General features: G+C 64.6%; 120 protein-coding genes, 1 tRNA gene, 1 other RNA gene and 8 pseudogenes (1 of these 130 running past the window's edge). 92 read left to right on the top strand and 38 right to left on the bottom strand.

Annotated elements, in window-relative coordinates; all coding sequences use genetic code 11:
- Window positions 1-187: 187 nt before the first annotated feature.
- Entirely contained in the window at window positions 188-649 is a 462-nt protein-coding gene (locus EO776_RS19405) for an HVO_A0114 family putative DNA-binding protein (protein ID WP_129452473.1), read from the bottom strand.
- A gap of 87 nt (window positions 650-736) precedes the next feature.
- Window positions 737-943, bottom strand: a pseudogene (locus EO776_RS19400) (toxin-antitoxin system TumE family protein); the annotation flags it as partial.
- Window positions 944-1,015: 72 nt separating this feature from the next.
- Here EO776_RS19400 and EO776_RS13875 point away from each other — a divergent pair.
- Together EO776_RS13875 and EO776_RS13870 are read left to right on the top strand one after the other, a co-directional pair.
- Window positions 1,016-1,479, top strand: a pseudogene (locus EO776_RS13875) (zinc ribbon domain-containing protein); the annotation flags it as partial.
- 90 nt (window positions 1,480-1,569) lie between these two features.
- Window positions 1,570-2,994, top strand: a complete 1,425-nt coding sequence (locus tag EO776_RS13870; protein WP_129452472.1) for an IS4 family transposase — start codon at window positions 1,570-1,572, stop codon at window positions 2,992-2,994.
- 269 nt (window positions 2,995-3,263) lie between these two features.
- On the opposite strand, the gene EO776_RS13865 is transcribed toward EO776_RS13870, so the two are convergent.
- Window positions 3,264-3,752: a hypothetical protein gene (locus EO776_RS13865; RefSeq protein ID WP_094520030.1), complete on the bottom strand. Its 489-nt coding sequence runs from the start codon at window positions 3,750-3,752 to the stop codon at window positions 3,264-3,266.
- A gap of 115 nt (window positions 3,753-3,867) precedes the next feature.
- Between EO776_RS13865 and EO776_RS13860 the strand changes: the two genes are divergently transcribed.
- Window positions 3,868-4,668 carry a hypothetical protein gene (locus EO776_RS13860; RefSeq protein WP_129452471.1) on the top strand — a complete coding sequence of 267 codons (801 nt, stop codon included), beginning with the start codon at window positions 3,868-3,870 and terminating at the stop codon, window positions 4,666-4,668.
- A gap of 113 nt (window positions 4,669-4,781) precedes the next feature.
- Here the strand turns inward: EO776_RS13860 and EO776_RS13855 are convergent, their stop codons facing one another.
- Window positions 4,782-5,966: an orc1/cdc6 family replication initiation protein gene (locus tag EO776_RS13855; RefSeq protein WP_049933412.1), complete on the bottom strand. Its 1,185-nt coding sequence runs from the start codon at window positions 5,964-5,966 to the stop codon at window positions 4,782-4,784.
- A gap of 505 nt (window positions 5,967-6,471) precedes the next feature.
- On the opposite strand from EO776_RS13855, the gene EO776_RS13850 reads away from it, so the two are divergent.
- The gene (locus tag EO776_RS13850) at window positions 6,472-6,741 is read left to right on the top strand and encodes an AbrB/MazE/SpoVT family DNA-binding domain-containing protein (protein WP_089309307.1); all 270 of its coding nucleotides are present in this window, start codon (window positions 6,472-6,474) and stop codon (window positions 6,739-6,741) included.
- A 15-nt stretch (window positions 6,742-6,756) separates the two neighbouring features.
- On the top strand, window positions 6,757-7,107 hold the full coding sequence (locus tag EO776_RS13845; RefSeq protein ID WP_089309306.1) for a type II toxin-antitoxin system PemK/MazF family toxin: 351 nt from the start codon (window positions 6,757-6,759) through the stop codon (window positions 7,105-7,107).
- Between the two features lie 377 nt (window positions 7,108-7,484).
- Here the strand turns inward: EO776_RS13845 and EO776_RS13840 are convergent, their stop codons facing one another.
- Window positions 7,485-8,759, bottom strand: a complete 1,275-nt coding sequence (locus EO776_RS13840) for an IS4 family transposase (protein ID WP_129452470.1) — start codon at window positions 8,757-8,759, stop codon at window positions 7,485-7,487.
- Between the two features lie 153 nt (window positions 8,760-8,912).
- On the opposite strand from EO776_RS13840, the gene EO776_RS13835 reads away from it, so the two are divergent.
- The gene (locus EO776_RS13835; RefSeq protein ID WP_129452469.1) at window positions 8,913-10,139 is read left to right on the top strand and encodes an IS701 family transposase; all 1,227 of its coding nucleotides are present in this window, start codon (window positions 8,913-8,915) and stop codon (window positions 10,137-10,139) included.
- Window positions 10,140-10,597: 458 nt separating this feature from the next.
- Here EO776_RS13835 and EO776_RS13825 read toward each other — a convergent pair whose 3' ends face one another.
- Window positions 10,598-12,574 (bottom strand): SWIM zinc finger family protein, encoded by a 1,977-nt coding sequence (locus EO776_RS13825; protein ID WP_129452468.1) that lies wholly within the window; start codon window positions 12,572-12,574, stop codon window positions 10,598-10,600.
- Window positions 12,575-12,707: 133 nt separating this feature from the next.
- On the opposite strand from EO776_RS13825, the pseudogene EO776_RS19395 reads away from it, so the two are divergent.
- The 3 genes and pseudogenes from EO776_RS19395 to EO776_RS13810 all read left to right on the top strand — a co-directional run.
- Window positions 12,708-12,893: pseudogene (locus EO776_RS19395) on the top strand (ATP-dependent helicase); the annotation flags it as partial.
- A gap of 431 nt (window positions 12,894-13,324) precedes the next feature.
- Window positions 13,325-13,915, top strand: coding sequence for a hypothetical protein (locus tag EO776_RS13815; protein ID WP_129452467.1), 591 nt, complete (start codon window positions 13,325-13,327; stop codon window positions 13,913-13,915).
- Entirely contained in the window at window positions 13,908-14,201 is a 294-nt protein-coding gene (locus EO776_RS13810) for a hypothetical protein (RefSeq protein ID WP_129452466.1), read from the top strand. Before EO776_RS13815 ends, EO776_RS13810 begins: the two co-directional genes overlap by 8 nt.
- Window positions 14,202-14,501: 300 nt before the next feature.
- Here EO776_RS13810 and EO776_RS13800 read toward each other — a convergent pair whose 3' ends face one another.
- Window positions 14,502-14,813, bottom strand: coding sequence for a hypothetical protein (locus EO776_RS13800; RefSeq protein WP_049933544.1), 312 nt, complete (start codon window positions 14,811-14,813; stop codon window positions 14,502-14,504).
- 255 nt (window positions 14,814-15,068) lie between these two features.
- On the opposite strand from EO776_RS13800, the pseudogene EO776_RS13795 reads away from it, so the two are divergent.
- A pseudogene (locus tag EO776_RS13795) lies at window positions 15,069-16,328 on the top strand (RNA-guided endonuclease InsQ/TnpB family protein).
- Window positions 16,329-16,481: 153 nt separating this feature from the next.
- On the opposite strand, the gene EO776_RS13790 reads toward EO776_RS13795, so the two are convergent.
- From EO776_RS13790 to EO776_RS13770, 5 genes and pseudogenes are all read right to left on the bottom strand, one after another.
- The gene (locus EO776_RS13790) at window positions 16,482-16,850 is read right to left on the bottom strand and encodes a calcium-binding protein (protein WP_049933565.1); all 369 of its coding nucleotides are present in this window, start codon (window positions 16,848-16,850) and stop codon (window positions 16,482-16,484) included.
- Window positions 16,847-17,626 carry a hypothetical protein gene (locus EO776_RS13785; RefSeq protein WP_049933564.1) on the bottom strand — a complete coding sequence of 260 codons (780 nt, stop codon included), beginning with the start codon at window positions 17,624-17,626 and terminating at the stop codon, window positions 16,847-16,849. Before EO776_RS13785 ends, EO776_RS13790 begins: the two co-directional genes overlap by 4 nt.
- A gap of 6 nt (window positions 17,627-17,632) precedes the next feature.
- Window positions 17,633-18,265 carry a hypothetical protein gene (locus EO776_RS13780; protein WP_129452465.1) on the bottom strand — a complete coding sequence of 211 codons (633 nt, stop codon included), beginning with the start codon at window positions 18,263-18,265 and terminating at the stop codon, window positions 17,633-17,635.
- Window positions 18,266-18,323: 58 nt separating this feature from the next.
- Window positions 18,324-19,124: an SWIM zinc finger family protein gene (locus EO776_RS13775; RefSeq protein WP_094580612.1), complete on the bottom strand. Its 801-nt coding sequence runs from the start codon at window positions 19,122-19,124 to the stop codon at window positions 18,324-18,326.
- A 247-nt stretch (window positions 19,125-19,371) separates the two neighbouring features.
- Window positions 19,372-19,527, bottom strand: a pseudogene (locus EO776_RS13770) (ISH3 family transposase); the annotation flags it as partial.
- 255 nt (window positions 19,528-19,782) lie between these two features.
- On the opposite strand from EO776_RS13770, the pseudogene EO776_RS13765 reads away from it, so the two are divergent.
- From EO776_RS13765 to EO776_RS13750, 4 genes and pseudogenes are all read left to right on the top strand, one after another.
- A pseudogene (locus EO776_RS13765) lies at window positions 19,783-20,435 on the top strand (IS630 family transposase); the annotation flags it as partial.
- Between the two features lie 76 nt (window positions 20,436-20,511).
- Complete coding sequence (locus EO776_RS13760) at window positions 20,512-21,327, top strand: IS5 family transposase (RefSeq protein WP_129452464.1); 816 nt, start codon at window positions 20,512-20,514, stop codon at window positions 21,325-21,327.
- A gap of 89 nt (window positions 21,328-21,416) precedes the next feature.
- Window positions 21,417-22,385: an IS1595 family transposase gene (locus tag EO776_RS13755; RefSeq protein WP_129452463.1), complete on the top strand. Its 969-nt coding sequence runs from the start codon at window positions 21,417-21,419 to the stop codon at window positions 22,383-22,385.
- A 225-nt stretch (window positions 22,386-22,610) separates the two neighbouring features.
- Window positions 22,611-22,985: pseudogene (locus EO776_RS13750) on the top strand (IS630 family transposase); the annotation flags it as partial.
- Window positions 22,986-23,270: 285 nt separating this feature from the next.
- Here EO776_RS13750 and EO776_RS19390 read toward each other — a convergent pair.
- Window positions 23,271-23,651, bottom strand: coding sequence for a type IV pilin (locus EO776_RS19390; protein ID WP_246041436.1), 381 nt, complete (start codon window positions 23,649-23,651; stop codon window positions 23,271-23,273).
- 251 nt (window positions 23,652-23,902) lie between these two features.
- Between EO776_RS19390 and EO776_RS13740 the strand changes: the two genes are divergently transcribed.
- Window positions 23,903-24,670: a hypothetical protein gene (locus EO776_RS13740; RefSeq protein ID WP_129452462.1), complete on the top strand. Its 768-nt coding sequence runs from the start codon at window positions 23,903-23,905 to the stop codon at window positions 24,668-24,670.
- Between the two features lie 60 nt (window positions 24,671-24,730).
- On the opposite strand, the gene EO776_RS13735 is transcribed toward EO776_RS13740, so the two are convergent.
- The 6 genes from EO776_RS13735 to EO776_RS13710 all read right to left on the bottom strand — a co-directional run bounded on the left by EO776_RS13735 (window position 24,731) and on the right by EO776_RS13710 (window position 31,172).
- Window positions 24,731-25,249: a metal-dependent hydrolase gene (locus tag EO776_RS13735; protein ID WP_094520456.1), complete on the bottom strand. Its 519-nt coding sequence runs from the start codon at window positions 25,247-25,249 to the stop codon at window positions 24,731-24,733.
- 45 nt (window positions 25,250-25,294) lie between these two features.
- Window positions 25,295-26,443: an ABC transporter permease gene (locus EO776_RS13730; protein ID WP_246041434.1), complete on the bottom strand. Its 1,149-nt coding sequence runs from the start codon at window positions 26,441-26,443 to the stop codon at window positions 25,295-25,297.
- 77 nt (window positions 26,444-26,520) lie between these two features.
- Complete coding sequence (locus EO776_RS13725; RefSeq protein WP_129452460.1) at window positions 26,521-27,738, bottom strand: ABC transporter permease; 1,218 nt, start codon at window positions 27,736-27,738, stop codon at window positions 26,521-26,523.
- Complete coding sequence (locus EO776_RS19660; RefSeq protein ID WP_129452459.1) at window positions 27,731-28,465, bottom strand: ABC transporter ATP-binding protein; 735 nt, start codon at window positions 28,463-28,465, stop codon at window positions 27,731-27,733. The genes EO776_RS13725 and EO776_RS19660 overlap by 8 nt, the downstream gene beginning before the upstream one ends.
- Window positions 28,455-28,988 (bottom strand): metal-dependent hydrolase, encoded by a 534-nt coding sequence (locus EO776_RS13715; RefSeq protein ID WP_129452458.1) that lies wholly within the window; start codon window positions 28,986-28,988, stop codon window positions 28,455-28,457. Before EO776_RS13715 ends, EO776_RS19660 begins: the two co-directional genes overlap by 11 nt.
- 60 nt (window positions 28,989-29,048) lie before the next feature.
- A complete protein-coding gene (locus EO776_RS13710) occupies window positions 29,049-31,172 on the bottom strand; it encodes a peptidase associated/transthyretin-like domain-containing protein (protein WP_129452457.1) in 2,124 nt (707 codons plus the stop codon).
- 104 nt (window positions 31,173-31,276) lie between these two features.
- Between EO776_RS13710 and EO776_RS13705 the strand changes: the two genes are divergently transcribed.
- From EO776_RS13705 to EO776_RS19375, 3 genes are all read left to right on the top strand, one after another.
- Window positions 31,277-32,701: a DUF58 domain-containing protein gene (locus EO776_RS13705; protein WP_080508685.1), complete on the top strand. Its 1,425-nt coding sequence runs from the start codon at window positions 31,277-31,279 to the stop codon at window positions 32,699-32,701.
- Between the two features lie 26 nt (window positions 32,702-32,727).
- Window positions 32,728-33,369, top strand: a complete 642-nt coding sequence (locus EO776_RS13700) for a hypothetical protein (protein ID WP_129452456.1) — start codon at window positions 32,728-32,730, stop codon at window positions 33,367-33,369.
- A 403-nt stretch (window positions 33,370-33,772) separates the two neighbouring features.
- On the top strand, window positions 33,773-34,270 hold the full coding sequence (locus tag EO776_RS19375) for a hypothetical protein (protein WP_241997599.1): 498 nt from the start codon (window positions 33,773-33,775) through the stop codon (window positions 34,268-34,270).
- A 43-nt stretch (window positions 34,271-34,313) separates the two neighbouring features.
- Here EO776_RS19375 and EO776_RS13690 read toward each other — a convergent pair whose 3' ends face one another.
- The 3 genes from EO776_RS13690 to EO776_RS13680 are packed head-to-tail and all read right to left on the bottom strand — an operon-like array spanning window position 34,314 to window position 36,717.
- Window positions 34,314-35,324 (bottom strand): AAA family ATPase, encoded by a 1,011-nt coding sequence (locus EO776_RS13690; protein WP_129452455.1) that lies wholly within the window; start codon window positions 35,322-35,324, stop codon window positions 34,314-34,316.
- Window positions 35,317-36,384 (bottom strand): DUF4350 domain-containing protein, encoded by a 1,068-nt coding sequence (locus tag EO776_RS13685; RefSeq protein ID WP_246041432.1) that lies wholly within the window; start codon window positions 36,382-36,384, stop codon window positions 35,317-35,319. The genes EO776_RS13690 and EO776_RS13685 overlap by 8 nt, the downstream gene beginning before the upstream one ends.
- Window positions 36,385-36,441: 57 nt before the next feature.
- Entirely contained in the window at window positions 36,442-36,717 is a 276-nt protein-coding gene (locus EO776_RS13680; protein WP_129452454.1) for a hypothetical protein, read from the bottom strand.
- A 119-nt stretch (window positions 36,718-36,836) separates the two neighbouring features.
- Between EO776_RS13680 and EO776_RS13675 the strand changes: the two genes are divergently transcribed.
- A complete protein-coding gene (locus EO776_RS13675; protein WP_129452453.1) occupies window positions 36,837-37,955 on the top strand; it encodes a DUF1616 domain-containing protein in 1,119 nt (372 codons plus the stop codon).
- Between the two features lie 387 nt (window positions 37,956-38,342).
- Here the strand turns inward: EO776_RS13675 and EO776_RS13670 are convergent, their stop codons facing one another.
- Window positions 38,343-39,479 carry a hypothetical protein gene (locus tag EO776_RS13670; protein ID WP_129452452.1) on the bottom strand — a complete coding sequence of 379 codons (1,137 nt, stop codon included), beginning with the start codon at window positions 39,477-39,479 and terminating at the stop codon, window positions 38,343-38,345.
- A gap of 126 nt (window positions 39,480-39,605) precedes the next feature.
- Between EO776_RS13670 and EO776_RS13665 the strand changes: the two genes are divergently transcribed.
- A complete protein-coding gene (locus EO776_RS13665) occupies window positions 39,606-41,855 on the top strand; it encodes a PGF-CTERM sorting domain-containing protein (RefSeq protein WP_129452548.1) in 2,250 nt (749 codons plus the stop codon).
- A 228-nt stretch (window positions 41,856-42,083) separates the two neighbouring features.
- Here the strand turns inward: EO776_RS13665 and EO776_RS13660 are convergent, their stop codons facing one another.
- On the bottom strand, window positions 42,084-42,536 hold the full coding sequence (locus tag EO776_RS13660) for a zinc ribbon domain-containing protein (protein WP_089308388.1): 453 nt from the start codon (window positions 42,534-42,536) through the stop codon (window positions 42,084-42,086).
- 202 nt (window positions 42,537-42,738) lie between these two features.
- On the opposite strand from EO776_RS13660, the gene EO776_RS13655 reads away from it, so the two are divergent.
- Complete coding sequence (locus EO776_RS13655; protein WP_129452451.1) at window positions 42,739-43,080, top strand: hypothetical protein; 342 nt, start codon at window positions 42,739-42,741, stop codon at window positions 43,078-43,080.
- On the opposite strand, the gene EO776_RS13650 is transcribed toward EO776_RS13655, so the two are convergent.
- A complete protein-coding gene (locus EO776_RS13650; RefSeq protein WP_129452450.1) occupies window positions 43,077-43,343 on the bottom strand; it encodes a hypothetical protein in 267 nt (88 codons plus the stop codon). The two genes, EO776_RS13655 and EO776_RS13650, sit on opposite strands and share 4 nt — an antisense overlap.
- A gap of 35 nt (window positions 43,344-43,378) precedes the next feature.
- Here EO776_RS13650 and EO776_RS13645 point away from each other — a divergent pair, with 35 nt between their 5' ends.
- From EO776_RS13645 to flaJ, 10 genes are all read left to right on the top strand, one after another.
- The gene (locus tag EO776_RS13645; protein WP_129452449.1) at window positions 43,379-43,816 is read left to right on the top strand and encodes a hypothetical protein; all 438 of its coding nucleotides are present in this window, start codon (window positions 43,379-43,381) and stop codon (window positions 43,814-43,816) included.
- Window positions 43,817-43,984: 168 nt separating this feature from the next.
- A complete protein-coding gene (gene cheY, locus EO776_RS13640) occupies window positions 43,985-44,341 on the top strand; it encodes a chemotaxis protein CheY (protein WP_006628944.1) in 357 nt (118 codons plus the stop codon).
- Complete coding sequence (locus EO776_RS13635; protein ID WP_089308387.1) at window positions 44,341-45,531, top strand: chemotaxis protein CheC; 1,191 nt, start codon at window positions 44,341-44,343, stop codon at window positions 45,529-45,531. Before cheY ends, EO776_RS13635 begins: the two co-directional genes overlap by 1 nt.
- Window positions 45,528-46,103, top strand: coding sequence for a chemotaxis protein CheD (locus EO776_RS13630; RefSeq protein ID WP_049930113.1), 576 nt, complete (start codon window positions 45,528-45,530; stop codon window positions 46,101-46,103). The genes EO776_RS13635 and EO776_RS13630 overlap by 4 nt, the downstream gene beginning before the upstream one ends.
- 143 nt (window positions 46,104-46,246) lie before the next feature.
- Complete coding sequence (locus tag EO776_RS13625; protein ID WP_129452448.1) at window positions 46,247-48,145, top strand: FlaD/FlaE family flagellar protein; 1,899 nt, start codon at window positions 46,247-46,249, stop codon at window positions 48,143-48,145.
- On the top strand, window positions 48,135-48,608 hold the full coding sequence (locus EO776_RS13620) for a flagellin (RefSeq protein ID WP_049930115.1): 474 nt from the start codon (window positions 48,135-48,137) through the stop codon (window positions 48,606-48,608). Before EO776_RS13625 ends, EO776_RS13620 begins: the two co-directional genes overlap by 11 nt.
- Window positions 48,609-49,100, top strand: a complete 492-nt coding sequence (locus EO776_RS13615) for a flagellar protein G (protein WP_094521471.1) — start codon at window positions 48,609-48,611, stop codon at window positions 49,098-49,100. It begins immediately after the preceding gene.
- Window position 49,101: 1 nt separating this feature from the next.
- Window positions 49,102-49,851: an ATPase domain-containing protein gene (locus EO776_RS13610; protein ID WP_049930118.1), complete on the top strand. Its 750-nt coding sequence runs from the start codon at window positions 49,102-49,104 to the stop codon at window positions 49,849-49,851.
- Window positions 49,852-49,922: 71 nt separating this feature from the next.
- On the top strand, window positions 49,923-51,596 hold the full coding sequence (locus tag EO776_RS13605) for a type II/IV secretion system ATPase subunit (RefSeq protein WP_129452447.1): 1,674 nt from the start codon (window positions 49,923-49,925) through the stop codon (window positions 51,594-51,596).
- Window positions 51,597-51,665: 69 nt separating this feature from the next.
- Entirely contained in the window at window positions 51,666-53,402 is a 1,737-nt protein-coding gene (flaJ, locus tag EO776_RS13600; protein ID WP_049930120.1) for an archaellar assembly protein FlaJ, read from the top strand.
- A 30-nt stretch (window positions 53,403-53,432) separates the two neighbouring features.
- Here flaJ and EO776_RS13595 read toward each other — a convergent pair whose 3' ends face one another.
- Entirely contained in the window at window positions 53,433-54,371 is a 939-nt protein-coding gene (locus EO776_RS13595; RefSeq protein WP_049930121.1) for an NAD-dependent epimerase/dehydratase family protein, read from the bottom strand.
- 132 nt (window positions 54,372-54,503) lie between these two features.
- Here EO776_RS13595 and htpX point away from each other — a divergent pair, with 132 nt between their 5' ends.
- Window positions 54,504-55,376 carry a zinc metalloprotease HtpX gene (gene htpX / locus EO776_RS13590; protein WP_049930122.1) on the top strand — a complete coding sequence of 291 codons (873 nt, stop codon included), beginning with the start codon at window positions 54,504-54,506 and terminating at the stop codon, window positions 55,374-55,376.
- Window positions 55,377-55,706: 330 nt separating this feature from the next.
- Here the strand turns inward: htpX and rnpB are convergent.
- Window positions 55,707-56,059: RNase P RNA component (gene rnpB / locus EO776_RS13585), an RNA gene on the bottom strand.
- A 151-nt stretch (window positions 56,060-56,210) separates the two neighbouring features.
- Between rnpB and EO776_RS13580 the strand changes: the two genes are divergently transcribed.
- The 3 genes from EO776_RS13580 (at window position 56,211) to EO776_RS19655 (ending at window position 58,050) form a co-directional block, all read left to right on the top strand.
- On the top strand, window positions 56,211-56,813 hold the full coding sequence (locus tag EO776_RS13580; protein WP_086216770.1) for a TIGR00296 family protein: 603 nt from the start codon (window positions 56,211-56,213) through the stop codon (window positions 56,811-56,813).
- Between the two features lie 266 nt (window positions 56,814-57,079).
- Complete coding sequence (locus tag EO776_RS13575) at window positions 57,080-57,916, top strand: DUF7260 family protein (protein ID WP_100050360.1); 837 nt, start codon at window positions 57,080-57,082, stop codon at window positions 57,914-57,916.
- A gap of 2 nt (window positions 57,917-57,918) precedes the next feature.
- Entirely contained in the window at window positions 57,919-58,050 is a 132-nt protein-coding gene (locus tag EO776_RS19655) for a hypothetical protein (protein ID WP_254921841.1), read from the top strand.
- A gap of 48 nt (window positions 58,051-58,098) precedes the next feature.
- Here the strand turns inward: EO776_RS19655 and EO776_RS13570 are convergent, their stop codons facing one another.
- On the bottom strand, window positions 58,099-59,259 hold the full coding sequence (locus EO776_RS13570) for a nicotinate phosphoribosyltransferase (protein ID WP_094580643.1): 1,161 nt from the start codon (window positions 59,257-59,259) through the stop codon (window positions 58,099-58,101).
- Between the two features lie 74 nt (window positions 59,260-59,333).
- Window positions 59,334-61,127 carry an Hvo_1808 family surface protein gene (locus tag EO776_RS13565; RefSeq protein ID WP_100050361.1) on the bottom strand — a complete coding sequence of 598 codons (1,794 nt, stop codon included), beginning with the start codon at window positions 61,125-61,127 and terminating at the stop codon, window positions 59,334-59,336.
- A gap of 147 nt (window positions 61,128-61,274) precedes the next feature.
- On the opposite strand from EO776_RS13565, the gene EO776_RS13560 reads away from it, so the two are divergent.
- From EO776_RS13560 to EO776_RS13470, 20 genes and pseudogenes are all read left to right on the top strand, one after another.
- The gene (locus EO776_RS13560; RefSeq protein WP_094521468.1) at window positions 61,275-61,853 is read left to right on the top strand and encodes a cysteine hydrolase family protein; all 579 of its coding nucleotides are present in this window, start codon (window positions 61,275-61,277) and stop codon (window positions 61,851-61,853) included.
- A gap of 103 nt (window positions 61,854-61,956) precedes the next feature.
- Window positions 61,957-62,517, top strand: a complete 561-nt coding sequence (locus EO776_RS13555) for a hypothetical protein (protein WP_049930130.1) — start codon at window positions 61,957-61,959, stop codon at window positions 62,515-62,517.
- A gap of 95 nt (window positions 62,518-62,612) precedes the next feature.
- A complete protein-coding gene (locus EO776_RS19650; RefSeq protein ID WP_254921840.1) occupies window positions 62,613-62,744 on the top strand; it encodes an HVO_2523 family zinc finger protein in 132 nt (43 codons plus the stop codon).
- 159 nt (window positions 62,745-62,903) lie between these two features.
- The gene (locus EO776_RS13550; RefSeq protein ID WP_086220654.1) at window positions 62,904-63,869 is read left to right on the top strand and encodes a phytoene/squalene synthase family protein; all 966 of its coding nucleotides are present in this window, start codon (window positions 62,904-62,906) and stop codon (window positions 63,867-63,869) included.
- Window positions 63,870-63,875: 6 nt separating this feature from the next.
- Window positions 63,876-64,085 carry a hypothetical protein gene (locus EO776_RS13545; RefSeq protein ID WP_049930132.1) on the top strand — a complete coding sequence of 70 codons (210 nt, stop codon included), beginning with the start codon at window positions 63,876-63,878 and terminating at the stop codon, window positions 64,083-64,085.
- A gap of 91 nt (window positions 64,086-64,176) precedes the next feature.
- The gene (gene hisD, locus EO776_RS13540) at window positions 64,177-65,454 is read left to right on the top strand and encodes a histidinol dehydrogenase (RefSeq protein ID WP_100050362.1); all 1,278 of its coding nucleotides are present in this window, start codon (window positions 64,177-64,179) and stop codon (window positions 65,452-65,454) included.
- 216 nt (window positions 65,455-65,670) lie between these two features.
- Window positions 65,671-66,873: a phosphate/phosphite/phosphonate ABC transporter substrate-binding protein gene (gene phnD / locus EO776_RS13535; RefSeq protein WP_094521466.1), complete on the top strand. Its 1,203-nt coding sequence runs from the start codon at window positions 65,671-65,673 to the stop codon at window positions 66,871-66,873.
- A gap of 2 nt (window positions 66,874-66,875) precedes the next feature.
- A complete protein-coding gene (gene phnC, locus EO776_RS13530; protein ID WP_089308376.1) occupies window positions 66,876-67,742 on the top strand; it encodes a phosphonate ABC transporter ATP-binding protein in 867 nt (288 codons plus the stop codon).
- Window positions 67,743-67,745: 3 nt separating this feature from the next.
- Window positions 67,746-68,582: a phosphonate ABC transporter, permease protein PhnE gene (gene phnE / locus EO776_RS13525; RefSeq protein ID WP_089308375.1), complete on the top strand. Its 837-nt coding sequence runs from the start codon at window positions 67,746-67,748 to the stop codon at window positions 68,580-68,582.
- Window positions 68,582-69,376 (top strand): phosphonate ABC transporter, permease protein PhnE, encoded by a 795-nt coding sequence (gene phnE, locus EO776_RS13520; RefSeq protein WP_089308374.1) that lies wholly within the window; start codon window positions 68,582-68,584, stop codon window positions 69,374-69,376. Before phnE (EO776_RS13525) ends, phnE (EO776_RS13520) begins: the two co-directional genes overlap by 1 nt.
- Window positions 69,377-69,429: 53 nt before the next feature.
- Window positions 69,430-70,140, top strand: a complete 711-nt coding sequence (locus EO776_RS13515) for an HAD family hydrolase (RefSeq protein ID WP_094521475.1) — start codon at window positions 69,430-69,432, stop codon at window positions 70,138-70,140.
- Window positions 70,141-70,200: 60 nt separating this feature from the next.
- Complete coding sequence (locus EO776_RS13510) at window positions 70,201-71,361, top strand: mechanosensitive ion channel family protein (RefSeq protein WP_094521465.1); 1,161 nt, start codon at window positions 70,201-70,203, stop codon at window positions 71,359-71,361.
- A 51-nt stretch (window positions 71,362-71,412) separates the two neighbouring features.
- Window positions 71,413-71,787, top strand: coding sequence for a HesB/IscA family protein (locus EO776_RS13505; RefSeq protein WP_094521464.1), 375 nt, complete (start codon window positions 71,413-71,415; stop codon window positions 71,785-71,787).
- A 104-nt stretch (window positions 71,788-71,891) separates the two neighbouring features.
- Window positions 71,892-72,137 carry a DUF5816 domain-containing protein gene (locus EO776_RS13500; protein ID WP_049930138.1) on the top strand — a complete coding sequence of 82 codons (246 nt, stop codon included), beginning with the start codon at window positions 71,892-71,894 and terminating at the stop codon, window positions 72,135-72,137.
- 117 nt (window positions 72,138-72,254) lie between these two features.
- Window positions 72,255-72,593, top strand: a complete 339-nt coding sequence (locus EO776_RS13495) for a DUF7116 family protein (protein ID WP_094521463.1) — start codon at window positions 72,255-72,257, stop codon at window positions 72,591-72,593.
- A gap of 71 nt (window positions 72,594-72,664) precedes the next feature.
- Window positions 72,665-72,865, top strand: coding sequence for a dodecin (locus EO776_RS13490; protein WP_049930142.1), 201 nt, complete (start codon window positions 72,665-72,667; stop codon window positions 72,863-72,865).
- A 449-nt stretch (window positions 72,866-73,314) separates the two neighbouring features.
- Window positions 73,315-74,547, top strand: a pseudogene (locus EO776_RS13485) (alanine--tRNA ligase-related protein).
- The gene (locus EO776_RS13480) at window positions 74,544-75,581 is read left to right on the top strand and encodes an AIR synthase family protein (protein ID WP_100050368.1); all 1,038 of its coding nucleotides are present in this window, start codon (window positions 74,544-74,546) and stop codon (window positions 75,579-75,581) included. The pseudogene EO776_RS13485 and the gene EO776_RS13480 overlap by 4 nt, the downstream one beginning before the upstream one ends.
- 98 nt (window positions 75,582-75,679) lie before the next feature.
- Window positions 75,680-76,852: an acyl-CoA dehydrogenase family protein gene (locus tag EO776_RS13475; protein ID WP_049930144.1), complete on the top strand. Its 1,173-nt coding sequence runs from the start codon at window positions 75,680-75,682 to the stop codon at window positions 76,850-76,852.
- Window positions 76,849-77,442: an HAD family hydrolase gene (locus EO776_RS13470; RefSeq protein ID WP_176450678.1), complete on the top strand. Its 594-nt coding sequence runs from the start codon at window positions 76,849-76,851 to the stop codon at window positions 77,440-77,442. Before EO776_RS13475 ends, EO776_RS13470 begins: the two co-directional genes overlap by 4 nt.
- 25 nt (window positions 77,443-77,467) lie before the next feature.
- On the opposite strand, the gene EO776_RS13465 is transcribed toward EO776_RS13470, so the two are convergent.
- Complete coding sequence (locus EO776_RS13465) at window positions 77,468-77,827, bottom strand: DUF5822 domain-containing protein (protein WP_094494716.1); 360 nt, start codon at window positions 77,825-77,827, stop codon at window positions 77,468-77,470.
- 135 nt (window positions 77,828-77,962) lie between these two features.
- Between EO776_RS13465 and panB the strand changes: the two genes are divergently transcribed.
- A complete protein-coding gene (gene panB / locus EO776_RS13460) occupies window positions 77,963-78,769 on the top strand; it encodes a 3-methyl-2-oxobutanoate hydroxymethyltransferase (RefSeq protein ID WP_049930146.1) in 807 nt (268 codons plus the stop codon).
- A gap of 20 nt (window positions 78,770-78,789) precedes the next feature.
- Here the strand turns inward: panB and EO776_RS13455 are convergent, their stop codons facing one another.
- The 4 genes from EO776_RS13455 to EO776_RS13440 form a co-directional block, all read right to left on the bottom strand.
- Window positions 78,790-79,665, bottom strand: coding sequence for a CPBP family intramembrane glutamic endopeptidase (locus EO776_RS13455; RefSeq protein ID WP_049930147.1), 876 nt, complete (start codon window positions 79,663-79,665; stop codon window positions 78,790-78,792).
- 160 nt (window positions 79,666-79,825) lie between these two features.
- Complete coding sequence (locus EO776_RS13450) at window positions 79,826-80,422, bottom strand: NUDIX hydrolase (RefSeq protein ID WP_094521460.1); 597 nt, start codon at window positions 80,420-80,422, stop codon at window positions 79,826-79,828.
- A gap of 72 nt (window positions 80,423-80,494) precedes the next feature.
- Entirely contained in the window at window positions 80,495-80,929 is a 435-nt protein-coding gene (locus tag EO776_RS13445; RefSeq protein WP_049930149.1) for a hypothetical protein, read from the bottom strand.
- Between the two features lie 49 nt (window positions 80,930-80,978).
- Window positions 80,979-82,469: a DNA polymerase Y family protein gene (locus tag EO776_RS13440; RefSeq protein ID WP_049930151.1), complete on the bottom strand. Its 1,491-nt coding sequence runs from the start codon at window positions 82,467-82,469 to the stop codon at window positions 80,979-80,981.
- A gap of 144 nt (window positions 82,470-82,613) precedes the next feature.
- Between EO776_RS13440 and EO776_RS13435 the strand changes: the two genes are divergently transcribed.
- The 5 genes from EO776_RS13435 (at window position 82,614) to EO776_RS13410 (ending at window position 88,549) form a co-directional block, all read left to right on the top strand.
- A complete protein-coding gene (locus tag EO776_RS13435) occupies window positions 82,614-84,398 on the top strand; it encodes a hybrid sensor histidine kinase/response regulator (RefSeq protein ID WP_100050363.1) in 1,785 nt (594 codons plus the stop codon).
- Window positions 84,399-84,513: 115 nt separating this feature from the next.
- On the top strand, window positions 84,514-85,830 hold the full coding sequence (locus EO776_RS13430) for an MFS transporter (protein ID WP_094494597.1): 1,317 nt from the start codon (window positions 84,514-84,516) through the stop codon (window positions 85,828-85,830).
- Window positions 85,831-86,005: 175 nt separating this feature from the next.
- Window positions 86,006-87,027, top strand: a protein-coding gene (locus tag EO776_RS13425) for an IS630 family transposase (RefSeq protein ID WP_129452446.1) whose coding sequence is annotated in 2 segments (ribosomal slippage) — window positions 86,006-86,509 and window positions 86,512-87,027 — 1,020 coding nt in all. Because the reading frame shifts where the segments join, the coding sequence is not laid out codon by codon here.
- 493 nt (window positions 87,028-87,520) lie between these two features.
- Window positions 87,521-87,799 (top strand): zinc ribbon domain-containing protein, encoded by a 279-nt coding sequence (locus tag EO776_RS13415; protein ID WP_094521458.1) that lies wholly within the window; start codon window positions 87,521-87,523, stop codon window positions 87,797-87,799.
- 75 nt (window positions 87,800-87,874) lie between these two features.
- Window positions 87,875-88,549: a phosphate ABC transporter permease gene (locus EO776_RS13410; protein WP_094521457.1), complete on the top strand. Its 675-nt coding sequence runs from the start codon at window positions 87,875-87,877 to the stop codon at window positions 88,547-88,549.
- Window positions 88,550-88,574: 25 nt separating this feature from the next.
- On the opposite strand, the gene EO776_RS13405 is transcribed toward EO776_RS13410, so the two are convergent.
- Entirely contained in the window at window positions 88,575-89,432 is an 858-nt protein-coding gene (locus EO776_RS13405; protein ID WP_049930162.1) for a 3-hydroxyacyl-CoA dehydrogenase family protein, read from the bottom strand.
- Window positions 89,433-89,643: 211 nt separating this feature from the next.
- Here EO776_RS13405 and EO776_RS13400 point away from each other — a divergent pair, with 211 nt between their 5' ends.
- The 3 genes from EO776_RS13400 (at window position 89,644) to EO776_RS13390 (ending at window position 93,264) form a co-directional block, all read left to right on the top strand.
- Window positions 89,644-90,447, top strand: coding sequence for a class I fructose-bisphosphate aldolase (locus EO776_RS13400; RefSeq protein ID WP_086219875.1), 804 nt, complete (start codon window positions 89,644-89,646; stop codon window positions 90,445-90,447).
- The gene (locus tag EO776_RS13395) at window positions 90,447-91,340 is read left to right on the top strand and encodes a class 1 fructose-bisphosphatase (protein ID WP_049930165.1); all 894 of its coding nucleotides are present in this window, start codon (window positions 90,447-90,449) and stop codon (window positions 91,338-91,340) included. Before EO776_RS13400 ends, EO776_RS13395 begins: the two co-directional genes overlap by 1 nt.
- 112 nt (window positions 91,341-91,452) lie before the next feature.
- The gene (locus EO776_RS13390; RefSeq protein ID WP_094521456.1) at window positions 91,453-93,264 is read left to right on the top strand and encodes an acyl-CoA carboxylase subunit beta; all 1,812 of its coding nucleotides are present in this window, start codon (window positions 91,453-91,455) and stop codon (window positions 93,262-93,264) included.
- A 24-nt stretch (window positions 93,265-93,288) separates the two neighbouring features.
- On the opposite strand, the gene EO776_RS13385 is transcribed toward EO776_RS13390, so the two are convergent.
- Complete coding sequence (locus tag EO776_RS13385) at window positions 93,289-93,837, bottom strand: VTT domain-containing protein (protein ID WP_094521455.1); 549 nt, start codon at window positions 93,835-93,837, stop codon at window positions 93,289-93,291.
- A 136-nt stretch (window positions 93,838-93,973) separates the two neighbouring features.
- Between EO776_RS13385 and EO776_RS13380 the strand changes: the two genes are divergently transcribed.
- The gene (locus tag EO776_RS13380) at window positions 93,974-94,522 is read left to right on the top strand and encodes a redoxin domain-containing protein (RefSeq protein ID WP_094521454.1); all 549 of its coding nucleotides are present in this window, start codon (window positions 93,974-93,976) and stop codon (window positions 94,520-94,522) included.
- 106 nt (window positions 94,523-94,628) lie between these two features.
- Window positions 94,629-95,720, top strand: a complete 1,092-nt coding sequence (gene gfo6 / locus EO776_RS13375) for a D-xylose 1-dehydrogenase Gfo6 (RefSeq protein ID WP_099289103.1) — start codon at window positions 94,629-94,631, stop codon at window positions 95,718-95,720.
- Between the two features lie 24 nt (window positions 95,721-95,744).
- Here gfo6 and EO776_RS13370 read toward each other — a convergent pair whose 3' ends face one another.
- Both EO776_RS13370 and EO776_RS13365 read right to left on the bottom strand, forming a co-directional pair.
- Window positions 95,745-96,587: an aldo/keto reductase gene (locus EO776_RS13370; RefSeq protein WP_049930172.1), complete on the bottom strand. Its 843-nt coding sequence runs from the start codon at window positions 96,585-96,587 to the stop codon at window positions 95,745-95,747.
- Window positions 96,588-96,985: 398 nt separating this feature from the next.
- A tRNA-Gly gene (locus EO776_RS13365) sits at window positions 96,986-97,056 on the bottom strand.
- A 107-nt stretch (window positions 97,057-97,163) separates the two neighbouring features.
- Between EO776_RS13365 and EO776_RS13360 the strand changes: the two genes are divergently transcribed.
- The 26 genes from EO776_RS13360 to secY form a co-directional block, all read left to right on the top strand.
- The gene (locus EO776_RS13360; RefSeq protein WP_094579883.1) at window positions 97,164-98,441 is read left to right on the top strand and encodes a PQQ-dependent sugar dehydrogenase; all 1,278 of its coding nucleotides are present in this window, start codon (window positions 97,164-97,166) and stop codon (window positions 98,439-98,441) included.
- Window positions 98,442-98,600: 159 nt separating this feature from the next.
- Window positions 98,601-99,467, top strand: a complete 867-nt coding sequence (locus EO776_RS13355) for a putative RNA uridine N3 methyltransferase (protein ID WP_086216126.1) — start codon at window positions 98,601-98,603, stop codon at window positions 99,465-99,467.
- 4 nt (window positions 99,468-99,471) lie between these two features.
- Window positions 99,472-100,488: a 50S ribosomal protein L3 gene (locus EO776_RS13350; protein WP_049930179.1), complete on the top strand. Its 1,017-nt coding sequence runs from the start codon at window positions 99,472-99,474 to the stop codon at window positions 100,486-100,488.
- Window positions 100,489-100,491: 3 nt separating this feature from the next.
- A complete protein-coding gene (gene rpl4p, locus EO776_RS13345; protein WP_086216128.1) occupies window positions 100,492-101,238 on the top strand; it encodes a 50S ribosomal protein L4 in 747 nt (248 codons plus the stop codon).
- Complete coding sequence (locus tag EO776_RS13340; RefSeq protein WP_049930182.1) at window positions 101,235-101,489, top strand: 50S ribosomal protein L23; 255 nt, start codon at window positions 101,235-101,237, stop codon at window positions 101,487-101,489. Before rpl4p ends, EO776_RS13340 begins: the two co-directional genes overlap by 4 nt.
- A gap of 1 nt (window position 101,490) precedes the next feature.
- Entirely contained in the window at window positions 101,491-102,213 is a 723-nt protein-coding gene (locus tag EO776_RS13335) for a 50S ribosomal protein L2 (protein ID WP_049930183.1), read from the top strand.
- Window positions 102,210-102,635 carry a 30S ribosomal protein S19 gene (locus EO776_RS13330; protein WP_049930185.1) on the top strand — a complete coding sequence of 142 codons (426 nt, stop codon included), beginning with the start codon at window positions 102,210-102,212 and terminating at the stop codon, window positions 102,633-102,635. The genes EO776_RS13335 and EO776_RS13330 overlap by 4 nt, the downstream gene beginning before the upstream one ends.
- 3 nt (window positions 102,636-102,638) lie before the next feature.
- On the top strand, window positions 102,639-103,103 hold the full coding sequence (locus EO776_RS13325; RefSeq protein WP_006114468.1) for a 50S ribosomal protein L22: 465 nt from the start codon (window positions 102,639-102,641) through the stop codon (window positions 103,101-103,103).
- Window positions 103,103-104,041: a 30S ribosomal protein S3 gene (locus tag EO776_RS13320; protein WP_049930186.1), complete on the top strand. Its 939-nt coding sequence runs from the start codon at window positions 103,103-103,105 to the stop codon at window positions 104,039-104,041. Before EO776_RS13325 ends, EO776_RS13320 begins: the two co-directional genes overlap by 1 nt.
- Window positions 104,041-104,259, top strand: a complete 219-nt coding sequence (gene rpmC / locus EO776_RS13315; RefSeq protein WP_006114466.1) for a 50S ribosomal protein L29 — start codon at window positions 104,041-104,043, stop codon at window positions 104,257-104,259. The genes EO776_RS13320 and rpmC overlap by 1 nt, the downstream gene beginning before the upstream one ends.
- A 1-nt stretch (window position 104,260) precedes the next feature.
- Complete coding sequence (locus EO776_RS13310) at window positions 104,261-104,719, top strand: ribonuclease P protein component 1 (protein ID WP_086216132.1); 459 nt, start codon at window positions 104,261-104,263, stop codon at window positions 104,717-104,719.
- The gene (locus tag EO776_RS13305) at window positions 104,710-105,054 is read left to right on the top strand and encodes a 30S ribosomal protein S17 (protein WP_006114464.1); all 345 of its coding nucleotides are present in this window, start codon (window positions 104,710-104,712) and stop codon (window positions 105,052-105,054) included. The genes EO776_RS13310 and EO776_RS13305 overlap by 10 nt, the downstream gene beginning before the upstream one ends.
- Window positions 105,054-105,452 carry a 50S ribosomal protein L14 gene (locus EO776_RS13300; protein WP_004597429.1) on the top strand — a complete coding sequence of 133 codons (399 nt, stop codon included), beginning with the start codon at window positions 105,054-105,056 and terminating at the stop codon, window positions 105,450-105,452. The genes EO776_RS13305 and EO776_RS13300 overlap by 1 nt, the downstream gene beginning before the upstream one ends.
- Before the next feature lie 2 nt (window positions 105,453-105,454).
- Window positions 105,455-105,811, top strand: a complete 357-nt coding sequence (rplX, locus tag EO776_RS13295; protein WP_049930190.1) for a 50S ribosomal protein L24 — start codon at window positions 105,455-105,457, stop codon at window positions 105,809-105,811.
- A complete protein-coding gene (locus tag EO776_RS13290) occupies window positions 105,808-106,521 on the top strand; it encodes a 30S ribosomal protein S4e (RefSeq protein ID WP_049930192.1) in 714 nt (237 codons plus the stop codon). Before rplX ends, EO776_RS13290 begins: the two co-directional genes overlap by 4 nt.
- Window positions 106,514-107,038, top strand: a complete 525-nt coding sequence (locus EO776_RS13285; protein ID WP_049930678.1) for a 50S ribosomal protein L5 — start codon at window positions 106,514-106,516, stop codon at window positions 107,036-107,038. Before EO776_RS13290 ends, EO776_RS13285 begins: the two co-directional genes overlap by 8 nt.
- A complete protein-coding gene (locus EO776_RS13280; RefSeq protein ID WP_004597423.1) occupies window positions 107,035-107,208 on the top strand; it encodes a 30S ribosomal protein S14 in 174 nt (57 codons plus the stop codon). Before EO776_RS13285 ends, EO776_RS13280 begins: the two co-directional genes overlap by 4 nt.
- 2 nt (window positions 107,209-107,210) lie before the next feature.
- Entirely contained in the window at window positions 107,211-107,603 is a 393-nt protein-coding gene (locus EO776_RS13275) for a 30S ribosomal protein S8 (RefSeq protein ID WP_004047215.1), read from the top strand.
- Between the two features lie 2 nt (window positions 107,604-107,605).
- A complete protein-coding gene (locus EO776_RS13270) occupies window positions 107,606-108,139 on the top strand; it encodes a 50S ribosomal protein L6 (protein ID WP_049930194.1) in 534 nt (177 codons plus the stop codon).
- Between the two features lie 3 nt (window positions 108,140-108,142).
- Entirely contained in the window at window positions 108,143-108,853 is a 711-nt protein-coding gene (locus tag EO776_RS13265; RefSeq protein WP_094521451.1) for a 50S ribosomal protein L32e, read from the top strand.
- Window positions 108,846-109,307, top strand: a complete 462-nt coding sequence (locus tag EO776_RS13260) for a 50S ribosomal protein L19e (protein ID WP_049930197.1) — start codon at window positions 108,846-108,848, stop codon at window positions 109,305-109,307. The genes EO776_RS13265 and EO776_RS13260 overlap by 8 nt, the downstream gene beginning before the upstream one ends.
- Window positions 109,307-109,864 carry a 50S ribosomal protein L18 gene (locus EO776_RS13255; protein WP_049930198.1) on the top strand — a complete coding sequence of 186 codons (558 nt, stop codon included), beginning with the start codon at window positions 109,307-109,309 and terminating at the stop codon, window positions 109,862-109,864. Before EO776_RS13260 ends, EO776_RS13255 begins: the two co-directional genes overlap by 1 nt.
- Entirely contained in the window at window positions 109,857-110,504 is a 648-nt protein-coding gene (locus tag EO776_RS13250; protein ID WP_049930200.1) for a 30S ribosomal protein S5, read from the top strand. Before EO776_RS13255 ends, EO776_RS13250 begins: the two co-directional genes overlap by 8 nt.
- The gene (locus EO776_RS13245; protein WP_049930202.1) at window positions 110,504-110,968 is read left to right on the top strand and encodes a 50S ribosomal protein L30; all 465 of its coding nucleotides are present in this window, start codon (window positions 110,504-110,506) and stop codon (window positions 110,966-110,968) included. The genes EO776_RS13250 and EO776_RS13245 overlap by 1 nt, the downstream gene beginning before the upstream one ends.
- Window positions 110,965-111,462 carry an uL15m family ribosomal protein gene (locus tag EO776_RS13240; RefSeq protein ID WP_099289106.1) on the top strand — a complete coding sequence of 166 codons (498 nt, stop codon included), beginning with the start codon at window positions 110,965-110,967 and terminating at the stop codon, window positions 111,460-111,462. Before EO776_RS13245 ends, EO776_RS13240 begins: the two co-directional genes overlap by 4 nt.
- A 1-nt stretch (window position 111,463) precedes the next feature.
- On the top strand, window positions 111,464-111,892 hold the 5' portion of the coding sequence (secY, locus tag EO776_RS13235; protein WP_049930205.1) for a preprotein translocase subunit SecY. 1,053 nt of this gene lie beyond the right edge of the window; 429 of the gene's 1,482 nt are visible here — the first part of the coding sequence; its start codon is at window positions 111,464-111,466; the stop codon falls past the right edge of the window.

Raw genomic sequence — 111,892 nt, 5'->3', positions numbered from 1 at the left:
TCCCCACCTCGATCTCTCGAGAATAGATATGGTTCGACAGCGTCTGAAACGTTTGTTTGGGACTCGGTGAACTTGTGGGTAAGAGACAGCCGTAAACGGCGGGGTTCTCGCCTTGAAAAAAGAGAGGGATTTTGCCGACCTCGTCTATGATATTCTGTGTTCCAAACGAGAGTCCGAAAGGAGTGCCTCACGCCGTCGCGGGCTCCTCACCCGGGTTGTTCGCGGTGAGTTCGACATCAAGACGGATGCGCTCGTACGGGAGGTACGGCCGCTTCGAGCGTCCGTCGTCCTCGACGATGAATACGATCCCGTAGTCCGCCAGACGCGTGACATCGTCGTGGACTGGCTTGTAGTCGCGATTGAGTGCCTTGGCGAGCGCGCTGCTGCTCTTAGCGGCACCTTCGGTATCCATCAGCGTCTGAAGGAGCTCGATCCGCCGGTTGGTGAGGATCGTCCGCAGCTCGCCAACTGTCGCGAACGATACCACTGCGGGCTGTGGGTCGCCGTCTGCGATCGCGTTGACAGCGGTGAGCGTGTCCTCGAACGTATCGTCGAACGATTCGACGGTAATGCGAAGGACATCGGGATGCGGCCGGTCGCGAGGGTCACTGTACTTGTCGGGCCAGCCGTCGTGGTTGGGCTCAGTCATTGGTGGTCTCCGTGTCTGCCAGCGTCGCAATTCGTTCAGAAACCGAGTCATATGAGCCGCAAGGCTGTGAAACTCGATCGCTGTGCCGTCGCCAAATCGAACGTGCCGGTGATGCCAACCGAGATCGTCGTCGTCGTGCGCGTCGTCATACCGGAGCAGTTCGCCGGTCTCAGGGTGATAGTACTGAAACCGATAGAACCACCCGTCCGGATACTCCTCGTCGCGGACAGCGAATATCTCCACGCGCCCACCGGGGACAGCGCGGTTCAACTCGATCGGGTGACGCTTCGACATCCTACTGTACTATAACCTATGATGTTATAGACCATAAGTTTATGAGACTAAAATACAGTTCCCGATTAGAGCGAGGGCGTGGCCAACGTGTACGTTGGCGACTTCACCGACATGCTGTCGGCACATTGGTCGGCGCATGTGAACGAGAAGATGCACCAGTTCTGGGCGTACCGGTTGTTCATCGACCGGCTTGCGACAACTGCTGAGGAGTACGGCATCACGGTCGAAGTCCGGTCGGAAGCGTACACGACGACTGAGCGCCCGGTGTGTGGCGAGCGAGACGAGTCAGAACGGGACGGCGACGTGTTTCGGTGTTCGTGTGGCTACGAGGGGCACGCCGACCTTGGTGCCTCGCGGACGTTCCTCGAACGACAGGCTAGCGAAAACGTTGGGTCGATGGCACGGCCTGTGCGCCTCAAGTGGGACGACCACAACTGGTCGGAGTCATCACGCTCTCCCGCGAGGGCAAGTCCCAACGAGGAGCGCACAAACCGGAGTACCGGCGAGGGAAACTTGCCTCTGTGGGGACGGCATAGCCAACATCCCCACCAGAGGAATCCCACCCCTTCAGGGCTGTCTCTTACCCATAAGTTCTAATGCCGCAGCTGACGGACTAATGCCGGAAGATGGGGCACCGTTCACGGAGTTGGCGACCAGAACTTGACGAAGATGGACAGCTGCGTGACATGGATGTCTCTGGGTGGATTCGAACGGAGTTTCGATCAGCCGAGTTTGGAGATAAACGTCTCACTGACCGTCTGGTACAGATTGGGGATGAACTCGGCAGCTCGCCTGCCGAGTCCATCCCAGCATCCTGTGAGAATTGGCCGTCCACAAAGGCTACGTACCGATTCTGCGATAATGATCGTGTGACCCCTGGCGAGATCCTCTCCGCTCATAAACAAGCACAGCACTCGCGAGTGCGTGGCGGAGACGAGCTACTGGTCGTCTCCGACACCACATACCTCACCTACCCACGTCATCCGGCGAAAGATGGACTCGGCGACATTAGCTCTGAAGATATTGATGTTGAAGGAGTCAAACTACACTCGTCAATCGGAGTCTGTCCCGACACGCACCGAATGACCGGGGTCATCGACCAGCAGGCGCTGGTCGAGGACCAACAGACAAACGTCGACTACATCACAAACGGCAAAAACGACCCAATCGACGTTGAAACCCAGTACGAGAAATGGCTGCGTGGAGACAGAGCAGCTCTTGAATGGATTCCTGACGATATCCGTCCGATTTTTGTCCACGACAGGGGCGGCGACGCGTTTTCGTTGTTCGAAGAATTTGGCCGAGAGCGTGACGACACTGGCTTTATCCTCCGAGCGAATCAGAATCGGCGTATCTGGACTGAAGGCGGTGATGCTGGAAAACTATACGAGTGGAGTAGCGACCTCGCCGAGCGAGGTCGCGACTCAATTGAGATTCAACAAGGCGGTGGACGCGAGGCTCGGACAGCAGAAGTGTCGATTACAACAGCCACTTGCGAGATTCGTGCGCCGAAAAACAATCCCGGACAAGAGGGCTCAGTCGAGATCAATGTGGTGAGAGTGGACGAAGTCAGTGAGGCAGACGATCCGATTCAGTGGGTGCTACTCACCACTGAATCGGTCGAGACGTTCGATGATGCCTTGACCATCATCGAGTACTACAGCCTTCGATGGCGGATTGAAGACTGGCACAAAGTGCTGAAGAGTGGCTGTGAGATCGAAGAAAGACAGCTTCAGACGTGGGAGCGTATGGAAGTCTTGCTGAGCGTCTACTCAGTGATCGCGTGGAAGGTGCTAGAGTTACGGGAACTAGCACGGGGGAAGGACTCGCTTGCGCCAGAAACCTTGTTAAGCGACGCTGAACGCGCAGTTCTGGAAACAAAATTTCCAGAACTGAGCGGCAAGAGCGGCAAAGCGTACGCGGTACATGTAGCGAAACTTGGAGGGTATCTTGACCGAGGATCTGATCCACCGCCGGGCTGGCAGACGATGTGGAAAGGGCTTCAGAAGCTCCGCATGTGGGCAGAAGGCTACAAACTGGGTGCTGAATGAGCGCCGAGCCGCTCATTCAGCGAAATTCCTCATAAATTCAGTTTCTGCTCAGCGATACGGTCTATCCATCCTCTAGAATCAATGAATCGGCGTCACTAATGATCTCTTCCTGACCGATTTTTAAATATCAGGCTGTATCTGGTTGATTTTTCTCGACAGTATTGACTTATGGGTAAGAGACAGCCCTTCAGGGGATGGAGGATGTCAACAAGGTACGAAGTCGCCATATCTTCTCTGCAGCGTCGAGAACGGTGCTGTTTAACGACGAACTATCGGTTTGTGCCACCATCGACGGCGTCGAGATCGGGCTCGTCGAACTCGAGTGCGTCCGCAACAGCGTCGGGAAGCTCCGGGCGAGGGGCCGATTCGTGGCGCTCGATTTTCTCGGTCTTGCGCGTGTTTTCGTAGAGGGCACGTGCGACCGGAAGCCCACGGAGATACTTGTAGTCGTGGAGGACCTCGACCCCCTGCTCTGTGAATCCGTAGAACTGAGAGGGGAGATCACGTGTCCCCTCGCTTGGGTCGTACGTGTAGCGTGCGAGGAGCCCGGCGTCGATCAACGTCTCCAACTGGTCTTTGATGGCCGCCTGACTCTTTCCGGTCATATACTCGAGTTCGGCGAGCGACATCAGATGGGCGGGATGGCCCAGCAGCTCCTGGATGATGAGATGGCGCGTATCCTGGGACAACAGCGTGAACAGCCGCTGCTGTTCTGCGAACGGCCCTGCATCGGCCGCACCAGTGTCGGTTTCGCTCATATGTGCTGGTACGAGGGAGGGCGACATAACAGTTAGGGCCATCCAAGTTGGTTAATTCAGAAAAAACCAATGTAATTCAGAAGAGACAAGGTGATGTGATTTGAATTGGCAGCTAATGACCGACCCAAGCCCGCCACCGGACGCTGGGGAAATTATGACCGTCGTTCACGAGGCCGTCGGGGGTATCGAACTTGAGCCTGCAGAGAAACGGGAAATCTGGCGGTTCACCCAGCGTGAATTGCCGTATCTCTGGAGTCAGCGGACATCGTATTTCATTTTGGGGAGCTATCGCGACCCCTATATCTGCCGGCTTCGCGCCGTCCAGAACGAACTCACGAAGCAGCTCGGTGCCTATCCGTTCATCATGGGTGATCTCCTCGAACTCCCGACTGACCGACTCAATACGTTCGATATCATGTTTTCGTTGCTCGCGACGTACAGCGACTACATCGTCGGTATCTTCGAGAAGGAGAGTGGTGGGGAGGCGCCTGAATTGGGCGAGATCGATGACCCACCGTATTTCGACAAGTCGCACGTGTTCCCACGTGATTACGCGTGGGTGACTGACGAGAATCTTGACTCGAAACAGCACGTCGTTCAAGCCGCCCTCGAGATAGCGTTCACAGACGATTTGGCGGCGGATGAAGTCCAAGCAAACGTCGAGTCGCTCGTTGATCGCGCCCAAGAGAGCGGCCTCGACATCGACGAACAGGAGGTGTGGGATGTGATCGACAACCGGGCAGATGAGGACAAAGGGCTGGCAACGTACAGTTGGGTCCATCTCAACAAGTTCCGCAAATTCGAACTCCACGAACGGTGCTTCCCGTGGACGACAGAGGACGAACTCCGAACGGCGGTTGACGAACTCCCGTCCCCGACACCCCGTCCGGAGTGGGAAGAGAGGGGAGAACGGTGAACTATCGACCCACTAACCTTCGATCGCGACGCGACTCGACACACCCACCCCACCGGTTCCGCTGTTAGTACGGGGTGGACGCCACCATCTCAGTACCACAAGCGAATCCTCACTCAGGCCGACTCCAACAGCGTCGACAACCCACTCCGAACCGCCGACACGGACTGTTCGAGTTGATGCTCGTTGTACTTGCCCCCGTCCTTCCCCCGGTTGTGCTCTGTCACGCCTGTGATTCCCAACTGTGCCAACTCGCCCAGATAGTCACGCACTGACCGCTCGGAGACCGGACTCACTCCTTCTGAGCGAGCCACGGACCGGTACGTCTCGACGACTTCGCGCGTCCGAACCGGCGTGTCACCCCGTTCGTGAAGCCGTGTGAGTGCGTACAATACGAGCTTTCCATGCTGCGAGTAGTTCTGTATCCCCTCGACCACCTGGTCCGTCTGAACGCGCTCACGAGCTTCCTGGACGTGCGACTCGGTCACGATGTCGGACCCACTCTCACGGGCGACATCGCCGGCCTCTAAGAGGAGATCCAAAGCCTTCCGTGCGTCACCGGAGTCTTTCGCTCCATACGCAGCGCACATCGCGATCACCCCGTCTTCGAGAACGGTATCTTGGAAAGCGACCCGTTCACGCTGTTCGAGGACGAGTCGGAGCTCGTCGGCATCGTATGCGCTGAAGGACACCTCCTTTTCACACAGTGACGACTGGACCTTCGAAGAGAGTTGCGTCCGGAAGTCCAAGTCGTTCGAGATCCCAATGACGCCGAGCTTCGCCTCGCTAATGTCGCCGTTCGAGCGCGCACGCGAAAGCTTGTACAGGAGGGAATCGTCGCCGATGTGATCGACTTCGTCGAGGACGATGAGTACTGTCCCTCCATAGGCGTCGAGTTCGTCAAAGAGAAACTCGTACACACTCGCCTGCGGGTATCCTGTATTAGATATCTGTCGACCTGGCTCACGAAGTTCGTTGACCACCTTAACGGCGACTTGGTAGGACGTGTTCAGCCCGTCGCAGTTGACCTCAATCGTCGTGAGTTCGAGTTCCGGTACGTCGGTTGCGTCCCGCTCAAGCGTGCGGAGCAGATAGCGCGTGGCCGCAGTCTTGCCAACGCCACTTTTCCCGTAGAGAAACACGTTCGAGGGGGTCTCGTTGTTGATCACCGGCTGGAGGGCGGCGTGGTAGCGGGTGAGTTCTTTGTCGCGGCCGACGAGGCTGTCCGGCGTCCACTCTTCGAGAAGTGCCTCCCGGTTCTCGAAGATAGCATCGTTTGGCGTGAACGAGAAGTCGTCCATACTGGTTGGCCTCCCTATGATGAAATAAAACCACCACTTCTGTTGTTTCCGTTGTAGCCACTTATTTATATACTATTCATCCCCACTGCTTCCGCTGTTCGTACCTAGATGCCTCCCACGTATCACGTTTTGAGGCGCACTCAATTGAGCCACCGCTAGGCCTACTGCTCCGTCCTAACAGCGGAAGCGATGGGGTGTGTGGGTGAACGCACTTCACCACCAGAAGGACACTAACAGCGGAAGCGGTGGGGTGGGAGTCAAATCCATACCTCCCTTCCATGTTCGCTCACGTTAACAGCGGAACTAGTGGGGTGGGAGTGCTCTCTGGCGTCTTCGAGGTGTACTCAACTCTGGGCTGACAAACTATGTCTCTAGGGTGTCATAGAAGAGTTGGCACGATATTTATTTCGTGAATTTACAGCCGAATCAGCTGATGGAATGCGCTTGCGAACTGAATGACCATGCCACCGATATCTATATTAGTATGAAAAAAGTATGAACTGGTATGACCGAACACAAACGGAAAGTCGGAGATCGGGGGCAGGTGACGATTCCGAAGGACCTTCGGGACCGTCGTGGCATCGAAGGCGGTGACGAAGTTGAATTCGTCGAAGTGAATGACGAGATCATAATTAAACCGCCGAGAGATGAGGAACGGCTTGCTGAAGGATATCGAAAGAGAGCCGAACGGTCTCGTGAGTTGGCTGAAGAAATGGAAGACGCATCCGCAGAAGCAACTGGGCATCTCGGTGACGCACCCGACTGGAGCGAGTGAATTCTGAAGTCAACTGTGCAGGTACGCCGTGGCGACATTGTTATCGTTGAATTGAATCCCACGAAAGGGAGTGAGCAGCACGGAAAGAGCCGGCCCTGTGTTGTTATCCAGAACGATGTTGGGAATCAGTACTCACCGACAACTATCATCGCTCCATTCACAACGCAGTACACATCTGGAGACACGTACCCGTTCGAGGTGGAAGTACTGGCTTCGGATACTGCCCTCAGTCACGATTCAGCGGCAGACCTAAGTCAAATCCGGGTTATCGACATCGACGGACGTGTTAAGAAGAACATCGGATCCGTCCCGTCAGCAGATATGGCAAAAATCGACTCGGCAATCAAAGATAGCCTCGGCATCTGAGCGAAACGTTCCGTCAGTGTATAGTCTGTACTGAGCGATTCACAGGTCAGTCAACGAGGTGTGAGCAGAGTTCTATGACACCCTTGTATCGACCATTGTGAAGGGCCCGTAATGTGCGAAAACCGAAAGGTATTAGACGTGCGAGTTGCCTTCATGTGGTAGGGACCGTTGGTCCCTACTGAGGACAGCCCCCCATCCTGCTTCCTCCCCTGTCCTCTGCTATCCTGTCTCGCAAGCAGCAGTGAGTGTCTCGACAGCGATGCGGCGCAAGATCTTGATCGGCGCAGTTTAGGGTGTCATAGAAGATTTACGCGCTGTCGAGGCGAATGCCACGGGGCTTGACCCCGTGGATGAAGCCGACAACCATTCGTCTTTAGCTAAGACTCACACCTCGGTTGTGTAGCGGTAGCGAGCGTCTCCTGTAAGATCGGTCGTTGCTGGTGAATCTTCTGGGCGTCCTCGATCAGCCGCTCCAGCAACGGCGGTGGCGAGTAACCGAGATACTCACCGAGTTCATGGAGGATGAGCTGGGCGTGCGACCGGAAGGTCGCCGCCCAGCGTTCCGGTGGAAACACGATCTCGTCGTCGGCCTGATCGGTGACCAGATCCAACAGCTCACGACTCACCAGCAGTGACAGCAACGCCGCATACAGCAGAATTTTCACTACATCTGGGTCGCTTGTGTCGAACTCGTCCAACTCGTACTGCGTCTTCAGTTCACGAAACAGCGTTTCTACCTCCCACCGACACCAATACAGCGTTGCTAAATCCGCCGGGAAAAACTCCTCTCTCGGCAGATTCGTGATGTAGAGGTGGTAGTCGTCGGCGTCCTCGTCGCGGACCCCGACGACGCGGAATCGCTTCGTATCCAGCGACCGCGTCCCCTCATACTGGCCCCGCTTGAACTCCGCTTCGACCTCTACGTCGATGTACTTCCGCGAGAGATCATCGACCACATCGTGGATCCGCTTGCCCTCCAAGGGAATGGCGCGGCCGCGCCATTCCCGCAATTCCTCCGTTATCAGCGGATTCGCGTTCTCTTTCAGCCGACTCACGAAGTAGCCGTCGTTCTCATCGATCAACGCGAAGCGGCGGTACTTGAAGTACGCTCGATCGAACAGAACGAGCCGTTCTTGCAGCCACGATCCCGTCTTGAACCGCGTGCTGTCGTGCGTTTTCCCGTCCGTTACGTCGATCCGTTCAATCGTCTCATCAGTAGCGTTGTGGAGCAGGTGGAGCTTCGCTCCAGCCTGCTCCTCGTGACGGGCTTGGAACTCATCAGAAAGGAACTCGTGTAACCGCAATACCGTTCCATCGGCGATCATCACGTCCCTGAATCGGTCGATATCAGCGTCAACGGTGTCAGGAACAGCGACCTCGTCGAGGCCGTGCTCGACGTGGTCGCAGAGGTACTCCGCCAGCGTTGGTGTCAACCGGTGATAGAAGCCACCGGGAGAAATCGTTTCATCAGCTGTCGAGTTGTAGCAGCGTCTGAACCCGGCGAGTGTTCGGCTCTCGCCTGCGGCGAAGCCGAACACGAGCGCCCACACGAGAACAGGAACCTGAAGCTTCCCCTCACGCTCGACCACGCCGAGTTCCTCGGCATGCTCTTCGAGGAACTCGGAGGGAAACAGTGTAGTGAGCCGACGCATGATTCTCGATGAGGAGGCGTCTTGGTGTACACTTGCCGCCTCCTCATTCCTCTCGAAAAGAAGCCTCGATAAGCCGCTGCTGTCACGCGGTTTCTCTCTTACTCAGCTTTGAACGTTGAAGTAGGAGCGTGACGTAGGCGGTAGTGAAGACGGATGATGCCGATTACGGACTTCTTGTCGTGTACGCGTGTGTTTGACGAGTTCGAATCGCTGTCATCAGCTCAACGCCATCACGCGAAAACCTACGCCACCGGTCTTGTTGCGGCCAGCAACAAGACCGTGGCAGGCATCTCACGCGAAGTCCTTCCAGCTGGAGACAAACGCGCTCTCAACAAATTCCTCACCGAGTACGACTGGGACGAACAACAATTCAACCATGAGCGCCTCGAAGAACTCCAAAAACACGGTGAAACACGCTGGTCGAAGGATGGCTACATCATCCTCGACGACACGATCACCCACAAAGCCGGGGACGAAGTCCCCGGCGTCGGCCACTTCTACGATCACGCTGAAGGTGACACTGTCTGGGGCCAAGACCTCATCTACGCCTTCTACGCTGACAACAAAACCGCCTACCCACTCACCTTCCGACTCTACGAAAAACAGGACGACAATGACCAAGACCACGACACCAAGTACGATCTCGCCCGCGAGATCGTCACCGAACTCGAAGACGAGGTAGGTGTCCCGGCGGACACCTACCTCTTCGACTCGTGGTTCGCCCACGATTCTGGCCTTCCTGAACTCATCGAATCCTCCGACAAAGACTGGATCGGCCCGCTCCGGAGCAACCGACAGGTGACCTACGGCGGCGAAGAGATCCGCGTCGATGCGCTTGCAGAGCGCATCGACACGGTTGAACGCGACGTTGAAGACGAGACCTACCACATCTGGACAAAGAAGCTTCCCGTCTCCCAACTGGGAGACGTGAAGCTGGTGCTCGCTGAGAAAGAAACTGACGAAGAAGACGAAGAGAACCCGGTCAAGTACCTCGTCACGAACAAGATCGACGCACCGACCGAGCACATTATTCGCTCCTACGGGATGCGGTGGCGCATCGAAACGTTCTTCGAGGACTCGAAGCAGGATCTCGGCTTGGGAGACTGCGAGATGCAGACCAACGAAGGTGCCAGTCGGCACTGGCACCTTCTGATGGCTGCCTACAGTCTCGTCCGTCTTGATCCCGAATCGAGCGCCTTGGGGACGGTTCGCTCGAAAGCGTCATCGCTTCGAGCGAACCTCGAACACTCGCTGAAAGAAGCCGTTTACAACCTTCTCTCGTGGGTTCGAGACAACGATGATCGTAGCGTCGACGACCTGATGGAAGAGATTGATCACCTCTTCGTTCACTCAACAGCCGACGCTAACGTTCAAAGCTGAGTCTCTTAGCTAAAGACGGATGCGATAGAGTGAACCTCGGCGAGATTGAGAGCCGAGATGTAGCCGTCTGCGGCGACTTCGACGGCATCGACGTACGCCTCGACGGTGTCGCTCCCCGGTTCGTGACGGAGAATCGAGGAGCAAGCCTCGTGTTTTAGCTCTGCCTCTTACCCACAGATCGAGTTGTTGTTGCGGTCAATAAATCCGACCGAAGCCTCGATATCTACAGATTTAACACTCCTATGAGACGATTTTGCTTATATCGCTTACCACATTCAGCAACCCCCCACTGCCGATATCATCGCCCGATTCACTCCTCACCTCGATCTTCCGAGAATAGATTGGGTTCGACAGCGTCTGAAACGTCTGTTTGGGACTCAGTGAACTTGTGGGTAAAAGACAGCGCTTCAGTGGTGGGTAGCTGACAAGTGAACTCTCAGCGAACAGCACGGCGTTGCTCAAAACCCGGCCTTCTCCAGTTCGTCCAAGAACGCCGGGCGGTTCGAGTGCTTGTCTTTCAGGAAATCGACGAACCCCTCAAACCGCGCTTCGGGGACCAATCCTTGTATCTCTTCTAGGTGGTCGGCGATGTCTCGGTAGTGGCGTCGCCCCGTGTCGTTGGCGGCAAACGGGACGAGCAGCTCCCGGTAGAGCTCGAAGTACTCGACCGGCGCAGTGGCTGCGACCGGGTCACGGTACTGGCGAACTGACGAGAGATCTGCGTTCTCTTTCAGTTCGACGAACGCTTTTTTCAGATCGTCGTCGTGGACGTACAGTGCGACGAGGTCCTTTCTATCGTCCCGTTCGAAATGCCGTTCAAATTCCTCGTAGATCGACTGCCACTCCTGATCGTCACAGACTGACTTCAGGTCATCGTACGCTGCCCACTCCGTATGATCGAGAAACAACTGTTTCAGCGTGGTACGGTACTCGTCCACATTCCGGTCCTCGTAGAGGTCGGCAGCGAGCCAACGAAGGTTACGGGGCGATCGGAACGTATGAATACCATCTTCAACGACTTCGATCGCACGGTCTTTGTTGCCCTCGTCAACCAGTTGTCGGGCGTGCTCTTTACAAAACCGTTTGCTCTCAAGATAGATCTCTTCGTAGAGTTGCGAGAGGGCGTCTTCGCGGCCGAGTTCCTCGAGGATGTAGACGTAGGTCGAGAATATCCGCCGCTTCTGGAGTGACGACGATATGTTCGTGTCTCTCGTTCCTGATTCGGTCGGTTCGACGCTAGCGGTGTGTCTCTCGACGGTCGTCGGTTCATCGATGCGCAACTTCTCGAACACGTCACCGACGAAGTACTTGAGTTTCAGTGTCCCGACGGCCAAGTGTTCGACATCTATTGCTCCACCGGTGAAATCGTCGGTACTGAGCGGTCCGTCAGTGAAATCAGATACGTAGAGAACGTCGTCCGTCCGCTCGGAGTGGATAGTCGACTTGTCGTTGCTCGCTGATCCGGCCGCTGTATCGACGCTGTCTTCAGTTTCATCTCGGCGGCCGTCCGCTTTCGAGGACGACTCTCCTGATAGTACTGCGTCGAGTGTGACACCGGAGATGTGTGCGTCGAGTTGCTCCAGCCAGTATTCAAGGCCTGCGTCCGTCGTACAGAGCGTTCGGAGCGCGTCGTCGTAGTAGTCGCTGGCGAAGCCGTAGTCTGCCCCGACGAACTCTTCACAGAGATACTGGATGTACGGCCGCTTTCGCTCGTGGCCGAGGTCCTGTTCTGCGATTGTCTCTGTATACGACTCGATAGCACGTTCCACCTCTCGGCCGTAGTATCCGCTGCTGTCGTCAACCTGGTCCAAGTTTTCGCGTATCGCCTCGGAAACCGCTCGATAGATATCCGTCGCCGTCTGGACGTGGCCTCGTTTTCGATGTGTCTCCGCGAGGTCGGTGTACTGCGAGAAGTCGATGTGTGTGTCGTGTTCGACCATCCCTCGCCGGCTGACAGCGTCGTCGAACAGTCGATCGATCTCCTGCTTGTAGTCGTAGACGGTTTTGGCCGTGTCTTCGCCGACGAACGCGACGAACCGATCGCGGATATCTCGATCCTCCGCAACGATGTCACGCAGAAACGCTCGGAGGTCCTCGGGTGCCGTCTGTTCGATCACCGAATCGATATTGACCGTCTCGTCCCGTTCGGGATCGCTCACCGTCTCGGTGTCTCGGTCGTCTACGGCGAGCAAGACCGCGATGACGTGTTTACAGTCGCCCGCGTAGTCGTACGGACAACTACAACGAGAGCGGACCGTATCGTCCACGAGATCGATAGCGACATCGTAGTAGTTGGATCCCCGAACAGTGGATCTGATCTCGCCGCCGTCGATATCCAGTTCCTGTACCCGATCTTGCTGGTAATAGTTGACACCCCGCTCGAACGACTGTTCGGTACAGAGCGATCGTATTTCGTCTCGTGTCGGGTAGTCCATGTTTTGTATCTGTATACTATGCTACGTACCGAAAACGTGACGCTGTGCTCTCACTGACGTGCGTTAGCACTCTGGCACTCAGCCAGCCTCCCGACAGATTGAATCGTCCGACACGCATGCGTTCACGTACCGAATGCGGCTCGAATTCGACGACGGGACGCTCCTGCTGGAAAACGCACCTGAAACCGTTCCGTGCGCGGAGTGGGACGGCCGTGTCGATGCGTACTGGGCACAAGCTTACCGACACCGGGCGCTCTTGGAATGGGCCGGCCAGTGGGCTGAGAGCGACGACCAAGCAACACTTCAGGATGGCTTCAGCCGAGAGTGTGTTCAAACCCGTAACTCCATGATTTCAACTCTCCCAAACCGACCTCTCTACGAGCCAGAAGCTGACACACTTACTGAAGAAGGGCCCATTGATTTGGTCGCTCCAGGTTCTCCTGAGAGCGTTCAAGAAGATGAGGGAGGCACGCAGCGGATACATGACCTGCTGATCTTCATAGATGAGACTGTCGCTGCTCTCGCCTACACTGACAAAGAGCATGGCTGGACCCTCATCGCCAAAGAAACGGACGAGAACGACGATGCTTACCAACTCGCGCATGATCAGCTACTTGAGTACCGTGGATGTGACGGGTTAGGCCGCAAAGAGGCACTGAAACGAGCTGTAATAAAACTCTACGGCCTTCCCGAGGAAGCGATTGAGGCCAATCCCGAGGAACTTGTCTCCCTGGGTGAGGAGTAATACCTATGGTAGAACTCCCATCAAACGACGAGTGGCCCAACGGCTGGCGGTACAGTCAAAAGCGAGGCGACTATTTCGTCCTTACCTACGACCTACACGAACACCACGTCCTGAAGACTGGCGTTGACGGCTGGAAGGTTGAATACAAGCACAACGGCAAGCCCAACGGAAGTATGTCTACCCGTACATCGCCAGAAAATGGGTTTGAGGTACTGAAGCGGGACCTCTACAACAACTTCCTCGCCTCCGAGGACAAGCCACACGACATGAGCGATGTCTACAACCAGACACTCCCGACGTATGCCGCCGTCTTCGTCGAGTGTGTTCCAGACGCTGACCTCCAACCAGTAATGGGCGATCGTCGTGTCAGCAACTATCAGGAGCTACCCGGCTACGCGTTCATTGTCAAGGAATATGGAAACGGCTGGGAGCGACTCGACGTGCGGACTATCGAGAGTATCGACAAGCTAGAGGAGCATGTCCGAGAGATGGACCTACCGAATGATGGGCCAGTTCCTGCGGTCGAGACGAGGGCTCCGATGGAATTGGGCCACTTCGCTCCTGAAGAAGATGAGGACAAGCCAATTCGTGAATGAGCCAACCCAGAACTATCACAGTCTCGAACGGGAGACATCTCACCTGGCCAAAGGCCTCTCTGACCGACCATCCTCCTATCCCGAGGTGGAGTCGCTCAATCAGTCAAATGCTATCGGCTTCGTCTTTCCTGCTACACCTCAGAGTATCCAAGATGACGAGGACAACAAGCCCCGTGTGTATGACTTGTTGATCACTTCTGGGGAGACAGTCTCCGCACTGGTCTACAACCGGTGCGAGGCGAATGCCATGGGGCTTGACCCCATGGATGAAGCCGACAACTCGTGAACCAAGCCATTAATTCGAAACATCTCAAACAGAGTGGTGTGACGGCACACTTTGCGTCTGGCTTAGTCGGCGAAAACAAGCCGGGTCAGACACTCTGCCGTGACCATCAAGTAGGAGTGGGAGACTCCGAATCCACGCCCGCGGAGGCTGCGCTCCCTGTGGATTCCCTCGCGGAATCTGTCAAGCGCGTCGTGGAAACGGGAAGCCTCGGGGCTTGATCCCGAGGTACTTCACAGTGATTGTACAGGCGGTCAAGGCGACTGCCCCGGGGCTTGACCCCGGGGTGTGTTCACCCCGCTTTCATGATGAATCCGAATCCTCAGACTGACCTCTCGCTGGATGGTCCTCTTTCGCTGTATCAACTTGTAATGCTACACTCCCATACGCCCGGAAGTTACCAATCCAGATACCGAGTCCAACCAAGGTGATAACTACACCAAGGAGGGCAACGACGATTGTTGTCAACAATCCGTCTGTTATCCAGGCAAGAATCAGGAATGTGAGGCCCTGGATAACCAAGACCGAACTCACGAGGACGACTATTCTGACCAAATCCTGTTGGATATCAAGCAAGCTGAGGTCAATATCGGCTAAGGTTTCGTCATCGGACATTACAGGAGGGTCTATTCGCTTCCCACTTCATCATGAGTATTTGATAGAGATACGAGCGCATACCCCCGCCTTGCCGTGAGTGACGAGCGTTCCGACACTCTGTCGGAACCGAGGAACGAACAGGCGGGGGTCGAGCGGACATCATAGTGTGACAAGCCACCGTTCTATTGTAGTGCCGGATTTCCCACGGGTTCACTTCCACTCCGGATAGCTGAGATATATATCTGCCACAACCAAAATCTTCGTACGGCGACGATGGGCGAACTCACGAAAACCCTCGAACTGAAGCTTGTGGACCCGAACCTCCATAAGCGACAGAAACTTCGTGAGACACGCGATGCCTATCGACGGGCGCTTCAGGCTGCCTTTGACACTGGTTGTGACACGCAGTCAGCAACCAACGATGTGGTTGTCGAGTACGACCTGAGCGGCTACGCGAAAAATGCCCTCAAAAAGTACGTCCCACAACTCTGTGGGAACAGCTACGACGCCAACGAGATCCACGACGACCACCCAGTGCGGTTCACAAACGAGGGCCTACAACTCGACCACCAGCCACAGAATGCTATCGAGTGGTACGTCAAAATCCCGCACCACAAGGATTAGCACCTCTGGATTCCGGCACGCGCCAATCCCGACCAGCGGGATTGGATTGAAGCGTTGTACGCAGACGACGCCGAGATGGGTGAAAGTCGGCTGTTTGAGCGGGACGGAACGTGGTATCTCCACGTCACCGTTACCCGCGACGTGGAGGACGAATCTAAAGCGTCCGCCGACAAGCGGACGCCGATTGGTGTGGACCTCGGAGAAGCGAGCCTCGTCACGGTGTGTCACCGCGACGGCTCCGGTTCTCCGGTTCGCCCCCGCCTGTGGGCCGCCGACGGCAAAGCCGTTCGTCGGCACGGAAAAACCTACTTCACCGCCACAAGACGGCTTCAGAAGCGTGGTAGTGAGCGAATCGCAGACTCGTTCGGTGACGCACTGTGGGACCAGATTGACGACGTTTTTCACCGTGTGACCAGCGAGGTCGTGGACTACGCCGAGTCCGTCGACAACCCAGTGTTAGTGCTGGAAGACCTGAGGTACATCCGCGAGAACATGGACTACGGTGAGTACATGAATCGGCGGTTACACGGGTGGGGCTTTGCCAAGCTCCACGCACAGATTCGCTACAAAGCTACCGAGAAGGGGACTCCCGTCGAGACGGTGAATCCCCGGAACACGTCGAAGGCGTGTCACGCCTGCGGTGAACACGGCTACCGGCCACGACAGGCGACGTTTAGACGCTCGAACGACGGCTGTTGGGTCGGTGAGTATCAAGCCGACGTGAACGGGGCGATAAACATTGCAGACCGCTACCGTAGTGGAGAGAGTCACCGCCAAAGCGACTGGGCTTCCCGGCAGAAGGCTGGTGCCGATGACTCGGCTACGGGTGGGGCCTCTTTGACCGGGCCACAAGACAGCCAAGCCGATGCTGAAACCCAGCAGACGACGCTTGGAACGTATGCGTCCTGAAATCAACAGGCCGCTTCGCTCGGCCTGAAATCCCGTGGTGGGATTCCTCCGCGTTCACGCAGAGGAGGAGGTCAAGACAGTGTGCTAGCTCTCTTTCAATCTGCTTGACTTCGCCTCGCCTGAGAACTTTTTTTCATGACACACGCTGTGCGTTTAGCCCAACCGATCACTGTTGCCGTTCCAGTAGTGCCAGTCGTCGACCGCTTGTCTGGTATCGCTGTCAACGTCGAGTACTTCGAGCTGTGACAAAGGGACACCAAACTCCCGGTCCCTCCACTCCACGAGGACGAACATCTCCTGGTTGCTGACTACTTCATCGGTCATTCCAACGACCGGTACCGCTTCGTCCGCTCGCAGCGGGGAGATTGTTCGTTCCTCGATACACCGCGCTTGGAAGGGGAAAGACATCTCACGTTCGAGGTGGTAGCACCAGTTAATAGCCATCTCGTGCGCATTGTAGGCATCTGTGAGTACCTCTCTCCGAATCCGTTTGTTTCGCTCTTCATCCGTTTCCTCTGTCATTGCCGCTTTTCTCGGACAATCGCGGCCGTATCAGTCGATGTAATCACGTCATCACGCTCAAGAACTTCATCAACCTCCGCCGGCTCGTAGACCTCTTTGACGATACAGTAGTAGTGCGATGGCGTGCCGAAATCATAGATCATGCTGAGTCTGTCGCCATCCCAGAGTGTCGCACGCTTAGCGACATCTGCAATCGTCATCTCACTTGCTCTGGTGTACGACCGGTCGCCTGCTTTCTCGTACTGGTGGTCGGGAATCACGTTGAGACTGGAATCCAAGTATTCGTCTTCGAGCCCGTACATCCGGAGATGGAAATCATCGAGCGTACTGAACCGACACACGAGTCTATCCAGTTCCGCCATCGTTGTTTCCGGTCCGACGACGATATCGTACCACTCGTCTCGTGCACGGCCTTTCTGCTTCCATCGGAGTCGATAGCCAACGGTTCCTATCCGCTCAGATATGTCGTCGCCAGCTTGATCCCGCTCGGTCCCGACTGCTTCCCGTGCGTTCGACCAACAATACGAGCAGATTTCGTCGGGCGCATCACCCTTGAAGCCATCTTTGTCGATATCGAGGTCGGCGAGAAACTCCGATACTGGGACGTGTTGCGGGCGCGGATGCCGGTTCCCGTGACTACACATCATCTCCCCAGGACCACCAATACCGAACGAGAAACGAGAGTTTCTCCCGCCTTGATCAGCATCCATATCGATGATATGTACTACTGTTCCGCTTCCGATCTCGATCATGAATCGGTCTGTTGGCTCGCTCATTGCTGATCACCGGTACTGGATGTAGATGCCATGGTCGCGATACAGGTCGTGGAACGTGACGAACCGCCGCTGGGACACCGCTTTCGCCTCGTTCGGGCCTACTCGACGGTCGTACTCTTCGAGCAGGTTGATCTTCTCCTCGCTGGGGAACGGAAACGAGACGCCAGAGGTCGTCGTAACCTCGCCATAGCGAACGGGTCTGAAAAACAGTGCGACCCCCGGCTCTGCGGTTCGGCTGAGATTGATATCTAACAGCGTGCGTTCTTCTCCGTCGTTCAGCAAGTCGGTTACCGTCAGACGGGGGCCTGACTCGCTGACGGATTCGACCTCGAACAGCGAGGGGTCAGCGTCGATGGTGGACTCGAGAATGTCCCGTTCGGTTTCGTTCTCCCAGCGTTCCGCTTCGAGGTAGCGTTCCGCGGCGGTGGTCCCGTCTCGGCGGTAGTCGTACAGCGCGAACTCGAAGTGGGCCGGCATCTGGGATTCGAATTCGTAGGCCAGGTTCGGTCCGTCGAATTCGATGTCCAGTTCCGATGCGGTTTCTACGATCAACTCGCGGTCAGAGTACGCTTCGAGGATGTCGCTGTTCAGTTGTGTTCCGATCTCCCGATAGGTCTTGTAGTGGTCTCCGTCGCTCATTACGAGACAGTATTGCATGCCGGTATCAAGGCTTTTGGGTGTCGAGAGTTCGACGGCGTTACGATTCGTATCGATCCTCCAGATCGTCGAGTGCGCGCCAGAACTGCTCGTCGTTGATCCGAGGCTCCGTCGTCGCCCGCTTCTCCAGCACGCCAGCGTACGTGTCGAACTCCTTGGAAGTTGGATCGGTCGCTAAGATACAGTCGGCGTATCCGTTGAGTGCGGTCTGGATAGTCTTCGCGTAGTGGTTGTGAGCACCGTCGATCCAGTTGTACTTCTCGTCGATCTCTTCGAACACCGCTCGGTAGACGGTCGCAGCGGCCAGATACCGGTCGCGGTCACGGTACTGCTCGGCGATCTCGAAAAACCGGGAGAAGTCGATGGCTTCGAACACGACCGGGTCAGCATGTTGCTTGAACAGTTGCGCGATTTCCTCTCGATACTCCTCGACCGATGCGTGGTCGTCGCCAAAGCGTGCGAGAAACTGCTCGCGCAACTCAGGGTGTTCGGCGAGAGCGTCACGGACGAATCCACGCAGATCGTCGGCCGATACGTTGTCCAAAACTGATCCGACGCGACCGCTCTCGTCTTGTGGCGGACCGGCGGCGATGTCAAGTAGTACCGCGACGACGTGCTTACAGTCGCCGCGCTCCTCGTACGGACAGGTACACTGTGTGTCGATGCTCCGTGAGCCGAACTCGATCGTCACGTCGTACAACTTCGATCCACTGACGCTCGCAGTCACAAGATCGTCGAATCGATCCAGTTGCTGAATGCGTCCCTCGTCACGGTAGTTCACCCCGCGCTCGAACACCGCATCGGTGCTTCGATTCCGGACGGTATCTCGGTCGACATTCATATACCGTCTTCCGACGCGGTCGTAACATTTGATTCTGGTGCCGAATCGGTAGTCTCAGTTGATCACATCGACAGCCGCGTAATCTCGTCTGATGGCGATGAATCAGATGGAACTAACCGTGAAGCGGCTTTGAAACGCCGGTGAGCCTGACCTTCGAGATGGACCGTCGCTGTCAGCGGCAGACTGCCGCCGACGCAACAGTGTTGTCACTCACGACCGCTGTCCAAATCGGTGGACAGCTACCGGAAAACCGGCTGTCGAGTGGCTGGTTCGCTGGAACGGACCTTCGTGCACCAAGCGCTGTCCAAGCGGCCCGCAACACCATCTCACAGAACCCAGTGAACGACCACTGCCAGAGGCGACGCCCCGTCGAGGTGGGCGCCGCCAGTTCCACAGTCTTCCAAGCAGACACTTTCACTCAAGACCCGATATAACCGACTGAAGCTTCGTTTTACAGGGCTTTGGAGCTTGTAGACACTGTCTCCAAACCCTGCTGCTCATTCGTTTTTAGTTAAGCCCAGTAGTAATATTATGCTACCAGATTATGCGCCAAGGTGTTTGAAGAGATGAATCTCACGAGCCAACTGGTATTGCCGTCGAAATCAAACAATAATACTGTCAGCTAAATATTCTTTAGGTTAGAGTGTGATTAGCAAGTATGTCTACGCTTGACGCCGCCACTCTTGACGACCTCCGCGACGCTCTCGCGGAGGTCGAAGATAAAAAGCCGACACAGCGGCTAATGGCGGTGATCAACTATCTTGAAGAAGACGGTGCAACGATGGCGGAGGTTGCTGAACGATACGGATACACCGGTCCATGGTTGTCTCGGTGGGTTGGCCGGCTCGACCGGCTCGCTGATGAGCCGGTCGAGCAAGTCGCCTACGACGATCCGCGCGAAGGCAGACCAACCGAACTCTCTGATGAACAGCACAAGCGGTTCGTCAAGGTACTTCACGAATCGCCCGAGGAAGTAGGATTAGACGCGCCCGCGTGGTCTGTTCCACTAGCTCGTCACTATCTCGCCGAAGAGTTTGACGTTGAGTACTGTGAGCGGCACGTCCGGAGATTGATGTCTGAGGCCGGGCTGTCCTGGAAGACAGCCCGGCCGGAGTTCTACAAATCCGACGAAAGAGCCCAAGAAGCCTGGAAAGAAGGCTTCAAAAAAAGCGCAACGACCTGGACGACGAATACACGATCCTGACCATCGATCAGACGAGACAGGTTCTCTCGACGTTGATTTATGCGTGGTTTCTGGAAGGAGAGCGCCCGTCACTGCCGGTGACGGGCGCGTGGGATAGCATCAAGTTGCGTTGCTCCGTTGAACGCCGACGCCGTCTGCGGATCGTATCGCTGATTTCACGGGATTTGGACGCCGTCTGGCGATATGGGACGTCTCAAGACCCTCGCACAGACGTTTCACGAATTCGCCACGAACCATGTTGAACAACCAGACGTACCCGCTGTCGCCGACGGCGACAACGGGTACCCCAAGTCCACCAAAATCGCGCTCCTTCTGCTCAAAGAGGAAATCAACAAGCCGCTTCGGAGGCTCGAAGACTATCTCAACGAGATGCCGGGAATTCTCGGTGTGTTTGATCTTGACTCATCGCCGGATTACACATCTTTCAGCGTCTGGGACGATGAATTCCCGATGAAAGAACTCCGCCGCCTGCTCCGCGCCTCGGCGGAGCAGGCGGGGCTCTCAGGCACCGCGTCGATCGACGCCAGCGGCTTTCAGCGTGATCAAGCCAGCTCACACTACCGGAATCGGGTCGGTTACTCGTTCAACGCGATGAAAACCACGCTGCTTGTTGACACGGATTCTCTTGCTATCATGGACGCTCATTTCACGACGAAGAAAGCCTATGACGGCCATATCGGGCTGCAGGTCTTTCGGCGGAACGCCGAAGACCTGCAGGCGTTGCTGGCCGACAAGATGTACTCGTGGAGTAATCTCCGTGAAGCTTGCCGTGACAGGTCTACACGGCCAGTGATCAAACACTGCGAGCAAAACGCACTCAAGAAAGCCCACAACGCCAGAATTGACGATGATGTCTACAACCAGCGGTCAATGAGTGAGACCGTGTTTGCGATGGTAAAAGACGACGGCGACGAGATCCGCTCCCGGAGCTGGCACGGCCAGTTCCGGGAGCTCACACGGAAGTGTATCGTCCATAACCTCGAGCAGGCGGCGAGTTAGAGCTCGCCGCCTGCTCCCCTTCTCCGAACGCTCTTCAGTAGACTGGCGGAACCAGGAGCATTAGTGCCTCTGGCCCGGCAAAAACGGGTATGTATGAAGACCGTCCTGCCTTCGGCCAGAGGCTATCAGAACTTGCGGAACTTGGGGTAATAGAATTTCGGGCCGAGCCGCTCGACGCCATCGTCGAGCGGCGTCTCAAGACGATCTGGGAAGAACGCTCCTGTCCACACTGCGGCGCAGACAACCTCCACGCTCTCAACGGCTCTGACCGCATCTGGTGTGGCCGCTGTGACTGGAAAACCACGTACACGCGAGGGACACCCTTCTACGATTCGGAACTCACCCCAGGTGAGTTCCTCATCGCCTTCATCCTCTACGCTGATACACTCCTCAGCATTACCCAAATCGCTGAACTCCTCTCACCGTGTTACACGACGCTTCACGACCAGCTCAGAGAGTTTGAAACCGCGTTCTGTCGGGGATTTCCGACTGTCTGGGAGCGCATCTCCCAGACAGTCGATGGGCCAACACAGGTCGATGAAACACAGCAGGTGTGTTCGGGCTTCAAAGGCCAAGATCCGCCGCGGGAGGGACTCAACCGCGGCGGGTCGCCCGAGGGTGGACGTACCCGCTGGACAGGGGATCAGGGTGACGAACTGACGCTCGTCGCGGCGTGCCGCGACGTGCTTCGCGTGGTCTCAGCTCAGGAAGGAAGCGACTATGAAGATGACCTTGGGCCAGTTATCGAGGAAGCAGACGACCTCTCCCAGCCGCTGGGAGAGGTCTGGACCGATGGACTGCCAGCTTACCGAGGCATGGAGCACGATCACCAATACGTTGTCCACGACGAGAGGTACGTCTCCGACAAAGGCGTCCACACGAACCAGGTAGAGTGTCTCTGGTCACTGCTCCAACCGTGGTTGGCGAAGTTCCGCGGCCTGTCCAAGCAGGGCTTGGAACAGGCCGCTCGGACCTACGGCTTCCTCCGGTCACTGAACCTTACTGGGGCACCGATCCACAGTCTCGTGGACTGTATCGCTGTCAATGTATTCCGCTAGTTCCGCCAGTCTACCGAAGAGCGTCTCCGAATGTATCCGAGAGAGGCATCGCCATCGTCCACCTCATGCTTTATCTGGTATCTTGTGAAACTGATGCTTTGGTTGCCGCACAATTCCGCTCGAATCGAATCGTCCGATCTGAGAATCTACAGCTAAAGCGCTGCTACCGGTAGAAAATCGAATATCAAAAATCCGATGTTGCCGCCGTCTTGCGTTCAACACGGCAAGTTGCTTGGTGCAGTCAGCGATGGCGGTGAGACGTTCTTCCTGCCGTGTGCAGGGAATTTTAACAGCGACACGACGATTCGACTTCTCGACGCACTTCAGACTGAATTCGGCGAGAAGATTTGCGTCGTTTTGGACAACGCCTCGTATTTCACGGCGAACAAGGTCCAAGAGTTTGCTGAAGGTACACCGATAGAACTCTGTTACCTACCGCGGGGTTCACCGGAGCTGAACCCCGCGGAAGAGTGTTGGAGACAACTTGATCAAGAACTTGGGAACCGCCTGTTTGACACACTCGACGATCTCCGTGAGGCTGCTCTCTCTGCACTCGACCGGGTCGAAATCCCAGATGTGTTTACGTATTTATGTCCGTAAGTATAAGGATCTGCTTCAGACCCAGATCTCGAACCGTAGCCGGTGTGATCGTCCGGAATTCAGCCCGAGAACACCGTTATTAAATATTACTGTGAGTGTTAACTAAAGACGAGTGCCCTGCTGCTTCGCACGTGAGGCTTTCTATGACAGGCCCTGCTGTGTATCCATGAAAAGCAGCCTCTATAGTGCTATTACCGCTGTTATTAGCATACAGCACTGCGAATTGAGAGCAGGGAGAGGCAGTATATTAAAAAAGCGTGTGTGCTTGTTACTGTTGTTTGGTGTTTATGGCTCGTACGTCCGAAGGACTGTCTTTTCGCCACCTATGTCCCCAATTATTTGCACACTGGAATTACCGTGTTTCACGGTTACAGTCTCGCCTACCTCTTTTAGAGTTCCATTGGTTGATGTCCCGGAATTGTCAGTCGCATTGACAGTAACGAGATCCACATTTCCTTGACTAACTAGTGTTACCGTAACATAGGAGCTGTTAGGTTCATCAATTGAGACTCCAGCATTTGCGTTCTGGCCCAGCTGGTCACCGAGTCCGAGCACGAACGTCCCGATCACAGCCGCTAAAATTACAGTTATGGCGACCATGAGTATAACCCCTATAACAGGGCTGACGGCCCGTTCACTGTCTTGGAATGTTTTTTTAATGTTCATGATGTCGTTGTATCGCCAACGGAACAGGTACGAAGGTTAACGACACTCGGGTACAGAATACTAGGTGCCTTGTGAGGCCCTATATCGTGTAGACCCGAAGTGGTAGGATGACTTTCCATCCTGCCGTTACCTTCAGTTTGTCCGCTGGTATGCTCTAATGTACGCAAAGCACAGTTATAAGTACTCTGATCAGGATATCAAATGTGAAAACTACCCACAAGATGTATCTCTCAGCCTGTCAACATACAGATATGGAACCGACGACGCGCTCAATCGCGCGGACCTACTCCGATCGCGTCTACCCTGACCCGTGGCAAAAGGTCGAGGACTACCAGCGCGTGCAGGCGTACGCCGCCGAGCACCCAAACGCCGGTCGGACAGCGGTGGGAACCGCACTCGAGCTACCGGCGGGGAGGGTTCGGCCGTGGCTCAACGGTGGCCGGCCCGACCCGGTGCGCGGGATCGAGACGGCCAGTGCGAACGGCTGGCTCGATCCCGAATGCGACATGGCAGGTGCTCTTGTTAAGCTGCTCGCGCACGTCCTCGCGGGCGGGAGTATCAACGAAACGTTCGTCCCTGCAATCACGATCGGGCGCCGGGTTGATCGCGAGGCGATCGAGGCAGCATTCGCGGCGGTCGGCGTCGACACACACTGTCGCCATGCGAACAGCGACGGACGCGCGACCGAACTGTACCCAGCAACGGACGCCTCGGTGCTCGGGCGGTGTCTCGTCGCCATGGGCGCCCCACAGGGCGCAAAGACCGCCCTTGATGCCGTCCCGGCGGTCGTCTGGGAGAGTCCCGAGTCGATCCGGCGTCGGTTTGTCGAGGTGTACGTCGCGCACCGTGGCCTACACTTTGAGACGAAGGCAACGACACGCATCCAAGAGGAGCGCCCGAAGTCATATATCGTCGATCTTCACAAACTTATCAGCGAATCCGTCTCCAGTCATGTCTCATACGGAGAGCGAGGGATCACTATTTCGGCGAACGCCGCTCGTGAACTCGGGTTCGCTTGAACAACATCTCTGACGAAGAGAGACTGTCACACGCCCGTCTCTGACGGTGAGGAGTCGGCGCTACGCGCGGGCTGTGCTGCGGATCTGGTGTCTGACGTCCTGTGCGACCACGACCAGCGTCACCACGAGTATGATCGCGGAGAAGGCGGTCCAGAGCCGGACGTTGATCCCGTTAACGCCCGCCCAGAACGGCACGGTGGGGCGCGGCCGCGCCGCGACAAACGGCCACAGCAGGTCTGGCGGCACCTGTCCCGCGAGCAGGCTCCGGTACGTGTCACCGACCAGATGTGACAGGTACGCGGCGGCGAACGCGCCGGCGACGCGCGGCCGCTCGGTGTAGTGCCCGTACGCAAGCACACCGGCCGCGATTGGGAGCGCGAACGGCAACGAGTGCATGAAGACCCGGCCGCTTGGCAGCACCCCGAGCTGGTGTGCGAGCGGCTTGTCCACGAGATCCGGAAACTGACTGCCGACCGCGGTCACAAACACCACTCCACGTGTCGGTAGGTGTCGATCACGAACGGCGACGTACGCTATCACCGGTAGGAGGGCGATGAGTAAGTGTCCGTGGGGGAACACGCCTATTGGTTCTAACCCCGGGCAGAAGAACGTTCTTGCCGCAATTTATTGTAGACCTTCTTCTGGAGACAACAACGCGATCTGCCAGCCGGCTAGCAGTGACCCAGCCAGACTCATCGGGACAGCGATCGCGAGCCCGGCACCGAGCAACCACCGTGGAGTCCGGACCACGTTCTCAAAGCCGACGAGAGCAGCAGCGGTAAGATTGAGGAGTTCAACGAGCGGCAGGGTGGCGACCACCCCGACGACCCCTCCAAGGACACCAAGCACCAACGCCTGTGTAAGCACTACCCCGACAAGCGTTGAGGTCCGTGAGCCAAGCGCTTTGAGTGCTGCCAGCTCCCGTCGTTGTTGATACACCACCGACACCATGAGATTTGCCGTGAGCGCGAGTCCCGCAAGAACACCAAGCACGACGAAACTCCCGCCGCTCGCGAGCAAGACGGCCTGCCGTTCGAGTGTGGCTTCCAACTGCTCGCTATTCGTCCGAACCGTATATTCGGGATACTCGGCTTCAATCGCGCTCGCAACGGTACTTGGAGAGGCACCTGCGTTGAGACTCACCGTAATGAGTGACGCCCGATCAGTTGCGGTAGTCCCTGTGACCGCTTGGAGCTCACTCAGGTGAAGCGTTACGGACGGCGTTCCAAGAAACCGTGAGAAGGTTGGTGAAACACCGACAATCTCAAACTGGTTAGCTCGGGCTGACGAGAGCGTCCCGCCGACATAGATGGAGTCTCCAACACCGACATCAAGCAGTTCGGCCGTCCGCGGATCAATAATGATTTCGTGAGTCATCGGGCCAGCGTAGGTCCCGTTCGCGTAGTGGACGTCACCCTGTTGGAACTGTGTCCCGTTTGTGATCTCCACGGCAGGTCCAACGCCGGACCCAACCCCAACGATCGTCTCCCATTTGTCCCCACTCGTGCTCACATAGACGGTTTGATACGCCATCGGCACCGCCGCTGTCACGTCTTCACGCGAATCGATTGCGGCCGCAACCGAATGCGCATCGACGACCGTGTTCTCAAAGCCCCCGACAGTTCCCGGCGCAAGCTGGACGGGGCCACCAGTAACCCATAGGTCACGGCCAGACGCATCGAACTGTTCTTGCCCCGTCTCGACGACGCCAAGCCCCACTCCGGCAAGTAGCGTAACCGACAACACCGCTAACGCGATCCCGATAATCGCCAACAGCGTCCGGGTGCGGTGCTGCCGCAACTGTGTCAGCCCAATGCCGGTGACCGCTCGCAAGCGCGACACCCCACGCATTAGCTAAGCACCTCGAGCTGGTCGGTTCGTGCCGCGATCCAGGCGGGATACGGCGTCGCCAACACACCAATTGCGAAGGCGACACCGGGGCCGTAGGCGAGCAGGGCGGGGTGAAACGCCGCGATCTGGCTAACGGAGCCAAAGATGGTTGCGCCGACGTTCAATACTTGGAGGCCAGCCACCCCACCCAGAGTGCCGATGAACCCGCCGAGCCCGGCGATGGTGAGTGTCTGCGCGAACACGATGACCATCTGTGAGGATGTCGATATGCCAAGCGCCCCTTGAACGGCGATCATTTCCCGGGCAGCAATTGTCTCTAACCCAACGAGTGTTGCAACGAACAGCGTACCGATTGCGACGGTTGCGATGAGGGCAGCGACGGCGACAGCAACCGGCAGGCTTGATGTAGAAAGGTCTTCTCCACCCAGCCCCGCCCGCGTCAATACCTGTGTTTCCGGATATGCCGCCGCTAGTGTGGATTCGACGGTTGGATCGTTTGTACTGACGAGGATCTGGTCGGCTGAATCCTGGCGTGCGGTGTTTGTCAGTGTCTGAAGCTCACTCGCATGGACCACAATCAGCGGGACGGGGCCTACGCCACCAGAGAGATCGCCGTCGGCAATGGCAGTCGTTGTGAATGTCTGATTCTGCCCTGCTCGGGCCGGACGGATGGTATCACCCCGCTCAAGCCCCACAATTTCGGCGGCGGCACCACTCACGATCGCTTCGCCCGTCCAGGGACCAGTATACTCCCCATCAGCGTAATGTGGATCGCCCGGCGTAAGCTGGTTGGTTGGCAGCCCTAACAGGCGCTCGCCACTCTCCGGTGGAATCACGCCCGCCGCAAAGACGTATTCGGGTGTCGTGTCCGTGTCAATCTGAAGAATTTGAAGTTCAACTGGCGTGGCAAAGGTCACTCGCTCATCAGCTTGGAGCCGTGCTGTGGTCTCATGAACAGCACCAAGCTGGGGGCCTTCCACGGAGACGGCGACGCTGCTGACCGATCCACCGTCGGGAACGATCCAATAATCCACATCATCACCCTGAATCGTCGATCCACCAGCCAAATTGACCGCGACGCCAGTCACGCTGATCATCAACGCCACAGCGAGCGCCACGCCACACACGCTCAACAGGAGCCGCCGGCTCTCACCAGTCCGTAGTCGGCCAACGGTCTGGGTGACACCAACCCCGAAGTGACTACTTCGTTTACCCATCAGTGAGCCTCCCGTCACGGAGCCGGAGTACACGATCCATCCGGTCGATCGCCATCGGGTCATGTGACGCGACAACGACAGCATGATCGGCAGCCACGTCCGCGAGCAGATCTAAGACTGCCTCGCTGGCCGTCGAATCGAGTTCACCGGTTGGCTCGTCAGCGATCACGAGATCTGGGTCCCCGCCAAGAGCCCGCGCGACAGCAACCCGCTGTTGTTCACCACCGCTGAGTGCTGCTGGGCGATGTGAGAGTCGATCGCCTAGTCCAACGTCTTCGAGTAGTGACTGTGCTCGGCGTCGCCGCTCTCGTTTCCCACTGCCTTGTTCGATCATTGGCAGCGCAACGTTTTGAAGCGCTGTCAACGACGGGAGGAGGTGGAACCGTTGGAACACAATTCCGACGTGATCGCGCCTGATGGCGGTGCGTCCACGTTCGCCCATCAAACTGGTGTTCATACCAGTAATCGCGACGTTGCCAGTGTCGGGTGTCTCGAGCGCAGCCAGTAGATGAAGCAATGTGGATTTTCCGCTTCCACTAGGGCCCGCGAGGCCGACTAACTCACCCCGTTGGACCGCCATCGAAACGGCATCTACAGCCGTGACTGACGTCCCAGACTGTCGTGAGAAGAGGCTTCCAGTACCGCCGCGTGTGTATGTTCGAACAACCTCCGTACACTGGACAATGGGTGAGTCGCTCATTGAATTCGTCTGTGATTCACTGGACATACTCTGCGTACAAGTCCTTTATTCCGGGTAGTCCATCATACACCCACACCACGAGACCCACAACCGTGAGGACGCCTCCAAACACCACCATCGGTGTCGCTTCAAGAGTGAGAAAAAATTCGATGAAACTCTGGGATTCACCCTCCGGCACGGAAGTCAGTGGCCACAGCCAGTATCCGAGCCCGGTATACTCCTGTGTAAGCACTGGATAGATGCTATCTCCAACCAGATGGGAGACGTAGCCAATTGCGAACGCACTGACGAGTGTACGCTGATCAGGGTACTGAGTGAGGCGCCACAGAACGAGTGCGACTACTGTGAACGTCACTAATGAGTGGGACAGACTCCGTCCATAGGGGAGTAGTGGGATCGTCCACGTCAGCGGTTTATCAATCAGATCGGGAAACTGTGTTCCAAGTCCGAGTGTGAAGACGGCTAAGCCGATCGGCGGATGCCCGATCTGCCAGCGAGCATACAGCGAGTAGATGAGGTAGCCGAACGCAGCATGTCCCCACGGTAGCATCTACTCTAAGATAATTTTGGGAGATATATAATCGCGTTGAATAGAATTCTTTCGCAGGAATCAACGAGTGGAACCTGTTCCTGGGTCCCCGATCAGTTCCTCTACTGCTGAGAGGGTCTCGGCAGCCGCATCCGATGACAGTCCGTCTGCCGAATACGTAGCGGTCTCGTACGCTTCTGTGACCTGTGCTAACTGTGCCGTGTCGATCTCATGATCGGCGTGTAACTGGCGATAAAACTCCCAATGAGTCTGTGGGGTCGACAGTGAGCCACTAGATTGTAACCGTGACCGGACGGCTGCGTACGCAGACTGGACGGCAACATTTGGGTGGCCAGCAGCCAGCGCTTCACGGGCCGAATGTAATGATGCCTGCGTGACCGCCTCTATCTGGCCGTTATCCGACAGTCCAGTCGTGGCAGACGACGCGGTGGTTGTCGTTGTCTCGGAGTCTGCGGCCGGGTCCGTTGAATCGGTAACTCGAGCCCAGGTTTGCGTGATCCACTCTCGATCAACGCCACGCGAAGCGAGCAACACCACGATAACACTCATGACTAAGAGGCCACCACCAACGACACCAGCGAGGACCCTGCCGACTCCAAGTCCGGCGCTTGGAAGTGGCACGCGTTGTTGAGCCGCACTCGCCTCTAGGTTCGTGCCAGTGCCCTCGAAGGTCGCAGTCACCGTGATGTCACTGCCACGAAGACCGGCTGGAAGCTCGTAAGTAGCCTGATACCCCCCACTCGCATTCGTCTCGACAGTACCGAGAGTAGTCTCTCCGATCGCGACACGAATAGATCGATCGGACAGTGGGTCACCATCGGCAGTCCGTAACTGCCCACCCACCGTTACATTCCGAGTCTCGTTCGTGCTGGTGACGGTCGGGTCAGTCGAGAGGTCTGTTGGGGTCGATTGAACGGTGATCGGTGCCGTTGCCATCGACCGCTCGATCGCCAGCTCACGCCGATCGATCGACACTTGGAGATTAGCATCACCGGCTGGAATTGTCTCCGGCATCGATCCCGAAAGCGTAATGCGACCACTAGAATTGGTTTCGGCAGTCGCGATCCGCTGCTGGTCGAGTGTCAAAACAATGGGAATGCCCGCAAGCGATCGGTTGTATTCGGCTGCGATCATAACCTGTCCAGTGGCCTGAACTGGCTCGGTGAACGCGGCCGCCTGAGTCGTGTTCTCGAGTTCGACCGACGTCGCAGCCTGCTCAGTGATCGAGACGGCAACCGTCTCCGTAACTGGAAGATACGGCTCACTCCCAGTGGGCGTATATGCTACTGTGAGGTTCCTCGCACTTGTCGAGGCGAGCAGTGGTCGGTATGTCGTCTCGAACTGTCCAGTCTCGGTCGTGCGTGTCGTGATGGAATCTTCACCTAAGCTAACGCTTACCGATGCGTTCCTGATTGGCGCTCCACCGACCGTGGTCAGCTGTCCGGAAACACGCAGTGGATCGCTTGCGGCGACCGTTGTTTGGTTCGTCTCGACAGTTATGTTCGTCTCAGTAAACTCACGGTCGATGACGCCAGCTGCCGCTCGCTGGACCGTTTGTTGAACGACGGAGATCGACTCCTGTGTTGCGTTGAAATCAATCTCAGTCTCTGTTTCGAGTGCCTCGTACTGTTCGTTGAGCTCCGTTGTCGTTTGACTCAGCTCTTCAGCAGTCGTTAGGAGTTCACGTGCCAATTGCCGTGCTTTTTCATCACTCCCGTTGTCGACCGCATTCTGATACTCTTGGCCAGTTATTTCTAATTCTTCGATTGAATCTGTCAGTTGTAGCTGCTGTTCACGAGTTAGATTGAACCGATCCGCTGTCTCCTCGGCATCGATGTCAGCAGCCACGGCCGAATACCGCTCGAGAAGGACAGCATATTCTTCGGCTTCGAGTGGTAGCCGACCCTCCGCGTACTCACCCTCGCTGAGTGCGGCCGCACTCAGATTCAACCGTGACCCTAGTTGTGTCGCGAGATGGCTTGCGACGCGCTGGTCGTCACCAGCTTCAGAGATAACTTCGGGGTTCTGGTGCGGGGGCGTGGCGTTGGCCGTCTCATTAGCTGTCCCGTTCGTGGCCGAACTTTCTGGCCCTGGAGCTGGGGTTGCTCCAACCCCACCGGCGATGACACTGACAAGAATGATCGCAGCGGCGAGTGCGCTGTAGCGGCGACGGCGAGCCGACACACCAGTATACCAGCCGTCAGGTGATTTGAATGTTCCTCTTCCTCAAAGATGAACGGCCAGATCGGAAGCCAAGTTTGAATTGAATTGAAACTGAGATGTACCCAATGGACGTCACAGACCGCTGGTGGGCAACGGCCGGAAGCGGTCTTGTCTTCGTCATCATCGGTGTGCTTGCTGAACGACCGGCGTTGCTACTTGCGGCAGCGGGACTCGGCGCGTGGATTCTTGCCACCGCCGCGGTTGCGGGTCGGACGTTCACGCAGGCATACGACCGAACGACAGTAACCTACACGCTCGGTGCTGATGATACACTTGTTGATACGCCGATTATAGCTACGGTGTCGCTATCGCGACCGAACACTCGTACTACCCTCCCGGTGACCGTTCAGGCGACCACACCACCGGGCGTCACCACCGAAGCCGGCGATCAGACGCTCTCGCTAGCGCCAGGTGACACAGAAGACACGACGGAGTTCACCGTCACCGCCTCGATATCGGGTCGATTTGAATTCCCCAAGCCAATCATAACTCTACACGATCCGCTAGGTTTGTATCAGACGCATGTTGAGTGGGAGACCACACCGACGGTAACGGTCCGTCCACCAACCCCGGACCTCCATGTCGGCCGGGGTGGTGAACGCGTTGACAGCGCCTATGGGCAACACCAATCGGATCGTCCTGGTCCTGGCGTGACAATTCGGGAACTCAGACAGTACGTCCCCGGTGATGATGTTCAACAGATCGATTGGAACGCAACGGCGCGGCTCGCAGAGACCTATATCAGAGAAACCGAAGGAGAAACCGATCGGCGGACGACGCTTATCATCGACCACCGCTCACAGATGGGGGTGGGCCGTGACGGAGAGACGATGTTGGAGTACGCCCGTGAGGTGGGAATCGGAATCACACGCGCGGCTGCTACTCGTGATGACCCACTTGGCTTACGCACGGTCGGTGATGACGGCCTGACGAATATCGTTCAATCTGGGACAAGCGATCAGACGTACGCACAGATCGAGTCTCGACTGTATGACCTCGTCCCGACCACTGCCGACTCATCCTCAGGTGGACGGACGGCGCGTGAGGCCCGTGAGCGGAGTGATCGCCTCACTGATGATGAGACACCATTTGCGCGGATTCTCGGAGCGTATCTGCGTGATCAGGACCCGTATGTGACACGAATCCGTGATGACCCACTTGTCGGGACTGTCCGCAGCGTTCGTAACCAAGTCGGCGCCGACGACGTGCTCGTTATCGTTACCAGTGATACAGATCCGACCACAGTAACGGAGGCGGTGAAGGCCGCTGTCCGTGGCGGTGGCCGGACGATCCTATTTTTGACTCCCCAATGTCTGTTCGAACCAGCTGGGCTGACGGATCTCGATGTCGCATACGACCAGTATAGAACATTTGAAACACTCCGCCAGGATCTCGATACGCATCCCCGAATGACAGCACTCGAAATCGCACCAGACAGCCGTGTCGATGCGGTGCTCGCACACCGTCGGATGAGTTCAACTACCCGATGACTCACACGGACACACCACAGTCGCGTATGGATCCGCCCATCGGATCACTTCGAGCTCGCGATCCCGTCAGTATCGGTGCGCTGGTTATCCTCCTCGGCGTTATCGCTATTACCGGGATGACGCGTGAACTCCTCATTGCCGTTCCGTTGTTACTCGTCGCAGGGGTGCTCCCCGCACCGATTGCCTTCGCTACAGGCCAGCTTGCCGTTTTTCCCACGATCTCTCTCGAAGACACGCTGCTTGTCGGTGTGACGCAACTCGCGTTGCTCTGTGTGCTTACTGAGCCTGCCCGACGTCACCAGCGGTGGGCAGTATTTATCGGCACGCTACCGACGTATGGCTTACTCGTGGCTGTCGTTGCTATTGGACTCCGTGAGGGGCTCGTCGTGGCAGGTGGGCTCCTCTGTATCGCTGTCATAGTGGGGACGTATCTTGCCCGGCGGGTGACGTTGGTACAGCTCGGTCGTGTCGCTTTGGATCGCACACCGTTAGCCGACGGGGCTAGTGGTGCTGAGATGACAACTGCTGTGTCAACTGACGAGACAGCCGGTGAGACTTCTGTTCCCGACACAGATCCCGATACTGGTCCATCCTCTGAGTTGAGCGAGACTGACGAGATCCAGAGCAATCCTTCTTCAACCAACGACGAAAGCGAGCCGAAAAGGTAAACATACCAGTCTCGAAAGGGACAGCGACGGAATGGCCAGTACCGGAGAGACAGACGCAACACGATCGGCTGTGACGGAGTCGGAATCACCTGAGGAGACGTCACCAGCTGATCTCCGGCGACAACTTGCTGTCCTTGAAGCGGAGAATCGCCAACTCCGTGAAGAGTACGCCCGCGCCCAACAGGCCACCTATCGACGGACCGCACTCGGATTGTTTATTGTTGGTGTTGCCGGGATCGCCGGTGGGCTCATCTTTCCAGACGCTCGGACTGTCCTGTTCGCTCTCGGTGGGACAGGCGTCTTCGCCGGTGTGCTTACGTTCGTGTTAACCCCAGAACGATTTGTATCCGCGCGCGTAGGTGCGCGCTTATTCCAAGCGCTCCGAGCCGATCGCGATGCGACTGTGGATGAACTTGGCTTGGAAGGAGATCCGGTGTATGTGCCGACAGATGACGTCCGATTGTTCGTTCCACGCTACCAAGACCGGCCGCTTCCACCTGATTCAGCACTATCGGATCTGTTTGTCGTTCCCGAGACACCTGAGCAGGGTGGCGTCGCCTTCCATCCAACTGGGAGACCACTCTTCGAGGCGTTTGAAGACACCCGCAGCCAGCCACTCAGTGAGACTCCGCACACGGTTGCGGCGACGGCTGCCGATGCGCTGGTTGAACTGTTTGAACTCGCTGATGGGGTTGAGTACGCGGTCGATACCGACACAGGTCGGGTCACCTTCGAAGTGGTTGGTGCCGGCCTCGGTGATCCCACGGGAATCGATCATCCGATTCCCTCATTTCTGGCTGTCAGTCTGGTTGAAACGCTTGGTATACCGGTCCGTGTCGAGATAACTGACGATGACCCGCTCGCGATCACCTGTCGGTACGACACTCAAAATGAGACCTGAAGCCGGTGGTCTCCACACAGTCCTGCTGTGTAGCGGCCTCGGACTACTCTTCGTCGAGTTCTGAGCCGCCATCGGGTGCCTGTGGTTGGCTGTTCGCGTCGAACTCGAGATCTGCGCTTGGCGGCATCACACCATCGACGATCTCCTCAATGATCGCTGTGACAGACTGGTCGGCAAGTTCCGCATCAGTCGTCCGAATGACTCGATGGACGAACACGGGCTCTGTGAGCGCTTTCACGTCATCAGGAATGACATACGAACGGCCTCGGATCGCTGCCCGGGCCTTACTCCCGCGGAGAAACGCCAGTGTGGCCCGCGGTGAGCCACCATACTGGAGCGTGGCTGCCTCTCGTGTTGCAGCGACGAGATCCAGGATGTACTCTTTGACCGGCTCAGCAACGAACACGTCTGTGACAACGTCTTGTGCGGCCGCAAGCTCATCTGAGTCAACGACTTGTGAGACTGTCTCCGCATCCAACGCCGGCGCACTATCGAATCGGTTGAGTACTTCTCGCTCCTCTGCTCGGTCGGGAATATCGACAGTGTATTTGAACTGAAATCGGTCCCGTTGGGCCTCAGGCAACTCGAAGACACCCTCCATCTCGATTGGGTTCTGTGTCGCAATCACCATGAACGGTGCTGGCAACGAGAGTGTTTCGCCGTCGATAGTAACCGTTGACTCTTCCATCGCCTCCAACAGTGCGCTTTGTGTTTTCGGGGTTGCCCGATTTATCTCGTCGGCCACGACAAGATTCGCAAACACCGGGCCTTTCCGTAGTTGGAACTCCCCTGTTGCTTGTCGGTATACGTTTGTTCCGACAATGTCAGCCGGAACCATATCCGGTGTCATCTGAACCCGGCTATACGACAAGCCTGTTGCCTGCGCGAATGCGTTGGCAATGGTAGTCTTTGCGACACCGGGAACTCCCTCAAGCAAGACGTGGCCGTCTGTCAGTAGTGCTATCGTAAGCCCCTCCAGAATGTCTTCGTTTCCGACGACGACCCCACTGGTCGCCTCACAGATCGCCTCATACACCCCCTCCGGACTACTCATCATCTTCGGTTCGTGAGCGCTCGGATAAAACATCTGTCATCACCTGCCGAAGTCGTGTCTCATCCCACTCGGGATGTCGCTGACTGAGCGATTTGAGGAGCGTGTCCTCATCAATAAGTTCCGTCGGCGTATCCTCGTCGCCACTAGCGATTTCACGAAGCCATATTGGGAAGTGGTCCCGTAGGGGCTCCGGTACTATCTCGAGTAGCCCACCCCAGGTCGATCGGCTGGTGAACCGACCAAAGACACCGTACGCCCAGACGAATCCAATCGCAACCCCCACGAGAGCCATCTGAACCACTACTGATGACCGAACAGCCAAGAGTATGATAGATAGAGGTGGTTGTTCACCAGCTCGCGAGTAATCAAGAAGCGTCTGCTGGTGTGTCTCCAAGAGTGCCGTCGCGAACGCCTCATTGTCGGGCTGCGTTAGCATTGTATTGATGAACACACTGGGATCACTCACTGCGATCACGCGTCCATCCCCAACGGATTCGACGGTCACTACCGGATAGGTACTCAGTTCATCGCCCGGCGATAATCCTCCTGTTCCGTCTCGATCGAGATAGCCGAACCGCGAACTTGTGGCGAGTACGGTTGATCCGTTGGCGTCGATTGCTGTTGCGCCGTTCAACGTCAGCTGCGCAACGTCAGAGGTATACCGTGAGTCAGTGACGTTCGTCGCTACTGGGAGTGAGGGCGCTTGGTAGTACTCACGTTCGTCTAGTAGTTGTGTCCCGTTAAACCGGGCATCCGCACCGACCGCTGAGAGTAACGCATTCCCCCCGGAACCGAAGTCATCAGCAATGACAACAGTGCCACCCGACCGTACGAACGCTCGGACACGCCGTGAGTCGTTTGCTGTGTAGGGTTCTTCGGGAGCGAGAATAATTGCGGTTGTTTCACTCGTGTTAGAACGCTCATAGGCTGTCGTTTCGAGGGCGATCTGTGACTCACTTTGTTGATCTGCGAGTTCTCGAAACTCACTCGTTCCGTCCCAGTCGATGTTATACCCGCCGAATGTAGCCGTACTTGTACTTGCTGCGATGACGATTGCCACACTGAGCGTGAGAATCAGCGCATACAATACGAGACGTGGGACCGGTGGTCTACGCATCTATATGACTCCCTCTGGAAGAATCTCCAAGATGCGTCTGATAACGATATATCCGAACCCCGCAAGTCCAATCGCAATTACAGGCAGAAGACGGCGCCGCCAACGTGGTGTCACGTTGAATGGGGCTGTGAGTTCAACGACGACTAACAGTCCAATAAGCGACATCACAAAAAAGAGCTCTAGTGTCAACGATTCAAGCGCCGTCAACAAGACAATGACACTGAGCATCCACGCGACGGCCCCGTAGAGAAACCGGCGTCGCTTCCCGAGTCTCATTACTCGTGTCTCTGTATCCTCCGGCATCAATCCTCTGGTGCTGGCTCTCCCGGCTAAAGACGTAGGCCACGTATTCGCTGACCGAGTGACTTTTGTCTTCTGTCCCATTTCAGAGCACCATGGTGGATCGTCAGGATGTTTGGCTCGTTATTCCACATCCTATCCGTCGACTGCCAGCTGATCTCGCTGCGGTAGTTATCCTGACGTTGTTGACGCTTGCGACTGTCTTCGTACCCGTAGTCAATGAGACGCCACTCCGCGTCGGATTCGGGCTCACTTTCGTGTTGTTTCTCCCTGGATATGCGTTCATCGCCGCGCTCTTTCCAGAATCCGGATCGGAGTCTCCACCGGCCGAAACCGCCGAGCAATCAAAGCAAACAGCGAGCACCGACGACTCAACACCGCAGCCAGTTCCAGGTACTGAGGCAGCCGCAGAATACGGCAATACAGAAACGGTCAACTCTGACCCGACTGATAGTTCAGGGATCGACGGGATCGAACGGACGGCGCTCTCGTTTGGGCTCTCAATCGCGATTGTGCCGCTGATCGGGCTCATCTTGAACTTCACACCATGGGGAATCCGGCTTGTCCCAATTGCGACGAGCGTTGCTGGGTTCACACTCATCTGTGTCGCTGTTGCCGCACAACGCCGCTGGGAACTGCCGCCAGACGAGCGGTTCGTTGTCCCTTATCGCGATTGGATTGGTGCCATAAAACAAGAATTGTTTGATCCGGATGATCGGGTTGACGGCACACTCAATATTGTACTCGCCATTTCGGTACTACTTGCTATCGGCAGCGTTGGCTATGCGGTTGCGGTTCCACCTCAAGGCGAGCAGTTCACGGAGTTTTACCTCCTTACGGAGAATCCTGATGGTGAACTCGTTGCCGACGGATATCCTGAAACGATGACACGAGGCGAGACAGCCGAACTGATCGTCGGAATCGGAAACAATGAGTATCAATCGACGACGTATACTGTTGTTGTCCAAGTACAAGAAGTCAATACGACAGACAACTCAACAACTGTACTTGATCGGACCGAAATTGATCGGTTTGAGGTGACGGTCCCTCACAACGAGACCCACCACCAGCAACATACCCTTCGCCCACCACAGACTGGTGAGAACCTTCGGGTTCAGTACCTCTTATATAATGGCAGTCTGCCAGATACACCCACCAGTGAGAACGCATATCGTAACCTCCACCTTTGGATCGACGTTGAAGGAACTGGTTGACAATTTTCCGGCCCTGACGCGCTTCTTCCACGCTACCCGTGCCCGAAAGGTGTGGGAGTTGTGTGATTGACTCAGCTTTGAGCGTTGTCGTGTTGACACTATTTGGCCCGAAATCGGAGGAAAAGACGTTCTGCGAGGAGTTTACGGTATCGGCCGAACTGGAGAGTGATTCACAGAGGATAATGAAGGCAGCGTTCACGGCGTTTGAACCTCTAGTGGAGAGTGGAGCGTCTGCTGCTGAACTCTCTTTTCCATGCTCACACCGTCTCAGCCGCCATTTTCGGTCGATTAAGTGTTAGATACACAACGTTTGAAGCTGAGTGACTGAACTGTGAACCTGAAACACCCACCGCTCGGGATTCCTCCGCGTTCACACGGAGGAGGATGTCAATTTCTGAGCCGTGTCACCGCTCCAATCACAAACAGCGAAATTAGCAGCAGCGTAGGACCATTTAGTGGAACTGATTCGTCGGTATTCTGATCTGGGTTTGGTTCCGATGGTTCAGTTACTTGGCTACTATTGTCTCCAGTGTCTTGTGTACTTCCCGTAACGTTTCCACTCGGGTCAGACTTCTCGCTGCCTGTAGCGTTGGTGGTATTCGCTTCTCCGTCTGCTGTTACATTACTTTTAGTCGTGTTCGAGACATTTTGACCAGTACTGTTTATTTCGACTGACTTGTTTTCACTGGTGGCGTTAGTCGTCTCATTCACACTCTCAGATGTCGTATTGTCCACGGGGGCAGCACTACCTCCCCCACCACCGCCACCGCTACCACCATTGTTTCCGGTGTCTCCTGACTCATCTGCCGTTTCTTCAGTGATAGTCAGCGATTGCTCATCGCTCACTGAGAGAATGTTCGGGAACTCTCCAGCAACCTGACCGGTCCCAGTCACGGCAGCATACAGGCGGTAGTCGCCAGGTTCATACTCATCATCAAGTGGTGCTGTGTACGTGTCTCCCTCCTTAGTTGCTGTAATCCGCTCTGTTGTCTCGCCATCTACGAGTACCACTTCGACAGTTTCGATCGATGGCTCATCCGAAGAATCATACGCTGTCGGAGTAACATTTACTGAATCATTGTCACCAACCGCAACTGTTGACGGGGCAGTGACTGTTGTCTCATATCCTTGGATCACAACTGGTTGAACCGTCTGTAACGTTTCATTAGAAAAGTAGGCAAGTATGTAGGTTCCAGCGCTGAGACCGTCCGAATCAAACGTAACAGTAGATTCTGTCGTGTTCGTTGATTTTACTGGATTCTCATTGGCGTCGTACAAGTACAGATTAAACCGCTCATCTGTCTCCTTTGAGACAGAAACTTCAATCTGTTCACCCGGCTTAATCGGGGCAACCGATGACACGTTGTATGATCCGAATGGTCCAACCTCTACGGACCGGTCCGGCACATCAACTTCTCCGTTTTCAACCGTTATGACATCTGAGCCGTTTGCTTGTACGACTGCTGTTGCGCCAAAGAGGCTCGCTAAAGCAACAAGGAGGGCAACGAACAAAACTCGTGACATAATTCAATTCAGATCCATCGGGGTACTGAATCTTTCGGCATCGTGCGACCTCTGGTGCTCTCTTTCTACTGCGAAGCACTACTCTCCAAAGAAATTAATATGTCTCCGCATGACACCTGAACTAGTATGGCACTCAACAAGTTGTTTGTGGGCGTTATCACTGCTGTTATGCTCATGTCCCCAGTGGCAGGAGCTGCCGGAGCAGTCAGTCCAGCCCCCCAAGCAATAGATGATCCGCCCACCACCGGTCAACCAGTTGAACAGTCTGGCGATTTTATCAACGTAACGCAGAGTGTTGATGTTTGGAATTCCGCACCATTCACGCTTCGTGTAGATCGAAGCCAAAACAATGCTATTGCAACAGCGGTGGAAAATATGGACACCGGCGTACGCCTTGACAACCTTCCCCCAGGTGTTAACGCCGACCTAGGGATTAACCGGTTGGTTGTACATGAGAATGCTGCCACAATCGACTTGGGCTTTGATCCTGGTGATAACCTTGACAACGAACAGGTTCATCTCATTTCTGCGAGGATCGAGTCCACAGACACACAGGTCCCATCCACGACTAATATTGATACCCTCCGTCAGTTCATTCGTGACAACGCAGATAGCGACGATGTCACGTTTGACAATATTAGCTCCCAGCAGGTAACGAACGGCGGGGCCGACTTCACAATCAACAACGCTGAGCCAGGGTCGTATCTCTACATGGCAGTAGTTACGAACAGCGGCCAAGGACTTAACGTCGACAACAACGGTGACATTACTGTTCCGGGTAACGTGAGCGTTGTTGGCGTTGACTCTGCGATTGTCCAAGAGACGGCATCTACGCTGAGTGTCCAACGTGCCAGCGAAACATATGCGGCGGGCGATAGTGTGACATTCGATGTTAACGCTAACTTAGGAAGCAGTGACATCGAGCATGCTGTCGCAATTTGGAATGAATCACAAGTAGCCAGCGAAAACCTAGCTCTTGTAGCCCCTAGTGACATCGACGCTGATACGACACCAGATGAATTCGAAATCGAACACTCAATTGACGAGGTTAATGGTGTTCAGCGGACGAAAGATGATGTGTCAGCATTTGGCCGCACTCTAACCTCAAACAAACGATCGGGCGTCTACGCACTTCCTGATGTTATTACGTTCCTTGCGAATGAGGGTGAATTTAGCGAACCGCAGACCGATTCTGTGGGCGATTCACGAATAAATGCCTCTGTAACCTCGAAACAAGCAGGGAGCGATACTACCCTAACTGTCGACACACTTGAGAACTTTGCCCCGGGTGAATACGTCGCTGTTCACGTTGCAATGGTTGAAGGAGAACCAACGCGGATGTCCTCAAATCGAGTCGACTTTGAGGTCATTAATGCGATCAGCAGCGGAAGCAACTCTGTTGATGACGGGCGTACTAATGTTCAGCTCATAGGAGACGGTAATGTCCGCAACGTGAGTGTTCGCCTGCCGTCTGATTCTGGTGTAAAGAACGTGTCGGTCACTGAGTCATCTTCACCCACTGGAGGAGCACCAACCCCGGATAATTCTGTTGCGACATATCTTGACATTAGTGGTGATTCCAGTGTGAGTGAAGACACAGAGGTCACAGTAACGATCAGTCAGTCTCGGCTTGACGAGGTAGGAATCGCTACAGAAAACGCCGTGCTGCTACACTACGTTGATGGCGCGTGGAAACAGCTTGCTACCGACGCAACTCCGACTAATGGTGACGTTAGGCTGACGGCAACCAGTAGCGGTCTCTCACCGTTCGCAGTCGCCGAATCTTCGACCACTGATGAGGACGACGATGACAGCAGTGGTGGTGGTGGCGGTGGCGGCGGTGGTGGCGGCGGTAGTCTCCCGACTACGTTCTCCCTCTCGAACCTTGATCCGCAGAATATCACTGTGACGCAAGGTGAACGGTTCAATGTATCCACGACAGTCACAACGAGCCGCTACAGCGACAGCACTCAGGATGTTGAACTCCGTGTTGGGAACGACACGGTCGCCACTCAAGAAGTAACACTTGACCAACAGGGTAGCACGACTGTTACATTTACTGGGATCAACACGTCGGGAATCGAAGGCAGCCTTGAGTACACCGTTATGACTGAATCGGATAGTCAAACTGGAACGCTGACCGTTGAGATCCCAGATGATGGTGACGAGACAGATGACACGGATAGTGACGAGGGTGCTGATGACGGCATGGGAAGTGACGATGAAAGTGATAGCGCTGACGAAGACTCCGCAAGCGGAGAGGATGAAACAGACGAAGGAGAAGATACGGACGGCTCAACGCCTGGATTTGGGGTTGTAGCTGCCCTCATAGCATTGCTAATCGTTGGGCTCATTTCCCGGCGCCAACACAGCTGATAACGCCGTCATTTTTTCCTCTCGCTCTTCGGTCGGAGACTGTTGATACAGTCACTGCATTCCCCTGAGTAGCTACAACTACCGATTTGAACGTCTCTCTAAGCCGAATAGAATTCACCCGCGACAGACCGAAGTCACAAGATAGCAATCCATCAACAATATGCTGCGAAAACCGTAACTAAAGACGGAGGGTAGGCGAAATTCCTCACAAAACTGCCACCCACTGGCTCACCCCAACAATACGAACAACGCGATCCCGATGACTGCGAAAACTGCGTATATCCCCGCCATCACCTCGCGTTTGAGTGGACTGCCCAGCGGCTCGGCGGTGAGCCGGCGGATCGGCGGTAAGATCGCCACGCTGGCGAGGATCAGCGGCCACGACTCGGCCGCCGGCACGCGGGTCATCGCGATCACGATCGTTCCGTAGCCGAGGACGTACGATCCCCGCCGCCACAGCTGTTCGCGGTCGGTGAGTTCCTCTGTCGACGGGAAAACGTCGGTCCCGCTCGATCCGCTGCCTCCGCCGCCCCCGCCGTCGGATCCGGCGACCTGCTCCGCCTGCCGCTGGACGTACTCGTCTAGCTCCTCAGCCGCGTCCTCTGTCTGCGGGGCGCCACACTGCGCGCAGTACCGCGCGTTGTCGTCGACCGGTGCGTCACAGCGGGGACACGATGGCATATTGCCGTGATTCGGGCTCCCGCAGGGCTTAATTCTTCGGACCGGCAGAGGCGTTTGCGTCGGGTGATTCTCGATTTCGGCGGCCGAGTTCGCCGGCCTCATTACACGGCCTGATAATCAGCGGCGGCTTCTCCCGGGCGACCTACACCCCCGTGGCCGGCGATCCGATCGAGATACGCCACCCAGCGAACAACCCCAACGGGTGGCGTACCTGCTCGTCGGCGGGAACCGGCTCAGCGACACCGGCCAGTCGGTTGGGTACGTCGACGTGATCAAGATCACCGCCCAGACGACGATAACGATCACCACCCGGACGATCGGGACGAACCAGACCAACGGGCGGAGCTGTACCCGCGACGACGCCTCGTGTGGTCTCACGTTCAGGAACGCGGACGGCGATGTGACAGCGACTTCCCTCGCCAACGTCAGCGGCTTCGCCGGCGCGACGGCCGCCGCCAGGCTCGTTCGCCCGCTCGTCTCGCAGCGGTACCGGCTCGCGATCACTGACGGCACCCTCGCCGTTGACGGGTCGGGCATCGTCTAGCCGACCTCGGCTTGGAGAATCCGGCGTTCCGCGACGACATCGAGGTGTTCACCAGCATCGACCTGGCCGCCCTCGACAGCGACAGCAACGGCGACACGAAGTCGCTTGCCGGGCTCCAGGCCAACGGGCTTGACCGGACCGCGGTGACGAAGGGCAACCGGATCGTCTTCGGGTCCGAGGCGACCGGCATCTGGGGCGCGCTGTTCCACTTCTCGACGGCGCGCGACGCGGGCCCGCTCGGGGCCGGCCAGACGGTCGACCACCGCGTGCTGAGGGACTTCCTGACCGCCGAGGATGGGTGTCGCTCCGCGTCAGGCAAACGAACCCCGGGATCAACGAGCCCGCCTCGCGGCTCAACCTGTCGCGGGCCGACCCGGAGGACGTCACACTCTTTCTCGCCGACGCGACCGAACTGGAGACGCCCGACGCGCCCGGGCGCTTCTACCTCGTGATCGACACGAGCGACGGAGGGACGACCGACGGCGCCGCGAGCGACGACGCGGCCGACGGGCCGGACGACGACGGCGAGTCGACCGACGAGACGGCATCCGACGACGGGGAGGGCTCCGATGGCGAGCCCACCGCCAACGGGACCGGCGGCGGCGCGCTGTCCGAGGAGCCGACCGACGACGGCTCGCGCAGTTCGGGGCTGATCCGCTTCCTGTTCGGCGCCCACAAGGCGTTCGGCGGGGCCGTCCTCGTCGGCGCGGTCCACCTCCTCAGGCACTGGGTCTGACCGGCGCTCCGACCATCGGCCTTCGCACGAGCCGCCGCCTCGGGCTTTTCCGCCGCTGCTCGTCGCTCCTCGCGCCCGCGCCGCGCTCGACTCGTGACAGCTCCGTTCTCATCGCTGAGAACCGCGGGGGAGCGATTAAGTGATCGCTGCGCCCGGTTTCAGACAACAATGGCTACGCGGGTACTCATCGCCGACGACTCGGAGTTCATGCGGAACCTGCTCCGGGAGATCCTCGAGGGCGAGTTCGAGATCGTCGGGGAGGCAGAGAACGGCGTAGAGGCGGTCAACATGTACGAGGAACACGGGCCGGACCTCGTGATGATGGACATCGTGATGCCGATCCGCGACGGTATTGAGGCAACGACGGAGATCCTCGAAGACAATCCCGACGCGACGGTGATCATGTGTACCAGTGTCGGGCAGGAGGAGAAAATGAAGGCGGCCATCAAGGCGGGCGCGGAGGGGTACATCACGAAGCCGTTCCAGAAGCCGAACGTGCTCGACGCCATCGGCTCAGCGGTATAATGCGCGTCGACGTCCGCGCACTCGGCGCCTGTAACCGCCTCGCGGAACGGGGGGCCAAACAGGCCGCCGGCGCGCTCTCGGACCTGACTGGGACCGACCTCGCGGTGGAGGTGACGGGCGCGAGCGTCGCCAGCGGCGAGGACCTCGCCGAGTCGTTCGCCGGCCGGGAGTCGATCGGCGTGAGCGTCGGGCTCCGCGGCGGGTTAGACGGCGAGGCGGTCCTCGCGTTCGACGCGGTCAACGCCGACGCCCTGCTCTCGCTTCTCCCCGGCGGGCAGTCGATGGAGCGCAGCGCCGTGACGGAGGTCGGCAACATCGCCTTGGGCGGCTTCCTCGACGGCTGGGCGAACTACCTCGGGAAGGCAATCGACATGTCGCCCCCGCGGTACTTCGAGGCGGACGGCGCAGCGGTGCTGCCGGACGGCGCGCTTGCCGGGGACGGTGTGTTCCTCTTCGAGAGCCGCCTGGACGCGACGACGACGGACCTCGACTTCTCCATCTACATGCTGCCCGACTCCGGGCCCTTCCGTGACCTCATCGTCGGGAAGACGGCGCCCGCGGCGGCGGCCGGCGGCGAGGCGGCCGGCGGCACGGCGAGCACGGCGGTGCCGTACGAGTCGCTGTCGACGTTCTCGTCGCTGGCGAAGAAGGGGTCGGCGAACGCCGCCGACAACATCGCGATGATGACCGGGTTAGAGACGAGCGTCGACGTGAGCCGGCTCCGGTTCGTCCCGCTTGCCGACGTGCCCGCGGAGGTCGGCACCGAGCCCCATGCGGGGACGGTGTTTGAGCTCCAGGGGGAGCCGAGCGGCTACCTCGCGATCCTCTTCGAGGAGTCCTCGGCGGCGGCGGTCGCCGACGCGATGCTCCCGATGGAGCCCGACGAGCCGCTCGGCGACATGGCCGAAAACGCGCTCTGCGAGCTCGGCAACGTGATGACGAGCGGGTTCATCGACGGCTGGGCGAACGTGCTCGGCACGTCGATCACCCACTCGCCGCCGGAGTTCGTCCACGACATCGGCGCCTCGACGATCAGCCCGCTCGTCGCGAAGCTGAGTGAGCGACAGGACTACGGGTTCGTGATCGACACCGCCATCGAGACCGAGGGGATCCAGGCGCGCTGTGACGTGTACGCGCTCCCCGACGAGCGCGAACTGGCGCGGGCGCTCGACCACCTTTCCGACCCGTGACCCGCTCGCTCTCCGACGATGGGCCTGACGACCCGCCGGAGCGGACGGAGAGCGACGCAGTCGCCGACCCGGCCGCCGTCACCGGTGGCGCGGCCTCCGACGACCCTGGGCGGATCAAGGTCGGCGTGGGCGAGCTCGCGGTCACCGCCGATGACGCGATCCTGACGACCAGCGGGCTCGGCTCCTGCGTCGCGGTCGCGCTCGTCGATCGACGGGCGGGCGTCCGCGGACTCCTCCACGCCATGCTGCCCGCGGGCGAGGGACGGACGACGGCCGCCTCGCGGCCCGCGAAGTACGTCGACACCGGGATCGACTCGCTGATCGGGGGGCTCGACGACGCCGGCGCCGACCCCCGCCGTCTGGAGGCGCGGGTCGCCGGCGGCGCCGAGATGCTCGACCTCACCGACGCGGTCGGTCCGCGGAACGTCGAGCGGGTCGGCGAGGTGCTCGACGCCGCCGGCGTCCCGATCGTCGCCAGCGACGTCGGCGACGCGGTTGGCCGCACGGTTCGGCTCCGCTCGGACGGTCGGCTCGTCGTCCGCGCCGCCGACGGCTTCGAGCGGGCGATCTGAGCGCCGATCGGCGGCCGGTCCGGTCCCGTCTCAGTTCTCCGCATATACTCCTGTAACGTCTGATATTCGCCCGACGGCATGCTTTCTCACGGTTGATATTTTGAGGGGTGAATTGAAGTGCCTTCTGCGGGTCGTACACGGTAATGGGCCTCGAACTACCGGTGTGGGGAGCTCCAACCGCCGTCTGGGCAGTCGCCACGCTGGGGCTCGTCGGTGCGAGCGTCCTCGACAGGTTCCTCGACGACGACGGATCCGGCGACGACGGTTCCGGGGGTATGGACGGCGACGACGATCCCTTCGGCGGCGACATGGGTGGAGGGATGGGCGGCGGTATGGGCGGTGGCGGCGGTGGCGGCGGTGGTGGCGGTGGCGGCGGTGGCGGCGGCATGGGCGGTGATGGCGACGGCTTCGACGACTTTGACGGCATGGACGAGTGGGACGACGAGTTCGACGACGGCGGCGGCGGCGGAGGCGGCGGTGGCGCGGCCACCGACGAGCTCGAAAACCGGCTCGACGAGCTCGAAAACGAGGTCGCGTCGCTCTCCTCGACCGTCTCAACGGTTCGCTCGGAGAACGAGGAGATCTCGAACGCCGTCGACGACATTCAGGAGGATGTCCGCAACCTCCTCGACATCTACGAGATGGTCACCCGCGGCATCAACCCCTTCGTCGACGACTCCGGCGGCTTCGACAGCGTCGCCGGCGGCGGCGAGGGCTCGTTCGGCATCTTCGACGATGAAGACGGCGGCGAGGAGGAGGATCTTGACGAGGACGTCGCGAACGCCGACGCGGACGGGTTCTTCGACGACGACCTCCTCGACGAGGAAGCGGGCGCGGAGGCGGACGAGTTCGATGACCTCGACGATGACGTCGACGACGGCGGGTTCGATGACCTCGACGATGACGTCGACGACGGCGGGTTCGACGACCTCGACGATGACTTCGAGGAACTGGATGACGACAGCACGGACGACGCCGCGTCCGAGACCGAAACGGCGGACGAGGAAGACGATATGAATGACGACGGAAAGAGCTTCAGCGAACTGAAAGAGGAGTACGACTCCGGGGAGGCCGACTGGGCCGAAGAGGGCGACGACGCCGCGGACGAGGACCCGTTCGACGACGGGGACGACTCGTTCGACAACCCCGGCGACGAAACGGACTCGTTCGACGACGGGGCCGCGGACGACGGGTTCGGTGACGACCTCGGCGGAGACGACCTCGGGGCCGAGACCGGCGGCGACGACTTCGGCGAACCGGCGGACCCCGAACCGGCGCGAGGCGCCGAACCGGATCCCGCCCCCGGCCGTCGACCCGGCGGCGACCCCGCTGAGGCGTCCGGCGGCTTCGAGTACGTCGGTGAGGACGACCTCTCGGGGAGCGGCAACCGCGGCAAGCCATACCTCACCGAACTCCCGGGCGACTACGTCGGGGACCTCCTCGTGATGGAGTGGCTGGAGTTCCTCGTCTCCGAGAGCGATGTCACCGACGCGGTGCGCGCCATCAACTACTACGAGCGGATCGAGTGGATCGGCCCCGACGCCGCGGCGCGGCTCCGGGACTTCCTCTCCGGGTTCGGCACGATCGACCGCAACCTCGTCGACCGTCCGGGCACCGACCGGCTCGTCCGAGAACACCACACCCGCAGCCTCCGGTACGTGACCCAGCTCAACGGCACCAGCAGCCACACGGTCCTCCTCGACCGCTGGGACGACCTCGCCGGCGGCTCGATCGTTGGCGGCGGGCCGGTCCGAGGCCGCCGCGGCGGTCGCGCCGACCCGGCCCGCGGCGACCGCTCGGCCCCGAAGCGGAACGGGCACGAGCCGTCCGGTCGCCGAGAGGCCCCGGACGAGCGCGAGCGACGCACGAACGGCGCGGATCACGGTACGAACGGCGCGGACCGCGACGGCGGGGCGAACCGCGGCGACGCTCCCCGCGACGACCGGCGCGAGCGGAACGGTTCCACGCGACCGATGAACGACCCGAATCCCCGTTCTGACCGCGCCGATCCGGCCGACGGAGGGTGGGGAGATGGGCGTTAGCGTCTCCGCGTCTACGGCCATCATCGTCGCGGGGCTGTTCTTCGCGTTCACGACGTTCTACCCTGTGGCGTCCAACGGGATCGAGCGAGTCTCCGACGCGCAACACGGCGTCAACGAGCGCGCGCTTGAACGGCAGAACACTGACTTCTCCGTGACGAGCGCGACGTTCAACGCGACGACCGGCGAGCTCACTGTCAACGCCACCAACGAGGGCTCGATCGGACTCGTCGCCGACGACGCGACGCTCCTAGTCGGCAACGAGTACGTCGACGTCGGGGGTTCGAACGCTGCCACGACCGTCGACGGCGACGCCGACACCGCGCTCTGGCTGGGCGACGAGACGCTGTCGGTGACGGTCGGCGGCACCGTGGAGACCGACATCGTCGGCGGCGAGACCCGCGTGGTCCTCGTCGTCGAGTCCGGTGTCCGCGACGCCGCGACCGTGACGGAGGTGAGTGCGTAGATGGCCAGCGTCCCCGTCTCGCACCTCATCCTGTTCATCGCCAGCTTGGTGATCGCCGCTGGCGTCGTCGGCACGATCACGACGGGCGTCGACCGCGTGAGCGCCGCCGTCGACGACGCGGGGCTCGACGCGACCGAGCAGCTCCGGACCGACGTGACGATCATCTCCGACCCGAGCGCGGGGGTGTACAACGCGGCCGAGGGCAACGTGACGCTGCTGATAAAGAACACCGGCACCTATCGGCTCGCGCCCGACGGGTCGGACCTCGACGTCGTCTTTGACGGCGGGTACGTGCGGCCAAGCAAGCTCTCCGGCACGCTGGTCTCCGCCGACGGCGCGAACGCGTGGAGCCGCGGCGACGTGCTCCGGCTCACGATCAGCGTAAACGACATCGATGGCGTGAACGGCGGGCTCGTCGACGGCGACCACCGGGTGTTCATCACCGTCAATGGGGACGAGGAGCTATTCCAGTTCCGCGTGGGGGGTAACTGAGATGCCCCACGACAACCTTCTCTCGCTCGGCCTCGGCGAGCGCGACCGACTCAACAAGGAGCTCGGCGGTGGCATCCCCCGCGGGAGCATCGTCCTCATGGAGGGCGACTACGGGGCCGGGAAAAGCGCCATCTCTCAGCGGTTCGCCTACGGGCTTGTCGAGGAGGGCGCTTCGGTGACGATGATGTCGACTGAGCTCACCGTCCGCGGGTTCATCGACCAGATGCACTCGCTGGAGTACGACATGGTGAAGCCGCTCCTGCAAGAAGAGCTGCTCTTCCTCCACGCCGACTTCGACTCCGGCGGCGCGTTTTCCGACGGCGACGGCGAGCGCAAGGAGCTGCTCAAGCGGCTGATGGAAGCGGAGGCCATGTGGAACTCCGACGTCGTCTTCCTCGACACGTTCGACGCCATCTTCCGCAATGACCCAACGTTCGAGGCGCTTGTTCGGAAGAACGAGGAGCGGCAAGCCGCTCTCGAGATCATCTCCTTCTTCCGTGAGATCATCTCGCAGGGAAAGGTGGTGGTGCTCACTGTCGACCCTTCAGCGGTCGACGACGAGGCGATCGGCCCGTTCCGCTCCATCGCCGACGTGTTCCTCGAACTGGAGATGATCGAGGTCGGCAACGACATCCGCCGGCAGATCAACGTGAAGCGGTTCGCGGGCATGGGCGAACAGGTCGGCGACACGATCGGGTTCTCGGTGCGTTCCGGAACCGGAATCGTCATTGAGAGCCGCAGCGTCGCCTAACACATGGCCCGCAGACGCACAGCCGGTCCGCGCGCGCGGACTGCGACCACCGCGACGACCGAGCGTGGGACATGACCGAACACGGCACCGCCAAACCGTCCGACGAGCTCCGGAAGGCCGCGATGCGGCGGCCGCACCTCCGGGAGCACCTCCGGGAGTTCAAACAGATCACCGGGGAGTTCCCGCAGTTCATCGAGGAGCCGAAAGACGAGTACGAGTCCAACCGGCCGAACGTCATCTATCCGGTCGGCGGCCCCATCTACAGCCACATCTACGGCGACCTCGGGCAGGACACGAAGTACTACGCCATCGAGCCGGAGCTCTCCGGCTCGCAGGCCGAGATCCTCAACGAGGTGAAAAACCGGCTCCTCACCGTGAGCGGTCAACACACCGCTCCGGACAACGAGGCCGAGTACGACGACCTCATCGAGGAGCTGTTAGAGGAGGTCACGCACATCGACGAGCAGAACGGCGGACTCCGCGGGAACCTCTCGAAGGTCCTCAACATGGGGAAACTCTCGGTCACGGAGGAGACCTACGAGAACATCCGATACCGGCTTAACCGCGACATCGTCGGGCTCGGCCCCCTCGAACCGATCATGCGCGACCCGGCCAACGAGGACATTCACGTCATCGGCCCCAAGGAGTGTCACGTCGACCACGGCACCTTCGGGATGCTGGAGACGACCGTCGACTTCGGTACCCCCGAGGAGTTCGACAACTGGCTGCGGAACATGGGCGAGCGGATGGGCGACCCCCTCTCCGACTCCGATCCGATCGTCGACTCCACGCTGCCCGACGGCTCGCGTATCAACATCATCTACTCCGACGACGTCTCGCTGAAGGGGTCCTCGCTCACGATCCGGCAGGGCGACGAGGTGCCCCTGTCGATCAATCAGATCACGAACTGGGGAACGCTCTCGCCGCAGTTGGCGGCGTACCTCTGGCTCTGCCTAGAGAACGAGCAGACGGTATTCGTGGTCGGGGAGACGGCGTCCGGAAAGACGACGACGCTGAACGCCATCCTCTCGTACATCCCGGACGACTCGAAGATATACACCGCGGAGGACACCGCGGAGGTCATCCCGCCGCACAGCACGTGGCAGCAGCTGTTGACCCGTGAGGGCGGCGCCGAGGGATCCACCGACGTGGATATGTTCGATCTGGTCGCCGCGGCGTTGCGGTCGCGCCCCGACTACATCATCGTGGGCGAGGTCCGGGGCGCCGAGGGGCGCATGGCGTTCCAGGCGGCCCAGACCGGCCACCCCGTGATGCTGACGTTCCACGCGTCCGACATCGTCTCGATGATCCAGCGGTTCACCTCCGAGCCGATCAACGTCCCGGAGACGTTCATGGACAACGCCGACGTGGCGCTGTTCCAGAACCGGGTGAAACAGGGCGACGACGTGTTGCGCCGGGTGACGAGCGTCCAAGAGATCGAGGGGTACTCCAAGGAGATGGAGGGGGTCGTCACCCGCGAGGTGTTCAGCTGGGACCCCGTCGAAGACGAGATCGTCTTCCAAGGGATGAACAACTCCTACGTGCTCGAAGAGCAGATCGCGACGCTGCTCGGCTACGCCGACACCCGCGACATCTACGACGACCTGGAGTTCCGCGCGGAGCTCATCGAGCGGATGATTCAGGAGGGCATTCTGGGCTACCACGAGGTGAACGACGCGATCAACTCCTTCCAGCGCGACGGCGTCGAGGGGCTCCCCTTCGAGATGCACCGGAACACGATGTGACGATGCTCGGGGACACGTGACGATGCTCGGTGACGAACCGCCCGCGAGGGCGCCGGAGGGACGCTGACGATGGCGGTGAAACAGGTGGGCGACGGGCTCGCGACGGCCGCCCAACTGACCTCCGAGGTCATGGAGTCGTACGAGCAGCTCGACATCTCCAAGGGGAAGTACGTCGGGCTCGTGCTGTTCCCGGCCGTGCTCGTCTTCCTCGCGAGCGTCGTCGGCTTGGTCGCGCTGCCGCTCCCCTTCGCCGCCCGGGTCCCGATCCCGATGTTCGGCGGGCTCATCCTGTTCGCGGCGGTGATCTACCCGAAGATCTACCTCTCCAGTCTGGAGACGAAGATCGACAACCAACTACATCTCGTGATGACGCACATGACGGTGCTGTCGACGACGAACATCGACCGGATGGAGGTGTTCCGGACGCTGGCGAAAGAGGAGGAGTACGGCGTCGCCGCCGAGGAGATCGGCCGCGTCGTCCACCTCGTCGACACGTGGAACCAGAGCCTCGACGACGCGTGTCGGCGTCGGGCTCAGGAGGTCCCCTCCGACGCGATGGCCGACTTCTTCGACCGCCTCGGCTACACCATGGGCGCGGGGCAGTCGCTGGAAGAGTTCCTCGTCTCTGAGCAGGACGTCATGCTGGCACAGTACGAGACCCGCTACGAGTCCGCGCTCTCGAACTTGGAGGTGATGAAGGACCTGTACATGTCGATGATCCTCTCGATGACGTTCGCCCTCGTGTTCGCGGTCGTCCTCCCGATCCTCACCGGTAACGACCCGACCGCGACTGTCGCGGCCGTCATCGTGCTGTTCGTCTTCGTCCAGCTCGGCTTCTACGCGATGATCCGCGCCACGTCGCCGTACGACCCGATCTGGTACCACCCCGACGAGCGCTCCCCGGGCGACCTGAAGCTGTGGGGGTCGCTGATCGGCGGCGGCGCGCTCTCGTTCCTCCTCATCGGGATCACGGCCGCCGGGATGTTCGGGTACGGGCCCGGGCTTCCCGGTCTCCTCTTCTTCCTCGACGACGTGCGGCTGCCGCTGTACCTCGCGGTCCCCATCTCGCCGCTGATCATCACCGGGGTCGTCCTTCGGAGCGAGGAGCAGGCGATCACCGCCCGCGACGGCGAGTTCCCGTCGTTCGTGCGCGCGCTGGGCGCGACCGAGAGCGCGAAGCAGTCGACGACCACCGACGTGCTGACGACGCTGCGCGACAAGAACTTCGGGGAGCTCTCGGAGTCGATCGAGCGGCTCTACCGCCGGCTCAACATGCGAATTAGCACCGAGGGCGCGTGGCGGGCGTTCACGCGAGACACGCGCTCGTACCTCATCCAGAAGTTCTCCGAGATGTACCTCGTGGGCCGGCGGATGGGCGGGGACCCGAAGATGCTCGGCGAGCTGATTTCGAAGAACATGAACGCCGTCAACCAGCTGCGCGAGCAGCGCCGGCAGGCGGCGATGACGTTCATCGGACTGCTGTACGGGATCACCGCGGCCGCGACGTTCGCCTTCTTCATCGGGCTGGAGATCGTTGCGATTCTCGCGGACTTGACCGCCGACTTCGGGCTCGACCAGATGGACATCGGGCAGATCGTCTACCCCGGCGCCTACGACATCCCGCTCATCGAGTACCTCCTCCTCACCGTCGTGCTGTTCAACGCGGCGCTCTCCTCGCAGATGATCCGCCGGATCGACGGCGGGAACCCCGCGAACGGCTACATCCACTTCGTGCTCCTGACGTGGCTCGGCTCCGTGACCGCCATCGCGACGCGGACCCTCGTCAACGCGATCCTGTCGATCTGACCGGAAATCGGTCGCTGTCGCCCGGCCGAGTCACCCCTCGAACAGTGCCGGCTCGGTGACCGCCTCGTCGGCCGCGTCGCGCCACGACCGCGACGGCGTCCACCCGAACAGCTGCTCCGCCTTCGCGACCGCGTACGCGCCGCGGTCGTCGCCCTCCGCGAGCGCGCTCCCGTCGACCGCGCAGTCGTCGGAAACCTCGCCGTACGACTCGCGCAGGAGTTCGAGCAGGGGGCGACCGAGCGCGTTGTCGGCCGCGACGCAGTTGATCGCCTCGTGGGTGCCGAGCGCGACGGCCGAGTCGTCGCCGAGGAGGTCCGCGAGCGCGGCCGCGACGAGGTCGGCGACGTCGCGGACGTCGACGTACGACCAGAAGTTGCCCGCGCCCGCCTCGAGGTCGGCCACGTACTCGTCCGCGCGGCAGGCGTAGTCGCCGGGGTACTGGATCCACGAGGGGCGGACGGAGACCGCCGACACGCCGTGGCGGCGCGCGACCGCGCCCGCCGCGGCCTCCGCGGTCACCTTCGAGAGCCCGTACGGGTCCTCTGGGCGGAGCGGGTGCCCCTCGGTGACCGGCAACTCATCCGGGAACGGCGTCGGCTCGGCGAAGAAGAAGCCGTACGCGCCGTCGCTGGAGGCCTGAACGACCGGCGCGCCCGCTCGCCCGGCGGCGTCGAGGACGTGCTTCGCGGCGAGCGCGTTCGTCTCGAACACCCGCCCCTCGGGGTGGGTTCCGGCCACGGGGATCGCCGCCCAGTGGACGACGGCGTCTGGGTCGACGGCGGCGACGACGTCGAGCGCCTGCTCGCGCTCGGCGAGGTCGGCCGCGCGGAACGAGACGTTCGAGGCGGGGTTGACGCCGAGGCCCGGGTGGTCGTAGTCGACGACGACGACCTCGTAATCGCCCGCGAGCCGGTCGACGACCCAGCGCCCGGAGGCGCCGCGGCCGCCGGTAACGAGAACGGTGTCCATGCGTCGCCGTCGCGGTCGCAGGGCAAAAACGCAGCGTTGCGCCGAAAACCGCACCGCTGCGGGCGGGCGCCTCAGGGTCGCATCGTCCTCGGCTCCGGCAGGCTTTAACGCGCCGAGCGGTAATCTTGGGGTATGGACTGGAAGACAGACTGGGGGCTCCGTGGACGAATGGGGTTCACGATGTTCCTCCTCTTCGCCCTCTACGTCGTGTTCATCGGCGTCCTGATCGAGGTGTTCAACGTCGGGATCATCTTCACGCTCGCGATGTTCGGCGCGTTCTCGCTCGCGCAGTACTTCTTCAGCGACAAGCTCGCGCTCCGGAGCATGGGCGCTCGCGAGGTCGACCCGGACGAGTACCCGGACCTCCACCGCCGGATCGAGCGCCTGAGCCAGCAGGCCGACCTGCCGAAGCCGACCGTCGCGGTCGCGAACACCCGCGTCCCGAACGCGTTCGCGACCGGCCGGAACAAGAAGAACGCGACCGTCGCGGTAACGACCGGACTGTTGGAGAGCCTCGACGAGGACGAGCTCGACGGCGTGCTCGCCCACGAGCTCGCCCACGTCAAGAACCGCGACGTGATGGTGATGACCATCGCGTCGTTCCTCTCCACTATTGCCTTCTTCATCGTGCGGTGGGGGTGGCTGCTCGGCGGCGACAACCGGCAGGGAGCGCCCGTCATCGTGGCCATCGTCGCGTCGCTTCTGGTGTGGGTGATCTCGTTCCTGCTCATCCGCGCGCTCTCGCGGTACCGCGAGTACTCCGCCGACCGCGGTGCGGCGCTCATCACCGGGAAGCCCGGAGCGCTCGCCTCGGCGCTGATGACGATCGACGGGCGGATGGACCGGGTGCCCGAGGAGGACCTCCGCGAGGAGGCGGAGATGAACGCGTTCTTCATCATCCCGATCAAGGCCGGTTTCGTCGGCAAGATCGCCTCCACGCACCCCTCGACGGAGAACCGCATCGAGAAGCTCCGCGAGCTCGAAAAGGAAATGGAAACGGCCTGAGACGGGTTCGGATCGCGATTTTTGCTCGGTCGTGTATACGTCGTTGAGAGCGGATCAACGGCGAACGCTCCCGAAGTCCCGGCAGCTCACTTAGAAACCGCTGAGAGTGGGTCGACGACGAAACCCCCGAAGCCCCGCCCGACCGTGACCGCATCCTCACGCCTCCCCAGCCTCGTCGCTGGCGCCCTCCGCTTCGCTCCGGGGCCAGCGACTCCCTCGCGCGTACTCCTCGCGGCCGCCGCTTCGCTCCGGCCGCTCGCAGGCACGCGCCACCGACTCGTTCACTTCTCGATGATCGCGGAAGGATCGCACCGCTGGTCGGTGTGAGCGGACTGAGGGGAGTAAGCCCCCTTCGGTTCGTCCCGACATTCGGCTGAGCGTCCGCGCCGCGGCCGGACTACCTTGTGGCGCGGACTTGCACCGGCGAGGATTCGCCGTTCCATCCGTTCCCGCCCGTCTCGGACGCGGCGGAGCCACGTACGACGTGGGAAACCCACGTACCCTCTCCGGGTTAACTCCCTTCCCTTGCGGGTCGGTTCGCGCGGATCATCGGTCGGGGCGGGGGGTGTCGTTGCTGTTCCAGAGCCAGCCGTCTCCGACTCCGGGCGTGTGCCCGGTCGCCTGTCCGGCCGGTGGGGGGACTTTCCTCATGCCGGAGGCACGGGAGTCGGGCTCCCTCTGTCCGTTCTCCCGTTTCGCCCGCCGGCGAATAAGCGGATCGGTCGGGCGCGTCCGCCGGGCGGAATCTGCGGGGTTCGGCGGAGACGCCGCGAACGCCGCGAGCGCGGTGCCACAAGGGAAGCGTTCAAGTCGCCAGCAACGCAATGGACTCCCATGTCCGAGGCCCAGACCGTTCAGCTGTCGTACGACGACGGTGCACGAGCGGTCGAACTCGCGCGGGAGGCGGTGGAGTCGTTCGTTCGACACGGGCAACGCGAACAGCCCGGAAGCATGCGCGAGGCGTTCTACGCCCGCACCGGCGCTTTCGTTCGGCTCCAGTCGACTCGGGGGCGGGGCCGTCTCCGCGGCTGCGCCGGCGCGTGGGACACTTCCGACCAGCTCGGGCACGCCATCGTTGAGGCCGCCATCAAGGCCGCCTCGGGCGACTCCTGCGGCTCCGAGGTGGAGCCGAAGGAACTCGACAACATCACCGTCTCGGTGTTCGTCGTCTCGAACACTGTCCTCACCAACGATCCCGCTGAAGACCTCGAGATCGGCACCCACGGCGTCTCCGTCGACAGCGGTAACGCGCACGGCTGGCTCTATCCGACGGTCCCCGTCGAGAACGGCTGGTCGGCCGCGGAGTTCCTCTCGCGAACCTGCCGGAAGGCGAAGCTCTCGCCCACCGCCTGGCAGGAGGAAGACACGATGGTGACGCTCATCGAGGGCCAGGTGTTCCGAGAGCGCGCCGACGGCGGCGCGGTCGAGGAGCTGTAGGCCGACCCGCTCGCGCCGGGACATCGCTCGTCCCGGCCCCGTCGTCTCGCAAACCGTTCCTTCCCGCTCGACGCATCCCGTTGAGCCGCGGCGCCCTCTCACTCGTGGTCTGTCGCTCCCTCGCGTCTCGACCGCCGAGCGCAGATCGGCGCCCGCGCTCCGACGGTCCCGCGAACCGGTGGCTTTTTTATGTTTTAGGCTAGCCTAATCTCTATGACTCACACGGTCAACGCAGACGGTCGACCGCCCGAGGGCGGTGATCCGCGGTGACCGTCGAGACGCACGTCGACCGCGCCCGGGACCGGGTGGCGGCCGAACGCGACGCCACGGCGGACGAGCGACGAGCGTACGAGCGGTTCCGATCGGCTCTCGCCTCGATCCCGACCGCCTCGGCGCCGACCGGCGCCGGCGGCGGGGGCGCCGGTTTCGGGAACGGCACCGGCGGCGGGTCGGGACCGAGCGCCGGCGGCGTCCGCGCCATCGCCGGCGCGACGAACGCGGCGTCGACCGACGGCTGTCGCCCGGTCCGCGAGGCGTTCGCCGAGACGGTGCGGCCCCACAGCGTGCCCGACGGTTCCGACGGCGAACCGCTGCTCGCGACCGTCCGCGAGGAACTGGGCGACGCCGTCGCGGTCGCGCTCTCGCCGAAGACGGACCACGATTTCACCCGCCCGGTCGCGTCGGCGATAGCGTCCGCCGTCGACGACCGGCTCGCGGAGCTCGCCGTGTTCGACCGGACCCTCGAACGCGAGGCGGCGTCGCTCCGGTCCGCTGGCGAGACGGTCCGTGAGACCACCGACTGGCTGTCGACCGCGGATGAGACGCCCCTCTCCGCGCTCGGGTTCGACGCCCTGCGTCGCCGCCACGAGGCGCTCGGCGGGCGGATCGAGGCCTGCGAGGCGCTGCTGGCGGAGCGGCAGGCCGACCTCGATCGGGCCGCCAGCCGCGGCGCCGCGGTCGGCGTCCGACAGCGATCGACCGTCGCGTACCTGTACGACGACTTCACGGTGTCGTACCCCGTCCTCTCGACCGTCGCGCGCCTCGTCGAGACGCTCCGCGAGTGCCGGCGGGCGGTCCGCGACCACCTCGTCCGGAGGGCGTAACCGTGTCCGACTCACCGCGCCGCGTCCGAGCCCGCGGCTGGGCGTGGGCCTGTCTCGGCCTGTTCGGCGACCCGGACGGCGCCGACTCGGGCGCCACCGGACCGGACGACGACGCGCCGGACGACACCGGGTGACGCGCGGCCCGAGCCGGTCTCTCCGACCGCGCCCCTCCGTGCGACAAACTACTCGTCGTCCCCGTACCCCACCGCCTCCGCGTCCGCGAGCGCCCGCTCCGTCGACGCCGACAGGTCGAGGGCCTCGTCGGCGACGACCTCGCCGTCGCGGATCACGGGCTCCATGAGCGACTCGGCGCCGTCCGGGCCAGAGCGTCCCGCGAGCCCGACCGCGTGAGCGCCGTCTTCGGTGCGGTAGACGGACTTCGCGCCCGAGAGTTTCCCGCGCTTGGCCGCCGGCTCGCCGTCGACGGCGACGAGGTCGAGCGCGAAGTCGACCGGGTCCGCGTTGGAGACGTACCCGCCGACGCCGAACCCGTCGGCGAGGTCGCGCAGGTCTCGGAGGTCCGCGGGGCCGAGCCCGCCGGAGACGTACACGTCCACGTCCCCGTGGCCCCGGGCCTCGAGTTCCCACTGGACCTCGCGGACGATGTGTCGGAAGTCGCCGCGCCGGGACCCGGTCGTGTCGAGCCGGACGCCGTCGAGGTCGTCGCCGAGCGTCCCGACCGCGCGGAGGACCTCGTCGACCTCGTCGGAGTAGGTGTCACACAGCGCGATCCGGGGCGCGTCCCCCGGCACGCCATCGTCGTAGGCGCGCCACGCGGCCTCCTGCTCGCCGCGGCCGAAGCAGATGGCGAGCGCGTGGGGCATCGTCCCGGACGCCTCGCGGCCGAGCAGCTCGCCGGCCGCGACGTGCGAGAACCCGTCGAAGCCGCCGACGAGCGCGGACCGCTCGACCGCCGCGGCCATCGCGGGGTGGACGTGGCGCGCGCCGAACGAGAGCACCGAGGAGTCCGGCGCGGCGACCCGACAGTCGAGCGCCGCCGTCGCCATCCCGGACGCGTGCGAGAGGAAGCCGAGCAGCGACGTCTCCAGCCGCGCGAACGCCGCGTACGGCCCCTCGATCCGCATCACCGGCCCGCCGTCGAACAGCCGCCCCTCCGGGATCGCGTCGACGTCGACGCCGCGGCCGGCCAGCAGCTCGACGGCGTCGCCGAGGCCGGCGAACAGCTCGAACTCCCCGTCCGGGAACTGGTCCGCGGTCACCTCGGCGACGACGCGCGGGTTCCGCCCCGCCGCCTCCAGCGCCGCCTCGGTCCGCTCGAAGTACGCGTCGGTCGCGCGGCCCTCCCGGATCGCGGCCGCGTCGACGATGTCGAACTCACTCATGCTCGACGGTTCGGGCGCGGAGACGAAAAGCCACCGTGTCGCAGCGAGCGCGCGATGATCCCCGGCGGATCAGTTCACGTAGATCGCCGTGCGAACAGCCCGAGCGCCGCCATAACGGCGACGAGCGTCGCTGCGACCCCGAATCCGGGAGTACTGCCGGCGGTGTCGCCGCTCTCGTTCCCGTCGTCGCCCTCGTTCGCCCTGTCGCCGCTCTCGTTCCCGTCGTCGCTCCCGTTCGCCCTGTCGGCGCCGTCAGTTCCGTCGCTCACGTCGCCGTCGTCGCCGCTGTCGCTCCCGCCGTCACCGCCGTCGGCCCCGTCGCCCGCGTCCGGGAGCGCGAGGTCGGCGTCCGGCCGGAGTTCGAGGACGCCCGCCGGCGAGGGCGCGTGGGTGATCGTCACGCTCGTCCCGTCACGCTCGACGCCGTACGCGCCGGGGAAGTCGCTCTCCTCGCCGATCTCGTACACGGTCCCCTCGGCGTAGTCGCCGTCGCCGTGCGCGGTCAGCATCCGCACGTAGGCGTCGCGGAACGCCGCGGCGTCGCCCTCTGTCTGCCACTCGGTCGCCCAGACGTAGCCGTCGCGCTCGCCGTTCCGGTAGGGGTACAGCTCGTCGCCGGCCCACCCCTCGGTCACGGGGTGCGCGTAGTTGTACAGTCCCCGGGTTTGGAGCTCCGCGTCGGTGCGGAAGTGGACGTTGTAGTTCTCCGCGGGGGACCGGTCCGGCTCGAGCACCGAATACTCGTATCCGCCGTCGAACCGCACCCCGGCGCTCTGGTACCAGAACATCACGAACATCGACGCCTCGCCCGCTGTCTCCGCGCCGTCGACCCCCTGGTCCGCGTACGTCTCCCACCCGCCGGTCGCGGTGTCCTCGAAGCTCACGCTGCGCTCCTCGTAGTCGGGGTCCCGGTGGATGACCTCAGCCGTCGACGCCGGCGGGTCGTTCATCGTCTCGTTGACGGCGGCCCAGCCACCCTCGTCGCGCAGCTCGCGGACGTACAGCGCGCCGTCGCCGTACGGCTGGAGGACGGTCTGGAGAATGCCGAAGTTGAAGTCGGGCACGTCGCCGCCGCCCCCGCCGCTCTCGGGCGGCTCGGCGCAGGTCCAGTTGTCGGCGCAGCGGGCGGCGTACCGCTCCTCGACGTGGACCGCCTCCCCCTCGACGATCCCGTCGACTGCGAGGTCGCTGTCCTGCGTCGCGCCGACGTAGCGCGGGTCAGTGAGGTCGTGGTACTGGTCTTGCATCGCGTGGAGGAGCTCGTGCGCGAGCGTGGAGGGGTCGATATCCGGCGACTCGCCGTCGGGGACGACGATGACGATCCGGTCCGCCGTCGGCGAGTAGAAGCCAGAGACCGCGCCGCCGAACACCGAGTCGATCTCGCTGTTGGCGTTCGCGTCGTCGCCGACGACGAACAGCGCCTCCCACACCTGGTCGTTCCAGCGCCGGAACGCCTCGGAGCTGTTCCCGCTCGCCGTGCCGTTGAGGTACTCGCCCCGGGTGACCGTCTCGACCGGCACGTCCTCTCGGAAGGGGCGCTGACGGACGTGTTCGACGCGCGCCATCGTCAGGTCCGTCAGCGCCGCCAACTGCGTCTCGTTGAGCCCGTCGGTCTCCGCGAAGTCAACCGACTCCTCGTAGTGGGTCCCGTTCCAACAGCCCACCAGTTCGGTGCCGTCACCAGGACCGCACTCCTCGGCCGACGCGGAGGGCACGGCGTCGGACGTCACGGGGCCGTTCCCGGCCGACTCGGCGGGGACCGCGCCGGCGTCGGGGGCGGCGGCGACGCCGGCGGTGAAGGCGACACATAGGACGGCGACCGCGGCAACGATCGCGGCCGCGGTCGAGGGGCTGAGAACCCGTCGCATACGAGATTTATCGGCCGCCCCGGTAAGTAGTTTGTCGGTTCCTTCGGCGCCGCGGCCGGCAGATTTTTTCCTGCCGTGTCGGCGGATCGCCGCGCGGACCCCGCGGAACGGACGACGGTTTTTGCCCCCTGCGCGCTAACCGCCGGTATGGCGTTCGATCCGACAGCAACCGCGGTGGTCGTCGTCGACATGCAAAACGGGTTCTGTCACCCGGACGGGAGCCTCTACGCCGAGCCGAGCGAGGCGGCGGTCGAGCCGGTGACGACGCTCGTCGACCGCGCCCGGGAGGCCGGCGCGAGCGTGGTCTACACCCGCGACGTCCACCCGCCCGAGCAGTTCGACGAGACCCACTACTACGACGAGTTCGACCGGTGGGGCGAACACGTCGTCGAGGGGTCGTGGGACGCCGAACTCGTTGCCGACCTCGACGTGCGCGACGACGACCACGTCGTCGAGAAGCACACCTACGACGCCTTCTACCGGACGGACTTGGAGGGGTACCTCGAGGCGCACGGCATCGACGACCTGCTGATCTGCGGCACGCTCGCGAACGTCTGCGTCCTCCACACGGCCGGGAGCGCGGGCCTCCGGGACTACCGCCCGGTCGTCGTCGAGGACGCGCTCGGCTACATCACCGAGGACCACCGCGAGTACGCGGTCGACCACGCCGAGTGGCTGTTCGGCGAAACGGCGACCCGCGACGAGGTCGCCTTCGCCGCCGAGTAACCGGCGGCGAGCGTTCCGGATGTCGAACGTTCCTGATTTCCGTAATTATCGCGCGCGGAAATCGGCGTGTAATCCTTTTTACCGCTCGCCGAAACCGCAGGGTATGGACATCTCTCGACGGGGCGTGCTCGGCGGCCTCGGCGCGGTCTGTGCGGTCGGCGCCGTCGGCTTCGCGGGCGCGACGGCGGTGACGGACGGCGAGGCGGCCGGCGGCATCGGCGGCGACGGTCCGGGACCGACGGGCGGCGCGTCCGCCGACGGAGGGGGCGGGTCCGGTCCCTCGTCGGCCGGCGTCGATCCCGACGCGCCGTTCGTCGCGCGGGTGACCGGCGACGACGGGACCGACGCGCTGCTGTTCGACGCGAGCGACCTCGACCGCGTCAAGGGCGTCTTCTCCCAAGACGGCGAGTACCTCGTCCAGGTCGTGCTCTCCGAGGCGGGGATCGAGTCGTTCCGGAGCCGCCTCGACGAGGCGGGGGCGACCGACGACCCGGCGGCGTTCGTGGTGTCGATGACGCTCGACGGGACCGAGGTGCGGCGCGTCGAACTCGACGGGGAGACGGTGGGGGCGCTCACCGGCTCCGAGTGGGGGGGCGTGTTAACCCTCCCGTTCGACGAGGAGACGGTCGCTCGCTCGGTGTACGACCGACTGGCGGACGAGTAACTCGCTTCCGGGGCGCCCTCGACGACTGACTGGTCAGGTATCTCGACGCGGTGAACGGTGGATAGGGTTTTGCCTCTCGACCGCGTGTGTCTGCCGTGAGCGATGCCCCCGCGGACGACGGCGGTCGCCCGTGTCCGGTCTGCGAGACCCCGATGTACCACCGGCACTGTAAGTACGTCTGTCCGGCGCACGGCGTCGTCTACGACTGTAGCGACACGTTCTACTGAGCCGTCGGTCGCGCCGCGCGCCGCGCCGATCGCCGGCACGGCCGGGGTCGATCGGCACCCGAACTGTGTCGTGCGAACTGTTATGTTCTTGGAGGCCGACCTTTCTTTTATGATGGGCGACCCGTACGTGACCCTCCTTGCCGACCCACCGAGGTCAGCATGGTAGAGCAAAAGCAGGTTGCCCGGAGCAAGCGGATCCAGCGCCGCACCGGGAAGACCTTCCACGTCGCCACCCGGCTACTGCCGCAGCGGATTCGTCACCCGACGTACGTGCTGTACGGTTTCTTCCGGATCGCCGACGAGGTCGTCGACGCCGAAGACACGGCGCCCCCCGCCGAGCAGCGGGCCGAACTCGACCGGCTCCGGGCGGCCGCGCTCGGCGAGGAGCCGACCGACGACCCCGTGTTGGAGGCGTTCTCCGAGGTGCGCGAGCGGAACGGCATCGCCGACGCGGACGTTCACTCGTTCGTGGACGCGATGGAGAGCGACATCGACACCGACCGCTACGAAACCTACGCGGACCTAGAGGCGTACATGGACGGCTCCGCCGCCGCCGTCGGGCGGATGATGACGTCGATCATGGACCTCGATCCGGAGGAGGAGGCCGAGGCGCTCCCGCACGCCACGAAGCTCGGCGAGGCGTTCCAGATGACGAACTTCCTCCGGGACGTCCGCGAGGACGTCGTCGAGCGCGACCGGATCTACCTCCCCCTAGAGACCCTGCGGCGCCACGGCGTGAGCGAGCAGCAGATCCTCGACTTGGAGTTCGACGAGGATGTCGCGGCCGCGATCCGCGAGGAGATGGCCCGCACGGAGCGCCTCTACGAGGAGGGCGTCGCGGGGATCAAGTACCTCCCCGAGGACTGCCAGCTCGCGGTGCTGCTCGCGGCGGTGCTGTACGTCGACCACCACCGCCTCATCCGGAACCTCGGGTACGACACCGTCTCGACGACCCCGGAGCTGTCGCTCACCCGGAAGCTGTCGCTGCTGGTCCGCACCCGCTGGAAGTGGCAGTGGAACCGCGACCCCGAGGCGGTGTTCTACGACATGTGTACCGATTTCGACCCCAGCCGCGAGTCCCACGGCCACGGACCCCACGGCACGGGCGTTCCCCAGACGGACTGAGCGCCCGTGGACCGCTCCCGGTTCGTCGCCCTCGCGTTCGCCGCGTTCGGTCTCGTGTTCGTCTCCTTCCTCATCCGCGGCACGACCCGACTGGTGGCGCCCTACGGGGTCGCCGTCGCCGCGTCGGCGCCCGTCCTCTTCGCGGCGGCCGGGCTGCTCGCCGGTCTCGTCGTCCTCGCCCTCCTCGATCTGACGGGTATCCGCCCGCTGACGTGAGCGTCGACGGCCCGCCTTGTCCGGTCGGCCGTGGCACCGCCAGCGCCGCCCGAGTCGGAACGCCCTTGCCGCGTCGACCCCCACGAAGCGTATGGACGTAAGAACCGTCGCGGACCTCTCGCCGGCCGAGCGCCGCGCCTTCTTCGAGCGCGACGCCGGCGTCGAGGGGGTCCGCGAAGACGTGCGGGAGATCGTCGAGCGGGTCCGCGAGGAGGGCGACGTCGCGGTCCGCGAGTTCGCCGAGGAGTTCGACGGGATCGCCGTCGGCAACATCGACGTGACGGACGACGCGGCGCGGGCGCACGACGAGCTGGCCGACGCGGACGACCCGGTCCTCGACGCCGTCCGCGAGGCCGCGGCGAACGTCCGCGAGTTCCACGAGCGGCAGCGCCCGGAGGACTGGCGCGACGACTTCGGCGGCCGGGAGCTGGGGCGGCGGTTCCGTCCGATCGACCGGGTCGGCGTGTACGTGCCCGGCGGCGCGGCCGCGTACCCCTCCAGCGCGCTGATGGGGATTATCCCCGCGGTCGTCGCCGGCGTCGACCACGTCGCGGTCGCCACGCCGCCGGCGGCGGATCTGAACCCGGTCACCCTCGCGGCGATCCACGAGGCGGGGGCCGACGCGGTGTACCAGGTCGGCGGCGCGCAGGCCGTCGCCGCGCTCGCCTACGGCACGGAGACGGTGACGCGGGTCCAGAAGATTGTGGGCCCCGGGAACAAGTGGGTCACGGCCGCGAAGTCGATCGTCCAAGGCGACGCCGAAATCGACTTCCTCGCCGGCCCGAGCGAGGTGCTTGTCCTCGCGGACGAGACGGCGGACCCCGCCCTCGTGGCGGCCGACCTCGTCGCGCAGGCCGAACACGACCCGAACGCCTCCGTGGTCGCGGTCACGGACGACGCCGACCTCGCCGCGGCGGTCGCTGACGCGGTCGAGGCGCAGGCGGCCGAGCGTGAGCGCGAGGAGACGATCCGGGCCGCGCTCGACAACGAGGCCTCCGGCGTGCTCCACGCGCGGTCGATGCCCGAGGCCGTGCTGTTCGCCGAGGAGTACGCCGCCGAACACCTCTCGATCGTGGCCGACGACGACGAGGCGCTTCTCGACCGGATCACCAACGCCGGCTCCGTCTTCCTCGGCCCGTACTCCCCCGTCGCGGCCGGGGACTACGCGGCCGGGACGAACCACGTGCTGCCGACGAACGGCGGCGCGAAGCGCTACGGCGGGCTCTCCGTCGACACCTTCCTGCGGTCCTCGACCGTCCAGCGGCTTGACCGCGACGCCCTCGACGACCTCTCGGAGACGGTCACGACGCTCGCCGACGCAGAAGGGCTGGAGGCGCACGCCGAGAGCGTGCGGAAGCGGTTCCAGTAACTCGCCGTCCCGTCGCTTCTCCGCTCCCCGGCCCCGCCTGACTCGGAGCGGACGCCCCCGCCTCCAGAGCAGTATATACCGTTATAGATCGATCCGAACGGGTATGAGACGGTCTGTCCCCTCACGGTGTGTCCTACCCCACTACGGAGAAGTCTAGACGGCCATATTCGGCTCATAGCAGGCTTCTTGCCCCGGAAAAGGCGTCTCCAATTCGTAATGGTGGAAGACAGCGGTCAACGGCGGGAGTCGAGTTCGCGGCGTAAGTTCATTCTGGCCGGCGGGGCGATCGGGATCACCGGTCTGGCAGGCTGTTCCGGCGGGAGCGGAGACGGCGAGGCCGGCGCGGGCCTCGATTCGGGCAGCGAGGACGGCGACGGCGGCGACGGCGGATCAAGCGACCCGATGCTCGCGGACGCCTCGGAGTTCGATCCCGCCGAGCCCGGCTGGGAGGAGAACAACTACCTGATGACGGCGGTCTCGGAGAACGACTACTTTCAGGGGAGCCAGACGGACCTGGAGAACATGCGGAACCAGGACGTCGACGAGATCGCTCACGGGAACCCGCCACGGGAGCTGCCAGACGACGAGAGCGAATGGGTCGATCCCGACCCACTTATTTTCGTGGACAAGCCCGGCGAGTCCGGCCAGACGCAGTACCAGGATACCATCCAGCCGTTGCTGGACCGGCTCGAGGAGACGACGGGCCGGACGGTCGAGTGGCAGCCCGTCGACTCCAACGCGGCGACGGTCGAGTCGTTCCGGGCGGGGCGCGGACATCTGGGCGATATCTCGACCGGGACGTCCGCCTTCGGGGTCAACCTCGGCGGCGTCGTTCCGTTCGCGGTCCCGAGAAGTCCCTCCGGACAGTTCGGCTACCGGCTGCTGGCGATCACCCGCGACGACGAGCATGACATCCAGTCCGTCAACGACTTCGCGCGCGACGATGTCACAGTCACGCACTCCGAGCCGGCGTCGAACTCCGGCAACCAGGCGCCGTCGGCGCTGTTCGACCAGTTTTTCGACGTGACGGCCGGAGAGGACTACGAGAGGGAGTTCTCGGGCGGCCACGACCAGACCGCCCGCGGCATCGCGGCCGGCGACTACGACGCCGGGCCGATCTGTAGCACCTGCGTCGACGACCTCGTCCAGTCGACGGAGGACATCGACTACGACGACTTCAAAGTGGTCTGGGCGAGCAACCCGTTCCCGCCGGGTCCGATGGTCCACCGCTACGACCTTCACCCGGACATCGTCGAAGGGATCAAGGAGGCGACCATCGGGACCGACTGGACGGACACCGAGTACGCCGAAAACACCGGTGAGGCCGAGTACGTCGAAATCGACTACAAGAAGGTGTTCAACGACATCCTGATCATCCAGCGGTACAACGGCGTCGAGTACGAGAGCGGGAACCTGTAACGATGCTCGAAACGGAGAAGCTCGGAAAGACGTACCCGACCGGCGACGAGGCGCTCAGCGACGTCTCCGTGCGGATCGACGGCCGCGAGGTCGTGGCGATGATCGGCCCGAGCGGGGCCGGCAAGAGCACGTTCGTCCGATGTGTCAACCGGCTAGTCGAGCCGACGGCGGGAAGTATTCGCCTCGACGACACGGAGCTGACGGCGCTGGACGACGACGGGCTGCGGAACGCGCGCCGGAACATCGGCATGGTGTTCCAGGAGTACAACCTCGTCGAACGGCTCACCGTGATGGAGAACGTGCTCTCCGGGCGGCTCGGCTACGTCTCGAACTGGGCGGCGCTCCGGCGGAACTTCCCGCCGGACGATGTCGAGCGCGCCTACGAGCTGCTGGACCTCGTCGGACTCAACGGCATGGAGAACAAGCGGGTCGACGAGCTCTCGGGCGGGCAGCGCCAGCGCGTCGGCATCGCGAGGGCGGTCGTCCAGGAGCCGAAGATTCTGCTGGCCGACGAGCCGACCTCCAGCCTCGACCCCGAGACCTCCCGCGACGTAATGGAGCTGCTCACCGACATCGCCGAGGACCGCGACGTGCCCGTGCTGATCAACATCCACGAGGTTGACCTCGCGGAGGCGTACGCGGACCGAATCCTCGGGCTTCACGCCGGCGAACTCGTCTTCGACGGGCCGGCGAGCGACCTCACCGACGAGTCGAAGGGCGTCATCTACCGGGGGGAGGAGCCGCCGGAGTCGGCCGTGACCGACCCGGACTGGCTGTCGGGGGCGAACGATGACTCGGGTTCGAACGGTGAGTCGAGCGCGCGGAACGGGCAGGATGCCGGTTCCGACCGCCTGCCCGCGGAGGACTGACCCGTGGCGACCGAGTCGTCCTCGCCGGCCGGGTCGGCGGGCGCGGCGGACAGACGGACGTGGCGACGGCCGACCGCGTTCCGGAACCGGTACACAAAGTGGGCAGTGTACGGGGCCGTCCTCGCGCTCGTCGTCTGGTCGGTGGCGAGCCTACAGATCACCCTCGGGCGGTTCCTCTCGGGACTCGGCTACGGCTACGAGCTGATCGACTCGATGCTGCCGCCCGAGACCGGCAGCGAATACACGCTCAGGCTGTTTGACCGCATGATCGAGACGATCGCGATGGCGATGGTCGCGACCGTCGCCGGGATCGCGATCAGCCTGCCGGTCGCGTTCGGAGCGGCCGAGAACATTTCACCGAAGCCGACCTACTACCTCAGTCGCGGTATCATCAGCGCCACGCGTGCCATCGACGGACTGATCGTCGCGATCGTCGCCGTCATCGCGCTCGGGTTCGGCCCGCTCGCGGGGATCGTCGCGATCAGTTTCAAAACGATCGGCTTCTTTTCGAAGCTGTTCGCCGAGGACTTGGAGGATATCGACATGGGTGGCGTCGAGGCAGTCCGGGCGACCGGCGCCTCTCGGTTCCAGAGCCTCGTCTACGGGGTCGTCCCGCAGGTCGTTCCGCGCTTCGCCGGGCTCGCCGTGTACCGCTGGGACATCAACATCCGGTCGTCGACGATCGTTGGGATCGTCGGCGCCGGCGGGATCGGCGTCCTCCTCCAGCGGGCCTACCAACGGTACGAGTACGACTACGTGGCGGCAATTCTCATCGCGATCATCGCGGTGGTCCTCGTCGCCGAGTTCGTGAGCGCCGTCGTCAGACGGAGGGTCCAGTGATGGCGGGCGCCACGCGAGAGTGGAGCCGGTTCGACGCGCGAGAGCGGCTCTTCCGGATCGGCGGTGCGCTCGTCGCCGTCGCCGTCGTGGTCGGCTCGTGGGAGTGGCTCGACATGAGCCTCCAGTACGTGACCACCGCGCCGGCGCAGGTCGGTGACCTCTTCGGGCGGATGGTCCCGCCGGACTGGGGCTACCTGCCGAACGCGGTCGGCCCGCTCGCCGAAACAATACAGATCGCCGTCGTCGGGACGATCGCGGCGGTGATGATGGCGGCCCCGGTCGCGTACATCTCCGCCGAGAACACGACGCCGAACCGGGCGACGTACGCGCTCGGGAAGCTCATCGTCACGGTCTCGCGGTCGGTCCACACGATCGTCTGGGCGCTGCTGTTCGTCGTGATGCTCGGGCCGGGCGCGCTCGCGGGCACCGTCGCGACCGCGGTCCGGTCGATCGGGTTCCTGGCGAAGCTCCTCGGCGAGGAGATCGAGGAGATCGACTTCGGGCAGGTGGAGGGGGTCCGGGCGACCGGCGCGAGTCCAGCCCAGCTGCTGATCTACGGGATCGTCCCGCAGATCAAGCCGGCCTTGGTCGGGCTCAGCGTGTACCGGTGGGACATCAACGTCCGCGCGGCGACGATCCTCGGGTTCGTCGGCGCCGGGGGGATCGGCGTCCAGCTGTTCGAGGCGATCGACTCGTTCGCGTGGCGGACGGTGTCGGCGCTGCTGATCGCCATCCTCGGCGTCGTGCTGGTGAGTGAAGGCGTGTCGGCGTACGCTCGACGGAAAGTGCGCTGATGCCGACCGCGAGGCGGAGCGACACGCGAACCGACGACAAAACGGAACCACACATGACAGCGATTCACGATACAGACGACCGGAACGACCGAGCGACCGACGGAGTCGTCCTCTTCGACATGGACGGCGTGATTCTCGACGGCTGGGGGACCGACGACGTCGTTCACAGCCGCGCGCTCGACGACGTGCTGGAGGAACGGGACCTGCGGGTGACCGGGGACCTCCGGCGTCCGCTTGAGACGCACGCGTACGACGACGACTTCCGAGGCGCCTGCGAGGAGTTAGGCGTCGATCCCGCGGCCCTGTTCCGGGCCCGCGAGGAGCGCGGCGCGAAGCGGTCCGTCGCCCGGCTCGCGGCCGGGACGAGACGGCTCTGCCCCGACGTCGACGCGATCGGCGAGATCGCCGAGCGCGTCCCCGTCGGGCTCGTGAGCAACAACTACCACCCGACCGTGGAGTTCGTCGTCGACCACTTCCGGCTCGACGCGTTCTCGTTCGCCCGCGGCCGCGACCTCGGTCCGGAGGGGTTCCGCCGCCGCAAGCCGGACCCGCACTACCTGAACGAGGCGCTCGACGCGCTCGACGCGAGCGCGGGGCTCTACGTCGGCGACCGCGCCACCGACGTGATCGCCGCCGAACGGGCCGGACTCGACGGCGTGTTCCTCAGGCGCGAGCACAACGCCGCCCTCGATCTCGATGTTGAGCCGACCGCGGAGATCGACACCCTCCGCGACCTCGTCGGCCTCGTCGAGACGACGCCGTGACCTGGTGAGCGACGCGTCCCCCGCAGAAACGGTTATCTCGCGTAGCGTCGTCTCGAAGGTATGTTTCCGTCGCCGCTGACGCTGTTTGAGGGATTCTCCGCGCTGGAGGCGACGGTGGCGGTCCTCGTCGTCTCGGTCGCCGGCGCCTTGGCCATGGAGTTCGTCGTCCTCCGGGTCGCCCGCCGCTACGTCTCCCACACGGACACCGGCTACGACGACATCGTCCTCTCGTCGCTCCGCGCCCCGCTCGTCGTCACCGCCGCGCTCGCGGGAGTGTACGTGCTCACGCAGGTGCCGTCGGTCCGGACGTCGGTGCTCGTCGAGCCGCGGCTGCTCGACGCGGTGTTCGGGCTGCCGTCGCTGTCGGTGATCGTCCTCGTCTGGGCGTACGCGGCCAACGGCGTCGTGAACCGGCTCGTCGCCGCGGTCAACGCCGAGGGCGGCCGGTTCGACTTCGCGCCCGTCTTCTCGAACGTCTGGACGCTCGCGGTGCTGGTCGGGAGCGCCGGGACCCTGCTGTGGCTGTGGGGCATCGAGATCACGCCCCTGCTCGGTGCGGCGGGCGTCGCCGGCATCGCGGTCGGCTTCGCCGCGAAGGACACCGTCGCGAACTTCTTCGGCGGGATCGCGCTGTACTTCGACGACACCTACAAGATCGGCGACTACATCGTCTTGGACGACGGCACGGCGGGCACCGTGATCAAGGTCGGCGTGCGCTCGACGACGCTGCTCACCCGCGACGAGGTGTTGGTGACGGTGCCGAACGCGGCGCTCAACGCCTCGAAGGTGACGAACGAGTCTGCGCCCCGGCGCCGCCGCCGCGTCCGGGTCCCGATCGGCGTCGCCTACGGGACGGACGTGGACGCCTTCGAGGCGCTCGCGATGGATGTCGTGGGAGCCGAGCCGCTGGTCCTCGACTCCCCGAAGCCGCGGGCGCGGTTCCGGTCGTTCGGCGACTCGTCGCTCCAGTACGAGATCCTCTGTTGGGTGAACGGGCCCACCCGTCGCCGCCGCGCGCAACACGAACTCAACCGGGCGCTGTACGTGGCGCTCGGCGACGCGGGCATCGAGATCCCGTACCCGAAACGCGACGTGACGGTCAGCGGGGCCGTCGGACCCGCGGCGGCCGCTCGCGACGGCGCGCCCGATCCCGAGCAGGAGCCGAACACTGACGCGGATCCGAGCGCGGACGCGGATTCGAGCGCCGACGCAGCGACCTGACCGGTCGCTCCCGCCGGCAGGGTTTTGAGTGTCGACGCCGAACGCGTTCGCATGAGTACCGAACCGGCCGACACCGGGACCGAGGAGAACGACCCGGCGATCGAGGTGACGCCGGACGCCGCCGAGGAGGCGCTCTCGCTCTTGGAGGGCGAGGGACTCGACACCGACATCGCCGGACTGCGACTGTTCGTCCAGCAGGGCGGCTGCGCGGGGCTGTCCTACGGGATGCGCTTCGACACCGAGCCGGAGGAAGACGACCTCGTCGTGGAACACCACGACCTCCGGGTGTTCGTCGATCCCGCGAGCAAGAACTACATCGGCGGGAGCACGCTCGACTACGAACACGGGCTTCAGGCGGCCGGCTTCGAGGTCGAGAACCCGAACGTCGTCTCCGAGTGCGGCTGCGGCGAGTCGTTCCGCACGTAGCGGTTCCCCGCCGTCACCGGGGCGGTTCCGGCCTCCGCTTCGTTTCCGTTTTCCCCCGACCGTCGAGTCCGCCGCTTAAGTCGCTCCGCCGGGTAGCGAGAGGTATGACGCTGGAAGCGACGACGACACCGGACGGGGAACGCGTGTACACCGACCGGTCGCGCACGGAGCGCGGCGCGGACGGCCCCTTCTACCTCGTGTTCGCGGACGAGGCGGGGGAGTCCCGCTGGGGGTTCCGCTGCGGCAACTGCGGGTCGTTCGACACCGCGATGGACACGATGGGCCGGATCCAGTGTACCGAGTGCGGAAACCTCCGGAAGCCCGACGAGTGGGACGCGGCCCACGAGTGAGCCTCCGGTGACGGGACGCGCCCGCGGCTCTCCGCGGTGTTCTCGGCCGCACCGCCGGTTCTCTCTGCCCGAAATCGTGAGAAAGTTTATCACGGATGGTGCCGAACTTCGAGGTAGATGGCCACTGTGAGCATCCCCCCGACGACCGAGGCCAGAGACGTCTTCCGCGAACTGGGTTACACCGTCTCCGAGGGCGGACGCGAGTTCGTCGCGGAGCGCAAGTGGCGGCGCGTCCTCGTGACGGTGCTATGTCTGGACGACGACGACCTCGACCCGTATCTCGCAGACGGGGGCGACACACCGCGACTCCGGTGTTTCGTCACGTGGCGCGACCGCGCGGCCGACCTCCAAGAGCGGCTCGTCGCCTCGAAACCCCCCTACGACTGGGCGGTCATCGGCATCGACCACGACGGCGAGGACTTCGCGGTGATGGAAGGCGCGCCCGGAAGTCCGTAGGGGTCCTCCAGCCACGGGCCCGTCCCGCGACGCCTATTTTTATCCCCCCATGCGTCCTACCAGCACGTGACATGGTCTTCAAGAAGATCACGCTGATCGGGACGAGCGAGGAGAGCTTCGACGCCGCGGCCGACGACGCCATCGACCGCGCCGAGGACACGCTGGACAACGTCTACTGGGTCGAGGTCGAGGAGTTCGGCGTCGAGTTGGACAGCGCGGCCGACCGCGAGTATCAGGCGGAAGTCGAGGTCGCGTTCGAACTGGAGGGATAAGCGGTAGGCGGTTTTTTGATTCGCTCGTAGCTCCGAGCGGCGGCGCCGCCCGATTATAGATTGGTCTCGACGGATCGCCGTCGAACACCACCGAAGCCCCAGCCGCGAGGGCTCGCTGCGATCGCTGCGCGCCTCCGTCGGTCACTCCGTCCCCTCCCTCGGTGCTTGCGTCGCGCGCCGTCGCGGCTGCCCCTTCGAGTCCCGCCCGCCCACACCACAACCGCACCGCACGCCTCCCCAGCCTCGTCAGCCGCCGTCGCTTCGCTCCGGCAACTGACTCCAGCGAGGGACCGAAGGTCCCTCTGGCAGCCGGCGCGTAGCGCCGGCGACCTCGCGCGCGCTGGCTTCGCGGCCTGCCGGCGGCTCGCAGGCACGCGCCACCGCGACGGTCGTTTACAACCGATACCGCGGCGGTCACCTATTTACCCGCCCGTGCCCACGACCCGGCAATGACCGCTTCACGCGCGCCGGCCGAGCCGGCGGTCCGGGAGTTCGAAGCGACGGTCGACCGCGTCGACGGCCGCGAGGTCGTCCTCGACGAGACGTACTTCTACGCCGAGTCCGGCGGCCAGCCCGCCGATCGGGGGACGCTCGACGGCCACCTCGTCGACGACGTGACCGAACGGGGCGGAGACGTGGTCCACGCGCTCGACTCCGACGCCGACCCCGACCTCGCGCCCGGTGACGAGGTCACGGGCTTGGTCGACGACGCGTTCCGGACCTACTGCGCCCGCGCACACACCGCCTCCCACGTGCTGTACGGGGCCGCGCGCCGGATCGCCGAGGACCTCGGCTACGCCGGCTTCGACATCTCCGAGACGAAGGTCCGCGTCGACCTGACGACCGCCGAGCCGTTAGACGACGGCGACCTGATCGAGTTAGAGCGGCTCGCGAACCGCGCCGTCTAGGACTCGCTGCCCGTCTCGTGGGCGACCCACTCGGCCGAGGCGGCCCGAGATGTCGACGGGATCGCGTTCAACACGAAAACGGAGGAGGGTGCGATGAGCGGCGGCGCGGTCCGGGTCGTCACCGTCGGCGACGCGGACGACCCCTGGGACGTCGCCGCCTGCGGCGGGACCCACGTCGAGAACACCGCTGAGATCGGGCCGATCGCGGTGCTGGACCGGTCGAACCCCGGCGAGGGCGTCACCCGCGTCGAGTTCGCCGTCGGCCCGACCGCCATCGACGAGCTCGGCGCGGTCCACGCCGCCGCGCTCGACGCCGCGACGACGCTGGACGCGCGCGTCGGCGACCTCCCCGACGCGGTCGACCGCCTCCGCGAGGAGGCCGACCGGCTGGAGGCGGACCTCCGCGAGGCGCGCGGGGACCTGCTCGCCGCCCGCCTGCGCGACCTCCCGACGACCGAGGTCGACGGCGCGCGGTGGGCGGTCGGGACCGTCGACGACGCCGACCCGAACGAGCTCCGGGAGCCGGCGACCGCGCTCGTCGGCGGCGACGCCGACGCGGACGACGGCCCCGACGCCCTCGCCGCGATCGGTGCGGGTGACGCCCCGTTCGTCGTGGTCGCGGCCGCGGAGGACACGGCCGTCGACGCGGGCGACATCGTCGGCGCGATAACCGCCGAGTTCGGCGGCGGCGGGGGCGGCGGCCCGACGTTCGCGCAGGGCGGCGGCCTCGACGCCGACCCCGCGGCCGTCGCGGCGTGGTTCCGGAAGCGATGACGGGCAAGCTGGGACCCGACGCGCTCGCCGCGGCGCTCGCGGCGACCGGCGCGCCAGACGCCGCGGTGGCGCAGGGGCCGGCCTACGGGGAGGACGCGGCCGCGATCGACCTCGGCGACGCCGCCGAGACGCTTGTCGTCGCGGCCGACCCGCTGTCGCTCGCGGCCGAGTCGGTCGGGACGCTCGCGGTCCACGTCGCCTGTAACGACGTCGCCGCGAGCGGGGCCGACCCGCGGTGGCTCACGCACACGCTCTTTTTACCCGACGGCGATCCCGACCGCCTCCGGACCGTCGTCGACCAGGTCGACGCGACGGCGCGCGAGCTCGGGTGCGCGGTCGTCGGGGGCCACACCGAGGTGCTCGACGCGCTCGACCGCCCGCTCTGCTCGATGACGGCGATGGGGACGACGGACCGCTTCGTGTCGAGCGGCGGGGCTGAGCCGGGCGACCGCCTCCTTCTCACAAAGGGGGCGGCGATCGAGGCGACGGCGATCCTCGCGACCGACTTCCGCGAGGAGTGCCGCGCGGCCGGCGTCCCGGCCGCGACGCTCGACGCCGCCGCCGGCTTCCTCGACGAGGTGAGCGTCGTCCCCGACGCGGCCGCGGTCCGGGACGCCGCGAGCGCGCTCCACGACCCGACAGAGGGGGGCGTCGCGACCGCCCTCGTCGAGATGGCCGCGGCGAGCGACTCGGTCTTCGCCGTCGAGCGCGACGCGGTCCCCGTCCGCCCCGAGACGCGCGCCTGCTGCGACGCGCTCGGCGTCGACCCGCTCGCGACGTTCGGCTCCGGCGCGCTGCTGGCCGCGGTCCCGCCGGACCGGGTCGACGACGCGCTCAACGCCCTCGACGCGGTCGGGGTCGGCGGCGCGGAGATCGGCTCGGTCGAGGGGGCTGCGGGCGACGCCGCGGGCTCGGGCGACGCCGCGGACCCGGCTCGCCCCGCGGGAACCGTCCGAATCGACGGCGAGCCGCTCGCCGAGCCGCCCCGCGACGAGCTGTACCCGCTGTGGGAGGCGCGCGAGGCGGAGGAGTAGGCGCGTCACCGGCGCCGGTGCCGAAGCCGTCCGGGACGCCGGGTCGGGCGGTCCCGCCGATCGCTCACCTTTTTCGGTGAGGGACCGAAGTCGGTGACATGACCGGAGCACGCGTCGGCTCGGCGCTCACCGACGAACAGCAGGCGGTCCGCGACCTCGTCGAGGAGTTCGCGGCCGAGGAGGTCCGACCGACGGCGGCCGAAGCCGACGAGACGGAGACGTTCCCGGAGGACGTGTGGGACGGGCTCGCGGAACTCGGCCTGACGGGGCTGACGGTCCCGGAAGCGTACGGCGGGTTCGGCGCGGGGAAGACGACGTACGCGGTCGCCAACGAGGCGCTGGCGCACGGGTCCCTCGCGGTCGCGACGGCCCTGTCGGTCCACTGCCTCGCCACCTCCTGTATCGCCGAGTTCGGCAGCGAGACCCAGCGCGAGACGTGGCTCCCCGAGATGGCGGAGACGGGCCGCCCGGTGGGCATGTTCTGTCTCTCCGAGCCGCACGCGGGCTCGAATCCCGCGGAGATGTCGACGACCGCGACGTATGACCCCGAGACCGACGAGTACGCGCTCAACGGCGAGAAGCAGTGGATCACGAACGGGAAGCGCGGCGGCGTGGCCGTCGTCTTCGCGAAGGTCGACGACGAGGCGCACGACCCCGACGACGACGCGATCACGCAGTTCCTCGTCCCCGCCGACACCGAGGGGTTCGAGGTCGGCAAGAAGGAGGAGAAGCTGGGCCTCCGGGCCTCGGACACGACCGGGATCACCTTCGACGACTGCCGCGTCCCCGCCGCGAACCGTCTCACCGAGCCGGGAAAGGGGCTCTCCGCCGCGTTCCGGACGCTCACCGAGGGCCGGATCGGCATCGCGGCGCAGGCGGTCGGCGTCGCGCAGGCGGCGCTCGACGAGGCGAAATCCTACGCCGAGGAGCGCGAGCAGTTCGACCGACCGATAAGTGACATCCAGACGATCCGGCACAAGCTCGCGGAGATGTCGACCGACGTGTCGGCGGCGCGGCTGCTCGTCCGCGAGGCGTGCCGGCAGGCGGAGGCGGGCGAGGACTATCGCGTCGCCGCATCGAAGGCAAAGTACCGCGCCAGCGAGGCCGCGATGTCGGTGACGAACGAAGCGATCCAGATCCACGGCGGCTACGGCTACACGACCGAGTTCGACGTCGAGCGCCTCTACCGCGACGCGAAGATCACGGAGATATACGAGGGGACGACCGAGGTCCAGAAGACGATCATCGCCCGCGGGGTGTTCGGCGAGTGACCGACGGTGACGGGTCTCAGTTCGCCGCCTACGACGCGGTCGTCTACGACCTCGACGGGACGCTCGTCGAGCTCGCGGTCGACTGGGACGCGGTCGCCGACGCGGTCCTCGACGTGTACGCCGAGCGCGCCCTCATCCCCCCGACTGAGGAGCTGTGGGGCCTCCTCGGCGCGGCCGACGAGTACGGGATCCGGGCTGAGGTCGAGGAGGCGATCGCGCTCCACGAGCGCCCCGGCGCCCGCGAGTCGACCCGGCTCCCGCTCGGGGACCGACTCGCGGCCGCGACCGCGGACGACGAGTCCGCGGACCCACACCCCCCGGCTGGCGTCTGTTCGCTCAACTGCGAGGACGCGTGCCGCATCGCGGTCGAGACGCACGGCCTCGGCGACGCGCTCGTCTCGGGCGCGATCGTCGGCCGCGACACCGTCGGAAGCCACAAGCCCGACCCGGCGTCGCTGCTCGCGGCGATCAACCGCCTCGGGGAGGCCCCGGAGGACACCCTGTTCGTCGGCGACTCGCAGAGCGACGCGGTCACCGCCGAGCGCGGCGGCGTCGACTTCGCGTGGGTCTCGGAGCTGCTCGCCGAGTAGCGACTCGCACCGCGCCGCCCGCGGGTCAGTCGATCTTCTCCCCCTCGTCAGTCTGTTCGTCGGTCGGCTCGGTAGACTCCGGCTCGGCGTCTCCGGCGTCAGCGTCGGCGTCCCGTTCCGCGCTCGCGTCGGCGTCGCTGCCAGAGCCGCCGTCGCCGGCCTCGGCGCGCCGCGCGTACAGCGCGACAGCGACCGCGGTGACGAACCAGATGGGCGCGCCGATCCGGACCGCGAACGCGGCGCGCGCGCCCCACGTCTCCAGCGTCACGAGCGTCGACAGCAGCGCCGCGGCGGGCGCGCCGACGAGGATGGTGACGACGAACGTCGTCTGCATCACCCACGCGTAATCCACCCCCTCGTACTCGGCCCGCTCGACTGGTTGCACGCGACCGACTCGGCGGCCGAGCGGCAAATCGGTGGCGGTCGGCGGCGGTACCGGGGTCGCGCCGCCGCCCGGCCGCGCCGCCCCGCCTTTCCGGTTCCCGACGATTTTACGGCGTCGCGCGGGTGACTCCGAGGTATGACCACGACGCGGGGACTGCGGGAGGGCGACGATCCGATCACGATGTTGACCGCATACGACGCCCCGACGGCGGCGATCGTCGACGAGGCGGGGATCGATGTCGTCCTCGTCGGCGACAGCATGGGCAACGCCGCCCTTGGCTACGACTCCACGCTCCCCGTCACGCTCGACGAGGTGGCGAGCCGGACCGCGGCGGTCGCGCGCGCGACCGGGGACGCGCTGGTCGTCGCCGACATGCCGTTCCTCTCGTTCGGCGTCGACGAGGCCGAGTCCGTCCGCAACGCGGGTCGACTCCTAAAACAGGCGAACGCGGACGCCGTGAAGATCGAGAGCGGCCCCCACACCGTCGACACGACCCGTCGCATGACCGAGGTCGGGATCCCGGTGATGGCGCACCTCGGCCTGACCCCGCAGCACGTGAACCGGCTCGGCGGCTACACCCGACAGGGGACCGAGCAGGACGCCGCCGAGGAGATCATCGACCTCGCGGGCGCCCACGCCGACGCCGGGGCGTTCGCGCTCGTGCTGGAGCACGTGCCGGCGAACCTCGCGGGCGCGGTGACCGAGGCGCTGGATATCCCGACGATCGGCATCGGCGCGGGCCCCGACTGCGACGGACAGGTGCTCGTGATCAACGACGCGGTCGGGCTCGGGGAGTGGTCGCCGCCGTTCGCGAAGCAGTTCGGCGACGTGCGCGGCGAGATGGTCGACGCCGTCGAGGCGTACCGGGATGCCGTGACGAGCGGCGAGTTCCCGGCCGAGGAGCACTCGCACGTCGAGGAGGCGCTAGAGGACCTGTACTGAGGCCGCTCGATCGTCCGGGGTCAGACCGGGAAGAACCCCAGCACCGTCGGTAGTTCGTTCGGGTCCACCTGCGTCACGGTGACGTAGAGGACAGTGAAGATCACGGCGTTGTGGAGGCCGTGGAGCAGCGCGGGGACGACGAGGTTCTCGGTGTACTCGTACACCGCGCCGAACACGAGGCTCGGCACGAACAGGATCGAGATCGTCGTCAGGCGCGCGGAGAGCCCGCCGGTCAGCGCCATCACGTGGATGGTCGCGAAGATGGCGGCCGCCAGCGCGATCGACGGGGCGGCCGGCAGCGACTCGCGGAGGCGCCCCTGGACGACTCCCCGGTAGAGGATCTCCTCGCAGGGCCCGATGACGAGGAACGACGCGGCGACGAACAGCGGGATGATCGCCGGATTCCCCATCGCCAGCTCCGCGCTCTGGTTCGCCGCGGTCTCCGTCCCGAGCAGCTGGACGATCGTCGAGACCACGAGGATCAGGATCAAGATCACGACCCAGCTGCCGAGGACGATCCCGATCTCCTTGAGGCTCGGCACCCGGACGCCGAGGTACGAGACGATCCCCTCGCGGTCGAAGCCGCGCCACGCGAGGTAGCCGACCGCGAGCCCGCCGAACGCGACGTACTGGCCGAACACCAGCGTGAGGACCACGCTCGCGACGAGCGAGAGCCCCCCGGTCAGCGAGTCGATCGCGAAGACGGCGACCCCGCTCGCGAGCGCGATGACCGGGCCGAGGACGCCGAGGAGGAGGGCCGTCGCGACCGCGACGCCCGGGGAGCCGGCGCCCCCGCCCGACCCGTCCGCGTCGCCGACGGCGTCCGGCCCGACGTCGTCGAACTCGTCCGAGACGCCGCCGTCCGTGGCCCGGTCGCCGCTGGAGGGATCTGTCATTGCCCCGCGTAGGGGCCGCCCGGCAAAATGGTTGTCCGTGTCGGAATCGACGACGGCGCGGTATCGTTCCGAGACGGCGACGGTGCGATATCGCGCGGAGACGGCGGCGCCACGACGCCGTGCCGAAACGGCGACGGCGCCGAAGGCGGGTCCCGACCGCCTACTGGTGGAGCAGCTCGTACCACAGCACCGCGGTGACGGCCCGCCCGTCGCGCAGCTCGTCGTCGACGACCGCGGTGAGCAGGTCGTCGTACGGCACCGTCTCGACCGCGATCGACTCGTTGTGGTCCAGCTCCCGCTCGGCGGTCGGCTCGCAGCCGGTCGCCAGCACGTGGTGGTGGACCGCGTTCGCCATCCCGTTCGTGGGCTCGACGGTCGTCAGCCGCTCGAACGCGTCCGCCTCGTACCCCGTCTCCTCGGCGAGTTCGCGGGCCGCGGCGCGCTCGACCGCGGCGGTCGTCGGCTCTCGGCCCGCGGGGCCGCCGTCCCCCGCCGCCCCGTCTTCCGGCTCCATCGTCCCGGCGGGAATCCCGCGGTTCACCCGGCCGACGGCCTGTCGCCACTCGTCGATGACGATGACGTCGCCGTCGGGCGTCAGCGGCAGCACGACGACCGCCGGCGGCTCGTCGACGTAGTGGAACCCGTCCGTCTCGCCGTCCGGGAAGCGCACCTCGTCCCGGCGCACGTCGAAGCCGGGGCAGGCGTAGTCGATGTCGCTGTCAAGCGTCTCCCACGCGAGGTCGGCGGAATCGTCCATGGATCGCGGTCGTCGCTCGGGGCGTAAATAGCCGGCCGTCGTGCGTTCGATCCGGTCGCACGCCTACGCCGGTCACGCGGCCCGGACGCGGTCGACCGCGAGACGGCCGACGGTCCCGGCGACCCACGCGAGCGTCCCCAGCGCGAGGGCCTCGACCCCGACGAAGACGAGCCCGTCGAGTCCGAGGAGCGCGGCGACGCGCTCCGCGAGGGGCCGCCCGGGCAGGCCCAGCAGGTAGTGGTCGGCGTTGCTCCCGAGCAGCGCTCCGTAGACGGAGAGCCACGCGAGCGCGACCCCGGCCCCTCGATAGGCGAGGCCCGCGGTCACGAGGACGCCGAGGGCCGCGGCGTCGAACGCGAGGAACACCACCCCGCCGGCGTGAGCGAAGAGCCCCAGCCCGTAGGCGGCGAAGGAGACGACAAAGAGCAGCGGCGGCACGAGGAGTCGGTACCGGCGCGGCGAGCCGTTCGAGTTCGAGCCGAGGAGGACGCGACGAGCGAGGGACATGTCTCCGGATCGTTTCGGCCGCCCCATGAATCCACGCGTCGGGCGCGGCTCACGACCAGTCGCCGAGCGACGCCTGTCCGTCCCCCGTCCGGCGCTCTGCCTCGTTCCCCGTCGCGTCGCCGTCCGCGGTCGGCTCCCCGTCTACCCAGTCGGTGAGCTTCCCGCCGTCGCCGTCGGTGCCGGCCGTTCGACCGACCGACCCGCGGGGGCGGTCGGCCGCGCCGTCGCTCCCGTCTCCCGGCCCGTCCCCCGGTTCGAATCCGCCGAGCGTCGCCTGATCCGTCTCGGCGAAGTCGAGCTTGGAGACGCGCACGCCCAGCTTGCGGACGCGGGTCTCGTCGAACTCGCCGAGCAGGTCGAGCGCCACCTCCTCGACGAGGTCGGGGTCGTCCACGGGACCGGGCAGGCTCCGGGCGCGGGTGTTGACGTCGAACGGCGGCTCGACCGCCTTGATCCCGATTGTGCGGTAGAGGCAGCCGCGCTCGCGGGCGCGGCGGGCAACGTCCGCGGCGAGCGCGGAGACGGTCTCGCGCTTCGTCGGCTCGTCGGCGGTCGTCGGGAGCGCCGACTCCCGCGAGAGGCTCTTGGGGAGGCCGGTCGGCGTCACCTCCCGGTCGTCGTCGCCCGCGGCGCGTCGGGAGAGCTCCGGCCCGCGCTCGCCCAGCTCCGCGGCGAGCCGGTCGCGGTCGGCCGCGGCGAGGTCGCCCGCGGTCTCGATGCCCAGCTCCGCCAGCGTCCCCTCGGTCACCGGGCCGACCCCGTGAACGTCGGCGGTCGGCAGCGGCGCGAGGAACTCCGCGACCGACCCCGGCGGCACGACGACCAGCCCGTCCGGCTTGTCGGCGTCGCTGGCGACCTTCGCGGCCGACATGTTCGGCGCGACGCCGACGCTCGCCGGCACCCCGGCCTCCCGCTCGATCCGGTCTTTCACGTGGCGGGCGTATCCCTCGGCGAGCGTCCGCGCCTCCGCGGGGCCGGCGGCCCCGCTCGGCGGCGGGTCGGTAGAATCGTCGCCGTCGTCCCCGTCACCGCCGTCGCTCGGACTCCCGCCGCCACCCCCGGCGACCGCCCACGAGGTCCGGTCGGTGGCGTCGAGGTACGCCTCGTCGATGCTCACCTCCCGGCGCGTGTCGGCGCAGTCGCGTAGGACCTCCTTCACCTCGCTCGCCACGTCCTCGTAGAAGTCGAGGTCGACGGGGAGGTACCGCCCGGTCTCCTCCGGGTCGGGCGCGTCCGGGTCGTCGGGGTCCGCGTCCGCGCGGCGGGGGAGCAGCTCCAAGGCCTCCGAGATCGGCATCGCGCTCTCGACGCCGAACTCGCGGGCCTCGTAGCTCGCCGTCGCGACCGCGCCGATCGACTCGCCCGGTTCGTACCCCATCCCGACCACGACGGGCTCGCCCGCGAGGTCGGGGCGGCGCAGCCGCTCGCAGGATGCGTAAAAGCAGTCCATGTCGACGTGGCAGACGACGCGGTCCGCGTCGTCGTCCCCGCCGCCGGCGCCCGGGAGCGTCTCCCCGGCGACTGGCGTCCCGCCGGTCATCGATCCCGACTCCGCGCTCCGCGGTCTTAAGAACCAGCCACGCGCGCCGGAAGTGGAACGCGGACCGCGGTCGCCGCCGCCCCGGGATCCAGATCCGATAGCCGGGTCGGTAGTCGTTTATTCCTCGCGATCGTTCGTTCACGTATGCCCGCCGCGATCGACGTGTTACACGTCGACGACGACCCGTCGGTCCTCGACCTCACGGAGGCGTACCTCGAACGCGAGATCGACTCCGTGGCGGTGACGAGCGTGACCGACCCCGAGACAGCCTTGGACCGGCTCGACGAGGCCGCCTTCGACTGCGTGGTCAGCGACTACGACATGCCCGCGATGGACGGGCTGGAGTTCTTCGACGTGTTCAGCGACCGCCACGGGGAGACCCCGTTCGTGCTGTACACCGGGAAGGGCTCGGAAGAAATCGCCAGTCAGGCGCTCAACGCGGGGGTCACCGGCTACTTCCAGAAGGGCGGTCCCGAGCAGCTCCGCCGGCTCGCGAACCGCGTCGATCAGACGGTCGAGGAGCACCGGACCAAAGAGATCGCCGAGCGCTACTCGACGGTCATCGAGGCGCTCGGCTACCCCGTCTACGTCGTCGACGAGACCGGCGTCTTCCGGTTCGTCAACGAGCCGTTCGCCGAGCTCACCGGCTACGACCGCGAGGAGATCATCGGCCAGAAGCCCGGGTTCATCAAGGACGACGCGGCGGTCAAAGAGGCCGAGGACCGCCTCGGCACGATCCTCTCGTCTTCGGGGCCCGACGTCCAGCATTTCGGCGTCGACATCGTCCCGAAGGAGGGAGAGCCGATCCCCTGTCGCGACCACATGGCCGCGCTGCCGTACGAGGGCGACTCGTTCAACGGCAGCGTCGGCATCCTCCGAAACGTCTCCGACGAGCGCGAGCGCCGCGCGGAACTGGAGACGAAGACCCGCGCCCTCGACGAGGCGCCGGTCGGGATCACCATCACGGACGCGGACCGGGAGGACAACCCCATGGTGTACGTCAACGACCGGTTCGTCGAGATGACCGGGTACGACCGCGAGGAGTCGATCGGCGTCAACTGCCGGTTCCTCCAAGGGCCGGACACGGAGGAGGAGTCGGTTCAGGAGCTCCGCGACGCGATCGACGCCGACGAGCCGACGAGCGTCGAGCTGCTGAACTACCGGAAAGACGGGACGGAGTTCTGGAACCGAGTGAGCATCGCCCCGATCTGCGACCCGGACGGTACCGTCACGCACTGGGTCGGCTTCCAGGAGGACATCACGGCGTTCAAAGAGCGGGAGGCGGCGCTCGAACGACAGAACGACCGGCTCGACTCCTTCGCGAGCATCGTCTCGCACGACCTGCGGAACCCCCTCAACGTCGCGCAGGGCCGGGTCCAGCTCGCCCGCGAGGCGTCGGACGACGCGGAGAACCTCGACGCCGCGCTCGACGCGCTCGCCCGGATGGAGTCGATCGTCGAGCGGACCCTCGCGCTCGCCCGCGAGGGAGAGACGGTCGGCGACCCGGAGCGCGTCGACCTCGCGGACGTCGTCGCCGACAGCTGGTCAACCGTCGACACCGCGGACGCGACCCTCTCGGTCGAGACCGACCGCGAGGTGCTCGCCGACCCGGACCGCCTCCGGAACCTCTTCGAGAACCTGATGCGCAACGCGGTCGACCACGCCGGCGACGACGTCTCGATCCGGGTCGGCGACCTCTCGGACGGCTTCTTCGTCGAGGACGACGGGTCGGGGATTGACCCGGCGGTCGCCGACTCGCTCTTCGAACCCGGCGAGAGCGGCGGCGCGGGCACCACCGGATTCGGCCTCGCGATCGTTCAGGAGATCGCCACCGCGCACGGGTGGACGGTCGAGGCGACGACCGGCGAGGACGGCGGCGCGCGGTTCGAGGTCCGCGGCGTCGACAAGCGGACCCCGGCGACCCCCTGAGCCGCTCGGTCTCGGTCGACACCGAGACCGCGGTTCGACGCTCGTCGGCGACCGAAACCGGATCGACTCCCCCCGTTCACAAGCGCCTTTATCATCCGTTCCGAACCCAGAGTGAATGGGGCTCCTCTCCGGCGTCACCGACACCGACCGGCGCGTGATCGTGCTGGCGCTCGCGCGAATGGTCGGCGCCGCCGGGAACTCCTTTCTCATCGTCGTCCTCCCGCTGTACATCACCAGCGACCTCGTCGACATCGAGGGGTTACTCGGCGTCGAGGTCGGGGTCGGCGCGGCCGCGGTCACGCTGACCGAACCGCTCCTCATCGGCGTCGTGCTCTCGCTTTTCGGCTTTCTCAACAGCCTCTCGCAGCCGTTCACGGGGCGGCTCTCCGACCGCGTTGGCGCCCGTCGTCCGTTCGTCCTCGCCGGAATCCTGCTCCTCGGAACCGCGAGCGGGCTGTACACGATCGCGACGAGCTACCCGGTGCTGGTGGCGCTGCGGGCGATACAGGGGCTCGGCGCGGCGCTCATCATCCCCGCCACGGTCGCCCTCGTGAACGAGTACGCCGCGAGCGACGCCGACCGCGGCGGCAACTTCGGCGTGTACAACACGTTCCGGCTCATCGGCTTCGGCTTCGGCCCGGTCCTCGCGGGCGCGGTCGTCGCTCGCGGGCCGTACGACCTCTCCGCCGTCGGGCTCCCGGTCCTCGACGGCTTCGACGCCGCCTTCGTCGCGGCCTGCGCGGGGGCGTACCTCAGCTTCACGCTCGTGTTCCTGCTCGTCCGCGACGCCGACGTCGAGGCCGAGGCGGGCGACGACGTGTCGATCCGGGTCCGCGGCGAGGACCGCCTGCTCGACCCCGTGTTCACGCTCGGGCTCGCGACCGTCGCCATGGGCGCGTGCATCGCCCTGTTCGCGACGCTCCAGAACCAAGTGAACGTGCGGCTCGACCAGCCCCCAGTGTGGTTCGGCGCCCAGTTCGCGGCCGTGACGATAGCGAACGTGGTCTTCCAGGTCCCCGTGGGCCGCGCCAGCGACCGGATCGGCCGCCGGCCGTTCCTGCTCGCCGGCTTCGTCATCCTCGTCCCGACGACGCTGCTTCAGGGGATCGTGACCGAGCCGGCGCTGATGATGCTCGTCCGGCTCGGCCAAGGGATCGCGGTCGCGTGCGTGTTCGCCCCGTCGCTCGCGCTCGCCGGCGACCTCGCCCGCGAGGGGGAGTCCGGGACCACCCTGTCGGTGCTCACGATGGGCTTCGGCTTCGGCGTCGCCCTGGGGCCGCTGGCGTCCGGCTGGCTCTACGGCTTCGGTTTCGTCGTCCCCTTCGCGGTCGGGGCCGCGGCCGCCGTGCTCGCGCTGATCGCCGTCTTCACGCAGGTGGAGGAGACGCTCGATACCGGCGACGAGCCGGCCGCGGCGGCCGGCGCGGACTGAGCGGGAGAGCGGGCGGAAATCCGCACCCGGCGCTCGTTTCGCGCGTCGTCAACACTCAGCTTCGGCGTAGTACATGCCTCCGCCGTTCTCGTCGACCGGACTGAACGCGGATACACACTCGTCGTCCTCATACTGTCAGCTAAATATTCTTTAGGTTAGAGTGTGATTAGCGAGTATGTCCACGCTTGACGCCGCCACTCTTGACGACCTCCGCGACGCTCTCGCGGAGGTCGAAGATAAAAAGCCGACACAGCGGCTAATGGCGGTGATCAACTATCTTGAAGAAGACGATGCAACGATGGCGGAGGTTGCTGAACGATACGGATACACCGGTCCATGGTTGTCTCGGTGGGTTGGTCGGCTCGACCGGCTCGCTGATGAGCCGGTCGAGCAAGTCGCCTACGACGATCCGCGCGAAGGCAGACCAACCGAACTCTCTGATGAACAGCACAAGCGGTTCGTCAAGGTACTTCACGAATCGCCCGAGGAAGTAGGATTAGACGCGCCCGCGTGGTCTGTTCCACTAGCTCGTCACTATCTCGCCGAAGAGTTTGACGTTGAGTACTGTGAGCGGCACGTCCGGAGATTGATGTCTGAGGCCGGGCTGTCCTGGAAGACAGCCCGGCCGGAGTTCTACAAATCCGACGAAAGAGCCCAAGAAGCTTGGAAAGAAGGCTTCAAAAAAAGCGCAACGACCTGGACGACGAATACACGATCCTGACCATCGATCAGACGAGACAGGTTCTCTCGACGTTGATTTATGCGTGGTTTCCGGAAGGGGAGCGCCCGTCACTGCCGGTGACGGGCGCGTGGGATAGCATCAAGTTGCTTGGTGCAGTCAGCGATGGCGGTGAGACGTTCTTCCTGCCGTGTGCAGGGAATTTTAACAGCGACACGACGATTCGACTTCTCGACGCACTTCAGACTGAATTCGGCGAGAAGATTTGCGTCGTTTTGGACAACGCCTCGTATTTCACGGCGAACAAGGTCCAAGAGTTTGCTGAAGGTACACCGATAGAACTCTGTTACCTACCGCGGGGTTCACCGGAGCTGAACCCCGCGGAAGAGTGTTGGAGACAACTTGATCAAGAACTTGGGAACCGCCTGTTTGACACACTCGACGATCTCCGTGAGGCTGCTCTCTCTGCACTCGACCGGGTCGAAATCCCAGATGTGTTTACGTATTTATGTCCGTGAGTATCACTCTCTTGTGCCACGCTCTCCGTGAATAGACTGGCTTCGTCGATCGAATCCGCGTATATCGTGAGTTCCAGGTCTCCCTCACCACTCATCCAACTTTCTTTTAAATACACTCCGACCGTCGCTCCGCCTTGCTTCGGGCCGAATCGGAACCCGTCCTCGGATACGACCTCGTCGCCTCGCTCCGCAACTATCGTGACACCGACGGTCTCGTCCCGCAGATTCACCACGTCTATCTCCCGAATTTCCACCTGCGGGTCGTCGTCGGAAATACAACCGGCGGTGAGCCACCGCGAGGGCTCCGAGGACCTCGCGGCGTCTCCGTTTCGGCACTTCGGTTCACAATCCGGAAACATCGTTTAACCATGCGGCCCGTCGGAGTTCTCTGTTCCGACGAGTACAATCCGAGGCGCGTCCGGGTAGCAGACACGTCCTCTCGGCCCCCTCCGTAGTCAACAGAGCCAAACCGGTCGCGGCCGAACCGCCTCGCGTGCCGAGCGACCGCCTCCGCTGCGTCGAGTGCCGCGAGCCGATCCCCGCCGACGCCCGGATCTGTCCGCACTGTCGCAGCATCCAACCCTCGCCGCTGCTGGACGTGGGCGTCGTCGTCGCCGGCGTGTTCGCGCTGCTGTTCGGCGTCGTCCTGACGGTGATGACCGTCGGGACCAGTCGCCTCCTCGGGTTCGTCCTGCTCGTCGTCGGGTTCGGCCTCGCGGTCGGCGGGTACACGCGATACATCGATCGACGAGCGACGAGCCGGGCGCGGTGAGTCCGCCGCTCGCCGCCCGTTTTCCGTCCTCGCGGCTGCGACAATTTAAGTAGCAGCGCGCGCCACGGTACGGACATGCTCACCCCACTCAACGGCGGCTTGGTCCTCGCGGGGCTGGCGCTCGCGTTCGTCGGCGCGGCGGTCTCCGTCTACGCGGTGACGCTGACGGGGCTGCTCGTCGGCGCCGGCGCCGGCTACCTGCTCGCGCCGAACGTCGTCGGCCTCGTCGCGGTCGACGGCGCCGCTCTCACCGCCGGCGCGGTCGCGGTCGGCGGCCTCCTCGGCGGCTTCCTCGCGTACGCCGGGCTCTCATTCGCGGTGCTCGGCATCGGCGCGGTCGTCGGCGGGTTCGCCGGGCGGTTCGCCGTCGGCCCCTTCTACGCGGCGGACGCCGCAGGGGTCGAGGGGACGGCGCTGCTCGTCGGCGCGACGCTGGCGGGCGTCGCCGTCGGCGCGCTGTTCGGGTTCGTCCTCACCCGGACGACGCTCGTGGTCTCGACGGCGCTCATCGGCGCGGCGTTCGCCTCGCGGTCGCTGACGCCCGCGAGCTTCGAGACGGCCGCCGCGGAGACGACCGTCCAACCCCTCCTCTTCGACCTCTCGGCGCCCGCGTTCCTCGCGGTGTTCGTCCTCGGGGCGCTCTCGCAGCTGGGGCTGTTCCGGTTCGGCTACGTGACGAAGCTCGTCGGGCTGCTGCCCGGCGCGCGCCGGTGGACGGCGGACGACGACCGCGACGCGGACGCGGCCTGACCGCCTCTCAGACGCCCCGACGCGGTCACTCGTACTCGTAGAACCCGCGACCGGTCTTCTTGCCGAGGTCGCCCGCCTCCACCTTGCGCTTGAGGAGGTACGCCGGCTTGTAGCGGTCGCCGAGTTCGTCGTGGAGCGTCTCGCTTGCGTCGAGCGCCACGTCGAGGCCGATGTGGTCGGCGAGTTCGAGCGGCCCCATCGGGACGTTCGTGCCGAGCTTCATCCCGCGGTCGATGTCGGCCTTGTCGGCGACGCCCTCGTCGTACGCGCGGATCCCCTCGTTTATCCACGGCATCAGGATCCGGTTGGTGACGAACCCGGGCTTGTCGTCGGACTCCCACGTCTCCTTGCCCAAGTCCTCGGCGAAGGCGTGCGCGAAGTCGACGACCGCCGGGTCGGTGCGCTCGCCCACCACGACCTCGACGCCGTCCATGATCGGGACGGGGTTCATGAAGTGGAGGCCGACCACGTCGCTCGCGCGCTCCGTCGCGCTCGCGATGGTCGTGATAGACAGCGTGGAGGTGTTCGTCGCGAGGACGACGTCGTCGTCGGTGACGCGGTCGAGGTCGCCGAACACGTCGCGTTTTACCTCGAGGTCCTCGATCACGGCCTCGACGACGAGGTCGGCGTCCGCGAGGTCGTCGAGGGCCGTCGTCCCCGTGATCCGGTCGCGGACCGCTTCGGGGTCCTCGTCGAGCGCGCCCTTTCCGGCCAGCCGGTCGAGGCTGTCCTCGACGCTGTCGAGGCCGCGCTCGACGTACTCGCGCTCCACGTCCCGCATCACCACGTCGTATCCCGCCGACGCCGCGACCTGCGCGATCCCGTTGCCCATCGTCCCGGCGCCGACGACGCCGACGACCTCGATTTCGGAAAGCGTTCGCATGTGACTCGCTGCCGCGCCGCGGCTGGTAAGTATTGCGAAAGCCGGTCCCGAACGCGTTCGCACCGGAGAAATTAACAATTCGAGTAGTAACGCGTTTCGAAGCCGATCGCGCAAAAACGACCCGAGGCGCCGCTCAATCGGCCGCTAAGTTTCTTTACGTCCGCCGACTTCACCACAGCCCTTTTTACGTATGTAACGGAACTACGAACTGATGCTTCCTCACGCCGCCGACGACATTTCGCGCGACGGTAAGTCGCTCATCCTCGCGTACGACCACGGGCTCGAACACGGGCCGGTCGACTTCGAGCCGAACCCGGACACGGCGGACCCGGAACGGATCTTCGAGCTCGCCACCCACGAGGCGGTCACCTCGCTCGCCGTCCAGAAGGGGCTCGCCGAGGCGTACTACCCCGACTACGAGGACGAGGTCAACCTCCTGTTGAAGCTCAACGGGACCTCCAACCTCTGGCGGGGAGAGCCGAACAGCGCCGTCAACTGTACGGCCGAGTACGCGGCCGAACTGGGGGCCGACGCGGTCGGGTTCACGGTCTACGGCGGGTCGAACCACGAGGTAGAGATGGCCGAGGAATTCCGCGACGCGCAGGAGGGCGCCCGCGAACACGACATGGCCGTCGTCATGTGGTCGTACCCGCGCGGGCAGGGGCTCCGCAACGACGCGAGCCCGGACGTCATCTCGTACGGCGCGCGGCTCGGCCTGGAGCTCGGCGCCGACGTGGTGAAGGTGAAGTACCCCGGCTCCGCCGAGGCGATGGGCGACGCCGTCGAGATGGCCGGCCCCGCCGACGTCGTCATGTCCGGCGGGACGATGCGCGACGACGAGGCGTTCCTCCGGAACGTCTCGAACGCCATCGACGCGGGGGCCACCGGCATCGCCGTCGGCCGAAACGTCTTCCAGCGCGACGAGCCCGAGCGCATCCTCGACGCCTTGGAGGCCGTGATCTTCCAAGAGTCCGACCCGGCCGAGGCGCTGGCCGTCGCCGAGAGCGACGACTGATGTCCTCACCGGACTCGACCGTCGACGCGGTGTTCGACGCGGTCGCGGCGACGGCCCCCGAGATCCGCGCCGCGCTCCCCGGCCGCCGCGTCGAGAGCGGGACGGAGAACGAATCCGGCGAGTCGGTGCTCGCGGGCGACCTGTACGCCGACGAGCTCCTCGGCGACGCGATAACCGCGGTCGACGGCGTCGGCTCGTTCGTCAGCGAGGAGCGTGAATCGGCGGTCGACGCGGGCGGCGCCGTCGGGAGCGGCGCGGGCGACGCGCTCGCCGTCGCGATCGACCCCCTCGACGGCTCCTCGAACCTCCGGTCGAACAACGCGATGGGCACCGTCGTCGGCGTGTACGACGCGCCGCTGCCCGCGAGCGGCCGCGACCTCGTCGCCGCCGGCTACGTCCTCTACGGCCCGATCACGACGATGGTCGTCGCCGACGAGACGGGCGTCCGCGAGGAAGTGGTCACCGCCGACGGCGACGGCGTCGAGAGGTCCGTCGTCGAGGCCGACCTCTCGCTGCCGGCGACCCCGACTGTCTACGGGTTCGGCGGCCGGGTCCCCGACTGGCCCGCGGACTTCCGCGCGTACGCCCGATCGATCGAAGACGAGCTGAAGCTCCGGTACGGCGGCGCGATGGTCGGCGACGTGAACCAGGTGCTCACCTACGGCGGCGTGTTCGCCTACCCCGCCCTCCGGAGCGCGTCCGAGGGGAAGCTCCGGCTACAGTTCGAGGCGAACCCGATCGCCTACATCGTCGAGCGCGCGGGCGGCGCGTCCTCGGACGGAACCGGCTCGATCCTCGACGTGGAGCCCGAGGCGGTTCACCAGCGCACGCCGGTTTACGTGGGCAACGAGGCGCTGATCGAGCGGCTGGAAGCCGCCGTCGACGCGGAGTAGCAGCGGGGTACCGCTCCGGACGAGCGGCGCGCCGCCCCGGGCCGCCGGCCGACGCGGGCCCGTCGAATCCCGCATGGAAAACTGTTTAGGATCTACCGCAAATCTTGCGTCCATGAAAGTCCACGTCGGCGCGGCGGCGACGCCCGAGGAGGCTGCGGCGATCGCGAAGTCGCTCGCCGAACACCTCGGCGTCGACGTCGACGTCCACGTCGAGGGCGAGGAGACGCCGGTCGCCAGCGCCGAGCCGTCCGAGCCGAGCTACCCGCTCGACGACGACCTCGGACCGACCGACCGCGAGCGCGACCTCCGCGCCGAGATAGCCGACATCCGCGAGGGCGGCCCGGAGAAGTACCGCGACCGGCTCTCGGAGCAGGGGAAGCTGTTCGTCCGCGACCGCCTCGACCTCTGGTTCGGCGGCGAGGGCGGGACCCGCGGGACCGGCGACGCCGGCGCCGCGGACGGCGACCCCGCAGGGGTGAAGTTCGAGGACGGGAAGTTCGCCGCGTTCGACGACTGGCACCCCGACGCGCCCGCCGGCGAGGACGAAGCGGGGAACGAGCGCGGCGGCGACCGCCTCCCGGGCGACGGCCTGCTGACGGGCGCGGCCGAGTTCGAGGGGCGCGACGTCCACTTCATGGCCAACGACTTCACCGTGAAGGCGGGGTCGATGGCGTCGAAGGGCGTCGAGAAGTTCCTTCGGATGCAACAGCGGGCGCTGAAGACGGGGAACCCGGTGCTCTACCTGATGGACTCCTCCGGTGGTCGGATCGACCAGCAGACCGGCTTCTTCGCCAACCGCGAGGGGATCGGGAAGTACTACTACAACCACTCGATGCTCTCCGGCGCGGTGCCGCAGATCTGCGTCCTCTACGGCCCCTGTATCGCCGGGGCCGCCTACACGCCCGTCTTCGCGGACTTCACTGTGATGGTGGAGGACATGTCCGCGATGGCGATCGCCTCCCCGCGAATGGTGGAGATGGTCACCGGCGAGGAAATCGATCTGGACGATCTCGGCGGGCCCCGCGTCCACGCCGAGGAGTCGGGGTCGGCGGACCTGATCGCCCGCGACGAGGAGCACGCCCGCGAGCTGGTCGCCGACCTGATCGGCTACCTCCCCGACCGGGCCGGCGAGAAGCCCCCGCGGCGCGAGACGAAGCCGCCGAAGCTCTCGCCCGACGGGATCGACGAGCTGATCCCCGAGTCGCCGAACCGCCCGTACGACGCCCACGACCTGATCGACCGGATCGCCGACGCCGAGTCGGTGTTCGAGCTGAAGGAGGGGTACGGTCCGGAGATCGTCACGGCGTTCTGCCGGATCGACGGGCGGCCGGTCGGCGTCGTCGCCAACCAGCCGACGGAGCGGTCGGGCGCGATCTTCCCGGACGCCGCGGAGAAGGCCGCGGAGTTCATCTGGACCTGCGACGCCTACGAGATCCCCCTGCTGTACCTCTGTGACACGCCCGGCTTCATGGCGGGCTCGCAGGTGGAGAAGGACGCCATCTTAGAGAAGGGGAAGAAGATGATCTACGCCACCTCCTCGGCGACGGTGCCGAAACAGACCGTCGTCGTGCGGAAGGCGTACGGCGCGGGCATCTACGCGATGGGCGGGCCGGCCTACGACCCTGAGAGCGTCATCGGCCTTCCCTCCGGCGAGATCGGCATCATGGGCCCCGAGGCCGCGATCAACGCGGTCTACGCCCGGAAGCTCGCCGAGATCGACGACCCCGAGGAGCGCGCCGCCGAGGAGGAGCGCCTCCGCGAGGAGTACCGCGAGGGGATCGACGTCCACCGCATGGCGAGCGAGGTCGTCATCGACGAAATCGTGCCGCCCTCGGACCTCCGCGCCGAGCTCGCCGCGCGGTTCGACTTCTACGAGGACGTTCAGAAGGACCTGCCGGACAAGAAGCACGGGACGATCCTCTGACCGGGTGAAACGGGCGGAGCCGGGCTACAGCGCCGCGACGAGGTCGCCGCCGAACAGCTCGACTGCGCTCTCGACGCCGAGCGCGACGGCCAGCCCGATTCCCAGGAGCGCGCCGGCGTAGGCGGCCGACCCGAGTAGCGACGCGGCGGCGAACCGCGGCGCGGACACCGACGACGCGCTCGCGCTGGGCACCGCGAGCCACCCGCGCGTCCCGGGGACGGCGTTCGAGGCGGCGACCGCCGGGAGCCCCCACCGGTCGAGCCAGCGCGTCGCGCCGTCCAGTCGCCCCGCGTCGACCGGGACGGCCCTCGACGCCGTCGGATCCAGGTCGAACCGACGGACGACGACGAAGAGCAGCGACTGGCCGGTCGTCGCCCCGACGACGGCCGCCGCGAACACCGGGACGACCGCCACAGCGTCGACCCCCGCGGCGACCACCGCTGCGACAAAGAGCGTCCGCGCTGGCAGCACCTTCCCGACGAGGGCGCCTTCGAGCGCGAAGACGACGAAGACCGCGACGGCGCCGTAGGTGCCGACGAGGGCGAGCGCCGTCTCAGCGTGGGCTCCGATCACGACCGCCCTCCAGGCCCCACAGCTAAAACACCCCCCGAGCCGGCTGTTCGCACGCGTCAGGCCGCTCCGCGGACCCGGTCGCGGTCGCCGCCCCCGCCTCGGGTGGCTATTTATCGGCCGCGGGCCTCGTGGACGCATGGTCACCGTCGGCGACACCGCCCCCGACTTCGCCGCGCCCGCGGTCGGCGGGGCTCCGGACGGCGACGCGGAGCGCACCGCAACCGAACTGGCGCTGTTCCGGTTGGTCGAGGCGCACGACGCCGTCGCTCTCTGTCTCGCGCCCGCGACGTTCGTGCCGCCCTGTACCGCGGCGCTCGCCGCGGTCCGCGACGCCGGCTGGTACGACCGCGACGGCCTCGCCGTCGTTGCGCTCACGGGCGACTCGCTGTACGCGGCGTTCGCGTACGCCGACCGGTTCGGACTCCCCTTCCCGGTCGTCGCCGACTTCCACGGCGGCGTCGCCGAGTCGTACGACCTGCTCGCCGACTCGTGGGAGGGGCATTCAGGCATCCCGCGGCGCGCGACGGTCGTGATCGACGGGGACTGGACGGTCCGGTTCGCCGAGGCGACCGACGATCCCCTCGACCGCGCCGACCCGGCGCCGGTCCGGCGCGCGGCCGAGACGCTCCGCGAGATCGGGATCGACGTGGACCGGCCGCGGGTGAACTACGACGGGCCGTGGTGAGCGCGGCGCGGACGAGCGCGACGGCGGCGCGGTCCGTGACTCGCCCGGTCGCGTCACGCGTCGGCGTCGCCGTGGTTATTTGACGCCCCCGCGCGGAGGGGGCGACATGGACGCCGCCTTCGCGGAGTACCTCGACGAGTTCACGCGCCGCGACTGGGAGACGCTCGACCCGGCCGCCGTCGCCGACCCAGTCAGGGTCGCGGTCGTCGGCCTCGGCTGGTTCGCCCGGGAGTGGGCGCTGCCCGGCATCGCGCGGTCGGCGTACACCGAGGCCACCGTCGTCAGCGACGTCGACCCCGCGGCGGTCGAAGCGGTCGCCGCCCAGCGCGACCTGACGGGCCTCACGCCCGAGGAACTGCGATCGGGGGCCGCCGCGGACGCGTACGACGCCGTCTACGTCGCGACGCCGAACGCGACCCACCTGGAGTACGTCGAGGCCGCCGCACAGCAGGGGAAGGCGGTCCTCTGCGAGAAGCCGCTGGAGGTGACGCCGGAGCGCGCGCGGAAGCTGGTGGCGGCCTGCCGCGACGCCGGGGTGCCCCTGATGGTCGGCTACCGGATGCAGACCGACCCCGCCGTCCGGCGGCTCCGCGACCTCCTCGACGCGGGCGTCGCCGGCAAGGTGATCCACGTCCACGCGACGATGTCGCAGACGATGCTCGGCGAACTCGGAAGCGACACGGACCAGTGGCGGCTCGACCCCTCGCTGTCGGGCGGCTGCGCGGTGATGGATCTGGGCGTCTACCCGCTCAACACGACGCGGTTCGCACTCGGCGAGGACCCGGTCCGGGTGTCCGGCCGGACCCGGTCGGAGCACGAGGCGTTCGCCGACGTGGACGAGCACGCCTCGTTCCGACTCGAGTTCCCGGACGACGTCGACGCGTTCTGTACGGTGAGCCAGAACGCCCAGCACGCGAGCCGGCTGGAGGTCACCGGGACAGACGCCAGACTCGTCCTCGACCCGGCGTTCTACGAGCGCGAGGACCGCGGATTCGCCGTGGTTCGCGGCGGGACGCGGGTCGATGTCGACTTCGAGCAGGTCCACCAGATCGAAGAGGAGTTCGCCTACTTCGGTCACCAGCTGCTGGCCGACGAACCGTTCCACCCCGACGGCGAGCACGCGCTCACGGACATGCGCGCGCTCGCCGGCGTCTACGAGTCGGCCGAGACCGGGCGGCCGGTCGAACTCGGAGACTGAGCCGCGACCGCGGCTGCGAGCCCACTACTGTTCGATCCCGTACACGTCGCTCGTCCAGTCGCGGGCCGGGGTGTCGTACACCGGGGCGTCGCGGTCGCGCCCGTCGAGCCGTCGCCGATCGGCCTCGTCGAGCTCCCAGTCGAGGTCGGCGTTGGCCCGGACGTGCTCCGGGGTCGACGAGCGCGGTAGCGGGACGACGCCGCGGTCGATCGCCCACCGGATGATCACCTGCGCCGGGTGCTTGTCGTACTGCTCCGCCAGCTCGGCGACGACCTCGTCGCCGAACACGTCGGTCCGCGCGAGCGGGGCCGCGGCCTCGATCACGGTGTCGGTCTCGCGGCAGTAGTCGACGAGGTCGGGCCGCTGGAACCACGGGTGAAACTCGATCTGGTTGACCGCGATCGGCACGTCGGAAATGTGGTGCGCGCAGCTGAGCTGGTACGCGCTGAAGTTCGAGACGCCGATATCGCGGACGAGCCCCCGCTCGCGCAGCTCCGCCATCGCCTGGAGCGTCTCGCGCAGAGAGATGGCGGGGTTCGGCCAGTGGATCAGGTACAAGTCGAGGTAGTCGGTGCCGAGCCGGTCGAGCGACGCCTCGCACGATTCGATCACCGACTCGTAGTTGAGGTTCTTCGCGAGCACCTTCGAGGTGAGGAAGACGTCGTCGCGGTCGACGTCGCTCGCCGCGAGCGCCTCCCCGATGACCGCCTCGTTGCGGTACCCCTCCGCGGTGTCGATGTGCGCGTAATCGGCGTCGAGCGCCGCCCGAACGCTGTCGGCCGTCTCGTCGTCGTCGAGGTCGTACGTGCCCAGCCCGAGCGCCGGCAGCTCCGCGCCGCTCGGGAGCGTCTTCGTTGGTACGGTCACGCGAGGGGGGTTCGCCGGATCACCGATTGAAACTACCGGTCGGGGAATCTCGTGCGGCGGCGCGTGCCTGCGAGGCCGCCACGCGGCCGAGCAGCACGCGCGAGGGAGTCGCGAGCGAAGCGAGCGGAAGTCAGGCCGGTACATGACCGCAGGGAGTACACCGGCCGAGATTCGAACTCAGAATCAGACGTGCCCGCTCACGGCTCGCTCTGCTCGCCGTTCGCTGCGCGCGACTGATAGCGCTCAAGTCTCTCTCGGTCATTCTGCTCACTTCGTTCGCAAGTCCGCTGAGCGGAGTGAAGCGGACGCTGGCTGGCGCAGTCAGTCGGAAAATGCACCGGCCGAGACTCCCGCAAGCAGAGCGAGCGGGAGTCAGGTCGGGGCACGACCGCAGGGAGTGCACCGGCCGAGATTTGAACTCGGGTTGCAACCATGGCAAGGTTGCGTGATACCACTACACTACCGGTGCGTGCTTCGCATCCGATCGTAGCCCGGGTCGGAGATATAAGGGTTCCGAACGACGGTCGGCGGAAGGGTCATCGGTGCCGCGCCCCCACACGGATCCGTACCCGAACGATGACCGACCTGCCCGACCGCGCCGACCGACGCACCGTCCTCCGCGCGACCGCCGGGCTCGCCGGCATCGCCGCGTTTCCCGCCGTCGCCGGCTGTCTCGGGGGCGGCGGCTCTCCCGGCGGCGACGAGGCCGGAGGCTCCGGCGACGACGGCGGCGACGCCCCGCCGGACGACGGCGCGGGCGTCGCGTACGACGTCGAGACCGTCGCGGAGGGGTTCGAGAACCCGTGGGCGCTCGCCTTCCTACCCGACGACGGTCGCCTGCTGGTCACAGAGCGACCGGGACGGCTCTCGCTTGTCGACCCCGCGGACGGGGCCGTCGAGGCGGTCGCGGGCGCGCCAGAAGTGTTCGCGGAGGGGCAGGGCGGCCTGCTCGACGTTGCGGTCCACCCGGACTACCCGGCCGACCCGCGCGTCTACCTCACGTACGCGGCGGCGAACGACGCGGGCGAGGCGACGACGCACGTCGGGACCGGACGGCTCTCACTCGACGGCGGCGACGCGCCGGTGCTCGACGAGTTCGAGCCAATCCGGGTCGCCGAGCCGTTCCGCGGCGGCGCGAACCACTTCGGCTCCCGGGCGACGTTCGGCCCCGAGGGGTCGCTGTTCGTCACGGTCGGCGACCGGCGCGACACGGACTTCGGACCCGACCACGTCTCGCAGGACCGTTCGAACGAGCTGGGCGCGACGCTGCGGCTGACCCCGGACGGCAACGCCCACCCCGACAACCCGTTCGTCGACGACCCGGACGCGGCCGACGCGCTGTACAGCTACGGGCACCGGAACCCGCAGGCGATGGCGGTGCGGTCCGAGACGGGCCGGATCTGGCAGTGCGAGCACGGCGAAGAAGACGGCGACGAGATCAACGTGATCGAGCGCGGCGGCGACTACGGCTGGCCGGTCGCCAGCGAGGCGTGCCGCTACGGGACCGACGACCCCTTCGCGCCGGGCCACGAGGACCGCGACGGCGTGATCGCGCCGGTCCACCACTGGCCGTGCGGGTCCGGCGGCTTCCCGCCGAGCGGCGCGGTCTTCTACGACGGCGACGCGTTCCCCGAGTGGCGGGGCGACCTGTTCGCGGGCACGCTCGCGGCGCGGTACCTCGGGCGGTTCACGGTCGACGGCGACGGCCTCGACGCGACCGTGACCGAGCGCGAGCCCCTGCTCGCCGACCGCGGGTGGCGCATGCGCGCGGTCGCGGTCGAACCGGACACGGGGAACCTCTACGTCGCGGTCGATGACGGCGACGCGCCGGTGGCGCGGGTCGTTCCGGCGTGAGGGGTTGCCTCCGCGGCGACGCGGATCCGTGTGACGAGTTGGCTCGGATTCGCGGGCGGAATCCCCGCGCAGACCCCGTGTGAACGCGGCACAGCCGGATATCGGGACCGCTATCCTTTTACCGTGCCGTCCGGAATCGAAGGTTACAGTCTCGCCACGATGCGTACCGAAGACGGACTCACGATCTGTGTTCCGTCTTCGCTCGTCCGGGAAGCCGAGGACGACCGCGAGGCGACTCGCAAACTCGGCTACGTCGCCCGTGCGGCGGCGGTGTTCCGGGCGGATCGGCTCGTGGTCTTCCCCGACCGGGAAGGCGACGGGCGACGGGGCGGGGAGTACGTCCGCACCGTGCTGGGGTACGCCGCGACGCCGCCGGAGCTCCGAAAGGACCTCTGGGGGCAGCGCGACGAACTCCGGTACGTCGGTGTGCTTCCCCCGCTCCGCGTGCCGTGGCGGACCGGCTCGACCCCTAGCGGGGAAGAGTCGAAAACACAGGGACTCGTGACCGAGGTCGGACCTGAAGGCCGCGTCCGGGTCAATTCCCCGCTGCGGGAACACCCGATCTCCCTGCTCGTCCCCTCCGGAATGGAGGTCGAGCGGGGGGAGCGCGTCACCATCAGGGTCTCTTCGAGAGAACCGGTCCGCGCCCGCATCACCGGGAAGCCGGAGGTCGGCTTCCAGGTCGCGGCCGCGGACCTGTCGGAAGCGCTCGCCGGCGACGGACTGGCCGTCGCGACGTCGCGACACGGAGCGGAACTCTCCGTCTCGCGGCTCGGCGACCTCGTCTCGGACGCCCGCGAGGCCGGCGGTTACACCGTCGCCTTCGGCGCGCCCGAGCGGGGGCTTCCGGAGATGCTCGGGCTTTCGCCCGACCGCATTCGGGCGGCCGTCGCCGACGGCCGCTCGGTCGAACCCGATCCGGGGTTCGACCTCTGGCTGAACACGATCCCGGCACAGGCGAGCGAGGTCGTCCGGACGGAGGAGGCTCTGTTCGCGACCCTCGGCTCGCTCACACTCACGGAGTAAACACATGCCACAACCAAGCCGACCACGAAAAGGCTCGCTGGGCTACGGCCCGCGCACCCGCGCAGACAGCGAGGTGCCGCGCATCCGTTCGTGGCCAGAAGACGACGGGGCCCCTGCGCTGCAGGGATTCGCCGGCTACAAGGCCGGGATGACCCACGTCATGATGGTCAACGACGAGGCGAACTCGCCGCGTGAAGGGATGGAAGAGGCCGTCCCCGTCACCGTCGTCGAGACGCCGCAGATGCACGCCGTCGCCGTGCGCGCCTACGAGAACACGCCGTACGGACAGAAGCCGGTCGAAGAGGTCTGGGCGACCGAGTTCCACGAGGAACTCGACCGCGCGCTCGACCTCCCGGCGGAAGACACCTTCGAGGAAGACGCCGACGAGCTCCGCGCGCTGCTCGACGACGACGTCGTCGACGACGTGCGCGTCATCACGCACACGGCGCCCTCGGAGCTCTCGAACGTCCCGAAGAAGAAGCCCGACATCATGGAGACGCGCGTCGGCGGCGGCTCCCTCGAGGAGCGCGCCGACTTCGCGCTGGACCTCGTCGCGGAGGGCGGCGCCCACGAGTTCGGCGACGTCTTCCGCGCGGGCCAGTACACCGACGTCTCCGGCATCACGAAGGGGAAGGGGACGCAGGGTCCCGTCAAACGCTGGGGCGTTCAGAAGCGGAAGGGCAAACACGCCCGCCAGGGATGGCGGCGTCGGATCGGCAACCTCGGTCCGTGGAACCCCTCCCGCGTCCGCTCCACCGTCCCCCAGCAGGGGCAGACCGGCTATCACCAGCGCACCGAGCTCAACAAGCGCCTCATCGACTTCGGCGAGGGCGACGACGCCTCCGTCGACGGCGGCTTCGTCAACTACGGCGAGGTCGACGGTGAGTACGCGCTCATCAAGGGCTCGCTGCCCGGTCCGGACCAGCGCCTGCTGCGGTTCCGCCCGGCCATCCGGCCGAACGACCAGCCGCGCCTCGACCCCGAGGTCCGGTACGTTTCCACCGAATCCAACCAGGGATAACCAATGAACGCAACAGTACACGACCTGGACGGCGAGGAGGCGGGCAGCGTCGAGCTGCCGGCCGTCTTCGAGACCGCGTTCCGACCGGACCTCATCGGTCGCGCGGTCGACGCCGCTCAGGCCAACCGGAAGCAGGCCTACGGGGCCGACGAGTTCGCCGGGCTGCGGACGCCCGCAGAATCGTTCGGCTCCGGCCGCGGGCTCGCGCACGTGCCACGTTCCGAGAACGTCGCCCGTCGCGTCCCGCACGCCGTGTCGGGGCGCGCCGCGCACCCGCCGAAGGCCGAGAAGGACCAGTCGAAGCAACTGAACGACAAGGAGCGACAGCTCGCGATCCGGTCGGCCATCGCGGCCACGACCGACGCCGAGCTCGTCGCCGAGCGCGGCCACGCGTTCGACGAGGACCTCGACCTCCCGCTCGTCGTGAGCGACGAGTTCGAGGACCTCGAGAAGACGCAGGACGCCCTTGGCGTGCTCGAAGCCGTCGGCGCCGACGCCGACATCGAGCGCGCCGAGGAGGGTCGCTCCGTCCGCGCCGGACAGGGCAAGGCCCGCGGCCGCAAGTACCGCCAGCCCAAGTCCGTCCTCGTCGTCACCAGCGAGGAGCCGTCCCGCGCCGCCCGCAACCTCGCGGGCGTCGACGTCGCGACCGCTCGCGAGGTCAACGCGGAGGACCTCGCGCCCGGCGCGCACCCGGGCCGACTCACGCTGTGGACCGAGAGCGCCGTCTCGGAGGTGGCCGACCGATGAACTCGATCATCGAGCATCCGATCGTCACCGAGCAGGCGATGAACGAGATGGACTTCAACAACAAGCTGCTGTTCCTCGTCGACGTGGACGCGACCAAACCGGAGATCGAGTCCGAGGTCGCCGAGCGCTACGACGTGGGCGTCGTCAACGTGAACACGCAGGTGACGCCGCAGGGCGAGAAGAAGGCGGTCGTCACCCTGTCCGCGGACGACGACGCGACCGAAATCGCCTCGCGTATCGGGGTGTTCTGAGATGGGACGACGAATCCAAGGACAACGGCGCGGACGCGGCGGCCCGACGTTCCGGGCCCCCTCCCACCGTTACAAGGCGGAACTGTCGCACAAGAAGCTCGAAGACGTGGACACGGTCACCGGCGAGATCGTCGGGATCGAACACGACCCGGCCCGCTCGGCCCCCCTCGCGGAGGTCGAGTTCGAGGACGACGACCGTCGGCTCGTGCTCGCGCCGGAAGGCGTACGCGTGGGCGAGACGATTCAGGTCGGCGTCTCGGCCGAGATCAAGCCGGGCAACACGCTCCCGCTGGCGGAGATCCCCGAGGGCGTCCCGGTGTGTAACGTCGAGAGCAACCGCGGGGACGGCGGGAAGTTCGCGCGCGCCTCTGGCGTGTCGGCGACACTCCTCACCCACGACCGCGACGTCGCGGTCGTCCAGCTCCCCAGCGGCGAAGTGAAGCGACTCGACCCGCAGTGCCGCGCCACGATCGGCGTGGTCGCGGGCGGCGGCCGGACGGAGAAACCCTTCGTCAAGGCCGGCAACAAACACCACAAGATGAAGGCGCGCGGCACGAAATACCCGCGCGTCCGCGGCGTCGCGATGAACGCCGTCGACCACCCCTTCGGTGGCGGTGGTCGCCAACACCCCGGCCAGCCGAAGTCCGTCTCGCGGGACGCCCCGCCGGGACGCAAGGTCGGTGACATCGCATCCAAGCGCACCGGACGAGGTGGCAACAAATGAGTTCAGACTACCGAACCGGCCGCGAGGGCGAGGAGTTCGCCTACCGCGGTCACTCGCTCGACGAGCTGCAGGAGATGGACGTAGACGAGGTCGCGGAACTGCTCCCCGCACGCCAGCGGCGAAGCATCGTTCGCGGACTCGGCACCGAACAGCAGAAGCTGCTGGAGACGGTCCGGAGCCGCGACAAGGAGACGACGGCGGACGACCCGATCCGGACGCACCTGCGCGACATGCCGATCCTGCCGGAGTTCGTCGGCGTCACCTTCGCCGTGTACAACGGCCACAGCTTCGAGCGCGTTCAGGTTGAGCCCGAGATGATCGGGCACTACCTCGGTGAGTTCCACCTCACGCGAAGCACCGTCGAACACGGTCAGGCCGGCATCGGCGCGACCCGGTCCTCGAAGTTCGTGCCCCTCAAGTAACCCATGGGAATCAACTACAGCGTCGAGGCCGACCCGGAGACCACCGCCAAGGGGATGCTCCGCGACCGGCCCATCAGCGTGAAGGACAGCAAGGAGATCTCCCGAGAGATCAAAGGCGAGACGGTCGCCGACGCGGAGGAGTTCCTCCAGGAGGTCATCGACGAGGAGACGTCGGTGCCGATGCGCCAGCACAACGCCGGCGCGGGCCACCGCTCCGACATCGACGGCTGGGACGCGGGACGGTACCCCGAGAAGGCCGCCAAGGACTTCCTCAAGCTCTTGGAGAACGTCAAGAACAACGCCGACGAGCAGGGGTTCGACGGCGAGGCGATGGTCATCAAACACGTCGCCCCTCACAAGGTCGGCGAGCGACCCGGTCGGAACCCCCGCGCCGCGGGCGCGACCGAGTGGAACACCACGCTCGCGGACGTCGAACTGATCATCGAGGAGCCGGAGGCTGACAACTAATGGCTGACGAACACCAATTCATCGAGGACGGCCTGCGCCGTTCCCAGATCAACGAGTTCTTCGCGGACGAGCTCGGCCGCGCCGGCTACGGCGGGATGGACGTCGCCCAGACGCCGATGGGCACGCAGATCGTCCTGAAGGCCGAAAAGCCCGGGATGGTGATCGGGAAGGGCGGGAAGAACATCCGCAAGATCACCACCGAGCTCGAGGACCGCTTCGACATGGACGACCCGCAGATCGACGTTCAGGAGGTCGACGAGCCCGACCTGAACGCACAGATCGTCGCGGACCGTCTGGCGAACGCCCTCGAACGCGGCTGGTACTTCCGGAAGGCCGGTCACACGACGATCGACCGCATCATGGACGCGGGCGCGCTGGGCGCCGAGATCGTCCTGTCCGGCAAGGTCACCGGCGCGCGCTCGCGCGTCGAGAAGTTCAACCGCGGCTACATCAAGCACAACGGCGAACCCGCCGAGGAGGTCGTCGACCACGGCCAGGGCGTCGCCGTCATGAAGCTCGGGACGATCGGCGTCAACGTGAAGATCATTCCGCCGGGGGCGACGCTCCCGGACGACTTCCAGATCCGCGAGGACGCCGAGGTCCCCGAGGTCGAGCAGGCGGCCGCCGGCGCCGGCGACGACGAGGGCGTCGAGGCGCTGCTCGAAGAGGATCCGGAGGAGGTTCCCGACGTGGGCGCCGACGAGGATGTCGATGTCCCCGACGAGGACCCCGCGGATGTCATCGACGAGGAGGTCGTCGAGGAGGTCGTCGAGGAGACGCAGGACACGGCCACCGAGGCGACCGACGTCGCCGCGGAGGAGCCGGTCGGCGACGCGGACGCCGACGAGCTCGACGAACTGGACGAAGAGATCGAGTCCGAGGCGGCCGACCTCGTCGCGGAGATGGAGGCGGCCGACGAGGAGGAGGAGGACGAATAATGGCGATCCTCTACACCGACGAGATCCGCGACATGACCGCGGCGGAGCGCCAGGTCGAACTCGAGGAGCTCGAGACCGAGCTGCTCAACTCGAAGGCGCAGCGGGCGGCCGGCGGCATGCCGGAGAGCCCGGGCCGCGTCAACGAGCTCAAGAAGACGATCGCCCGGATCAAGACGATCCAGGCGGAAGAAGGCGACTTCGACGAGGACGAAGCGTAAGATGATCTCCCCCGACACACTCGTCCGGCACGAGCTCGTCGGCCTCCCGGTTCGGGTGGCCGACGCCGACAGCGACGCCCACGTGGGTATCGCCGGTCGCGTGCTCGACGAGACGTTCGGTACCCTCGTGGTCCGAACGGCGTCGGGGGACAAACGCGTGCCCAAGTCGGGCGCGACGTTCGAGTTCGGCGTCGCCGAGACGCCGACCGCTCGCACAGATGAAGCCGCCGGCGACGGACAGTCGCCGGGGTCCGCGTCCCAACTCGGGTCGGATACTACGGGGGTCCGCCCCCGTCAGTCTGGCCCGTCCGGATCCGCAAGCGTCGTCGACGGTGACGGCGCGGGTCCGGCGAGCCGCCGAGGCGAGTGCAAAGACGCGGTCTACGCGACGGTGGATGGCGATCGGTTGCGATATCGGCCCGCCGAACGCACCGAACGAGGTGCCACACAATGGCGATAGGAATCGACGTACCCACGCCTCCGGAGCCAGACAACCCGGAGGATTACGACTACGAGAAATGCCCGTTCTACGGGCAGCTCTCCGTCCGCGGCCAGACCCGCGAGGGGACGGTCGTGTCGACGGATATGGAAAAGACCGTCATCGTCGAGCGAGAGTACGACGTGTTCGTACCGAAATACGATCGGTACATGAAGCGTCGCTCGCGCATCCCGGCCCACGTGCCGGGCGTGCTCGACTCGCTCGAAGTCGGTGACGAAGTGACGATCGCGGAGACGCGACCGCTCTCGAAGACGAAGTCCCACGTCGTCGTCGAGATCCGCTCGGGTGATCAGTGATGGAGGCGCTCAAGGCCGACGTCACGCAGGGGCTCTCGAAGGGCTCGCTGATCACGTGCGCCGACAACACCGGCGCCCGTGAGCTGAAGGTCATCTCCGTGTCGGGCTACTCCGGCACGAAGAACCGCCACCCGAAGGCGGGGATCGGCGACAAGGTGACCGTCTCGGTCACCAAAGGGACCCCGGAGATGCGGCGGCAGGTGCTGGAGGCGGTCGTCGTCCGCCAGCGCAAGCCGATCCGCCGTCCGGACGGCACGCGCGTGAAGTTCGAGGACAACGCGGCCGTCATCATCGACGACCTCGAGGAGCCGCGGGGCACGGAGATCAAAGGCCCCGTCGCCCGCGAGGTCGCCGAACGGTTCGGGAGCATCGCCTCGACCGCGACGATGATCGTCTAACTATGACGAAACAGCCACGCAAACAACGAAAACGGTCGGAGACCGCGCCGCTCCACGAGCGGCAGAATCAGGTCCGGGCCACCCTCACCGACGAGCTCCGCGAGGAGTACGGACAGCGCAACGTCCGCGTCAACGCCGGCGACACCGTCGAGGTGCTTCGCGGCGACGCGGCCGGCACGGAGGCGGAGGTCGTCTCCGTCGACCTGTCCGCCGAGCGGATCACGGTCGAGGACGTCACCGTCGAGAAGGCGGACGGGGAGGAGGTTCCCCGCCCGATTCCGGCGAGCAACGTCCGGGTGACCGAGCTGGACCTCGAGGACGAGCGCCGCGAGGCGCGGCTCCAGGAGGATAACGAATGACGCGACACCAGAAGCGACTGTCAGTACCGAACTCCTGGCCGGTCGAGCGCAAGACGAACACGTTCACCGTGAAGGCGGGCGCGGGCCCGCACGGCGAGGCGGGCGTTCCGCTCGTCGTCCTGCTGCGGGACGTGCTCGGCTACGTCGACTCGACGAAGGAGGCGCGCTACGCGCTGAACAACGACTCGATCCTCGTCAACGGGGACGCCGTCTCGGACGAACAGCGTCCGATCGGGATGTTCGACATCCTGGCGTTCCCCGAGCGCGGGGAGTACTTCCGCGTCTTCCCCGACGAGGGCGGTCGGCTCGCGCTGACTCCCGTCGACGAGGACGCCGCGGGCAGCCGGCTCGGGAAGATCACGAACAAGACCGTCGTCCCCGGCGGCGTCACGCAGCTGACGCTCCACGACGGGACGAACGTCCGCGTCGACGACGACGCGGACTACGAGACGAACGACTCGATCGTCGTCGACAACGAGACGAAGGAGATCGTCGCCCACTTCGAGTACGAGGAGGGCGCCTTGGTGACCGCCGTCGCCGGCCAGCACGCCGGCCAGATCGGCGAGATCGAGGACATCGACGTGACCCTCGGCTCCGGCGACAACACCGTGACCGTCGCCAGCGAGGACGGCGGCTACGAGACGGTCGAGGAGTACGTCGTCGTCATCGACGAGAACTTCACCGACGACGAGGGTGATGCGGATGAGTGAAGCCGAGAGCGCCGACCACGAGATGCGCGAGCCGTCCCTCGAGAAGGTCGTCGTCCACATGGGCGTCGGGCAGGGCGGTGAGCCGCTCGCGGACGCCGAGGAGATCATCGAGGAGATCACGGGCCAGCAGTCGGTCCGGACCACCTCGAAGCGCACCATCGCCGAGTTCGGGATCCGCAAGGGCGACCCGATCGGCGTCAAGGTGACGCTGCGGGGCGAGGACGCGCACGCGTTCCTCGAGACCGCGCTCGATCTCGTCGATGTCTCGCGGAGCCAGTTCGACGACACGGGTAACCTCAGCTTCGGGGTCGAGGACCACACCGACTTTCCGAGCCAGGAGTACGACCCCAACATCGGGATCTACGGCCTCGACGTGACGACGACGATCGTCCGTCCCGGCTACCGCGTCTCGAAACGCGACAAGGCGACGGGGACCATTCCCTCCCGCCACCGGATGACAGCCGAGGACGCGGCCGCGTTCCTCGAAACGAACTTCGACGTCGAGGTAACCGAATGAGCGAAGCGAACAACGACACGGGCGAGCACGCCGCGAAGCGCACCGACTCCCGGCACACGTGCCGGCGGTGCGACCGCGAGCAGGGACTCGTCGGCAAGTACGACATCAACCTCTGCCGGCAGTGCTTCCGCGAGGTCGCCCGAGACATGGGATTCGAGAAGTACAGCTGATCATGACGGGAAACGATCCATTCACCAACGCGCTCGCCGGCATGGACAACGCCGAGAGCGTTGGCCACCTGTCGTACACGGTAGAGCCCGCTTCGAACATCATCGGCTCCGTCCTCGAGGTCCTCTACGACCGCGGGTACGTCGACGGCTTCGAGTACGTCGACGACGGGAAAGCCGGGAAGTTCGAGGTCGAACTGAAAGGCGCGATCAACGAGTGTGGCGCCGTCAAGCCCCGCTACTCCGCGGGTGCGGACGAGTTCGAGAAGTGGGAGAAGCGGTACCTCCCCGCCCGTGACTACGGGACGCTCATCGTCACGACGAGCCACGGCGTCATGAGCCACTACGAGGCCCGCGAGGAGGGCATCGGCGGCCAAGTGATCGCATACGTCTACTAACAATGAACAGAGTCGAAATCGAGATTCCGGACGACGTCTCCGCCGAGACCGACCACCTCGAACTCACCGTCGAAGGACCCAACGGGAGCGTCACGCGACGCCTCTGGTACCCCGACGTCGACGTGACGATCGAGGACGGCGCGGTGGTCATCGCGACCGAGAACGAGGACGCGAAGACCAACGCCACCGTCGGCACCTTCGAGAGCCACGTCGCCAACATGATCCACGGCGTCACCGAGGGCTGGGAGTACGCCATGGAAGTGTACTACGCCCACTTCCCGATGCAGGTGAACGTGGAGGGCGACGAGGTCGTCATCGAGAACTTCCTCGGAGAGAGCGCCGCGCGGCGCACCCCCATCCGCGGAGACACGGACGTACAGATCGACGGCGAGACGGTCACGCTCTCGGGCTCCGACAAGGAGGCCGTCGGCCAGACCGCCGCCGACATCGAACAGCTGACGAAGGTGACCGACAAGGACACGCGCGTCTTCCAGGACGGCGTGTACATCGTCGAGAAACCCACCGGAGGTGCCTAACCGATGGCAGACGAACTGGAAGACATCAGCGGTGTCGGTCCCTCGAAGGCGGACGCGCTTCGCGAGGCCGGCTACGAGACGGTCGAGGACGTGAAGGCCGCCTCCCAGTCGGAGCTCTCCGAGGTCGACGGCGTCGGCAACGCGCTCGCAGCGCGTGTCAAGGCCGACGTCGGCGGGCTGGAGGTCGACGAGGAGGCGGACGCGGAGATTGAAGACGAGACCGACGAGGAGGAGCCGGTCGACGAGGCCGAGGAGTCCGAGACGGTCGAGACGGAGCTTCGGCCCCGCGGTCACGCCGACAAGACGCCGGAACTGGACGACGAGACCGCTCGCGCGCTCGCACAGAAGCACCGCGAGGGGAAACCGCAGTTCAACCGGCAGGACTACCACAAGAAAAAGCGGATCCCGACGTCGTGGCGCAAGCCGCGCGGCGGGCTCTCCAAGCAGCGCCGCCGCATGAAGTCGAAGGGGCCGGTCGTCGAGGCCGGCTTCCGTTCGCCGACGGCGTCGCGCGACCTCCACCCGAGCGGCTTCGAGGAGGTCCGCGTCCACAACACGGACGACCTCGAGGGCGTCGACGGCGACACGCAGGCGGTGCGGATCGCTTCGAAGGTCGGCGGTCGCAAGCGCGAACGGATCGAAGACGAGGCGGAGGAGCGCGAGATCCGCGTGCTGAACCCGACCTACGTCGAAGTGGAGGTGGACGATGAGTGATCTGAAGGCGCAGAAACGGCTCGCAGCGGACGAGCTCGACGTCGGCAAGGGCCGCGTCTGGCTCGACCCCGAGGCACAGGAAGAGATCGAGGACGCCATCACCCGCGAGGACGTCCGCGAGCTCATCGAACAGGGAACGATCCGCGCGAAGGACGCGAAGACGAACTCGCGCGGTCGCGCCCGCGAGCGCGCCGACAAGCGCTCGTACGGGCATCAGTCGGGCGCCGGCTCCCGCAAGGGTCGCTCCGGCGCGCGACAGGACACGAAAGACGACTGGAAGGCGCGCATCCGCGCACAGCGGGCCCGCCTGAAGGAGCTTCGCGACGACGAAGACGTGCTCGACGCCTCCGAGTACCGCACGCTGTACAACAAAGCGAGCGGGGGAGACTTCGAGGACGTCGCCCGTCTCGAGGCGTTCATCGAGACGCAGTACGGTTACGAGGTGACGGACTAATGGCGACAGGACCACGATACAAGGTGCCGATGCGGCGCCGCCGCGAGGTCCGGACGGATTACCATCAGAGGTTGCGCCTGCTGAAATCGGGCAAGCCTCGCCTGGTCGCTCGGGTGAGCAACGCTCACGTCAGGGCGCAGCTGGTGACCCCCGGATCCGACGGCGACGAGACCCACGCGGCCGCCTCCAGCGAGGAGCTCGGCGAGTACGGCTGGGACGCCCCCACGGGCAACCTCCCCAGCGCGTACCTCACCGGGTACCTCGCGGGCGCTCGCGCCGTCGACGCCGGCCTCGACGAGGCCGTCCTCGACATCGGGCTCAACACGGCGACGCCCGGCAACAAGACGTTCGCGGTACAGGAAGGAGCGATTGACGCGGGCCTCGAGATCCCGCACAACGACGACGTGCTGGCCGACTGGTCGCGCACGCGCGGCGAACACATCGCCGACTACGCCGAGCAGCTCGACGAGCCGCTGTACAGCGGCGCGTTCGACGCCAGCGAGCTACCCGAGCACTTCGACGACGTGCTCGCGACAATCCAGGAGGACCATGAGTAGACACAACGACGGCTGGGAACCGCGGACGCGACTCGGCCGCAAGGTACAGGACGGCGACATCACGTCGATGGAACAGGCGCTCCAGTCCGGGCTCCCGCTGAAGGAGGCCGAGATCGTCGACCAGCTCCTCCCGGGGCTCGAAGACGAGGTGCTGGACATCAACATGGTCCAGCGCATGACCGACTCCGGCCGCCGCGTGAAGTTCCGTTGCGTGGTCGCCGTGGGCAACCGCGACGGCTACCTCGGCTACGCGCAGGCCCGCGACGACCAGGTCGGCGGCGCGATCCAGAAGGCGATCGACGTCGCGAAGCTGAATATCATCTCGGTGGACCGCGGCTCCGGGTCCTGGGAGGACCAGCCCGGCGGCACCAACTCCTTGACCCGCACGGCGAAGGGGAAGGCCGGCTCCGTCACCGTCGAGATCAAGCCCGCCCCGCAGGGGCTGGGCCTCGCGGCCGCGGAGACGGTCCGCAACATCCTAGAGCTCGCCGGCGTCGAGGACGCCTGGACGAACTCCGACGGCAACACGCGCACGACGGTGAACCTCGCGAAGGCGACGTTCAACGCGCTGGAGAACGCGGCGCAGTCCCGTACGCCCCAGCACGCGCGCGAAGTCCACTACGACGAGGTGAGCGAGTGATGCAGGCGATCGTTCAGCTCCGCGGCGAGGTTAATCTCGGGTCCGGCGTCGAGGACACGCTCGACATGCTGAACGTCGGGCGCGTCAACCACGCGACGCTCGTCCCCGAGACGGACTCGTACAGCGGCATGATCGCGAAGGTCAACGATGTCGTCGCGTTCGGGGAACCGAGCGTCGAGGCCGTCGCGCGAACGATCGCGCGGCGCGGCGAGCCGCTCGAAGGCTCGGCCGACGTCGACGACGAGTGGATCGACGACAACACCGACTACGCCGACCTGGAGGCGCTGGCCGAGGCGCTCGTCGACGAGGAGACCACGCTGCGCGAGCAGGGTCTCTCGCCGACGCTGCGACTCCACGCCCCCCGCGGCGGTCACGAGGGCATCAAACACCCCGTGATCGAGGGCGGCGAACTCGGGAAACACACCACCGAGGAGATCGACAGTCTCCTGGAGGCGATGCGATGACGAGCAAGAAACGACGACAGCGCGGCTCTCGGACGCACGGCGGCGGCACGCACAAGAACCGGCGCGGCGCCGGGCATCGCGGCGGTCGCGGCGCGGCCGGTCGCGCGAAACACGAGTACCACAACTACGGTCCGCTCGGCAAGCACGGGTTCAAGCGCCCCGAGGACGCTCAGACGGAGGTCCTCGAAGTGAAGATCCAGAAGCTCGACGAGGACGCGGCGCTGTACGCCGCGGACGGTCTCGCCGAGGAGGACGGCGACGCGTACGTCTTCGACGCGCGCGACGTCGTTGAGGACGGCCACGAGGCTGACGTGGTGAAGGTGCTCGGCGGCGGGCAGGTCCGCCGCGAGCTCCGCGTCACGGCCGACGCGTTCACCGTCGGTGCGGTCGAGCTCATCGAGGAGGCGGGCGGCGAGGCGACGCTCTCCGAGCGCGCCGAAGAGCCCGCTGACGAACCGGAAAACACTTCCGACGACGAGAACGACGAGGCGTAACATGAGCTGGAAGGAGGCCGCCGAACCGGTGCTCTCGCGGATGCCCGTCGTGGAGCGGCCCGCGGGACACGTCCCGTTCAGACGGAAGCTTACGTGGACGGCCGGAATCCTGATCGTCTACTTCTTCTTGACCAACATCAACCCGTTCGGGTTGGCGGTCGGGCAGGGGTCGGACTTCTTCGGGCAGTTCCGGTCGGTGCTCGCCGGGTCGTCCGGGTCGCTGCTACAGGTCGGTATCGGACCGATCGTCACGGCGTCCATCGTCCTCCAGCTGTTGGGCGGTGCGAACCTCCTCGGGCTCGACACCGAGAACGACCCGCGCGACCAGGTCCTCTATCAGGGCCTCCAGAAGCTGCTGGTGATCATCGTCTCCGCCCTCACGGCGGCGCCGATGGTGTTCACCGGGGGGTTCCTCCCCGCGGACGACGCG

Origin of the sequence: Halorubrum ezzemoulense, from assembly GCF_004126515.1 — an archaeon.
GTDB classification, from domain to species: domain Archaea; phylum Halobacteriota; class Halobacteria; order Halobacteriales; family Haloferacaceae; genus Halorubrum; species Halorubrum ezzemoulense.
Note: the sequence above shows the minus strand (reverse complement) of the source record. Positions and strands in the feature narration are given on the sequence as shown.

Coding starts and splice junctions, on each gene's coding strand:
- EO776_RS13480 (WP_100050368.1), top strand. CDS start 74,544: ATGACGGGCAAGCTGGGACCCGACGCGCTCGCCGCGGCGCTCGCGGCG.
- EO776_RS13680 (WP_129452454.1), bottom strand. CDS start 36,717: ATGAGACTCGGGAAGCGACGCCGGTTTCTCTACGGGGCCGTCGCGTGG.
- EO776_RS13570 (WP_094580643.1), bottom strand. CDS start 59,259: ATGAGTGAGTTCGACATCGTCGACGCGGCCGCGATCCGGGAGGGCCGC.
- EO776_RS13865 (WP_094520030.1), bottom strand. CDS start 3,752: ATGAGCGAAACCGACACTGGTGCGGCCGATGCAGGGCCGTTCGCAGAA.
- EO776_RS13835 (WP_129452469.1), top strand. CDS start 8,913: ATGATGCCGATTACGGACTTCTTGTCGTGTACGCGTGTGTTTGACGAG.
- EO776_RS13340 (WP_049930182.1), top strand. CDS start 101,235: ATGAACTCGATCATCGAGCATCCGATCGTCACCGAGCAGGCGATGAAC.
- EO776_RS13615 (WP_094521471.1), top strand. CDS start 48,609: ATGGCCAGCGTCCCCGTCTCGCACCTCATCCTGTTCATCGCCAGCTTG.
- EO776_RS13635 (WP_089308387.1), top strand. CDS start 44,341: ATGCGCGTCGACGTCCGCGCACTCGGCGCCTGTAACCGCCTCGCGGAA.
- gfo6 (WP_099289103.1), top strand. CDS start 94,629: ATGGACGCCGCCTTCGCGGAGTACCTCGACGAGTTCACGCGCCGCGAC.
- EO776_RS13450 (WP_094521460.1), bottom strand. CDS start 80,422: ATGGACGATTCCGCCGACCTCGCGTGGGAGACGCTTGACAGCGACATC.
- EO776_RS13330 (WP_049930185.1), top strand. CDS start 102,210: ATGAGTTCAGACTACCGAACCGGCCGCGAGGGCGAGGAGTTCGCCTAC.
- EO776_RS13670 (WP_129452452.1), bottom strand. CDS start 39,479: ATGTCACGAGTTTTGTTCGTTGCCCTCCTTGTTGCTTTAGCGAGCCTC.
- hisD (WP_100050362.1), top strand. CDS start 64,177: ATGGACGTAAGAACCGTCGCGGACCTCTCGCCGGCCGAGCGCCGCGCC.
- EO776_RS13560 (WP_094521468.1), top strand. CDS start 61,275: ATGGCGTTCGATCCGACAGCAACCGCGGTGGTCGTCGTCGACATGCAA.
- EO776_RS13610 (WP_049930118.1), top strand. CDS start 49,102: ATGCCCCACGACAACCTTCTCTCGCTCGGCCTCGGCGAGCGCGACCGA.
- EO776_RS13870 (WP_129452472.1), top strand. CDS start 1,570: ATGGGGCACCGTTCACGGAGTTGGCGACCAGAACTTGACGAAGATGGA.
- EO776_RS13690 (WP_129452455.1), bottom strand. CDS start 35,324: ATGAGTAGTCCGGAGGGGGTGTATGAGGCGATCTGTGAGGCGACCAGT.
- cheY (WP_006628944.1), top strand. CDS start 43,985: ATGGCTACGCGGGTACTCATCGCCGACGACTCGGAGTTCATGCGGAAC.
- EO776_RS13275 (WP_004047215.1), top strand. CDS start 107,211: ATGACGGGAAACGATCCATTCACCAACGCGCTCGCCGGCATGGACAAC.
- EO776_RS13550 (WP_086220654.1), top strand. CDS start 62,904: ATGGTAGAGCAAAAGCAGGTTGCCCGGAGCAAGCGGATCCAGCGCCGC.
- EO776_RS13495 (WP_094521463.1), top strand. CDS start 72,255: ATGGCCACTGTGAGCATCCCCCCGACGACCGAGGCCAGAGACGTCTTC.
- EO776_RS13435 (WP_100050363.1), top strand. CDS start 82,614: ATGCCCGCCGCGATCGACGTGTTACACGTCGACGACGACCCGTCGGTC.
- EO776_RS13250 (WP_049930200.1), top strand. CDS start 109,857: ATGAGTAGACACAACGACGGCTGGGAACCGCGGACGCGACTCGGCCGC.
- EO776_RS13625 (WP_129452448.1), top strand. CDS start 46,247: ATGGGCCTCGAACTACCGGTGTGGGGAGCTCCAACCGCCGTCTGGGCA.
- EO776_RS13785 (WP_049933564.1), bottom strand. CDS start 17,626: ATGAGCGAGCCAACAGACCGATTCATGATCGAGATCGGAAGCGGAACA.
- EO776_RS13780 (WP_129452465.1), bottom strand. CDS start 18,265: ATGAGCGACGGAGACCACTACAAGACCTATCGGGAGATCGGAACACAA.
- EO776_RS13595 (WP_049930121.1), bottom strand. CDS start 54,371: ATGGACACCGTTCTCGTTACCGGCGGCCGCGGCGCCTCCGGGCGCTGG.
- EO776_RS13285 (WP_049930678.1), top strand. CDS start 106,514: ATGAGTGAAGCCGAGAGCGCCGACCACGAGATGCGCGAGCCGTCCCTC.
- EO776_RS19660 (WP_129452459.1), bottom strand. CDS start 28,465: ATGTCCAGTGAATCACAGACGAATTCAATGAGCGACTCACCCATTGTC.
- EO776_RS13725 (WP_129452460.1), bottom strand. CDS start 27,738: ATGGGTAAACGAAGTAGTCACTTCGGGGTTGGTGTCACCCAGACCGTT.
- EO776_RS13255 (WP_049930198.1), top strand. CDS start 109,307: ATGGCGACAGGACCACGATACAAGGTGCCGATGCGGCGCCGCCGCGAG.
- EO776_RS13240 (WP_099289106.1), top strand. CDS start 110,965: ATGACGAGCAAGAAACGACGACAGCGCGGCTCTCGGACGCACGGCGGC.
- EO776_RS13715 (WP_129452458.1), bottom strand. CDS start 28,988: ATGCTACCGTGGGGACATGCTGCGTTCGGCTACCTCATCTACTCGCTG.
- EO776_RS13515 (WP_094521475.1), top strand. CDS start 69,430: ATGACAGCGATTCACGATACAGACGACCGGAACGACCGAGCGACCGAC.
- EO776_RS13860 (WP_129452471.1), top strand. CDS start 3,868: ATGACCGACCCAAGCCCGCCACCGGACGCTGGGGAAATTATGACCGTC.
- panB (WP_049930146.1), top strand. CDS start 77,963: ATGACCACGACGCGGGGACTGCGGGAGGGCGACGATCCGATCACGATG.
- htpX (WP_049930122.1), top strand. CDS start 54,504: ATGGACTGGAAGACAGACTGGGGGCTCCGTGGACGAATGGGGTTCACG.
- rplX (WP_049930190.1), top strand. CDS start 105,455: ATGACGAAACAGCCACGCAAACAACGAAAACGGTCGGAGACCGCGCCG.
- EO776_RS13440 (WP_049930151.1), bottom strand. CDS start 82,469: ATGACCGGCGGGACGCCAGTCGCCGGGGAGACGCTCCCGGGCGCCGGC.
- EO776_RS13410 (WP_094521457.1), top strand. CDS start 87,875: ATGCTCACCCCACTCAACGGCGGCTTGGTCCTCGCGGGGCTGGCGCTC.
- EO776_RS13555 (WP_049930130.1), top strand. CDS start 61,957: ATGGACATCTCTCGACGGGGCGTGCTCGGCGGCCTCGGCGCGGTCTGT.
- EO776_RS13790 (WP_049933565.1), bottom strand. CDS start 16,850: ATGACAGAGGAAACGGATGAAGAGCGAAACAAACGGATTCGGAGAGAG.
- EO776_RS13760 (WP_129452464.1), top strand. CDS start 20,512: ATGGGACGTCTCAAGACCCTCGCACAGACGTTTCACGAATTCGCCACG.
- EO776_RS13675 (WP_129452453.1), top strand. CDS start 36,837: ATGGTGGATCGTCAGGATGTTTGGCTCGTTATTCCACATCCTATCCGT.
- EO776_RS13320 (WP_049930186.1), top strand. CDS start 103,103: ATGGCTGACGAACACCAATTCATCGAGGACGGCCTGCGCCGTTCCCAG.
- EO776_RS13280 (WP_004597423.1), top strand. CDS start 107,035: ATGAGCGAAGCGAACAACGACACGGGCGAGCACGCCGCGAAGCGCACC.
- EO776_RS19390 (WP_246041436.1), bottom strand. CDS start 23,651: ATGAACATTAAAAAAACATTCCAAGACAGTGAACGGGCCGTCAGCCCT.
- EO776_RS13455 (WP_049930147.1), bottom strand. CDS start 79,665: ATGACAGATCCCTCCAGCGGCGACCGGGCCACGGACGGCGGCGTCTCG.
- EO776_RS13840 (WP_129452470.1), bottom strand. CDS start 8,759: ATGCGTCGGCTCACTACACTGTTTCCCTCCGAGTTCCTCGAAGAGCAT.
- flaJ (WP_049930120.1), top strand. CDS start 51,666: ATGGCGGTGAAACAGGTGGGCGACGGGCTCGCGACGGCCGCCCAACTG.
- EO776_RS13705 (WP_080508685.1), top strand. CDS start 31,277: ATGGACGTCACAGACCGCTGGTGGGCAACGGCCGGAAGCGGTCTTGTC.
- EO776_RS13290 (WP_049930192.1), top strand. CDS start 105,808: ATGACGCGACACCAGAAGCGACTGTCAGTACCGAACTCCTGGCCGGTC.
- EO776_RS13775 (WP_094580612.1), bottom strand. CDS start 19,124: ATGAATGTCGACCGAGATACCGTCCGGAATCGAAGCACCGATGCGGTG.
- EO776_RS13700 (WP_129452456.1), top strand. CDS start 32,728: ATGGATCCGCCCATCGGATCACTTCGAGCTCGCGATCCCGTCAGTATC.
- EO776_RS13565 (WP_100050361.1), bottom strand. CDS start 61,127: ATGCGACGGGTTCTCAGCCCCTCGACCGCGGCCGCGATCGTTGCCGCG.
- EO776_RS13505 (WP_094521464.1), top strand. CDS start 71,413: ATGAGTACCGAACCGGCCGACACCGGGACCGAGGAGAACGACCCGGCG.
- EO776_RS13665 (WP_129452548.1), top strand. CDS start 39,606: ATGGCACTCAACAAGTTGTTTGTGGGCGTTATCACTGCTGTTATGCTC.
- EO776_RS13800 (WP_049933544.1), bottom strand. CDS start 14,813: ATGTCCGATGACGAAACCTTAGCCGATATTGACCTCAGCTTGCTTGAT.
- EO776_RS13620 (WP_049930115.1), top strand. CDS start 48,135: ATGGGCGTTAGCGTCTCCGCGTCTACGGCCATCATCGTCGCGGGGCTG.
- EO776_RS13740 (WP_129452462.1), top strand. CDS start 23,903: ATGGAACCGACGACGCGCTCAATCGCGCGGACCTACTCCGATCGCGTC.
- phnD (WP_094521466.1), top strand. CDS start 65,671: ATGGTGGAAGACAGCGGTCAACGGCGGGAGTCGAGTTCGCGGCGTAAG.
- EO776_RS13510 (WP_094521465.1), top strand. CDS start 70,201: ATGTTTCCGTCGCCGCTGACGCTGTTTGAGGGATTCTCCGCGCTGGAG.
- EO776_RS13390 (WP_094521456.1), top strand. CDS start 91,453: ATGAAAGTCCACGTCGGCGCGGCGGCGACGCCCGAGGAGGCTGCGGCG.
- rpl4p (WP_086216128.1), top strand. CDS start 100,492: ATGAACGCAACAGTACACGACCTGGACGGCGAGGAGGCGGGCAGCGTC.
- EO776_RS13755 (WP_129452463.1), top strand. CDS start 21,417: ATGTATGAAGACCGTCCTGCCTTCGGCCAGAGGCTATCAGAACTTGCG.
- EO776_RS13475 (WP_049930144.1), top strand. CDS start 75,680: ATGACCGGAGCACGCGTCGGCTCGGCGCTCACCGACGAACAGCAGGCG.
- EO776_RS13500 (WP_049930138.1), top strand. CDS start 71,892: ATGACGCTGGAAGCGACGACGACACCGGACGGGGAACGCGTGTACACC.
- EO776_RS13360 (WP_094579883.1), top strand. CDS start 97,164: ATGACCGACCTGCCCGACCGCGCCGACCGACGCACCGTCCTCCGCGCG.
- EO776_RS13815 (WP_129452467.1), top strand. CDS start 13,325: ATGGTAGAACTCCCATCAAACGACGAGTGGCCCAACGGCTGGCGGTAC.
- EO776_RS13350 (WP_049930179.1), top strand. CDS start 99,472: ATGCCACAACCAAGCCGACCACGAAAAGGCTCGCTGGGCTACGGCCCG.
- phnC (WP_089308376.1), top strand. CDS start 66,876: ATGCTCGAAACGGAGAAGCTCGGAAAGACGTACCCGACCGGCGACGAG.
- EO776_RS13660 (WP_089308388.1), bottom strand. CDS start 42,536: ATGCCATCGTGTCCCCGCTGTGACGCACCGGTCGACGACAACGCGCGG.
- EO776_RS13260 (WP_049930197.1), top strand. CDS start 108,846: ATGAGTGATCTGAAGGCGCAGAAACGGCTCGCAGCGGACGAGCTCGAC.
- EO776_RS13855 (WP_049933412.1), bottom strand. CDS start 5,966: ATGGACGACTTCTCGTTCACGCCAAACGATGCTATCTTCGAGAACCGG.
- EO776_RS13270 (WP_049930194.1), top strand. CDS start 107,606: ATGAACAGAGTCGAAATCGAGATTCCGGACGACGTCTCCGCCGAGACC.
- EO776_RS13335 (WP_049930183.1), top strand. CDS start 101,491: ATGGGACGACGAATCCAAGGACAACGGCGCGGACGCGGCGGCCCGACG.
- EO776_RS13265 (WP_094521451.1), top strand. CDS start 108,143: ATGGCAGACGAACTGGAAGACATCAGCGGTGTCGGTCCCTCGAAGGCG.
- EO776_RS13380 (WP_094521454.1), top strand. CDS start 93,974: ATGGTCACCGTCGGCGACACCGCCCCCGACTTCGCCGCGCCCGCGGTC.
- EO776_RS13395 (WP_049930165.1), top strand. CDS start 90,447: ATGTCCTCACCGGACTCGACCGTCGACGCGGTGTTCGACGCGGTCGCG.
- EO776_RS13850 (WP_089309307.1), top strand. CDS start 6,472: ATGACCGAACACAAACGGAAAGTCGGAGATCGGGGGCAGGTGACGATT.
- phnE (WP_089308374.1), top strand. CDS start 68,582: ATGGCGGGCGCCACGCGAGAGTGGAGCCGGTTCGACGCGCGAGAGCGG.
- EO776_RS13430 (WP_094494597.1), top strand. CDS start 84,514: ATGGGGCTCCTCTCCGGCGTCACCGACACCGACCGGCGCGTGATCGTG.
- EO776_RS13405 (WP_049930162.1), bottom strand. CDS start 89,432: ATGCGAACGCTTTCCGAAATCGAGGTCGTCGGCGTCGTCGGCGCCGGG.
- EO776_RS13580 (WP_086216770.1), top strand. CDS start 56,211: ATGTCCGAGGCCCAGACCGTTCAGCTGTCGTACGACGACGGTGCACGA.
- EO776_RS13605 (WP_129452447.1), top strand. CDS start 49,923: ATGACCGAACACGGCACCGCCAAACCGTCCGACGAGCTCCGGAAGGCC.
- EO776_RS13445 (WP_049930149.1), bottom strand. CDS start 80,929: ATGTCCCTCGCTCGTCGCGTCCTCCTCGGCTCGAACTCGAACGGCTCG.
- EO776_RS13300 (WP_004597429.1), top strand. CDS start 105,054: ATGGAGGCGCTCAAGGCCGACGTCACGCAGGGGCTCTCGAAGGGCTCG.
- EO776_RS13400 (WP_086219875.1), top strand. CDS start 89,644: ATGCTTCCTCACGCCGCCGACGACATTTCGCGCGACGGTAAGTCGCTC.
- EO776_RS13825 (WP_129452468.1), bottom strand. CDS start 12,574: ATGGACTACCCGACACGAGACGAAATACGATCGCTCTGTACCGAACAG.
- EO776_RS13310 (WP_086216132.1), top strand. CDS start 104,261: ATGATCTCCCCCGACACACTCGTCCGGCACGAGCTCGTCGGCCTCCCG.
- EO776_RS13305 (WP_006114464.1), top strand. CDS start 104,710: ATGGCGATAGGAATCGACGTACCCACGCCTCCGGAGCCAGACAACCCG.
- rpmC (WP_006114466.1), top strand. CDS start 104,041: ATGGCGATCCTCTACACCGACGAGATCCGCGACATGACCGCGGCGGAG.
- EO776_RS19405 (WP_129452473.1), bottom strand. CDS start 649: ATGACTGAGCCCAACCACGACGGCTGGCCCGACAAGTACAGTGACCCT.
- EO776_RS13355 (WP_086216126.1), top strand. CDS start 98,601: ATGCGTACCGAAGACGGACTCACGATCTGTGTTCCGTCTTCGCTCGTC.
- EO776_RS13490 (WP_049930142.1), top strand. CDS start 72,665: ATGGTCTTCAAGAAGATCACGCTGATCGGGACGAGCGAGGAGAGCTTC.
- EO776_RS13325 (WP_006114468.1), top strand. CDS start 102,639: ATGGGAATCAACTACAGCGTCGAGGCCGACCCGGAGACCACCGCCAAG.
- EO776_RS13245 (WP_049930202.1), top strand. CDS start 110,504: ATGCAGGCGATCGTTCAGCTCCGCGGCGAGGTTAATCTCGGGTCCGGC.